At 43.4% G+C, this 115,343-nt stretch carries 105 protein-coding genes, 1 other RNA gene and 6 pseudogenes (1 of these 112 running past the window's edge); 45 read left to right on the top strand and 67 right to left on the bottom strand.

Annotated features, from left to right (window positions below):
• Positions 1 to 498, bottom strand: the start of a protein-coding gene (glpQ, locus tag BM135_RS04895) for a glycerophosphodiester phosphodiesterase (RefSeq protein WP_092518406.1). Its footprint begins 588 nt before the window's first position; the window shows 498 of its 1,086 coding nt (coding positions 1-498); it begins with the start codon at positions 496 to 498; its stop codon lies beyond the left edge, outside the window.
• Positions 499 to 1,124: 626 nt separating this feature from the next.
• Positions 1,125 to 2,477, bottom strand: a complete 1,353-nt coding sequence (gene glpT, locus BM135_RS04890) for a glycerol-3-phosphate transporter (protein WP_092518405.1) — start codon at positions 2,475 to 2,477, stop codon at positions 1,125 to 1,127.
• 928 nt (positions 2,478 to 3,405) lie between these two features.
• Between glpT and BM135_RS04885 the strand changes: the two genes are divergently transcribed.
• From BM135_RS04885 to BM135_RS04875, 4 genes are all read left to right on the top strand, one after another.
• Positions 3,406 to 6,573: a thioester reductase domain-containing protein gene (locus tag BM135_RS04885; RefSeq protein WP_092518443.1), complete on the top strand. Its 3,168-nt coding sequence runs from the start codon at positions 3,406 to 3,408 to the stop codon at positions 6,571 to 6,573.
• Entirely contained in the window at positions 6,561 to 6,743 is a 183-nt protein-coding gene (locus BM135_RS04880; RefSeq protein WP_092518404.1) for an MbtH family NRPS accessory protein, read from the top strand. The genes BM135_RS04885 and BM135_RS04880 overlap by 13 nt, the downstream gene beginning before the upstream one ends.
• A 123-nt stretch (positions 6,744 to 6,866) precedes the next feature.
• A complete protein-coding gene (locus BM135_RS16880) occupies positions 6,867 to 7,013 on the top strand; it encodes a hypothetical protein (RefSeq protein WP_175485955.1) in 147 nt (48 codons plus the stop codon).
• Between the two features lie 121 nt (positions 7,014 to 7,134).
• Positions 7,135 to 8,229 (top strand): Fic family protein, encoded by a 1,095-nt coding sequence (locus BM135_RS04875; RefSeq protein ID WP_092518403.1) that lies wholly within the window; start codon positions 7,135 to 7,137, stop codon positions 8,227 to 8,229.
• A gap of 149 nt (positions 8,230 to 8,378) precedes the next feature.
• Here BM135_RS04875 and BM135_RS04870 read toward each other — a convergent pair whose 3' ends face one another.
• Both BM135_RS04870 and BM135_RS04865 read right to left on the bottom strand, forming a co-directional pair.
• Entirely contained in the window at positions 8,379 to 9,479 is a 1,101-nt protein-coding gene (locus BM135_RS04870; protein ID WP_092518402.1) for a glycerol dehydrogenase, read from the bottom strand.
• A 207-nt stretch (positions 9,480 to 9,686) separates the two neighbouring features.
• Positions 9,687 to 10,352 carry a 7-cyano-7-deazaguanine/7-aminomethyl-7-deazaguanine transporter gene (locus tag BM135_RS04865; protein WP_092518401.1) on the bottom strand — a complete coding sequence of 222 codons (666 nt, stop codon included), beginning with the start codon at positions 10,350 to 10,352 and terminating at the stop codon, positions 9,687 to 9,689.
• 169 nt (positions 10,353 to 10,521) lie between these two features.
• Between BM135_RS04865 and tusA the strand changes: the two genes are divergently transcribed.
• Positions 10,522 to 10,773, top strand: a complete 252-nt coding sequence (gene tusA, locus BM135_RS04860; RefSeq protein ID WP_092518441.1) for a sulfurtransferase TusA — start codon at positions 10,522 to 10,524, stop codon at positions 10,771 to 10,773.
• 177 nt (positions 10,774 to 10,950) lie between these two features.
• Here the strand turns inward: tusA and BM135_RS04855 are convergent, their stop codons facing one another.
• The 3 genes from BM135_RS04855 to rsmD all read right to left on the bottom strand — a co-directional run bounded on the left by BM135_RS04855 (position 10,951) and on the right by rsmD (position 14,643).
• A complete protein-coding gene (locus BM135_RS04855) occupies positions 10,951 to 13,281 on the bottom strand; it encodes a zinc/cadmium/mercury/lead-transporting ATPase (RefSeq protein WP_092518400.1) in 2,331 nt (776 codons plus the stop codon).
• Positions 13,282 to 13,728: 447 nt separating this feature from the next.
• Positions 13,729 to 14,010: a DUF1145 family protein gene (locus BM135_RS04850; protein ID WP_092518399.1), complete on the bottom strand. Its 282-nt coding sequence runs from the start codon at positions 14,008 to 14,010 to the stop codon at positions 13,729 to 13,731.
• 42 nt (positions 14,011 to 14,052) lie between these two features.
• Complete coding sequence (gene rsmD / locus BM135_RS04845; RefSeq protein ID WP_092518398.1) at positions 14,053 to 14,643, bottom strand: 16S rRNA (guanine(966)-N(2))-methyltransferase; 591 nt, start codon at positions 14,641 to 14,643, stop codon at positions 14,053 to 14,055.
• 310 nt (positions 14,644 to 14,953) lie between these two features.
• Between rsmD and ftsY the strand changes: the two genes are divergently transcribed.
• From ftsY to BM135_RS17290, 7 genes and pseudogenes are all read left to right on the top strand, one after another.
• Positions 14,954 to 16,141 carry a signal recognition particle-docking protein FtsY gene (gene ftsY, locus BM135_RS04840; RefSeq protein WP_092518397.1) on the top strand — a complete coding sequence of 396 codons (1,188 nt, stop codon included), beginning with the start codon at positions 14,954 to 14,956 and terminating at the stop codon, positions 16,139 to 16,141.
• A gap of 6 nt (positions 16,142 to 16,147) precedes the next feature.
• Positions 16,148 to 16,828 carry a cell division ATP-binding protein FtsE gene (gene ftsE, locus BM135_RS04835; RefSeq protein WP_092518396.1) on the top strand — a complete coding sequence of 227 codons (681 nt, stop codon included), beginning with the start codon at positions 16,148 to 16,150 and terminating at the stop codon, positions 16,826 to 16,828.
• Positions 16,821 to 17,801, top strand: coding sequence for a permease-like cell division protein FtsX (gene ftsX, locus BM135_RS04830; protein WP_092518395.1), 981 nt, complete (start codon positions 16,821 to 16,823; stop codon positions 17,799 to 17,801). The genes ftsE and ftsX overlap by 8 nt, the downstream gene beginning before the upstream one ends.
• A 212-nt stretch (positions 17,802 to 18,013) precedes the next feature.
• Positions 18,014 to 18,871 carry an RNA polymerase sigma factor RpoH gene (gene rpoH / locus BM135_RS04825; RefSeq protein WP_092518394.1) on the top strand — a complete coding sequence of 286 codons (858 nt, stop codon included), beginning with the start codon at positions 18,014 to 18,016 and terminating at the stop codon, positions 18,869 to 18,871.
• 306 nt (positions 18,872 to 19,177) lie between these two features.
• The gene (gene cml / locus BM135_RS04820; RefSeq protein WP_092518387.1) at positions 19,178 to 20,386 is read left to right on the top strand and encodes a CmlA/FloR family chloramphenicol efflux MFS transporter; all 1,209 of its coding nucleotides are present in this window, start codon (positions 19,178 to 19,180) and stop codon (positions 20,384 to 20,386) included.
• Between the two features lie 35 nt (positions 20,387 to 20,421).
• Positions 20,422 to 21,555 (top strand): glycerate kinase, encoded by a 1,134-nt coding sequence (locus BM135_RS04815; RefSeq protein ID WP_092518385.1) that lies wholly within the window; start codon positions 20,422 to 20,424, stop codon positions 21,553 to 21,555.
• Positions 21,556 to 21,591: 36 nt separating this feature from the next.
• Positions 21,592 to 21,746: pseudogene (locus BM135_RS17290) on the top strand (branched-chain amino acid ABC transporter ATP-binding protein); the annotation flags it as partial.
• A gap of 210 nt (positions 21,747 to 21,956) precedes the next feature.
• On the opposite strand, the gene BM135_RS04805 reads toward BM135_RS17290, so the two are convergent.
• From BM135_RS04805 to acuI, 21 genes and pseudogenes are all read right to left on the bottom strand, one after another.
• Complete coding sequence (locus BM135_RS04805) at positions 21,957 to 22,259, bottom strand: helix-turn-helix domain-containing protein (RefSeq protein WP_092518383.1); 303 nt, start codon at positions 22,257 to 22,259, stop codon at positions 21,957 to 21,959.
• A gap of 66 nt (positions 22,260 to 22,325) precedes the next feature.
• Positions 22,326 to 22,619, bottom strand: a complete 294-nt coding sequence (locus BM135_RS04800) for a hypothetical protein (protein WP_092518381.1) — start codon at positions 22,617 to 22,619, stop codon at positions 22,326 to 22,328.
• Between the two features lie 1,238 nt (positions 22,620 to 23,857).
• Positions 23,858 to 24,115 (bottom strand): annotated as a pseudogene (locus BM135_RS16875) (transposase); the annotation flags it as partial.
• A gap of 49 nt (positions 24,116 to 24,164) precedes the next feature.
• Positions 24,165 to 24,470 (bottom strand): annotated as a pseudogene (locus BM135_RS04790) (IS982 family transposase); the annotation flags it as partial.
• Between the two features lie 132 nt (positions 24,471 to 24,602).
• Complete coding sequence (locus tag BM135_RS04785; RefSeq protein ID WP_092518377.1) at positions 24,603 to 27,722, bottom strand: type I restriction endonuclease subunit R; 3,120 nt, start codon at positions 27,720 to 27,722, stop codon at positions 24,603 to 24,605.
• A 129-nt stretch (positions 27,723 to 27,851) separates the two neighbouring features.
• On the bottom strand, positions 27,852 to 29,012 hold the full coding sequence (locus BM135_RS04780) for a restriction endonuclease subunit S (protein WP_092518375.1): 1,161 nt from the start codon (positions 29,010 to 29,012) through the stop codon (positions 27,852 to 27,854).
• The gene (locus tag BM135_RS04775; protein ID WP_092518374.1) at positions 29,005 to 31,602 is read right to left on the bottom strand and encodes a type I restriction-modification system subunit M; all 2,598 of its coding nucleotides are present in this window, start codon (positions 31,600 to 31,602) and stop codon (positions 29,005 to 29,007) included. Before BM135_RS04775 ends, BM135_RS04780 begins: the two co-directional genes overlap by 8 nt.
• Positions 31,603 to 31,610: 8 nt before the next feature.
• Positions 31,611 to 31,964, bottom strand: coding sequence for a nucleotidyl transferase AbiEii/AbiGii toxin family protein (locus BM135_RS17175; protein WP_217644286.1), 354 nt, complete (start codon positions 31,962 to 31,964; stop codon positions 31,611 to 31,613).
• Positions 31,958 to 32,455 (bottom strand): nucleotidyl transferase AbiEii/AbiGii toxin family protein, encoded by a 498-nt coding sequence (locus BM135_RS17170; protein WP_217644285.1) that lies wholly within the window; start codon positions 32,453 to 32,455, stop codon positions 31,958 to 31,960. The genes BM135_RS17175 and BM135_RS17170 overlap by 7 nt, the downstream gene beginning before the upstream one ends.
• 89 nt (positions 32,456 to 32,544) lie before the next feature.
• Entirely contained in the window at positions 32,545 to 32,949 is a 405-nt protein-coding gene (locus BM135_RS04765) for a DUF6088 family protein (protein ID WP_092518373.1), read from the bottom strand.
• Positions 32,950 to 33,256: 307 nt separating this feature from the next.
• Positions 33,257 to 33,949: pseudogene (locus BM135_RS04760) on the bottom strand (IS1 family transposase); the annotation flags it as partial.
• A gap of 142 nt (positions 33,950 to 34,091) precedes the next feature.
• Positions 34,092 to 34,388: a DNA-binding transcriptional regulator Fis gene (gene fis / locus BM135_RS04755; RefSeq protein ID WP_010847912.1), complete on the bottom strand. Its 297-nt coding sequence runs from the start codon at positions 34,386 to 34,388 to the stop codon at positions 34,092 to 34,094.
• Positions 34,389 to 34,408: 20 nt separating this feature from the next.
• On the bottom strand, positions 34,409 to 35,380 hold the full coding sequence (gene dusB, locus BM135_RS04750) for a tRNA dihydrouridine synthase DusB (RefSeq protein WP_092518371.1): 972 nt from the start codon (positions 35,378 to 35,380) through the stop codon (positions 34,409 to 34,411).
• A 284-nt stretch (positions 35,381 to 35,664) separates the two neighbouring features.
• Positions 35,665 to 36,546 carry a 50S ribosomal protein L11 methyltransferase gene (prmA, locus tag BM135_RS04745; protein WP_092518370.1) on the bottom strand — a complete coding sequence of 294 codons (882 nt, stop codon included), beginning with the start codon at positions 36,544 to 36,546 and terminating at the stop codon, positions 35,665 to 35,667.
• A gap of 32 nt (positions 36,547 to 36,578) precedes the next feature.
• Positions 36,579 to 38,024, bottom strand: coding sequence for a sodium/pantothenate symporter (gene panF / locus BM135_RS04740; RefSeq protein ID WP_092518369.1), 1,446 nt, complete (start codon positions 38,022 to 38,024; stop codon positions 36,579 to 36,581).
• Positions 38,014 to 38,256, bottom strand: coding sequence for a YhdT family protein (locus BM135_RS04735; RefSeq protein WP_092518358.1), 243 nt, complete (start codon positions 38,254 to 38,256; stop codon positions 38,014 to 38,016). The genes panF and BM135_RS04735 overlap by 11 nt, the downstream gene beginning before the upstream one ends.
• Before the next feature lie 125 nt (positions 38,257 to 38,381).
• Positions 38,382 to 38,784, bottom strand: a pseudogene (locus BM135_RS04730) (IS1 family transposase); the annotation flags it as partial.
• A gap of 131 nt (positions 38,785 to 38,915) precedes the next feature.
• Positions 38,916 to 40,265 carry an acetyl-CoA carboxylase biotin carboxylase subunit gene (gene accC / locus BM135_RS04725; RefSeq protein ID WP_092518354.1) on the bottom strand — a complete coding sequence of 450 codons (1,350 nt, stop codon included), beginning with the start codon at positions 40,263 to 40,265 and terminating at the stop codon, positions 38,916 to 38,918.
• Between the two features lie 12 nt (positions 40,266 to 40,277).
• Positions 40,278 to 40,733, bottom strand: a complete 456-nt coding sequence (gene accB / locus BM135_RS04720) for an acetyl-CoA carboxylase biotin carboxyl carrier protein (protein WP_092518352.1) — start codon at positions 40,731 to 40,733, stop codon at positions 40,278 to 40,280.
• Positions 40,734 to 40,761: 28 nt separating this feature from the next.
• On the bottom strand, positions 40,762 to 41,214 hold the full coding sequence (aroQ, locus tag BM135_RS04715) for a type II 3-dehydroquinate dehydratase (RefSeq protein WP_092518350.1): 453 nt from the start codon (positions 41,212 to 41,214) through the stop codon (positions 40,762 to 40,764).
• A gap of 155 nt (positions 41,215 to 41,369) precedes the next feature.
• On the bottom strand, positions 41,370 to 42,344 hold the full coding sequence (gene acuI, locus BM135_RS04710) for an acrylyl-CoA reductase (NADPH) (RefSeq protein ID WP_092518439.1): 975 nt from the start codon (positions 42,342 to 42,344) through the stop codon (positions 41,370 to 41,372).
• Between the two features lie 897 nt (positions 42,345 to 43,241).
• On the opposite strand from acuI, the gene mreB reads away from it, so the two are divergent.
• The 10 genes and pseudogenes from mreB to BM135_RS17895 form a co-directional block, all read left to right on the top strand.
• Positions 43,242 to 44,285, top strand: a complete 1,044-nt coding sequence (gene mreB / locus BM135_RS04705) for a rod shape-determining protein MreB (RefSeq protein WP_086113213.1) — start codon at positions 43,242 to 43,244, stop codon at positions 44,283 to 44,285.
• A gap of 107 nt (positions 44,286 to 44,392) precedes the next feature.
• A complete protein-coding gene (mreC, locus tag BM135_RS04700) occupies positions 44,393 to 45,457 on the top strand; it encodes a rod shape-determining protein MreC (RefSeq protein ID WP_092518437.1) in 1,065 nt (354 codons plus the stop codon).
• Positions 45,457 to 45,963: a rod shape-determining protein MreD gene (gene mreD, locus BM135_RS04695; protein WP_092518348.1), complete on the top strand. Its 507-nt coding sequence runs from the start codon at positions 45,457 to 45,459 to the stop codon at positions 45,961 to 45,963. Before mreC ends, mreD begins: the two co-directional genes overlap by 1 nt.
• Before the next feature lie 198 nt (positions 45,964 to 46,161).
• Positions 46,162 to 46,749, top strand: coding sequence for a Maf family protein (locus BM135_RS04690; RefSeq protein ID WP_092518338.1), 588 nt, complete (start codon positions 46,162 to 46,164; stop codon positions 46,747 to 46,749).
• Complete coding sequence (gene rng, locus BM135_RS04685; protein ID WP_092518337.1) at positions 46,746 to 48,215, top strand: ribonuclease G; 1,470 nt, start codon at positions 46,746 to 46,748, stop codon at positions 48,213 to 48,215. Before BM135_RS04690 ends, rng begins: the two co-directional genes overlap by 4 nt.
• A gap of 163 nt (positions 48,216 to 48,378) precedes the next feature.
• Positions 48,379 to 52,206, top strand: coding sequence for an AsmA2 domain-containing protein YhdP (gene yhdP / locus BM135_RS04680; RefSeq protein ID WP_092518336.1), 3,828 nt, complete (start codon positions 48,379 to 48,381; stop codon positions 52,204 to 52,206).
• Entirely contained in the window at positions 52,203 to 53,063 is an 861-nt protein-coding gene (gene nit1, locus BM135_RS04675; RefSeq protein WP_092518335.1) for a deaminated glutathione amidase, read from the top strand. Before yhdP ends, nit1 begins: the two co-directional genes overlap by 4 nt.
• A gap of 5 nt (positions 53,064 to 53,068) precedes the next feature.
• Positions 53,069 to 54,514, top strand: a complete 1,446-nt coding sequence (gene tldD, locus BM135_RS04670; RefSeq protein ID WP_092518334.1) for a metalloprotease TldD — start codon at positions 53,069 to 53,071, stop codon at positions 54,512 to 54,514.
• Between the two features lie 46 nt (positions 54,515 to 54,560).
• Positions 54,561 to 54,947, top strand: a complete 387-nt coding sequence (locus BM135_RS04665; protein WP_092518333.1) for a hypothetical protein — start codon at positions 54,561 to 54,563, stop codon at positions 54,945 to 54,947.
• A 2-nt stretch (positions 54,948 to 54,949) separates the two neighbouring features.
• Positions 54,950 to 55,141: pseudogene (locus BM135_RS17895) on the top strand (ribonuclease domain-containing protein); the annotation flags it as partial.
• Positions 55,142 to 55,620: 479 nt separating this feature from the next.
• On the opposite strand, the gene yjgA reads toward BM135_RS17895, so the two are convergent.
• On the bottom strand, positions 55,621 to 56,157 hold the full coding sequence (yjgA, locus tag BM135_RS04655) for a ribosome biogenesis factor YjgA (protein WP_092518329.1): 537 nt from the start codon (positions 56,155 to 56,157) through the stop codon (positions 55,621 to 55,623).
• Between the two features lie 199 nt (positions 56,158 to 56,356).
• Here yjgA and pmbA point away from each other — a divergent pair, with 199 nt between their 5' ends.
• The gene (gene pmbA / locus BM135_RS04650) at positions 56,357 to 57,700 is read left to right on the top strand and encodes a metalloprotease PmbA (RefSeq protein WP_092518327.1); all 1,344 of its coding nucleotides are present in this window, start codon (positions 56,357 to 56,359) and stop codon (positions 57,698 to 57,700) included.
• Between the two features lie 49 nt (positions 57,701 to 57,749).
• On the opposite strand, the gene rnk is transcribed toward pmbA, so the two are convergent.
• Together rnk and alr are read right to left on the bottom strand one after the other, a co-directional pair.
• Positions 57,750 to 58,160, bottom strand: a complete 411-nt coding sequence (rnk, locus tag BM135_RS04645; RefSeq protein ID WP_092518317.1) for a nucleoside diphosphate kinase regulator — start codon at positions 58,158 to 58,160, stop codon at positions 57,750 to 57,752.
• Between the two features lie 204 nt (positions 58,161 to 58,364).
• Entirely contained in the window at positions 58,365 to 59,597 is a 1,233-nt protein-coding gene (gene alr / locus BM135_RS04640) for an alanine racemase (protein WP_092518315.1), read from the bottom strand.
• A gap of 252 nt (positions 59,598 to 59,849) precedes the next feature.
• On the opposite strand from alr, the gene BM135_RS04635 reads away from it, so the two are divergent.
• Positions 59,850 to 60,544, top strand: a protein-coding gene (locus BM135_RS04635; protein WP_092518313.1) for an IS1 family transposase whose coding sequence is annotated in 2 segments (ribosomal slippage) — positions 59,850 to 60,096 and positions 60,096 to 60,544 — 696 coding nt in all. Because the reading frame shifts where the segments join, the coding sequence is not laid out codon by codon here.
• A 62-nt stretch (positions 60,545 to 60,606) separates the two neighbouring features.
• Here BM135_RS04635 and npr read toward each other — a convergent pair.
• The 11 genes from npr to BM135_RS04580 all read right to left on the bottom strand — a co-directional run bounded on the left by npr (position 60,607) and on the right by BM135_RS04580 (position 68,852).
• A complete protein-coding gene (gene npr / locus BM135_RS04630; protein WP_092518311.1) occupies positions 60,607 to 60,879 on the bottom strand; it encodes a PTS phosphocarrier protein NPr in 273 nt (90 codons plus the stop codon).
• Positions 60,880 to 60,952: 73 nt separating this feature from the next.
• Positions 60,953 to 61,804, bottom strand: coding sequence for an RNase adapter RapZ (gene rapZ, locus BM135_RS04625; protein ID WP_092518309.1), 852 nt, complete (start codon positions 61,802 to 61,804; stop codon positions 60,953 to 60,955).
• 39 nt (positions 61,805 to 61,843) lie between these two features.
• Entirely contained in the window at positions 61,844 to 62,311 is a 468-nt protein-coding gene (gene ptsN / locus BM135_RS04620; RefSeq protein ID WP_092518307.1) for a PTS IIA-like nitrogen regulatory protein PtsN, read from the bottom strand.
• Between the two features lie 202 nt (positions 62,312 to 62,513).
• Positions 62,514 to 62,804: a ribosome hibernation promoting factor gene (gene hpf / locus BM135_RS04615; RefSeq protein ID WP_092518435.1), complete on the bottom strand. Its 291-nt coding sequence runs from the start codon at positions 62,802 to 62,804 to the stop codon at positions 62,514 to 62,516.
• 38 nt (positions 62,805 to 62,842) lie between these two features.
• Positions 62,843 to 64,282: an RNA polymerase factor sigma-54 gene (gene rpoN / locus BM135_RS04610; RefSeq protein WP_092518305.1), complete on the bottom strand. Its 1,440-nt coding sequence runs from the start codon at positions 64,280 to 64,282 to the stop codon at positions 62,843 to 62,845.
• Between the two features lie 69 nt (positions 64,283 to 64,351).
• The gene (gene lptB, locus BM135_RS04605; protein WP_092518303.1) at positions 64,352 to 65,077 is read right to left on the bottom strand and encodes an LPS export ABC transporter ATP-binding protein; all 726 of its coding nucleotides are present in this window, start codon (positions 65,075 to 65,077) and stop codon (positions 64,352 to 64,354) included.
• 34 nt (positions 65,078 to 65,111) lie between these two features.
• The gene (lptA, locus tag BM135_RS04600; protein WP_092518301.1) at positions 65,112 to 65,660 is read right to left on the bottom strand and encodes a lipopolysaccharide ABC transporter substrate-binding protein LptA; all 549 of its coding nucleotides are present in this window, start codon (positions 65,658 to 65,660) and stop codon (positions 65,112 to 65,114) included.
• Positions 65,641 to 66,234: an LPS export ABC transporter periplasmic protein LptC gene (gene lptC / locus BM135_RS04595; RefSeq protein ID WP_092518299.1), complete on the bottom strand. Its 594-nt coding sequence runs from the start codon at positions 66,232 to 66,234 to the stop codon at positions 65,641 to 65,643. Before lptC ends, lptA begins: the two co-directional genes overlap by 20 nt.
• An 18-nt stretch (positions 66,235 to 66,252) precedes the next feature.
• The gene (gene kdsC, locus BM135_RS04590) at positions 66,253 to 66,816 is read right to left on the bottom strand and encodes a 3-deoxy-manno-octulosonate-8-phosphatase KdsC (RefSeq protein WP_092518296.1); all 564 of its coding nucleotides are present in this window, start codon (positions 66,814 to 66,816) and stop codon (positions 66,253 to 66,255) included.
• A 53-nt stretch (positions 66,817 to 66,869) separates the two neighbouring features.
• Positions 66,870 to 67,838, bottom strand: a complete 969-nt coding sequence (gene kdsD / locus BM135_RS04585; protein ID WP_092518294.1) for an arabinose-5-phosphate isomerase KdsD — start codon at positions 67,836 to 67,838, stop codon at positions 66,870 to 66,872.
• Positions 67,839 to 67,874: 36 nt separating this feature from the next.
• On the bottom strand, positions 67,875 to 68,852 hold the full coding sequence (locus tag BM135_RS04580; RefSeq protein ID WP_092518292.1) for a calcium/sodium antiporter: 978 nt from the start codon (positions 68,850 to 68,852) through the stop codon (positions 67,875 to 67,877).
• Positions 68,853 to 69,083: 231 nt separating this feature from the next.
• Between BM135_RS04580 and mlaF the strand changes: the two genes are divergently transcribed.
• The 7 genes from mlaF (at position 69,084) to murA (ending at position 73,883) form a co-directional block, all read left to right on the top strand.
• Positions 69,084 to 69,887 (top strand): phospholipid ABC transporter ATP-binding protein MlaF, encoded by an 804-nt coding sequence (gene mlaF / locus BM135_RS04575; RefSeq protein ID WP_092518290.1) that lies wholly within the window; start codon positions 69,084 to 69,086, stop codon positions 69,885 to 69,887.
• A gap of 4 nt (positions 69,888 to 69,891) precedes the next feature.
• The gene (gene mlaE / locus BM135_RS04570) at positions 69,892 to 70,680 is read left to right on the top strand and encodes a lipid asymmetry maintenance ABC transporter permease subunit MlaE (RefSeq protein WP_422646124.1); all 789 of its coding nucleotides are present in this window, start codon (positions 69,892 to 69,894) and stop codon (positions 70,678 to 70,680) included.
• A gap of 4 nt (positions 70,681 to 70,684) precedes the next feature.
• A complete protein-coding gene (gene mlaD, locus BM135_RS04565; RefSeq protein ID WP_092518288.1) occupies positions 70,685 to 71,194 on the top strand; it encodes an outer membrane lipid asymmetry maintenance protein MlaD in 510 nt (169 codons plus the stop codon).
• A 32-nt stretch (positions 71,195 to 71,226) separates the two neighbouring features.
• Positions 71,227 to 71,856 carry a phospholipid-binding protein MlaC gene (gene mlaC, locus BM135_RS04560; protein ID WP_092518286.1) on the top strand — a complete coding sequence of 210 codons (630 nt, stop codon included), beginning with the start codon at positions 71,227 to 71,229 and terminating at the stop codon, positions 71,854 to 71,856.
• Positions 71,857 to 71,899: 43 nt separating this feature from the next.
• Complete coding sequence (mlaB, locus tag BM135_RS04555) at positions 71,900 to 72,226, top strand: lipid asymmetry maintenance protein MlaB (RefSeq protein ID WP_422646123.1); 327 nt, start codon at positions 71,900 to 71,902, stop codon at positions 72,224 to 72,226.
• 82 nt (positions 72,227 to 72,308) lie between these two features.
• Positions 72,309 to 72,563 (top strand): BolA family iron metabolism protein IbaG, encoded by a 255-nt coding sequence (gene ibaG, locus BM135_RS04550; RefSeq protein ID WP_092518284.1) that lies wholly within the window; start codon positions 72,309 to 72,311, stop codon positions 72,561 to 72,563.
• 57 nt (positions 72,564 to 72,620) lie between these two features.
• Entirely contained in the window at positions 72,621 to 73,883 is a 1,263-nt protein-coding gene (gene murA, locus BM135_RS04545) for a UDP-N-acetylglucosamine 1-carboxyvinyltransferase (protein WP_092518282.1), read from the top strand.
• Positions 73,884 to 73,992: 109 nt separating this feature from the next.
• Here the strand turns inward: murA and degS are convergent, their stop codons facing one another.
• The 3 genes from degS to zapG all read right to left on the bottom strand — a co-directional run bounded on the left by degS (position 73,993) and on the right by zapG (position 77,318).
• Positions 73,993 to 75,054: an outer membrane-stress sensor serine endopeptidase DegS gene (gene degS, locus BM135_RS04540; RefSeq protein ID WP_092518268.1), complete on the bottom strand. Its 1,062-nt coding sequence runs from the start codon at positions 75,052 to 75,054 to the stop codon at positions 73,993 to 73,995.
• A 176-nt stretch (positions 75,055 to 75,230) separates the two neighbouring features.
• Positions 75,231 to 76,613: a Do family serine endopeptidase gene (locus BM135_RS04535; protein WP_092518266.1), complete on the bottom strand. Its 1,383-nt coding sequence runs from the start codon at positions 76,611 to 76,613 to the stop codon at positions 75,231 to 75,233.
• 303 nt (positions 76,614 to 76,916) lie between these two features.
• Entirely contained in the window at positions 76,917 to 77,318 is a 402-nt protein-coding gene (zapG, locus tag BM135_RS04530; protein ID WP_092518264.1) for a Z-ring associated protein ZapG, read from the bottom strand.
• Between the two features lie 509 nt (positions 77,319 to 77,827).
• Between zapG and zapE the strand changes: the two genes are divergently transcribed.
• From zapE to sspB, 5 genes are all read left to right on the top strand, one after another.
• Complete coding sequence (zapE, locus tag BM135_RS04525) at positions 77,828 to 78,955, top strand: cell division protein ZapE (RefSeq protein WP_092518262.1); 1,128 nt, start codon at positions 77,828 to 77,830, stop codon at positions 78,953 to 78,955.
• A 267-nt stretch (positions 78,956 to 79,222) separates the two neighbouring features.
• On the top strand, positions 79,223 to 79,651 hold the full coding sequence (rplM, locus tag BM135_RS04520; RefSeq protein ID WP_092518260.1) for a 50S ribosomal protein L13: 429 nt from the start codon (positions 79,223 to 79,225) through the stop codon (positions 79,649 to 79,651).
• A 15-nt stretch (positions 79,652 to 79,666) separates the two neighbouring features.
• Positions 79,667 to 80,059, top strand: a complete 393-nt coding sequence (rpsI, locus tag BM135_RS04515) for a 30S ribosomal protein S9 (RefSeq protein ID WP_092518258.1) — start codon at positions 79,667 to 79,669, stop codon at positions 80,057 to 80,059.
• A gap of 432 nt (positions 80,060 to 80,491) precedes the next feature.
• Complete coding sequence (gene sspA / locus BM135_RS04510; protein ID WP_092518256.1) at positions 80,492 to 81,142, top strand: stringent starvation protein SspA; 651 nt, start codon at positions 80,492 to 80,494, stop codon at positions 81,140 to 81,142.
• Positions 81,143 to 81,145: 3 nt separating this feature from the next.
• On the top strand, positions 81,146 to 81,643 hold the full coding sequence (gene sspB, locus BM135_RS04505) for a ClpXP protease specificity-enhancing factor (RefSeq protein WP_092518247.1): 498 nt from the start codon (positions 81,146 to 81,148) through the stop codon (positions 81,641 to 81,643).
• Positions 81,644 to 81,762: 119 nt separating this feature from the next.
• On the opposite strand, the gene BM135_RS04500 is transcribed toward sspB, so the two are convergent.
• The 3 genes from BM135_RS04500 to gltB all read right to left on the bottom strand — a co-directional run bounded on the left by BM135_RS04500 (position 81,763) and on the right by gltB (position 88,477).
• Positions 81,763 to 82,182, bottom strand: a complete 420-nt coding sequence (locus BM135_RS04500; RefSeq protein WP_245737294.1) for a hypothetical protein — start codon at positions 82,180 to 82,182, stop codon at positions 81,763 to 81,765.
• A 408-nt stretch (positions 82,183 to 82,590) separates the two neighbouring features.
• Positions 82,591 to 84,009, bottom strand: a complete 1,419-nt coding sequence (locus tag BM135_RS04495; RefSeq protein WP_092518235.1) for a glutamate synthase small subunit — start codon at positions 84,007 to 84,009, stop codon at positions 82,591 to 82,593.
• Positions 84,010 to 84,019: 10 nt separating this feature from the next.
• On the bottom strand, positions 84,020 to 88,477 hold the full coding sequence (gene gltB / locus BM135_RS04490; protein WP_092518234.1) for a glutamate synthase large subunit: 4,458 nt from the start codon (positions 88,475 to 88,477) through the stop codon (positions 84,020 to 84,022).
• Positions 88,478 to 89,157: 680 nt separating this feature from the next.
• Between gltB and arcB the strand changes: the two genes are divergently transcribed.
• The 3 genes from arcB (at position 89,158) to mtgA (ending at position 93,108) form a co-directional block, all read left to right on the top strand.
• The gene (arcB, locus tag BM135_RS04485) at positions 89,158 to 91,497 is read left to right on the top strand and encodes an aerobic respiration two-component sensor histidine kinase ArcB (protein WP_092518233.1); all 2,340 of its coding nucleotides are present in this window, start codon (positions 89,158 to 89,160) and stop codon (positions 91,495 to 91,497) included.
• A 236-nt stretch (positions 91,498 to 91,733) separates the two neighbouring features.
• Positions 91,734 to 92,387 (top strand): isoprenoid biosynthesis glyoxalase ElbB, encoded by a 654-nt coding sequence (elbB, locus tag BM135_RS04480; RefSeq protein WP_092518232.1) that lies wholly within the window; start codon positions 91,734 to 91,736, stop codon positions 92,385 to 92,387.
• A gap of 4 nt (positions 92,388 to 92,391) precedes the next feature.
• Positions 92,392 to 93,108, top strand: coding sequence for a monofunctional biosynthetic peptidoglycan transglycosylase (gene mtgA / locus BM135_RS04475; RefSeq protein WP_092518231.1), 717 nt, complete (start codon positions 92,392 to 92,394; stop codon positions 93,106 to 93,108).
• Positions 93,109 to 93,175: 67 nt separating this feature from the next.
• On the opposite strand, the gene dolP is transcribed toward mtgA, so the two are convergent.
• The 4 genes from dolP to BM135_RS04455 all read right to left on the bottom strand — a co-directional run bounded on the left by dolP (position 93,176) and on the right by BM135_RS04455 (position 96,857).
• On the bottom strand, positions 93,176 to 93,751 hold the full coding sequence (gene dolP, locus BM135_RS04470) for a division/outer membrane stress-associated lipid-binding lipoprotein (protein WP_092518230.1): 576 nt from the start codon (positions 93,749 to 93,751) through the stop codon (positions 93,176 to 93,178).
• A 12-nt stretch (positions 93,752 to 93,763) separates the two neighbouring features.
• A complete protein-coding gene (gene diaA / locus BM135_RS04465) occupies positions 93,764 to 94,354 on the bottom strand; it encodes a DnaA initiator-associating protein DiaA (RefSeq protein WP_092518229.1) in 591 nt (196 codons plus the stop codon).
• 55 nt (positions 94,355 to 94,409) lie between these two features.
• Positions 94,410 to 94,793 (bottom strand): YraN family protein, encoded by a 384-nt coding sequence (locus BM135_RS04460; protein WP_092518228.1) that lies wholly within the window; start codon positions 94,791 to 94,793, stop codon positions 94,410 to 94,412.
• A 159-nt stretch (positions 94,794 to 94,952) separates the two neighbouring features.
• Positions 94,953 to 96,857, bottom strand: a complete 1,905-nt coding sequence (locus BM135_RS04455) for a penicillin-binding protein activator (protein ID WP_092518227.1) — start codon at positions 96,855 to 96,857, stop codon at positions 94,953 to 94,955.
• A 63-nt stretch (positions 96,858 to 96,920) separates the two neighbouring features.
• On the opposite strand from BM135_RS04455, the gene rsmI reads away from it, so the two are divergent.
• Positions 96,921 to 97,811: a 16S rRNA (cytidine(1402)-2'-O)-methyltransferase gene (gene rsmI, locus BM135_RS04450; protein WP_092518225.1), complete on the top strand. Its 891-nt coding sequence runs from the start codon at positions 96,921 to 96,923 to the stop codon at positions 97,809 to 97,811.
• Positions 97,812 to 97,854: 43 nt separating this feature from the next.
• An RNA gene (gene rnpB / locus BM135_RS04445) (RNase P RNA component class A) lies at positions 97,855 to 98,235 on the top strand.
• 100 nt (positions 98,236 to 98,335) lie between these two features.
• Here rnpB and BM135_RS04440 read toward each other — a convergent pair.
• Positions 98,336 to 99,055, bottom strand: coding sequence for a pirin family protein (locus tag BM135_RS04440; protein ID WP_092518223.1), 720 nt, complete (start codon positions 99,053 to 99,055; stop codon positions 98,336 to 98,338).
• Between the two features lie 114 nt (positions 99,056 to 99,169).
• On the opposite strand from BM135_RS04440, the gene BM135_RS04435 reads away from it, so the two are divergent.
• A complete protein-coding gene (locus BM135_RS04435) occupies positions 99,170 to 100,066 on the top strand; it encodes a LysR family transcriptional regulator (RefSeq protein ID WP_092518221.1) in 897 nt (298 codons plus the stop codon).
• Positions 100,067 to 100,131: 65 nt separating this feature from the next.
• Here the strand turns inward: BM135_RS04435 and BM135_RS04430 are convergent, their stop codons facing one another.
• From BM135_RS04430 to BM135_RS04410, 5 genes are all read right to left on the bottom strand, one after another.
• A complete protein-coding gene (locus BM135_RS04430; RefSeq protein WP_092518219.1) occupies positions 100,132 to 100,527 on the bottom strand; it encodes a DoxX family protein in 396 nt (131 codons plus the stop codon).
• Between the two features lie 231 nt (positions 100,528 to 100,758).
• Positions 100,759 to 101,049 carry a YqjK-like family protein gene (locus BM135_RS04425; protein WP_092518217.1) on the bottom strand — a complete coding sequence of 97 codons (291 nt, stop codon included), beginning with the start codon at positions 101,047 to 101,049 and terminating at the stop codon, positions 100,759 to 100,761.
• Positions 101,042 to 101,443, bottom strand: coding sequence for a phage holin family protein (locus BM135_RS04420; RefSeq protein ID WP_092518215.1), 402 nt, complete (start codon positions 101,441 to 101,443; stop codon positions 101,042 to 101,044). The genes BM135_RS04425 and BM135_RS04420 overlap by 8 nt, the downstream gene beginning before the upstream one ends.
• A 1-nt stretch (position 101,444) precedes the next feature.
• A complete protein-coding gene (locus BM135_RS04415) occupies positions 101,445 to 101,750 on the bottom strand; it encodes an ElaB/YgaM/YqjD family protein (protein WP_092518213.1) in 306 nt (101 codons plus the stop codon).
• Positions 101,751 to 102,029: 279 nt separating this feature from the next.
• Positions 102,030 to 102,698: a DedA family protein gene (locus BM135_RS04410; RefSeq protein ID WP_092518211.1), complete on the bottom strand. Its 669-nt coding sequence runs from the start codon at positions 102,696 to 102,698 to the stop codon at positions 102,030 to 102,032.
• A gap of 680 nt (positions 102,699 to 103,378) precedes the next feature.
• On the opposite strand from BM135_RS04410, the gene sstT reads away from it, so the two are divergent.
• Positions 103,379 to 104,623, top strand: a complete 1,245-nt coding sequence (gene sstT / locus BM135_RS04405) for a serine/threonine transporter SstT (RefSeq protein WP_092518209.1) — start codon at positions 103,379 to 103,381, stop codon at positions 104,621 to 104,623.
• 82 nt (positions 104,624 to 104,705) lie between these two features.
• Here sstT and BM135_RS04400 read toward each other — a convergent pair whose 3' ends face one another.
• Positions 104,706 to 106,727, bottom strand: a complete 2,022-nt coding sequence (locus BM135_RS04400; RefSeq protein WP_092518207.1) for an oxidoreductase — start codon at positions 106,725 to 106,727, stop codon at positions 104,706 to 104,708.
• Positions 106,728 to 107,066: 339 nt separating this feature from the next.
• Between BM135_RS04400 and BM135_RS04395 the strand changes: the two genes are divergently transcribed.
• Entirely contained in the window at positions 107,067 to 107,663 is a 597-nt protein-coding gene (locus BM135_RS04395; protein WP_092518205.1) for a GNAT family N-acetyltransferase, read from the top strand.
• A 32-nt stretch (positions 107,664 to 107,695) separates the two neighbouring features.
• Here BM135_RS04395 and BM135_RS17650 read toward each other — a convergent pair whose 3' ends face one another.
• The 4 genes from BM135_RS17650 to BM135_RS04380 all read right to left on the bottom strand — a co-directional run bounded on the left by BM135_RS17650 (position 107,696) and on the right by BM135_RS04380 (position 110,376).
• A complete protein-coding gene (locus BM135_RS17650; protein ID WP_281244110.1) occupies positions 107,696 to 108,034 on the bottom strand; it encodes a DUF535 family protein in 339 nt (112 codons plus the stop codon).
• Positions 108,035 to 108,077: 43 nt separating this feature from the next.
• Positions 108,078 to 108,482, bottom strand: coding sequence for a DUF535 family protein (locus tag BM135_RS17645; RefSeq protein WP_281244109.1), 405 nt, complete (start codon positions 108,480 to 108,482; stop codon positions 108,078 to 108,080).
• Between the two features lie 262 nt (positions 108,483 to 108,744).
• Complete coding sequence (locus BM135_RS04385) at positions 108,745 to 109,179, bottom strand: acetyltransferase (protein WP_092518203.1); 435 nt, start codon at positions 109,177 to 109,179, stop codon at positions 108,745 to 108,747.
• Positions 109,180 to 110,376: an MFS transporter gene (locus BM135_RS04380; protein WP_092518201.1), complete on the bottom strand. Its 1,197-nt coding sequence runs from the start codon at positions 110,374 to 110,376 to the stop codon at positions 109,180 to 109,182.
• Between the two features lie 393 nt (positions 110,377 to 110,769).
• Between BM135_RS04380 and BM135_RS04375 the strand changes: the two genes are divergently transcribed.
• Positions 110,770 to 111,039 (top strand): Ogr/Delta-like zinc finger protein, encoded by a 270-nt coding sequence (locus tag BM135_RS04375; RefSeq protein ID WP_092518199.1) that lies wholly within the window; start codon positions 110,770 to 110,772, stop codon positions 111,037 to 111,039.
• Positions 111,040 to 111,514: 475 nt separating this feature from the next.
• Here BM135_RS04375 and BM135_RS04370 read toward each other — a convergent pair whose 3' ends face one another.
• The 4 genes from BM135_RS04370 to BM135_RS04355 are packed head-to-tail and all read right to left on the bottom strand — an operon-like array spanning position 111,515 to position 115,171.
• A complete protein-coding gene (locus BM135_RS04370; RefSeq protein WP_092518428.1) occupies positions 111,515 to 112,744 on the bottom strand; it encodes a beta-ketoacyl-ACP synthase in 1,230 nt (409 codons plus the stop codon).
• Positions 112,745 to 112,782: 38 nt separating this feature from the next.
• Positions 112,783 to 113,514 carry a 3-ketoacyl-ACP reductase FabG2 gene (locus BM135_RS04365; protein WP_092518197.1) on the bottom strand — a complete coding sequence of 244 codons (732 nt, stop codon included), beginning with the start codon at positions 113,512 to 113,514 and terminating at the stop codon, positions 112,783 to 112,785.
• Positions 113,511 to 113,990 (bottom strand): hotdog family protein, encoded by a 480-nt coding sequence (locus tag BM135_RS04360; RefSeq protein WP_092518195.1) that lies wholly within the window; start codon positions 113,988 to 113,990, stop codon positions 113,511 to 113,513. The genes BM135_RS04365 and BM135_RS04360 overlap by 4 nt, the downstream gene beginning before the upstream one ends.
• Entirely contained in the window at positions 113,990 to 115,171 is a 1,182-nt protein-coding gene (locus tag BM135_RS04355) for a beta-ketoacyl-[acyl-carrier-protein] synthase family protein (RefSeq protein WP_092518193.1), read from the bottom strand. The genes BM135_RS04360 and BM135_RS04355 overlap by 1 nt, the downstream gene beginning before the upstream one ends.
• Positions 115,172 to 115,343 lie beyond the last annotated feature (172 nt).

Raw genomic sequence — 115,343 nt, 5'->3', positions numbered from 1 at the left:
GCCAATGTCTTTGCCTGTGGACTTATTCAGACCTTGAATAAATTCAAGTTCTTCCTGAAAGGTATGAATGTGGAAATCTGATTTCCCCATCGGGAAACGACCAGGATAGCTTTGGGCTTTTTTGCCATTCTTGATATCAAAACCTTCAGTAAATTTCAGTGAATTAATTTCTGGCAGAGTAAAATCGATGGCATAGTAGCGGCCATCAGCACGGGCGCGATTGGGAAAACGTTCTGCAACATCGGTTACGCGATCAAGATAATGATCGTGTAATACAATGAGCTGGTCATCTTTAGTCATTACCAGATCTTGCTCAAGATAATCAGCACCTTGTGCATAGGCCATTGCTTTGGCGGGCAATGTATGTTCAGGCAAGTAACCGCTGGCACCACGATGGGCGATGACTATTTTATCAGTTTTATCAGCAGCATACGCAATGCCTGACATTGATGATGCTAACAGAATGCCTGCCATGATTGCTTTGATGGGGGTCTGCATTGGGATTCTCCATATATTCTAATAAAAATCTTAAATAAGAAATTATACTGCTGATCGTTTCACTGATTTTTTATCATCAGCCAGAAGAATAGGGTGATTATTCAGATTGCTTTTTATATAAAATAATAGCGTAATACAATCCTGAATATTGGTTTTACCAGAAGTATGTCACAGTTTTATGACATAAAATTTTTTCTTTAGATTCTATTTATGATTAGCCTTATTCTATCTGTTATTAAATGAACAAAATTATAAGATAGAATCGATTTTTTTATATTTAAATAATAGTCAAATAGTCACTATAAATCATATAAATGGACACTAATAAAGTAAGAGATACTTATCATTAATTAATGTAGGAGACAATGTGAATCCTTTACGAATACTTCATTTGAACACTCTGAAAATACTATTTTTTTGGAAGAAGAACATCTTTTTTAGGGGGAGGCTAAGTATTTTCTTCCTTAAGAAAATATATGTAATGTGAAAGAAAATAACGTATTTATCAATGTATAAGATACTTAACTACTTTGGTTCCAAATATTCAGTATTTCTAATGAAATCGCAGTACAATAAAATTGTACTGCGATTGATATAGTTATTAATTAGTGTCTTTATTAATTATATCACTGACCCTGACGGGAAATTTCCTGCTTGTGTTTATTTTCACTTAACATGACAAACAAAAGTAGGATAACAGAGAGGGTGCTACCGCCGATCATAACCATAAAGCCGCCATCCCAACCAAAGAAGTCAACGGTGTAACCGACGATGATACTGGCTGCAACCGAGCCACCCAGATAGCCGAACAAACCGGTAAAGCCTGCTGCTGTCCCTGCTGCTTTTTTCGGTGCCAGTTCCAGCGCATGCAGGCCGATCAGCATAACTGGGCCGTAAATCAGGAAGCCGATAACCAGCATACAGAACATATCAATATTCGGGTTACCCGCAGGGTTCATCCAGAACACGATAGTTGCGATAGTGACGAGTATCATGAAGAATACGCCAGTTGCACCACGGTTACCTTTGAATACTTTGTCAGACATCCAGCCACACAATAACGTACCTGGAATACCCGCATACTCATACAGGAAATAAGCCCAAGAGGATTTATCCATGGCAAAGTGTTTCACTTCCTTCAAGTAAGTTGGTGACCAGTCAAGAATACCGTAGCGCAGCAAGTATACGAATACGTTGGCAATTGCGATCATCCACAGCAATTTGTTCGGCAAAACGTACTGCATGAAAATTTCTTTTGCTGTCAGTTCCTTTTCATTTTTTTCCGTATAATCAACCGGATAGTCGTTTTTGTATTCTTCGATTGGCGGTAAACCACAGGATTGCGGTGTATCGCGCATTAAGGTGAAAACGATTATTGCCACGAGAATCGCTGCAAATGCTGGCATATAAAACGCAGCTTTCCAGTCATTGAACCAAGCCATACCCAACATGAACAGTAATGGTGGAATGCCTCCACCAACGTTATGAGCACAGTTCCAGACAGAAACAATTCTGCCGCGTTCTTTTTGCGACCACCAGTGAACCATGGTGCGACCGCAAGGAGGCCAACCCATACCTTGGAACCAACCACATAGGAACAGCAAGACAAACATGATGGCAATGCTAGAGGTTGCCCACGGTACAAAGCCCATAAACAACATTACTGCCGCTGCCAGTATCAAGCCCGCAGGCAAGAAAACACGTGGATTCGAGCGGTCGGAAACGGAACCCATGATGAATTTTGAGAATCCGTATGCAATTGAAATACCTGATAACGCGAAGCCAAGATCTCCTTTAGAAAAGCCTTGCTCGATCAAAGACGGTATGGCTAACGCAAAGTTTTTTCTTACCAGATAGTAAGCTGCATACCCAAAGAATATCCCCATAAAAATTTGCCAGCGCAAGCGACGATAGAGTGGATCTATTTCTTGCGCAGGCAACCGAGCCTTATGAGGCGTCGGCTTGAAAATACTTAACATATTTATCTCCACGTGACTTTTGTATGAGCACATTACCACCATTAAACAGTGATGGCGTTAAATGAAATTTAAAGCTATTTATTTTCTTTATCGAAGAGTATATTAGCTAAAGCAACCTTATATAACTGTGAGGTATCGCTAATATAATATAGATATTATTTCGTAAAGTTGGCGATTTTGAGTGATTTAGTACTTTTTAAATATAATTTATTTATAATATCGTGAAGTTTGTCACAATAAATGGCTTTATTTGTTGTTTTTGTACATTTAAAGTTCGTTTATGTTCTCTAGCAAACAAAATCCCATTATTACTAGGGAGCTTTACTGGTGCAGCAACTATTATAAATGTGATCTAATAAAATAGATGGCAGTGTGCTCCTGCCTGTTGTTTTTAACAGATTGTACTATTTATCTGATGGTGTTATTTAAATAATGTTTTTCTTATTAATATGATTTAATTTTTATTTACATGTTTGGCGTTTTTTATAACGCAGTTATAAATAAAATGTTTGAAATTAAAATTCAAAATAATAGATATTACTATAAATGGTTATTCATACTTAGAGCAGCAGTTTTTAAGTAGGTCTGGATGACTATTTATGTTGTAAAATATAATAATATCAATTAGTTGTAGGCATGGTTGCGGATTGTATAGGCGTAATACACTCTGTCTTCCAATTAATGATCAAATGTATATAAGTTGATTGTTTGATTAATAAAATATTACAAATTAATACTAATTAATATATTTATTAAATTCGCAAGAAATTTTTTGCAATTTATTTTTCTATCCCGGTTAATGTCGACGTAAGGTATTTGAAAATACTGAATGTAGGCAGCAACTGGAAGATAACGACTACCTGCATCAATGCCTCCATTCATCACTAAAACTGATGGAATCAATGAGGCTCAGAATGAGAACATCATTATGAATACTTACACACATAAGGCAATATTACACACAGCATTTACTACTGGGCAAAAAAAATCTCCTGCTGTTGAAATAGAATTTACTAGTAATATCAGTCAGATGACAGCAGATCTAAAACCGTGGTTTAAAAATGTTCCTTCTCGGTTAGCTGAGTTGGCCAAAATTATACCAAATGACATAGCTGTTTCTGATCCATATGAAACGTTGACATTTGGTGAATTGGATCAGCGGATTGAGCGTGCGGCATATGTTTTACGTTACTACGGTGCCAAAATGGGTAGCAATGTTGCCGTTGCGGCCCAACGGGGTATTTCATGGTTTGTAACCATGCAGGCAATTTGGAGAATAGGGGCGGTGTATATTCCCCTGAATACCATGATGCCGGAAAAGCGCCTGAATGATATTCTCGCCAGTCTGCCGGAAAGTATTCTGGTATCTGATGATACTGTGTCGGCGGATCTTAAGGCATCAACATTAATTCCTATGGATGCTATCTTAAATAAGGGTATTCCAGCCAAAGCAGCAGAGAATAGTGATATCCCTGTGTTGGGTGATCACCCTGCTTATGTGATGTTCACTTCCGGTTCTACAGGATTGCCAAAAGCTGTACAAGTACAGCATGACAATCTGGCCGCTTGTCTATGCGGATTTGGCAAACTGTTGTCAATCAGTCAGCGTGACCATATGTTGGCGTTGACGACGTTCTCTTTTGATATCTCCGTCTTGGAACTACTGCTGACCGTAGTTCATGGTGGCAGTATCTACATCACTTCAATTGATACTCAACGTGATGCAATGGCGTTGTCTGAAATACTGTCGAGCTCACAATTCACTTTCGCCCAGGCAACACCTGTGACGTGGTCAATGGCCCTGAATGCCGGCTGGAAGCCTCGCCCAGAAATGGCCATGCTTTGTGGAGGGGAAGCGTTGTCACAAGATCTGGCAGATCAACTGACTGCTACCGAAGGCACACTATGGAACCTCTACGGCCCAACGGAAACAACCATCTGGTCAACCGCGTTCTGCATGAAAAAAGGTGATAAAGTTCAATTGGGTGGCCCTATTCCGGGCACCAGTATCACGATTGTGGATAAACACCTGCGACCTGTTCCCAAAGGGACTGTGGGAGAAATTCTCATCGGTGGATTGGGTGTGACCGCAGGCTATCGCAATAACCCGACTGAAACGGCTAAAAGATATGTCCCCGATATGGCACAAGAAGGTGAAAGGGCTTATTTAACGGGAGATATGGCACGTATGCTTGAAGATGGCTCCTTCATTTATATGGGGAGACAAGACGATCAGGTAAAAGTGCGAGGATATCGAATCGAGTTAGGTGAGATAGAAATTGCATTGAGAAAACAAAATGGTGTACAGGATGCGATTATCCGAGTCTCTGGCAGCGGTGATTTTGCCAAGATCCAAGCGTTTGTACTGTTCAACCCTAATCTGGTTGTATCAGGGGATTGGGTGCGCGAGACTCAGGTTTCTCTCAGGGAAGTACTGCATGAAGCCTGGATACCGACCGAATATTTCCGCATCCCTTATATTCCGCTGACAAGCAGTGGCAAAAGAGATAAAAAGCGGTTGGAGGAAGTCGCGGAACGATTAAATGCCAGCCATGACACGGTACAGCCACGAACTGAAAATGAAAAACGCGTTTATGATATTTGGAGTCGCTTACTGGCGACGGATGTATTTGGTATCAATGATGATTTCTTCCAAATCGGGGGGCACTCTATCCTTGTCGCCCGCATGGTAGAGCACATTGAAAAAGCGTTTTCAATGAGGATTCCGATTTCCGGTATCTATGTTGAGCCGACCGTTGCCAGAATAGCATCCATTTTGGATGAAATGATGGTTGCACGTCAGGCAAATCCCGCTCAGCTCGTGGGAACATACCATAGCGAAGCGTTAATTCGTCAGCATGCGGAGACGCTCAGGAATGACGTTTACCTAAAAGAGGGAGTTCGTCCTGATGGATTGGCTCATGCCAATTGGTATCAGCCAGAAAAAGTATTGCTGACAGGCGCGACCGGATATCTTGGGCTGCATTTGCTGGAGCAATTGCTGAAACAAACCTCGGCCAGAGTCATTTGTTTGTGCCGTGCATCTGATGCAGAACATGCTCGTGAAAGAATCAAGGCTGGATTCAAAAATTACCATATCGATGTAGGTAACAAGCTTGATCGTGTAGATTTTATTATCGGTGATTTGGGACAGCCGCGTTTTGGCTTATTGCCTGAATCATGGACACAATTGGCAGAAGAGGTTGATGTTATTTACCACAATGGAGCACTGGTTAATTTCATCTATCCTTATAGTGCCTTGAAAAGCATCAACGTTGATGGTACTCGAACCGCGCTGGATCTGGCCTGTACTACACGCTTGAAACATTTTCACTATGTTTCTTCTGTAAACGCACTGTTTGCTACAGAATCACCTCGTCCTTATATGGAAGATGATCGTGCCATGAGTGAGTCGGTTCGTGATCCTTCCGGTTATTCGGGAAGTAAATGGGTATCTGAAGGGATAATCAATATTGCCCGTCAAAGAGGTGTTCCTGTCAGTATTTATCGGCCAGGACTAATTCTCGGACATACCCGTACAGGGGCTGCACAGGGGAATGATTATCTGATTGCATCCTTGAAAGGTTATTTGGCAATGGGATTCTATCCCGACCATGCTCTGTTGCTTGATATCGTGCCGGTTGATTATGTGGCGGCTTCACTGGTGCACATCTCCAAGCAGTCGGAATCCAATGGGAAATTCTTTAACTTGTTTAATCCAGAGCAGGTATCTATCCGGCAATTTTTCGACTGGGTGCAAGATTTTGGTTATATCCTCAATTCTGTGCCATTTGATGAGGGTAAAGATAAGATCCTTGCGCTAGATGATACTCACCCATTGTATCCCTTAATCCCACTGATCAGAGATATGACAGAAAGGCCTTATCGTGCGTTAGATCCGGCCTATATTGATGAAATTCATCCTGAACTGGAGCTGAAGAATACGCTGGCAGGGTTAGCGGGAAGTGATATCCGTTGCCCAACAATTACCGCGGAGTATGTTCATCAGGTATTGCGTTACCTGATTGGTATTGGGTTCCTGCCTGCTGTTCTTTCAGAAAGTTTCAAAAAGGAGACTGTAGCATGGAACGGTTAACCGGAAATGATGCCATGAATTGGATGGTTGTCATTAATGATAAAAAGCAGTATTCAGTCTGGCCTGTTGAGTATGAGATCCCGATGGGATGGATGGCAATCTGCAAGACAGGAACAAAAGAAGAATGCTTGAGCCATATCGCTAAAATTTGGCCGGAGCCAACAAAATAGATATCGCTGGTCGACATAGTTAAGCGAATACAATTAACAGAATACAGTTAATCGAATTATGGGCATCTCCTTACGGGACATGCCCATTTTTTATTTGTATCTGTCGTCAATGCAGTAACTAGCTTGAAACCAATGCGTCATCTGCTGGATAAGACGTTGAAAATTGATCATCGGCGTGAATTGCCAAAATATTCCTTTGGGACATTTCGTGGTAGCGACTTTCTCCAATTGCACCTTTACCTTGCGCGGGCGCTGGATTCAGCAGGATAATTTCAGCCAGTGAGTCAATTAGGTATGCTATTCGCCTCATTTTGTGAGGCGAATAGAGTTGTTATTTGCCTCACAAAATGAGTAGAATAGTTCGACTATAGGCGTCATAAGGTGAAATTCAATGTGGATATGGGAACAAGAAAATTGGCCTAATTTCCAATGGAATGAGCATGCACTGAAACCTCTATTACGGGAAATTCATTTTAATCAAGGGTTGTTATTAGGAAAATCTGACATTGAAAGTACAGAGCAAGCAACGTTGGACAATCTTCTTGCTAATATTCTCTATTCCTGTGAAATAGAAGGTGAAAAGTTAAATGCATTATCAGTACGCTCTTCATTGGCAAATCGATTAGGGATCAGTGAAGTTAAACCCTATCCAACTAGTGAACAGTCCGATGGTATGGCAGAAGTCGCCTTAGATGTAGTCGAAAGATATAACGAACCGCTGACGCTGAAACGTATCTTGAAATGGCACGAATTGATGTTTCCCGCAGGTTATACTTTGTTTAATCCTATCAAGGCTGGTCAGCTGCGTCATGGAGGAATAGAGGTCGTTTCCGGTAGAATAGATAATCCTATTGTTCATTTTGAAGCTCCACCTGCCGAAAAATTGCAGGAAGAAATGACAAAATTTCTTGTTTGGTTCAATCAATCCCGTCATGAATTCAATCTTGATCCAATCTTGCGTGCAGCTATCGTACACTTATGGTTTGTTACATTGCATCCCATGGAAGATGGTAATGGACGTATTACTCGATTCCTGACTGATTTAGTATTGGCACAAGGAGAAAGCCGTTCTATTCGGTTTTATGCTATGTCAGTGAGTATTTGTGAACGTCGTAAGCAATATTACGAAATACTGGAGCAAACTCAGCGCAGTGGCTTAGATATCACCAATTGGATGGTATGGTTTCTACAAACACTTAATAGCACGCTTATTGATAAATTGCAGCAAATTGAGAGTACAGTGAAGAAGACCCGATTTTGGCGCCGTGTCGATCAAAGCCAATTGAGTCAGGAGCAAATAAAAGTATTGAATAGAATGTTGGATGGTGATTTTCAGCAAGGTATCAATAGTAGTCAATATCAGAAAATTGCTAAAGTTAGTCGTGCAACTGCGACCCGACATTTAAAACATCTAATAGAACTCAGTTGCTTGGAAAAAACTGAAGCTGGTGGTCGCAGTACACGTTACATTATTCATCATATTTGAGTCTATTATTAAAAAAATAGCGGCAGTATAAAAATAAAAAAGTGGAAGATAAATTGAGAGAAATCTTTAGGGCGGGAATTTCCCGCCCTGCAACCGCTGAACCATTTTCACAATCATTTATTTTCACAATTACTTATTTTCGCAATCACTTAATACAGCCAATCTTTTCCCATCCGGTCTGCGGCCAGTATTGCGGCGTAAACCTGCTCTGGTGTCACAGCAAATGGCATATTGTGAATGGTTTCACCTTCGGCACAGCTTGCGATGGCGACTTGCATGATTTTCTGATTCAGTTTTTCATTATCACGTAGGCCCAATTGCTCCAGCGTGACTGGCAGACCTACTTGTACACAGAAATCGAGTACCGTTTCCAACTCCTCACTTGTGCTATTTTCCAATATCAATTGTGTCAGAGTACCAAACGCGACTTTTTCGCCGTGATAGAGATGATGGCATTCTTCCAGCACGGTGAAGCCATTGTGGATGGCGTGAGCCGCTGCCAGACCTGCACTTTCAAAACCAATACCGCTGAGATAGGTATTTGCCTCAACAATATTTTCAACCGCTGGTGTACTGACGCCTGCTTCGACCGCCACTTTTGCTTTGTAACCTTCCGCCAGTAACGTGTCATAACACAGTTTTGCCAACGCCAGACCTGTGGTGGAGGTTGCCCCGCCAGCCATGGTCGGCTTGTGGGCAGCGCTGTTGGCTCGCGCTTCAAAGTAGGTAGCGAGTGCGTCTCCCATGCCTGCGACAAGTAGACGAACCGGTGCCTTGGCGACGATATTGGTATCCATCAGCACGATATTGGGATTTTGTGGATATACCAGATAGCTGTCGAATTCACCGAGTTCAGTGTAGAGAACAGAAAGGGCACTGGTCGGTGCATCTGTTGAAGCAAGAGTAGGAGAAATAATCACAGGTATTTTGGATTCGTATGCAACAGCTTTGGCAGTATCAAGCGTTTTTCCTCCCCCGATCCCGATGACAGCCTGACATTGATGTTTCAACAGAATGGCAGACAAGCGATGGATTTCATTGCGGCTGCACTCACCATTGAAAAGCTCGAAATGGCTGGTGACTTCGTGTTCTTCTAGGCTTTTGCTGACGGTATCCCCAATAAGATTCATGACGAAATTATCAGCAATCACGAAGACGTGGTCAGCAAGCATTTTGGTGTATTGACCAATGTGAGATAACGCACCTGGCCCTTGGATATATTTGGATGGAGACTGGATCACTTTCAGCATAAGAAATATTCCTTCTTCACTGGAAATTAGGCATGGAGTGTCACAATACTGGCATGGAGCAGGCTACGAACAGTTTCATACCAAAGTCTGTCTTTACCTGCCCATCAACACTATACGGCAAAATATATAGATAAGTTATGGGTAAAAGCAGGAAATGGATGATTTGCGAGGAAAATGGAAGACTCCCCCGATTAGGGAGAGTCATCATCAGGCTTTGGCTGGGGTTTTATCTGCCGTTTGGGTGAAAAAAAATTTCAGAATTAAATTCAACAGAATGCCATAAACAGGTAGGAAGAAAAGCATGCAGATAAACAACTTGAAAGCATAATCCACCAAAGCAATTTCTACCCAATGGGTTGCCATGAATACATCAGTGCTGCGGTAAAATGCAATAAAGAAAAAGGCCAGTGTATCGAGCATATTACCGAAAAACATGGCAGCAGCCGGAGCTATCCACCAGCGACTTTTCTGGCGCAGGCGGTTGAAGACACCAATATCCAATATCTGGCCGAGTATATAAGCCATAAAGCTGGCTGTCGCAATGCGGGCGACAAACAAATTAAAGGTTCCCAATGTTTCAAATCCCTGCCATGTTCCCTGGAAAAATAGAGCGGAGATCAGATAAGAGATCAGCAATGCCGGTAGCATGACGGAAATAATTATCCGGCGTGCCAGAGGTGCTCCATAAATACGCACAGTCAGGTCAGTCGCTAAAAAGATAAAGGGAAATGTAAATGCTCCCCAAGTGGTATGAAAACCAAAAATGGAGATGGGTAATTGCACCAGATAGTTACTGGAAGTAATGATCAAAATGTGGAAAAGCGAAAGCCAGATCAATGCCGTGGCTCGCTGTTGCGCGGTCAGTCGGAACATATTGTACCTTTTTGGTGGATGGGGTGAGGGAACCCAAAAAATCAATGCACCTGAAGATCAGGTGGCCGGGATCATACGCGGGTTGTGCAATAAAAGTAAAGTACGGCAGTTGATGATATTTTGTAATATAATCCATTGCCATAGATTGTTTGAACTTACAGAGATTGTTATGTCCGATGTTTTCGCCAGCCCTGACAAAACTCTTGATACGTTGGGATTACGTTGCCCGGAACCAGTAATGATGGTGCGCAAGACAGTCCGCCATATGGTTGCTGGTCAGACGTTGTTGATCATTGCGGATGATCCGGCAACAACCCGTGATATTCCGGGATTTTGTCGTTTTATGGATCATGCATTGATCGCTCAGGAGACAGAGCAAACTCCTTATCGGTATCTGCTCAGAAAAAAGGAGCTATGCTAGGCTTATTGGTAGATGCCTTATTTCTTTTTTCCTTAATAGCAATTTTGTGTCGTTATCATTTTGAAAAGGTGCATGCTAATGCTCTGCACCTTTTCTTGCAGCTTGTTAATTTCCTTTGTTATTTTTCCATTTGCCTGTCCGTGGCGATGTAGATTGAAACGCCATTTATTATTTCTGTTATTGTTTCTGTGATTTGACTCGCAACAGCCGAATCGCGTTCGCGGTTACTAACGCAGTGGCTCCTGAATCAGCCAGAACCGCCATCCATAGCCCCGTGATACCCAATAAACTCGTGATAAGAAATACTGCCTTTAAGCCCAATGCAATAGTGATATTTTGACGGATGTTATAATGAGTTGTTCGAGACAGAGCGATAATTTCAGGTAAACCAGTCAGTCGGTTATGTGTTAGGGCTGCATCTGCCGTTTCCAATGCAACATCGGTGCCGCTGCCCATGGCAACCCCGATGCTGGCGGCTTTCATGGCTGGAGCATCGTTGATGCCATCACCGACCATCATGGTGCAGTGTTTTTTATTCAATTCAGTGACGGCTTTCACTTTATCTTCAGGTAACAATCCGGCGCGATAATCAATGCCTAGCTGACCAGCAATGGCTGCTGCGGCTCGGGGATTGTCACCAGTCAGCATCACTGCTTCGATGCCTTGTTTTTTCAAGAGACGGATAGCGTCTATGGCATCCTGACGCAAGGTATCTTGCATCGCTATTAATCCCACAAATTGCTTATCCCGAGTGACAGCAACCGCTGTTTTTCCACCATTTTCCAGCTCAGTGACTCTCTTTTTCCATTGTTCGGACAAGGTATTTTCCGGCAATCTTCCAGGGGCTGCGACGAGAATTTTCTGTCCTGACAATTGCCCTTCAACGCCGATCCCAGCCAGTGCTTTGCGATGCTCAGCTTCAACAACTGTCACGCCTCTGTTTTCTGCCGCATTCAGGATAGCTTTTGCTAATGGGTGATGGGAGCCACTTTCTACAGCACCTGCCAGTGCCAGTAAGGTTTCTGCACTGATATTTTCTGCGGGTTCAATTTCAGTAACCTGTGGTTTTCCTTCTGTCAGTGTACCGGTTTTATCCAGAGCAATTGTGTTCACGGCACCAAGCTGCTCCAATGCCGCTCCACCTTTGATAAGAGAACCACGACGTGTTGCTGCGGCCAGTGCGGAAGTAATTGCGGCAGGTGTCGAGATGACCAGCGCACACGGACAGCCAATTAAAAGCAGAGTCAGGCCACGGTAGATCCAAGTTTCCCATGAGCCAGCAAAGAACAGTGGCGGGATCAAGACTACCAGCGCTGAGAACAAGATAATCAACGGAGTATAGACGCGACTGAATCGGTCGATAAAACGCTCAATTGGTGCACGACGTTCCTCAGCTTCTTCAATCAATTGGAGGATGCGGTCAATAGCGTTGTGTCCGGGTTCAGAACTTACTTTCATCTGCACAGCACGATCGACAGAAAGACAGCCAGCGGCGACTTTTTCTCCCTGCTGCCGCTCAATCGGAATAGACTCACCGGTCAGGGCACTTTCATCGAAACTGGCAAATGGGCTAAGCAGTTCAGCATCGGTAGGCAAACGGGCACCCGGAGCTATTTCAATGATATCGCCCGGGCGCAAATCAGCCGCTGATATAGTTTTCTTTTTTCCATCCTTAATCAATAAGGCTTGATCAGGAACCAATGCCATCAAGGCACTAACGCCACGGCGGGCGCGTCCGGCGGCGTAGGATTCCAGTATTTCCCCTAATTTGAATAGAAGAATAACCATCGCGGCTTCTGCGGTGGCATCAATAAACAAGGCGCCAATAGCAGCAACACTCATCAAAGTTTCAATAGCGAAGGGAGTGCCAGAACGAATCAGTTTGATAGCTTTAGTCGCGACCGGATATAACCCGATTAGCGTAGTAATGATGAATGCGATCTGCCCTGCGGGAACATTGACCTTTGTTATTCCCCAACTGACAAACATCAAAGCAGTCAGAATAAGAATTGGGGAGAATGTTTTCCAGTGATTGACCGCCGGAGGCAGTTTAGATGCTGAATCCGTCTCCTTGATTTCAAAGCCAGCCTGTTTTACTGCTTGCTCGACGGAGGCGCGAATATCAATATCAGCGTCAACCACCAGTTTCTCTGTTGTAAACAGGACCTTGACTTGCTTAGCTTCTGGCAGTTTTTTCACAGCATTTTCGATCTTTCCTGCACAGCTTGGGCAATCCATGCCTTGGATGATCCAATTAAAACGCTGTCTTGCGGTTAATTCGGGGGGAGCGTTATCCTGTACAGTATGTGCATGATTGTGTGAGCAATGTGCGCTGCTATGTTCATGAGAGCGATGCGGATGGTTGTGATTGTGATCATGACATTGATGTGAATGCTCACTTACATTATTGATGTGATCCTGATGTTCTTCCTTTTGGGAAGATAAAGAGCTTTGGGAAGATGAAAAACTGTGCTGTGATTGCTTATGTTTTTGGGAAGTGGATAACATAGGCACCTCTTAGATAGAGTTAATGCAAATTAGTTGAGATTAACTCTACACTCTGGAGTTCACTCCAGAGTCAAATCAAATAAGAGAAATTATTTTGATGATTTGTGCTATTTAAGGTGGTTTCTCATCATTAACTTCCTTTCTCTTTATGTGATCTGCTCTTTAAGCCTTTGCCCGATAAAAGTAGGCAATCACAGGAACAGTGAACGAATAATTAAAAAATGTCCGAGAAAACTACAGGCAAGGCCAGCAATGATGGAGTAACCTGAAATGGGATTGGTACGGAAAGTATCTTGATTTATCGATATTAATTCTTATTAACGAATAAATAACGTTTTATTATCAAAAATAAAGAACGTCAATGAGTAATTAGCATAATTACTCATTGACGATATTTGGTTTGTCTCCAATAGGAAGAAAACAGAATGGAACATTTGGTGCGGGAAGTTACTTTTTCTCCCCTTCTTTCTCTTTTTGTTGTTTTTTCTGCCAAGCCAACAGCTCAAAAACGCCGAAAAAGAAGATCTTGGCTTGGAGAAAAGCAGACAGTTTTTGATCTTTAGGCTGGGAGTTTTTCAGCAGAAGCAATTGAAAAGCATGCATGATTAACGTAAAGACCATTGCAATATCCATAAAATATTTCAATGGATTAGGGAATGGATGAAGCAAATTGAAGATCATGATACCCCAAACTAAGAGCATAATTACTCTTCCTAATTGAATAAACATCATTAACTCCGAAATTATGTTTAAACTGTTCAGACACCATATTTACTGATGGCGAATATATAATCGGTAAGCAACTTGTCCAGCAATTTTTTCCCGATGCAGTTTCCAGTTTGGAGGAACTTCTGTTGCCGCAGATTCTGCTTCTGCTTCAACATAAATCCAGCTTTCTTCTGCTAGCCAGCCATTGGTTTCCAATAAATTGATTGTTTCAGCCAGCATTCCTTTACGGAATGGAGGATCGAGGAAGACCACATTATACGGTGTCTCTGTGCCGTTAAGGGATTCGTTGAGGTATTGTAGTGCACTACCTTGTACCACATCGGCATTTTCAGCTTTCAGTGAGGCTAGGTTAACCGATAGTTGTTTCGCCACATTGCGATCATATTCAATTAAGGTTGCGTGACTTGCATAACGTGACAAAGCCTCAAATCCAAGAGCGCCGCTGCCGGAAAAACAATCCAGGCAACGAGCATCTTGAATTATTGGCATCAGCCAGTTAAACAGAGTCTCGCGGACGCGATCTGTTGTTGGGCGCAGGCCGTCACTATCAGGAACCGGCAATTTTCTTCCACGCCATTTTCCGCCAATAATACGAATTTGCCCCAAAGACGTGCGTTGTGGTTTTTTGGTCATAATTTACATAACTTAAGCATTTGTCATCCGATGCTATTAAATAATATCTGGCAGAGACAAAAAGTGAGTGAAAATGAAGAAATCCATTGATTAATTTACCATGAAATCCGCTATAGATATGTGTTGTGGTGTGGTGAAAATGTTAGACTGGATTTTATCACCGTTAGAACCTGTCCCAGTAGATAAAACAGCACATATCTAATAGATTTCTGGTTGTCATGAAGCCAACAGCGCCGTGGCTTAAAAGATAAAAGTATCATGGGATAGGCTGTTATAACGCCATAATTAACCGCGAGGAGTGTAGTGGCTGATGGCAAAAGAGAAAAAAAAAGGTTTCTTCTCTTGGTTCGGACTTGGTCGTCAAGATAAGAAGCAGCAAGAGGAACAAGCTGAACAAGAAAGAATAGCTGCGGAAGAAGTAGCCCGTCGCGCAGCCGAAGAAGCTGAGCGGCAGCGTCTGGCTGAAGAAGCAGCCCGTCGCGCAGCCGAAGAAGCTGAGCAGCAGCGTTTGGCGGAAGAAGCAGCCCGTCAGGCAGAAGAACAAACTGCATTACCGAAGGAACAAGAACGGCCGACCAAAGAAGGTTTTTTTGCTCGTCTGAAACGTAGCTTAGTTAAAACCCGTCAAAATCTTGGCTCCGGTTTCTTAGGTCTATTCCGTGGTAAGAAAATTGATGATGATCTATTTGAAGAGCTGGAAGAGCAGTTACTGATTGCGGATGTGGGTGTCGAAACTACCCGTAAGATCATTACTAACCTGACAGCCCACGCCAGCCGTAAGGAGCTGAAAGATGCGGAAGCGCTTTATTCTAAATTGAAAGAAGAGATGTCAGACATTTTGGCGAAAGTTGATAAGCCACTGGAAATTGAAGGCAAATCACCTTATGTCATTTTGATGGTGGGCGTGAACGGTGTTGGCAAAACGACCACTATTGGTAAATTGGCGCGCCAATATCAGTCTCAGGGCAAATCAGTCATGCTGGCGGCCGGGGATACCTTCCGTGCGGCAGCAGTAGAGCAATTACAGGTTTGGGGCGAGCGCAACAAAATTCCTGTGGTTGCTCAACATACGGGTGCAGACCCAGCCTCAGTGATTTTTGATGCCATTCAGTCAGCCAAGGCCAAAGGTGTTGATATCCTGATTGCGGATACCGCAGGGCGCTTGCAGAACAAATCCCATCTGATGGAAGAATTGAAAAAAATCGTTCGAGTGATGAAAAAACTGGACGAAGAAGCACCTCATGAAATTATGCTGACTCTGGATGCAAGTACAGGTCAGAATGCAGTAAGTCAGGCTAAACTATTCCATGAAGCGGTGGGATTGACGGGTATTTCACTGACAAAACTGGATGGTACTGCGAAAGGGGGAGTTATCTTCGCTATTGCCGATCAATTTGAGATCCCAATCCGCTACATTGGCGTGGGTGAAGGAATTGAAGATCTCCGTCCATTTAAGGCAGACGATTTTATTGAGGCTCTTTTTGCCCGAGAGGATTAACTATTAATGATTCGCTTTGAACAGGTCAGTAAAGCCTACCTTGGGGGTCGGCAGGCGCTACAAGGGGTGGATTTTCATCTACTTCCAGGAGAAATGGTATTTTTAACCGGTCATTCAGGAGCCGGTAAAAGTACACTTTTGAAACTTATCTGTGGTATCGAACGCCCTAGTGCAGGCCATATTTGGTTTTCTGGTCATGACATCAGTCGGTTAAAATCTCGGGAAATCCCTTTTCTGCGTCGTCAGATTGGCATGATTTTTCAGGATCATCACCTGCTTTTGGATCGCACGGTATACGAAAACGTTGCTATGCCACTGATTATCTCTGGTGCAAGCACTGAAGACATTCGGCGACGAGTATCTGCGGCGTTGGATAAGGTCGGCTTACTGGACAAAGCGAAAAATTTCCCCATTCAGCTTTCTGGAGGAGAACAACAGCGTGTTGGGATCGCCCGCGCAGTGGTGAACAAGCCAACCGTACTGTTGGCGGATGAACCGACGGGAAATTTGGATGGGGAATTATCAGAGGGAATCATGCGTCTGTTTGAAGAATTTAACCGAGTTGGTGTGACGGTTCTGACGGCTACTCATGATATCGCTCTTATTGAACGAAGAAATATTGAGCGAAGAAATTATCGTACCTTGATCCTGAATCAGGGACGCATGCAAGGAGGACAGCATGGCTAAGCATGTCCGTCATTCAGCGAAAAAAACACAGTCTCAGACACCCAAGTCCAAATCGTTGAAAGGAGGGTGGCGTGTACAGTGGCGTTATGCATGGAAAAGCACTCTGTCTGATATGTTTGGTCAACCTTTGGCAACATTGCTGACCATTATGGTGATAGCCATTTCCCTGACCTTGCCGAGTGTGTTTTATATTGTTTGGAAAAACGTCAACCAAGCAGTGATACAGTGGTATCCCGTTCCACAACTCACAGTCTATTTGGATAAGTCACTGAATGACAATAGCGCCAAACAGGTGATTGAGCAGTTGAAAGGCATGGATGGCGTGAAATCAGTGAATTATCTTTCCCGCGAAGAAGCCATAGACGAATTCCGTGCATGGTCGGGGTTTGCCAGTGCACTGGAGCTACTGGAGGAAAATCCTCTTCCGGCGGTCGCCATCGTTTCTCCCAAATTGAATTTCCAAAGTACTCAGACACTAACGACATTACGAGATCAGGTTGCGCAGATTAAAGGTATTGAAGAAGTCAGGATGGATGATAGCTGGTTTTCCCGCTTGACTGCCTTGACTGCCCTTGTTGGCAGAATTGCTGCTGTGATAAGTATTTTGATGGTGGTTGCATTGCTCTTGGTCATTGGTAACAGTGTCCGGCTGAGTATCTTTAGTCGACGTGAGACGATTAACGTCATGAAACTGATTGGAGCAACAGATGGTTTTATTCTGCGCCCTTTCCTTAATGGCGGAGCCTTATTGGGGATTTTGGGGGCAATATTCTCGCTGATCCTTTCCTCTCTGTTGGTGTGGAAACTTTCCGATGTGGTTACGGAAGTTGCGAGTGTCTTTGGAACAAGCTTTAAGTTGTATAGTTTGGGGTGGGATGAAACATTCTTATTAGTGCTTATTTCGGGTATGATTGGTTGGATTGCTGCATGGTTTGCGACAATTCAGCATTTGCGTCGCTTTAGGCTGGAATAAAGGTGTTTGCAGCGTCTGATAGTGAACTTTTAGGCTTAATCGTTGCCTAACTCACAGTTATGACTTTGTGCTAATATTCACACAATTGAGACGATTTGAATATGATCTCTACGGTGGTAAAATAGACATATCTTTGGCTTGAATAAATCTCACTGGTTAATTCAGACAAATTTGAAAGCCATCAATTTGGATCTAATTTTGAGAGAATTTGAATGACAAAAGAAATGCAAACTTTGGCGTTAGTTCCACAAGGTAGTTTGGAAGGATATATCCGTGCCTCCAATGCTTATCCTATGCTTTCCGCAGAGGAAGAAAGGGAACTGGCAGAAAGGCTGCATTACCAGGGAGATCTGGATGCAGCGAAAAAGCTGATTCTTTCTCACCTGCGCTTCGTTGTTCATGTTGCCCGCAGTTATGCCGGTTATGGTCTGCCGCAAGCGGATTTAATTCAGGAAGGCAATATTGGCCTGATGAAAGCGGTTCGTCGATTTAATCCAGAGGTGGGCGTGCGTCTGGTTTCTTTTGCGGTTCATTGGATTAAGGCAGAAATCCATGAATATGTATTGCGTAATTGGCGTATTGTGAAAGTTGCAACAACAAAAGCTCAGCGCAAGCTGTTCTTTAACTTGCGCAAGGCTAAACAACGTCTGGGATGGTTCAATCAGGATGAAGTTGATCTGGTTGCCAAAGAATTAGGTGTGACCAGCAAAGATGTCCGGGAGATGGAATCTCGCATGTCAGCGCAGGATATGGCATTCGATATGTCCTCTAATGATGACAATCATGATAGTCATCCTGTGGCTCCGGTGCTGTATTTGCAAGACAAAGCTTCTGATTTTGCCGATGGCATTGAAGAAGATAATTGGGAAAGCCACGCTGCGGATAAACTTTCTGTGGCGATGGAAGGACTGGATGAACGTAGCCAAGACATCATTCGTTCCCGTTGGTTGGATGATGACAACAAAACCACTTTGCAAGAATTGGCAGATAAATATGGTGTATCTGCCGAGCGTGTTCGACAGCTAGAAAAAAATGCAATGAAGAAGTTGCGACTGGCTATTGAGACGTAAACGCTTAGACTTATTAATGGCATGTCAATTTAGTTGCACGCTATTTAGTTACATATAATTAGTTGAGTAAAACTTGCTAGATTAAAAAGCGATAATTTTTTTATCGCTTTTTTTTAGGTTCTTCGCACCATAGTGTGAAGGCTGTTACGATATGGATTCATTCATGAGAGAACTCACATATGAGTACCACCGAGAAAGCAATTAAATAAGCCGTAGCAACCATAGTTTTTCGGTTGTTGCGGCGTTCTCAGAAACCACATAGCTTATGAGATCGCCGCCAAATCCTTAACTTGAGGAGATGGGTTCGTGCACTCAAAAGATTTTTCCTGGCGATATTCTCTTACCGCCACAATATTACTGTTATCACCTTTTGATTTACTGGCATCACTGGGCATGGATATGTATCTACCCGTAGTGCCTTTTATAGCCGATGTACTTGGTGCAGGAGCCGGGATGATCCAGCTAACGTTGACGGCATACCTAGTTCTGTTAGGAGCCGGTCAGCTTCTATTCGGTCCACTGTCAGATCAGTTTGGTCGTCGCCCTGTTTTACTTAGTGGTGGGATTGCTTACATTGTGGCTTCATTCGGCCTTACTGTAGCTTCATCGCCAGAAGTTTTTCTGAGTTTTCGGGTTATTCAAGCCTGCGGTGCTTCAGCATGCCGCGTAACCACTTTCGCGACTATACGCGATATCTATTCGGGTCGTAAGGAAAGCAACATCATCTATGGCTTACTTAGCTCTATGCTTGCTATGGTTCCAGCAGTAGGCCCACTGCTAGGGGTGTTGGTTGATACTTGGTTGGGGTGGCGAGCAATCTTTGGTTTACTAGGGATCGCAATGACAGTAGCTGTTATTGCAGCCTGGCAACTTTGGCCAGAGACCCGACGGCAAAGAACGGCAGACTTTCAGTGGTCGCAGCTACTTTTTCCTGTAAGACGCCTGAATTTCTGGCTATATACGCTCTGCTACAGCGCAGGAATGGGTAGTTTCTTCGTCTTTTTTTCGACAGCTCCTTGGCTAATGATGGGACGACAAGGGTTATCACAGCTTAACTTCAGCTTGCTATTTGCAACAGTGGCCATCGCAATGATAGTTGCTTCGCGAATCATGGGAGGTCTGATTACCCGGTGGGGAAGCCTGAACATGTTACGGGCGGGAATGTGCTGCCTGATCGCAGGAGCACTGTTGCTGGCTATTGGAGAGACACTCATGCCTAAGTCAGTATTTGGCTTCATCGCCCCAATGTGGCTTATCGGTGTTGGTATCGCTACTGCGGTTTCTGTGGCACCTAATGGTGCGCTTCGAGGTTTCGATCATATAGCAGGGACTGCTACAGCAGTCTACTTCTGCTTGGGAGGGCTATTGTTAAGGAGCGTCGGAACACTCGCTATTACACTTTTATCCAGCACAACTTCCTGGCCGATTATCGCTTATTGCTTAATTCTGGCAACAGTAGTGCTTTGTCTGTCCTGCTTTAATCCCAACAGACTTCATATTAGCAGTGAGCAGTGAAGAGCATGATGTCCTTTTGTCATGAGGAATTGATTATGAAAATTGTGATTGCCCCTGATTCATTTAAGGAAAGCCTGAGTGCCTTACAAGTGGCACAGGCGATAGAGCGGGGTTTTAAGGAAGTTTATCCACAAGCAGACTATATCAAGTTGCCTATGGCAGATGGTGGTGAAGGGACAGTCGAATCACTGGTCGCCGCCACAGGAGGAAAACGTATCGTATGTACTGTTACCGATCCTTTGGGACAGCCTGTTGAGGCATTTTTTGGCTTGCTTGGAGATGGAAAAACCGCAGTAATTGAAATGGCAGCGGCCTCTGGGTTGCATTTGGTGCCGATAGAACAGCGTAACCCTCTGGTAACAACGAGTTATGGGACGGGAGAATTGATTCTGGCTGCATTGGAACACGGTGCGAGCAACCTGATCTTAGGCATTGGAGGCAGTGCAACCAACGATGGTGGCGCAGGTATGATGCAGGCACTGGGGGCGAATTTATCGGATGGTGGCGGTCGTATTCTGCCATTTGGTGGTGCAGCATTAACTCGGCTGGAAAGCATCGACTTAACGAATCTGGACTCACGTCTCAGGAAAATTGAACTCACCGTAGCTTGTGATGTGAATAACTCATTATGTGGTGAACAGGGTGCATCAGCGGTGTTTGGCCCACAAAAAGGAGCGACACCGGAGATGGTTAAATCGCTGGATTCTGCATTGCATCACTATGGAATGAAAATAGAATCCCTAACGGGGAAAAGTGTGATTGATGCTGCTGGTGCAGGCGCGGCGGGAGGAATGGGCGTTTCCTTATTGGGATGCTTGGGAGCGAGATTGCAGTCAGGCGTTGAGATTGTTATCGATACCTTGAAGCTAGAAGAAGCCATTCAGGGCGCGGATCTGGTCATTACGGGAGAAGGCCGCATAGATAGCCAGACCATATACGGTAAAACTCCCATTGGTGTTGCTCGTGTTGCGAAAAAATTTGGTATTCCCACCATTGCGTTAGTTGGGGGAATGAGCCGGGACTATTACATTGTGCATCAACATGGGTTGGATGCAGTTTTTTCCATCATACCGGAGGCTTGCTCCCTGTCAGATGCCCTTGCCAATGGCGCTGATAACTTGCAGGTAACAGCACGTAATATTGCAGCGGTTTGGGATATTGCTCGTTGAATACTATGCTATTTTTGAAATCTTTTGATTTTTCAGTCTATTTTCCCAGTTGAACAAAATGCGAATCAGGTGCTGAAACTAGCTGATCGTAGTTATGTACTCGAAAATGGCCATATTGCTTTGGATGATAGAGACAGGCAAGGCAATTGCTAGCCAATGAAGCGGCCAGAAATGCCTATTTGGGAGAATAGTAGCAGAAGCAAGCTGGTTGAAACGATTGGAAAACTACTCGGCGGAAGAGTTGATGACCATTAAGCGATTTATTGTCAATATCGTTGATATGATGGGACACACCCGATAATGCACAGCTTTACAGTGATATTTGACAAGAGTCAGAAGCCTGGATTGGATAATTGAAATCAGTGACACAATAGGCTTCTGACGAATTTATCTTGTCCCATTTAACAACCATTTTTCCCTATAGTTGTTTCAGCAATGGGAGTAAATTGATCCGTAAGTTTATTAACAGTGCTGTCCTCTTTTTTGCCTTCTATACAATCTTGGAAAAACCAAGCAATCGGAGTATCTAATATTCTAACAATAACAACAAGATGGGTTATATTGATTCGGTTTGTTCCCCTTTCATAACGTGAAAGTTGCTGTTGACTGATGCCAATCTGCTTCGCTAATGCTGTCGCAGTGATACCCTGTTCTTTTCTCTTGATTTGAATGCGTTGTCCGACTAATAGATTTGCATCTTCCATATCTTATCCTTTTTTAATTAGTAAGTTATGGCGTCACCAAGGAGACTTGCTGGAGCTTGAAATTAGTTAGATTTTCGCTCCGCCAGTTGCTCGTAAAATAGAGCCTGCCTTGAAGGATTTATTACCGTTCACGGTATGCCTATTGTTACTACCTGACTCGCCGTTTTGTTTTCTGATATGCGTCTTTTTTTGTAATAACATGCTTTTTTTGTTAACGTTTTGTAAAAAACAATCCCGCATCGAAGCAAGGAATGTTCTTCCATGATATGAATTACATTTTTCTGTCTTGTCGCTACCTCTACACATTTTTCCGACTGTGTTGCCGATGCAGCTTGAACAGAATTCTTGTTCTTCTTGCATGAGAGATAACTATTCTCCTAGTTTTTGCCTCATAGGGTTTTGTGTGATTTTATATAAATTATTTTGTTGATTTATAATGATTTTCAATCAACTTAATAAGATAAATACGCAAAAAATAATAAATAGTTATCTAGTATCATATTAATTGACATATTCTATTCTTATTGGTGATTTTTTTAGATTATAAACTGGACAAAATATACCAAACTGTCCACATAATCCTACATAATATAACCTAAGTCAAATTTCATTACATAATGAAAACCATTTCATTTAAGTAATTATAATATATGAATTTTTTTTGTTATTCTCATATTTTATTGCGTTACAGTAGTATTAATGATGAAAAAATATCACTTGATAGCATCCAAGTATCCTAAGATTAATCAGAATTAATACCCAAATATAATACATATCCAAAACTTAATTCTATTTAATAATTATCATATAGATTATAAATCCAAATTAGACAGTTTGGTATAAAATGTTTTGTTTTTTAATCAAATTTTATTGATTTGGATTATATAAAGACATCTAAACATTTTAATTGATAATTGTGGTTTATTTACTAAGTTTCCATTAAAAATATTACTTATTATTAGCTTTTCTACTAAATAGACTTTTAATTTATCCAAAATTAGAGTTCATTCGTACTTTCAAGATTATTTAAAATAAAGGATATATCTCGTTTGATAAAGGGATTTTTTTCATATTTTTTCAATAAAAACAATAATATTTGTTCTTTTCGGTTCGGCTTAAGTACTTTTTGCAAAAAGATATATTTTTTATTTTGCGATTTATCTATGAATAATCATCGAATTGAGGGAGTTTTTTGCTGTATAAGCCGATAATGAGATGATTTATCTCTGAGAGATTTCAAATCGCAAAGTACAAAGTACATAAATGTATTTTTGCAGTACGTTATTTGATTTGTCCTTTTTGTGGATGCAAAACGAGGTCTGATTAGGCTAAAAATTTTAATAAATTAATATTGGGAGACGATAGTGCAACCATAACTGACTCCCAAAGCCAATTCCCTTACTGGAGCTCCATCCAACTTCCAATCTTCGAATGAAACGTCAATCGCGCCACTTGAATAGATGCTATAGCCTATGGAGTCGAACTGCGGGGATATCGTCCTTGTTTCCTTTCTCAAAAACTTCGATAGCTATACCAAACCCGTTATGTGGATGATAGTTCCGGTATTAAGATGGTTACTAGCGGAGATGAAGTTTCCATTAATCTGAAACATAATCAACCTTATCCGTCAGAATACGCCAGGTAATTCGGGTCAGCTTGTTAGCTAAAGCAACCACCGCTTTCATGGCGCCACATCGGGTAATCAACGCTCTTAGCCACTCGCCTAAAGGGTCATCCCGTTTTTGTACGCCCTGCATCATCGCGCGGGCACCATGAATAATTAACGTTCGGAGATGACGGTTGCCATGTTTGCTCAGAGAAGAAAGATGGCTTTTCCCGCCCGAACTGTGTTGCTTTCAAATGGGTGGAATCAATAAAAGCAATCCCCGTGGGTTTTCCTTTTCATTGAGTCAGATAACTGCATAGTGGTACCAAAACGGAGGGCGCGACACTAACGAAACAGGTATGACTGAGCAAGGAGGGAAAATCATGGTGGTGATATACCCAGAGACACTCCAAATAGAAGGCTTTAAAGTTACGGTAATGTGACATGTGAAAAAGGATCAAAATGGTCATAATTTCACTGGGATACATGTGACCTTGTCGGCGACGCAGACGGTATCCGTTATCGAGACAAAATTGCTCCCACTTCGGGATAAAAAAACGGCAAAAATCGTCGACATCACAGAAAATTTCAACTAACTTGTCCATGGCCTGTTCCTCCCCGAAGCTGTTTCGGCGTGTACCAAAACATAGCTCCTGGAACAGGCTTCACGTCAATTTCTTATCCAGAATTCAGGTTAATTATGCAAAATACATTTAACTCTATCGAATGTAGCGTATCTAATCTGTGGCACCCTGCAAAATAAACTCCCGCAGTAGCTTGTTCAGTTCAATATTGATTTTAGGTGGCGTTAGCTTTGTGCCTAATTTATCTTCTAGATAGGCCTTAGCTTTGGCTTTATCCACTGTTGCCTTAAGTGCATCAAAACGACCATAATCGTTTAAGTTAGCGGCGGTGAGGTTTCCTTTCGTCAGTGTTTTAAGCTGCTTACCATCGAGTCCCAAAGCGTCGATCATTTCCTGCAAGGTTTTATCTTCTTCCTCTGCTTGAGCACGGGTAATGTAATCCTGTAAGGATTTGCCTGCTTCGATGATTAAATTACCTGCCCGTATATCAATCAGTAGCTTGTTTGCCTGTTTTTGTTCCGCTTGGCTTAAGGTAGCAAAGGATTTATGCAGTTCATCAAGCGTTTGCTGCATCTCCTCTGGCGTGACATTCGGTTGATCGCATTGCTTAAGAAATTTGGTGAACTGAGCGTTCATATAGTTATGATCAATTCGCCCTGTGTTTTGCTTGGTTAAATAGCCCAAAATGGCATAAGGCACAGCAGGCACATCGCCACCATTACCCGAAGAGGATGACAACTCTTTATAACGTTGTAACATCGCTTGATACTGATTCTCATCAAAATCAATATCCACGGTATTACCCGTTTCTTCAAATGAATAGCTGTTTTCTTGCCAATTAAATCCTTGAACTTTCACCGCCTCCAAGATTTTGCTGAATTCATTAAACAGACTGGCAAATTTAGCACGAGTCTCTTCATCTTTTGGTAACTGACTAAAATCGCTGATCTTCGCGTTTTTGAAAATGATTTCTATCTCGGCAAATTTTTCATTGAGAGAATGCAAATTATCTTCCAATTTCTCCACAAATACACCATAAGGACGATCTCCAGAATAGAGCTTGAGCGCTTTATTGATGTTGAGTTCCATTGTGTGCGGTTTGCGATAATAACGAATGTTGCCAAAAGGTTTATCAATACCAAACAATCGGTTAGTGCGAGAAAACGCTTGAATGATATTTGCGTACTCAAGTTCTTTATCCAAATACAGGGTATTCACCCATTTGGAGTCATAACCGGTGAGCATCTGATCAACAACAATCAGTAAATGTAATTGCTGATCCGGTTGTTGTTCGACATATTGATAAGGTTTTTTGTGCGCAAGACGTGCCGCAATATCCTTTTTAAATTGCGCATGAGTGGGCAAGGTATAGGTTGTATTGTAGGTTTTGTTATAGTCTTCAATAATCTCAATTAACCCAGCCTCTTTAGTCACGGCGTTACCTTTGTTATCAAGATTAGGATCAAACAATGCTGTTATCTTCAGTTGAGGAGCTTGCTGTTTGAATAATCGATAATACTGTAAGGCATCAGGAATACTGTGTGTGGCAAAAATGCCATGAAACTGATTATTACGGCTAAAACGTACCCAGTTAGCCAGAATATCATTAATGACTTGCTGTTTATGCTCTATACGATCATATTGCGTTGTAGGCAGTAATTCTTCAATGCCTCGCACTTTTTTACCATTGATTTCTTGGGTCGCCATTGGCACTCGAGCACTGTCCATGTACTTTTCATAAATTTTAGTTTTTGCAGGATCGGCAAACACTTCAGCAACACTCGTTGCTTTGGCTTTTTCAAGCGCAACCGCCTCGCGTAAGTCATCATCACGATACGTCATCACTTTGCAAGGGTCGAACCCCAGCACGTTACCATCTCGAATACCATCCGCAATGCTATAACGATGTAACTCATCACCAAAAATCGTACTGGTTGTGCTGTCCTTCTTCTGGTTTTCTTCCTGTATTGGCGTTCCCGTAAAGCCAAAGAACACCGCATTAGGGAAAGTGGCTTTGATGATAGAAAGCATATCGCCAAAGGTTGAACGATGAGCTTCGTCGACAATGAATACAATGCGCTTTTGATTAATACAGTCGATATCCGCAGTTTTTAATTGTCCTTCATCGTGGATGTTGCTCATCTTTTGAATTGAAGTCACAATCAAGCCATCGCTTGGCTTTATGCTTTTCAGTTTGGCGATCAGAATATGGGTATTTTCTGTTCCTTGCACATCATCACTGGCATCGGCAAAGCTGCGGTATTCTTCTAAGGATTGTGTTCCTAACTCGATGCGGTCCATCAAAAACACCACTTTATCGGCATCGCCAGAGTTAGCAATCAGTTGCGCAGACTTAAAGCTGGTCATGGTTTTACCCGAGCCAGTGGTATGCCAAATGTAGCCACCTTTATTTTTAATAGACCAGTCCAAGCTGGCGACTTTACTTGAAATAGCATTAGCAGCGTAATACTGATAGCTGCGCATCACTTTAAGAATGCCATCGGCATTGTCGGCAACGGTATAAAAACCAATTAACTGGTGAGCCATTGGGATGGATAGCAACCCCTCGATCACTTTCTGCCAGTTGTTGATGGGTTCATTAGAAAAATCGGCCCACTGGAAGTAGTAATCATGATTAAAGATCCCGTCCTTTCCAGGGTTAGCAAAATACAAGGTGTTATCTGGATTCATTGCAACAAACACCTGCACTAACGCCATGATGCTGCCGCTAAAATGCCCTTCATGGGTGTATTTTTCTATCTGGTTACACGCCTCAATCACTGGGACGGCTGAACGTTTGAGTTCAAGGTGGATAACGGGCATGCCATTGATCAGCAACAAAAGATCACCGCGCCTGTCGTGCTGGACGGCACTTTTACGCTCAAATCGAGGTTGCTGAACAATTTGATACCGGCTTTTCCCCGCGGCTATTTCTTGGCGGTCGTAAATATTGAGACTGATCTCTTTGCCATAGTGCAGAGTGTCTGCGGCATTGTCACGTTTAATAGAGACCGTTTTACCGTTAATAAAACCGTTTAGCTTGAGTGGTGTTTTAAGCGCAATGATTTGCTCTATAATTTGCTGCATCTCACTCTGGCTGAGTGGCACATTGTTTAGGCGATCAATGCTGTTGTTATTTTGATATAGAATATCCGCCCAATTTTGCAGTAAATCGGCTTTTGTAAGGTTAGTTAAGACCTTATCTTCCCAGCCTTTCTTACACAGCTCGGTGACAACATCTTGTTCAAATTGGGCTTCACTGGTGTAGGTCACAGCTTATCCTTAGCGTACAGTTTTAAACACGGTCACCTCGCGCTTACTAGAGGTAACAAAAAAATTGACATCAGAGTGCGCCCCTAAACTAACGTGGTGAGCGCATCCTATTGGGTATTGATTTAGTGCTTAAACAAACATTTTTTCTAAGCACGCTTGCTTAATATTTTTCAGCTTATTAATGTGTTGCTGCTGGAGAGCAATTAAGCGATCGAGGTTATAGAAGTAATTACCGATTTTAGTTTGTTCATTTTGATCTATTGGAAATTCAAATTCCATCGCTTTAAAAGCACCTGTTGTAATCTGGTTAATTGTTGCTCCCAAATTTTTCTCGACAGCTTTTTGAAAAAGCGGTGTATCAAGCAATGCATTAATAAATTTAGACTGATTGGTTCGTATCCCAGTCATAAAAGCACCAATAACTGTATTAGGCATCGACGTTAATACGGCTGCATGCTTACCAATTAATGTCCTAGAGCCATTTCGAACAACAACGATAATATCTCCAGCTTCAACATTTATTGAATTAACTACATTGTGATGAACAAAGACATTATCATTAAAAGTTAATTGCCCATTCTGAATATTTGAAGACCGTAAAACTAATGTTCCGTTACTTTTTACTATACTTTTAGGTGAGTAAGTCAGCCCTGAATAAAAATCGACAACTCTATCAAATTGTTTTGTTTCCCAATCCCCACTAAACCCAGCAAAACGCATCTCTGGCACTTTTGCTCCTGCTTTTGGGAACATCTTACTCAGCATTGCCTTTTTTAATTGCTGCAACTTGGTGTGTTTGTATTGATAGAGTTTTAGTTGCTGATCGATGTTTTGAAAATAGTCTCCGATTTTAGTTTGTTCTCTTAATGAACAGGAAATGACAGGAATACCATTAATTGCAACTTTTGATAAACTAGGTACGCCAGTTGACTCATCTTTATCTTTCCAATTCACTTTCTGAAAAAGACTATATGTAAATTGTAAATCATTGTTTAGTTTAGGAACTGCGTAGAACAATGTGTCGACGGTCCAAAATGGCGCTCTAAGAACGAATGGGCGATCAATTGTCCCTTTTCTACCAATACCTATAGCATCTTCATTATAAGACAGAGCCTTATCAACGCTAAGCATATACCCGCCTGTACCATATACTGGGATGCTACCTTGGTTTAAGTGCTTATAATCACGACCACTTCGGACATCAACAACATCAGCAAGACTAGTGGACTTCCAATCACCGTCACAACCAGAAAAACGCAGCGCAGGTTGCAACGTTTTTTCATTACTCATTGGCGCCACCTTGCAACTTTTCACCAGAAAGGAACTGTTGCAGCTCTTTTAAGCCCTGCATATCAAATTCATTGCCTTGCAGTTCGCCCATCATTGCCGCCAAGCTTCGCTCCACTTGTTGCGTTTCTTGAGCAATATCGGCATACGTTTGTGCATACTTTTCTGCCAAAGTTTCCAGCTTACTGGTCAGTTGTTGCAAGACTTGATTTGGCAGTTTATCTAGGGAATTAACAATTGGTTTTACCCATTTAAGCAGCAATAGATGATCAATCTCATCTTGGGTTAAGTTTTCGATTTTTTTACGTGTTGCTTCTAGCAAAGTTTCATTGGCGGCTTTGAGGTTTACTTTCAGTGACTTATCTTCTGTTTGTAATTTGTCTACGGCAAGTAACTTGCTTTCAAAGCTGTTATCATCAAATGTTTCGCCTTTCTTTTTGTCGGCTTTGATTTGTTTCACTTCTTTGTTCAACGCTGCGGTAACAAATGCAGTTTTGTCGTCATTAACACATTCCGCTTCTTTATCGTCTTCGCTAAGCGAATCGAAGATCTCTTGAACCTCGGATTCGATGCTTTGCAAACGCTCTGCCATTACTTGGATTTTTGCTAGGTTTTTTGCAAAGTAGGTTTTTTCAACCAACGCAAAGGGGAAGATGCGACCAAACCAACCGTCTTGAACCTGAACGTCTTTGCCTTTTTGCTTTTTGGTCACCATATTCGGTTCAACTACTTTACAGGTATCCATACCTTCGGTTTGGATCATTTCCAAATCCGCACTGAGTTGCTGCCATTGATCATCAAGCAATTGGTAAGCATCGTATTTATCAATCAGTGCGATCCCTTCTAAACGGCGGAAAATCTCTTCACTGATGATATCTTGTTGGCGCGAAGGTTTGACTTTTAACAACTCTTTAATCAAGCTTTGTGTCAAGTAAGTTTCGAAATTTCCAAAGACGTCTTGATAAATTGCCATAAATTGCTGCACATCACAGCTTGCTTCAATCGCTGCTTTCACATCAGCAACTTTTAATGCTGAGTAATTACTGGATGTTAGTTTAAACAGGCTTGCCTTGAGGTTAGGCATAGCTTGCCAATAGTGTTTTAGCGCATCCAGTTCGTTATTAGGAATACCACCAAACATAGAGGCGTAAATATCCCAACTTTCCGCTGCATCTGAAGAATCCACATAACGCGGAATATTGAGGTTATAACCATTATCGCGAATGGTGTCACGGCTAACTAAGGCGGCAAATTTTTCCTGTGGTTTACGAGTGACCACGGCATCCACAATACGTTTCATGTCACAAGCGCGGAGTTTGTTGTTCTTACCTTCTTTCACGTACCCTTTTGAGGCGTCGATGATCAATACATCGTCATTGTTACGTGTTTGCTTAAGCACCAAAATAATGGTTGGAATGCCCGTACCGAAGAAGATATTTGCTGGTAAGCCGATAATGGCATCAATATGATTCTTTTCAATGAGGTTCTCACGGATCTTTCCTTCACCACCACCACCACGGAATAATACCCCGTGTGGTAAAACGATGGTCATAATGCCATCGGGTTTCAAGTGGTACAGATCGTGTAGCAAGAATGCATAATCTGCCTTCGTTTTTGGCGCTAAACCAAAAGGCGAATAGCGAGGGTCTTTGTCTTTAAACTCTGGATCCCACTTTTGTGAATAAGGAGGGTTAGAGACAACCGCATCCACACGCATCGGTTCATGGGTTTTATCTTCATTCAAAGGCCAATCATCTTCGAGTGTATCGGCGTTACGGGTGATGATGTTATTTGGCAAAATACCACGCATAAACAAGTTCATACGAGTTAAGTTGTAGGTGTTTTGCTTGAGCTCTTGCGCGTAATAACGAATGTTATTTTCACCATCAAGACGTTTTTCTACCGATTGACCGATGTTGATCAACAGAGAGCCGGAACCACTGGTTGGATCGTAAATTTTGATATGTCTATGGTCTTTTAGGTGTTCAGCCATGATTTCTGACATCAATACCGAGACTTCATGGGGAGTGTAGAATTCTCCAGCTTTTTTCCCCGCATTCGCAGCAAACGAACTGATTAAGTATTCGTAGATAAAACCAAGCACATCATAGTCATGCTTGCTTTTCATCGGAATATCATCAATCAGGTGAATCAGATTCATCGCCGCTTTGGTTTGTGCTGCTGCGCTTTCACCCAACTTGCTTAGTCCTGTTTCCAGGGTAGTAAAAATACCGTCAAACAAGTCTTTATGAGCTGGATTAATCAAGCGGCTGAACGCCGATAACGCATCACGCACATAAGCAATGTCGAAATCTTTACCATCACTGATCCAAGTTGAGAACAGGTTGTCATAAGCGATGAAGTAACCTAATTCGTCTTGAATGTATTTGAGGGTGTCGGTATCGCTCTCATTCAATTCTTTGATCGATTGCTCATCAAATTCGTTTTGGATTAAGAACTGAATTTGCTTATCAGACAAAAACTTATAAAAAATGAAGCCTAAGATATAATCTTTGTAGTCGTTTGCTTCGATTTTAGAACGCATTTGGTTAGCCGATTCCCAAATCTTGGCGGCCAGTTGTTGTTTATTCATGTTCTACTCTAATTACTATTCATCAATGACTGAGCAATGCGCTTAAATGAGGCAAAGCAGGTATCGAAATCGAGTGTTTCTGTATTAAACACCATTGGGGTGATAAAGTCTGTAAACATATTATAAAACATATAGTTAGACTCTAACTCTTGCAAGCCCGGTTGTAATTCTTGAACAGGGTTAGCAACAAACTCCGCATGCTGATTACCAAATCGCTTAACGTCTTCTTGTAACACGGTTTGTAAAAGGGGCATAAGAGTTTCAAAATCAAGTTTCTGGTCTGCGTCAATACAATGTACATCGTAGATATGGCGTATCAACGTAGCATCATCTTTGCGTTCAGAATTTCGTTTAACTAGCATGGTACTGCGCAGTATTCAACCAACGTGGATTGGGCGGAGATACAAGCAAATTCGTTGACTTCTTGAAGTTGATGATACAACTCTGCAACCAGTGATTGAATGCTACGCTGTTCTACTTGAAGCAGAGGTATGGTCTCCATCAGCTCCAGTTTTATGATTGGGCGCAAGCAAGGAACTTGGCTAAATTGCTGTGGGTATTTCAGTTCATATTCGACGCAGCGGTATTCATCACGGGCCTTTTTTTCTTTAATAGAAAAATGGCTTGATTGGTGAGTTAGAGATTCTGCGATTTGTTGCACCAGAGCTTTACGTGTCGCCTTGCGCTTGTCACGACCGAATGAGTTAAATGCATCCGTTGGAATGAGTTTGATGTCGACATCTTCCGACATCCTGAGGATTTTTACATTGGATTTAGCCAGTGCCGTCCCGCCAGAAAAGACCATTTGATGCGTATCAAAAGTAAGCTTTGCTAACTCAGCAAGTAAAGCCACTACCCAGTAATCTTTTTCAATAATGGCTGGGTTTCCGAGCTTTAAGGCATCGGAAACCTCTAAGAATTGATCTTTTAATTTTTTCATTTTTAACTTGGTGAGTTAAGTACGCGATTACCAACAACCAGCTTGCGATTAAACTGTTTAGGATTCCACGAATACTGCACAGATGAAGGGATTTGCGTGCTATTACTGGAAAGACTTTGCAACGATAGACTATCTACTTCGAAGTCTACGCCTTTCATCTTAAGAGTTTCACGTAAAATCGCATCGGTGCCACCAGGATTCGTTGGCATTAGGCGACCTGTGAGGCTGTTCTTACGTGCTTTAGTATACAGGCCATATCCGATTTTCATCAGTTCACCTTGCTTGATCAATTGATTAAGCGCACGGCCGATCTGGTCATAACTGGCAATGTCTTCAAAATCTTTGCGTTCAAAGACGTAACGTCTCGAACGTTTCAACTTTTGATTGATTCGATCTGCTGCTGTCATAGGACCTCCTTCTTTATGTATAGGAAGTATACACTAGAGGAAATAAAACTGGAAAAAATACGACATTACCTAAAAAATAAATACGGCATTGAAACTAAAAAAATATTTTTAATGGATTGATTTATAGTAATTATTGTAAATTTCCATGAATATCAGTCCAAACTATCAAGCATAATGACCTTGTTTATAAATCAATGTTTTTGGATGGTTTCAGATCATCTTCAATTTCAACACCCAAATACCGAATTGTGTTATCGAGTTTGACATGCCCGAGTAAGGGTCATGAACCCAATGGTTAGATCGTTTAGAGAAAGTAGTATTCACGTTCAATGAATGTTCCTATTACTTATCGTGCATCACTTCGGATTTAGAATAGCCTATCGTTTTTCGATTTAACCTTTTTATACGGATACGAAGAGTCAGGTTGGTCCTTTCGATACGTTGGGTCAAGGCCTTTCCTGTGAGATGTTTTTCCTCAGGAAGGCAATCATAAACGGCATAATTATCCGTACAGTAGAACTGGATATCGAAAGGAGACAGAAGAGCCCACAATTTTTTCAGCGTTTTCCTGCTGCGATCACCAAATACATGTGCCACAATCCGCTTCATCGATGGCTCCCAAGCATACCAGAGCCAGCGTTGGTTTTTCTTGTTACCGACAAATGACCATTGCTCGTCTAGTTCACAGATAATCTGGATATCACTTCCTGCCAGAGGCAGTGTGGTTACCTGTCTGGGGGGAGGTTTTTAGTGTGCGAATGACCGTGTTAATGCCGACCTTCAGGACGCGAGCGGTATCCCTAACACCGACGTTATTCATCGCCATATCAATAATCTGCTTTTTCATGCCAGGATTACAGGCTTGATAGGTATAGGTTAGTTGAAAAGTTTTACGGCAGGCGTAACAGTGATAGCGGGGATGTCCAGTGCGCCCTTTTCCATGTCCTTTCACCCCTTCTGTTTTGTGACAGTAACGACAAACCACATCAACTTTAGCCATCTCTCACCCATAATAAAAAGTGGGGACTTTATCACAACATCTAATCATTGGGAACATGACCTTCGGTGGGGTATTCATAACAAAAAAAGCACTCCCTCAAAAAGAGAAAGTGCTTTTATATCAACATGATCTAAGACTAGGATCAGTTCATGCCGTATTTTTTCAGTTTCTTACGCAGAGTACCACGGTTGATTCCCATCATCAGTGCTGCGCGGGTCTGGTTACCACGGGTATATTGCATCACCATGTCCAACAGTGGCTGTTCTACTTCAGCCAGTACCAGCTCATACAGGTCATTAACGTCTTGACCGTTCAGTTGAGCAAAATAGTTCTTCAGTGCTTGTTTAACCGAATCACGCAGAGGTTTTTGAGTTACCTGATCTTGTGAATTTACAGTAGCAACGGTTAGTACATCAGAATTTACGCGTTGTTCGAACATAGTTCTGTCAGCTCTTTTCTTTAATTTACGCAAAAATTTTCGAAGTATGCCTCCAACGCCTCCAGCTGTTTGCTGGCATCCTCAATGGCGTTGAATGTGCGCCGAAACTGGTCATCAGGGGCATGTTCCTTGAGATACCAAGATACATGCTTGCGTGCAATACGAACTCCTTTGCCTTGACCGTAAAAGTCATGCAGCTCTCGTATATGCTCGCTCATTAAGTGCTGCACGTCGCCAAGAGGCATCGGTGGCAGCAACTCTCCTGTTTCCAGATAATGCTGGATTTCCCGAAAGATCCAGGGTCTTCCCTGAGCAGCGCGCCCTATCATCAAGGCATCAGCCCCGGTGTATTCAAGCACTGCTCTGGCTTTTAGCGGGTCAGTAATGTCGCCATTGGCAATAATTGGAATGGCAACAGTCTGCTTAACTGTCCGAATATTGTCGTACTCGGCCTCACCATTAAACAGGCAGGTTCGTGTCCTACCATGTATCGTAAGAGCCTGAATACCACAATGCTCGGCCAATTGGGCAATTTTTACACAGTTACGTTCTTCCGGTGACCACCCTGTCCGGATCTTCAAAGTGACAGGCACATCAACCGCATTGACTACCGCAGAAAGGATTTTTTCAACCAATTCCGGATAACGCAGTAATGCAGAGCCAGCCAGCTTACGATTCACCTTTTTAGCTGGGCACCCCATATTGATATCGATGATCTGAGCACCATTAGCGACGTTAATTTTCGCTGCTGCTGCCATCTCATCGGGATCACTACCGGCAATTTGTACAGAACGCACTCCGGGTTCGTCGCTATGAACCATACGCAGCCGGGATTTATCCGTCTTCCAAACCTGAGGATTGGAAGAAAGCATTTCTGAGACTGTCATTCCTGCACCCATCTGGTAGCAAAGAGATCGAAACGGGCGATCTGTGATGCCTGCCATAGGGGCTGCAATAAGACAGTTTTTCAACTGGTATTGTCCGATACGCATAGACGAAGAAAGAGTGGTCAACTGTGACTAAGGGCGCGTATATTACGCATTTTTCACAAGATATGAAAGGCCAAACTTTGAGCGAATCGATATTTATAATGGATTTTTTCCAGTTGATTTTTTTAAATTAGGTTAATTATCGTTAAATAACAATTGGTTGCGTGTTATTGATGAAATTTATTATTACCTATATTTCTAATAACAAAGAGAGCGGATTATCACCAATTGACCTCCTCGGAAATCATTTTAGTGGATAATCTCGCTTTTCAATAGGCATTAAGTGATTATTTTTTAATCCCTGTGATGCGACACCATTCTTCTTGTTCCGCCATAGGATCGATAATAAATTCATTGTAATAGGCTTGAGCAACTCCTTCAGCCTGACTTGCCAGAACACCGGATAAGCCTAATAATCCACCAGATTTAGGCAGTGAGCCGATGATAGGTGCTAGTTCACGTAGTGGGCCAGCCAAGATATTGGCAATCACGATATCGCACTCAAGGTCTTTAGGTTGATCTTTAGACAGGTAGAGGGTTAACTGGTCAGATACACCATTGCGTTCGGCGTTATCTCGGCTGGCTTGAATCGCTTGTGGATCAATATCAATGCCAATAGCGTGTTTCGCTCCCAATTTCAGGGCTGTGATAGCTAATATGCCTGAGCCGCAACCGAAGTCGATCACAGTTTTACCCGTAATATCAAGACCATCAAGCCATTGTAGACAAAGGGACGTCGTTGGGTGAGTTCCGGTACCGAAGGCCAGACCTGGATCAAGCATAACATTAACGGCCTCTGGTTCTGGCACTTCGCGCCAGCTAGGACAAATCCACAGACGTTTGCCAAAGCGCATTGGATGGAAGTTGTCCATCCATTCACGCTCCCAATCTTTATCTTCCAGTTGCTCAATTTTGTGGATGAAACCTGTGCCTAACTGTGGAATCTGTTCCAGTTGGCTGACAACCGCTTTCATATCCATTTCAGCGTCGTACAGGCCGATCACATCGGTATCGCCCCATAATCGGGTTTCTCCCGGCAGAGGCTCAAAAATAGGGGTATCGTGGCTATCCTGAAAGGTTACCGATACTGCGCCACTTTCCATAAGCTCATCGCCCAAAGCTTCAGCTTGTTGTCCCGTGGTGTTTAATCTTAATTGTATCCAAGGCATAAAAAATTCTCTTTCTGTGAATCACGCTGTAATTATTGAGGAGCAGCGGTTTGTTGTGTGTGTTTATTACCCACCATTTTCCCTATCCAAAATGCCAGTAAACTCAACAATAGAGACGGCACGATGGGATGGAAATCAAGAAGCTGGATATTGAAAGTTGCCAGCAAAGAGTAACTTACAGCACCTGTCAGCATTGAGCTGATCGCTCCGTAGGCATTGGCCCTTTCCCAGTATAACCCCAGAACCAGCGGCCAGAGGAAAACGGCTTGAAGTCCACCAAATGCCAATAGATTCAGCCAGATAATCATCTCAGGTGGACGCCATGCAGCCAGCAGCAATAGTGCGCCTAAAAACAGGGTGGAATAGCTGGAAATGCGCGATAGCTTTTTCTCATGCTTAATCTGTTGTGGGAACAAATTTAGGTAGAGATCTTTGACGATAGTGGCCGAAGATTGCAGCAGTTGGGCATTAATGGTGGACATAATCGCTGCCATTGGCGCAGCCAGAAAAATTCCGGCGGCAATAGGAGGCAGTACGGTGATCATCAAGGTTGGGATTACTTGATCGGGAATGGTCAGATCAGGAATTATGGCCCGGCCAAGAGCGCCGGCAAGGTGCATACCGAACATCAGGATTGCCATTACGATCGTACCAAGAATAATACCGCGATGAACTGCCTTGCTGTCTTTATAAGAAATGCAGCGCACAGCGGTGTGTGGCAGCCCAACGACACCAAAGCAGACCAGTACCCAGAAAGAAGCCATAAATGGCCCTGTGAGAATATTATCGGCACCGTGAGGTGAAACCAGATTCGGGTCAATAGTGCACAGTGTTGTAACTGCTGCTGATAACCCGCCGGCTTTGTAGATAATACCAGCCAGCAATAATACTGTTCCCAGTAGCATTACCAGCCCTTGCAAGGCATCATTGAGGACACTGGCTCTGAATCCGCCAAATGCGGTGTAAAGGGCGATAGAGACGCCAAAAATCAGCAATCCGGTATCGTAAGGGATACCTGCTGCTGTCTCCAACAAACGCGCCCCACCAATGAATTGTACGGTCATTGCACCGACAAAGGCGACCAACAGGCTTATACTGGCAAACCAGACTAAAAAGCGGCTCTGATAGCGAGCATAAAGCATATCATTGAGTGTGACCGCGTTGTAGCGGCGGGCAAGGATAGCAAACTTTTTACCCAGTACGCTAAGGGAAAGCCATATCGCGGGAAGTTGGATCAATGATAACAACACCCAACCGATACCGTATTTATAAGCTGCGCCAGGGCCACCAATAAATGAACTGGCACTGATATAGGTTGCTGTAATAGTCATTGCCAGTACAAAACCACCCATTGAGCGGTTACCGAGAAAATATTCATTCAAGAATTCGCCTGTTTGCCGACGGCGATAGGCATAGATTGACAGCAGAAAAACCAATGCCAGATATCCCACGAGAGGCAGAATCACTTCACTTTGCATCATTATCCTCCAGCGGAATATCCTTGAATATAAACTTCACCATCAACCAACAGAGGATGATAAATAAGGCAGGTAGCAGCAGGCAAGCCAGTTCAAACCAGCGCGGTAATCCAGTTAAGCCGTTGGCATCACTGGGTAAATAGGCACACAGCAGCCAACCAATAAGATAAGCCAACGTCAGGAATACTGCCCAGCGTGCTTCTTTGTGGGATTGAACAAATCGTCCGTCCATCCGTTCTCCAGGTAACTTACATGAAACAATTATGAGGGGAATTGTACGGTAATGTGCTGATTTATTCAGGGGAAAAATGTGCCGTAGAAATCAGAATAAGGTCATGACTCCAAAGCGTTATAATGATGTTTTTCAGGCTCAACTTTTCTGGTGTAACTTCCCCAGCCATCGGTTGTTATGAAACGAAAGACTATTGCGCGTCCAATTCACAGATGAATGTGACATCTTCGTAAACAACCTGTCTCGTTATTATTTGTTTTGGCGAGAGTTTTTTAAAGTGCGTATTACCGTATTTATACCAATACCTAAAACACGGCCGGTGTCTCTTACACCAGAGCCATTCATTGCCATATCAATGATTTTCTCTTTTGTGTCAGGTTTATGACCATTGTAACGATAGTTAAGTTGAAAGGTTTTCTGGCAATCTTTGCAATAATAGCGAGGAAAGCCAGCTTTACCTGTCCCGTGTTTACGTACAGGTTCGGTTTGACCGCAATATCGGCAAACAACTTCTATCGTCACAGTCATATGATGGCTCCACTAAAAACACAAGAATATCAAATTAACGCTTTGGAGTCATGACTAAAAAAATCCCATCTTTTTAAGATGGGATTTTATTCACTCAAACCAGCAAACTCTGAGCAAGAGCCAAATAAACCTTACTTCTCCTGCAAGCCCAGTTTCTTCTCCAGATAGTGGATATTGGTTCCACCTTTCTGGAAGTTCTCGTCATTCATAATTGCCAGTTGCAGATCGATGTTGGTCTTGATGCCATCAATGATCAATTCGGCCAGCGCATTCTTCATGCGTACAATTGCCACTTCACGGGTTTCGCCGTAAGTGATCAGTTTACCAATCATGGAATCATAGTAAGGTGGCACGGTATATCCCGCATAGATATGGGATTCCCAGCGTACACCAAACCCACCCGGTGAGTGAAAATGAGTGATCTTGCCCGGACTTGGCAGGAAGGTCTTCGGATCTTCCGCATTGATACGGCATTCGATCGCATGACCTTTGATTTCGATATCTTCCTGTTTGATAGACAACGGCATACCCGCTGCAATTCGCAGCTGCTCTTTGATCAGGTCAACGCCGGTGATCATTTCTGTCACTGGATGCTCAACCTGAATACGGGTATTCATCTCGATAAAGTAGAATTCACCGTTTTCGTACAGGAATTCAAACGTACCCGCCCCGCGATAGCCGATTTCGATACAGGCAGTGGAACAACGTTCACCGATGCTGCGGCGCAGTTCTGGTGAAATGCCCGGTGCTGGTGCTTCTTCCACCACTTTCTGGTGACGGCGCTGCATGGAACAGTCGCGTTCAGCCAGATAGAGTGCGTTGCCCTGACCATCAGCCAGAACCTGAATTTCAACATGACGTGGATTTTCAAGGAATTTTTCCATGTACACCATGTCGTTGTTGAAGGCTGCTTTGGCTTCTGCGCGGGTCATGGCGATGGATTGTTCCAGATCTTTATCGCTGCGTACAACGCGCATACCACGACCACCACCGCCGCCTGATGCCTTGATAATCACCGGATAGCCGATGCGGTTTGCAACCGTTCTGTTTTTCTCTGCGTCGTCATCTAATGGGCCATCAGAGCCGGGAACACAAGGTACGCCCGCTTTTTTCATCGCGCTGATAGCGGAAACTTTATCCCCCATCAAACGGATGGTGTCCGCTTTCGGGCCAATGAAAATAAAGCCGGAACGCTCGACCTGCTCAGCAAAGTCAGCGTTTTCAGACAAAAATCCATAACCCGGATGGATCGCCTGTGCACAGGTGATTTCGGCCGCAGAGATAATGGCTGGAATATTCAGGTAGCTTTTTGCTGAGGCCGCAGGGCCGATGCAGATGGTTTCATCCGCCAGCAGGACGTGCTTCAGATCACGGTCTGCCGCAGAGTGCACAGCAACCGTTTTGATCCCAAGCTCCTTACAGGCTCTCAGGATACGCAGTGCAATTTCACCGCGGTTAGCAATGACAATTTTTTCAAGCATGGGGACGCCTCGTTATTCGATGACGACCAGTGGCTCGTCGAATTCAACAGGTTGACCATCCTGAACCAGAATTGCTTTCACTACGCCAGTTTTGTCAGCTTCGATCTGGTTCATCATTTTCATGGCTTCAACGATGCACAGAGTTTCGCCCTGATTTACATGCTGGCCGACTTCGATGAAAGGTTTCGCATCTGGGCTTGGTGAGCGGTAGAACGTACCAACCATTGGGGAGCAAACGGTATGACCGCTGATTTCCGCTGGTTTGTCAGCGGCAGCAGGTGCAGCTGACTGCTGTACAAATGCAGGTTGCTGAGCAGGTGCAGAAATATATTGCTGGGTTACAGGCATTGCCGGAGCTACTGTAGTGCGGCTGATGCGTACTGATTCTTCGCCTTCAGAAATTTCCAGTTCAGAAATGCCAGATTCTTCAACCAGCTCGATCAGTTTTTTAATCTTACGAATATCCATGAGTGTGGTTCCGTACTTTTTAGTCTATTTAGTTGGATGTTGACAAGCGGTTGACCGCTGCCTGTAATGCGAAGCTATAACCATCCGCCCCCAATCCGCAGATGACGCCTACTGCAATATCGGAAAGATATGAGTGATGACGGAATGGCTCGCGGGCATGCACGTTGGAAAGGTGAATCTCAATGAATGGGATATCTACCGCCAGAAGTGCATCGCGCAATGCCACGCTGGTATGCGTGTATGCCGCAGGGTTAATCAAAATAAAATCCGTATTACCCCGCGCTGAATGAATTCTCTCAATCAGTTCAAATTCTGCGTTGGATTGCAGATGGGATAACTCAGTTCCCGATTGGTGAGCTTCTTGTGACAGTTTGTTAACGATGTCATTAAGCGTTAACTTGCCGTAGGTCTCTGGCTCTCGAGTTCCCAACAGGTTAAGGTTGGGGCCATTCAAGAGTAAAATGCGAAACTTGTCTGCCATTGTGCGGGTATCTCCGGCAATCTGTCAACAATCGATCAAGATAACTCGATGTCAACGGTTTGTCATCTCTTTCTGATAGCTAGAATTGTAAATTTGATGATAAAGCCCGACATTATAAACATATCGTGGCATTTAGCAGCTAAATACTGGTCTTATCAGCGTATCTTAACGATTGTTCTGCCAGTAATTCGATTGTTTATCAATTTATTGGCATGTTCGATCACTTGCTCTAATGTAATTTCATTGGCTGCTTGCTGATAAAAGGAATCTGGCAGCAACTTTTGCAACCGCTGCCAAATGGCAGGACGTTTAGAGGCCGGAACAGTCACAGATTCCACTCCCTGTAAGCGAATATTACGCAGGATAAACGGCATCACGCTTGTGGGCAGTTGGATGTCACCCGCCATACCACAGGCGGCTACTGTACCGTTGTAACTCACTTGTGCCAGCAAGGTCGCCAATATTGTGCCGCCAACTGTATCTACAACACCAGCCCAACGTTGTTTTTCCAACGGACGTGATGGTTGGTTAAAGTTACTGGCGGGTAAAACCTCTTTTGCACCCAGTGAAAGCAGATAATCTCGGCTGTCGGATTTGCTGCTAATCGCAGTGACGGAATAGCCCAGTTGTGACAGCAAGGTTATTGCTGTACTACCAACACCACCACTGGCACCTGTTACAGCAATTTTTCCACTTTCAGGTGTCACGCCTCCTTGTTCTAATGCCATGACACATAACATGGCAGTAAAACCAGCCGTACCGATGACCATTGCTTGCCGGGGACTTAATTCGTACGGCAATGGTGTCAACCATTCACCAGATACTCTTGCTTGTTCTGCCAGCCCACCCCAGTGAGTTTCCCCCACGCCCCAGCCGGTCAGCAAAACATGTTGTCCTATGTGAAAGCGGGGATCTTCGGAATGATGGACAACACCAGAAAAATCGATTCCCGGCACCATCGGAAATTGGCGGATAATCTTCCCCTTGCCAGTAATGGCAAGGGCATCTTTGTAATTGAGTGTTGACCAATGGATATCAACGCCCACATTACCTGATGGTAATTGAGTTGCATCAATATCTTGAATCGATGCTGATAGTGTTTCGTGTTGTTCCAGCAATAAAGCTTTCATGATCATTCTCTCTTGATTGGGTATATCTGGCACCATTACCTGTTTCATGTCACTGTAATTTGGTCTATTACCGCGAAAGGTATTACCACAATGACGAGTGTTACCACAATGACGAATATGACCACAATATAGATAAAATCTGATGTACTGAAACGGGCAAGCAACAATATTGTGATAGAGGACAATATTGTGATAGAGAGCGGGAAAACTGTGGTTACTTATTTTGCAGGATGGCATTGTAAAAAGATAATAATATATAGAATAACGATATGGAGATTGATTTTGTTAATAGGCTCAGAATAATCCTTATTTTTGTTGATAGCCTTTAAAGCTGGCAATATTTTTTCAAAAATTCGCCCTAATCTCACCAAATTCATCTATTGCTTTTATAATTAATAAATTATTCCACTTTGGAACCTTCCTTTTTAGTTATTACTTTTTAGAACGTATTCGCAGATATTGCATAACTATAAAAATTGCGGATGTCTTGAGGTTGTCGGCATAGTGTCATTTGCCATCGGGTTCATGGGAGAAGAAAGTTTTTGAGAAAATGTGAATATTAGTCGAACTTGCTGAAATGGCGATAAGGCAATATAGGATCTTGAAAAGCGGGATAGCCGTATCTCAATATGCACTATAATGTTGGTTTTTTGATGTATTAGGTGTTTTTTGAGGTGCTGCGATGAGGTTATTGGTGAAATTAGCCCATTTTTATGCAGTTTTTTTCTGCTCCGTTAGAGAAAAGTAACGTAGAATATCGTGTTTCTAATGTGAATAACGTAGCCACTTTTATTGAAGTAGTAAAAGTAGTTAATTATGCGCCTTGTCGCTGCTTCATGTGGTTGGTAGAGTAGACGGACAATCTCCGTCCCCAGCTTGCAGGATTATCCTTTCGTTATGTTAAAGAAATTTCGTGGCATGTTTTCCAATGATTTGTCCATTGATTTGGGTACAGCCAATACCCTTATTTATGTCAAAGGTCAAGGAATAGTATTGGATCAGCCTTCTGTCGTTGCTATCCGCCAAGACAGGGCTGGTTCACCAAAAAGCGTTGCAGCAGTAGGGCTGGAAGCAAAACAAATGCTGGGACGTACTCCGGGTAATATCGCAGCTATCCGCCCTATGAAGGATGGGGTCATTGCTGATTTTTATGTTACTGAAAAGATGCTGCAACATTTTATCAAGCAGGTTCACAACAACAGTTTCATGCGTCCAAGTCCGCGCGTGTTGGTCTGTGTTCCTGTTGGTGCGACTCAGGTTGAGCGTCGTGCCATCCGTGAATCTGCCCAAAGCGCAGGAGCCCGGGAAGTGTTTTTGATTGAAGAGCCAATGGCGGCTGCGATCGGTGCTGGTTTACCTGTTTCCGAAGCTACTGGCTCAATGGTAGTAGATATTGGTGGGGGAACTACTGAAGTTGCCGTTATCTCCCTCAATGGTGTTGTTTATTCTTCTTCTGTACGTATTGGTGGTGACCGTTTTGATGAAGCCGTCATCAATTATGTTCGTCGCAATTATGGCTCCCTGATCGGGGAAGCAACGGCAGAGCGCATCAAGCATGAAATTGGTTCTGCCTATCCAACGGATGAAGTGCGTGAAATTGAAGTGCGTGGCCGTAATCTTGCGGAAGGTGTTCCTCGCAGTTTTACTCTGAATTCCAATGAAATTCTTGAAGCTCTGCAAGAACCATTAACAGGTATTGTGAGTGCTGTCATGGTTGCTCTGGAGCAGTGCCCACCAGAATTGGCCTCTGATATTTCTGAACGAGGTATGGTGCTGACTGGCGGCGGTGCATTGTTGCGTAATCTTGATCGTTTGCTGATGGAAGAAACTGGCATTCCTGTCATTGTTGCTGAAGATCCATTGACTTGTGTAGCCCGTGGTGGTGGCAAAGCGCTAGAAATGATCGACATGCATGGTGGCGATCTGTTTAGCGAAGATTGAAAGTAACTCTGCGAGCTGGGAGGTGGACATGTTTTATTGGAGCCTCCTTGCTGATTGTTCAGGGTATTATCATTAATGAGACAACACAGCTCGACAATACGCCATTTATGAAGCCAATTTTCAGCAGGGGACCTTCTCTGCAACTACGACTCTTTTTTGCTATCGTTATTGCCATTATTTTGATTGTGGTAGACAGTCGCCTTGGTGTTTTTAATAAAGTCCGTAGCTATATGGATACAGCTGTGAGTCCTTTTTATTTTCTTGCCAGCGGACCACGCCAGTTGCTGGACAGCTTGTCAGAATCTCTGTCTAAGCGCAGTGAACTTGAGCTGGACAATAAAGACCTGCGTAATAAATTATTTATACAAGACAGTAAATTGTTGCTGTTGGGGCAACTGCAACAAGAAAACTTCCGTTTACGTGAATTACTGGCTTCACCTCTGCTTCATAAGGAACACATGATGGTGTCGCAGGTAATTTCGGGGAGTATGGATCCTTATCGTGCCCAAATTGTCCTTGATAAAGGGGCTAAAGATGGTGTGTATGAAGGGCAGCCTGTTATCAGTGATCGGGGTGTGGTGGGGCAAGTCACTGCCGTGAACCAGTTGAGCAGCCGGATATTGTTGATTTGTGATCCATCGCATGCACTTCCTGTACAGGTGTTACGTAATGATGTTCGTGTTATCGCTGGTGGTACAGGGTGTACGGACGATCTCCTGCTAGAGCCTTTACCAAGTGATATTGACATTCGTGTTGGTGATGTACTTGTGACATCGGGGCTGGGAGGGCGCTTTCCGGAAGGTTATCCTGTAGCTGTAGTTTCTTCTGTCACAATTGATAATCAGCGAGCCCACGCGGTGGTTCGTGCCCGTCCATCCGCTGAATTGCGGCGTTTGCGCTATTTATTGTTATTGTGGGGCGTTGATAACAACCCATCTAAACCATTGCCACCTGAAAAAGTATCTGAAGCCGCCAATGAACGTTTGATTCCGCTGTTACCGAAGGTATCGCCAAATCCATCAAATGAGACTCAGCAGTTACTGGCAACAAAATCTGATGAAGCAAAAGACGATAGTCAGGCGCAAACCAGTCATGCACAAATATCGTCTACAACAAAATCAGTAGCGAAACCAATACATAAACCGTCATCATCAGCTACAGGAAATCGTTAATGAGTCAATATCATAGCCGGGGAGGCTGGGTCATTTGGTTATCTTTCCTGATTGCAATGGTGCTACAGATTATGCCGTGGCCGGAGCAGTTTTTTATGTTTCGGCCTACCTTATTGCTGTTGTGCTTAGTTTATTGGTTGCTTGCACTTCCTCATCGCGTCAGCGTGGGGACTGGTTTTGTATTGGGAATTATTACTGACTTGTTGCACGGCAGTATTTTGGGAGCAAATGCTCTGGCATTCAGCATTATCAGTTTTTTGGTGGCTTTCAAGTTTCAGCTTATCCGCAATATGGAGCTTTGGCAGCAAGCTCTGGTTGTGGCCGGGCTTTCAACCTTGATGAACCTTTGTGTTTTTCTGGCTCATGTCTCGTTTCCAAAGAGTGTCCTTTATCCAGAAATTGTCTTTCACCCGGAAGTATTCTGGAATGGATTGGTCAATGGTATTCTCTGGCCTTGGCTATTCTTATTAATGCGGAAAATCCGTCGCCAATTTTCAGTTCGTTAAAGACAGATTGTTGTATTTAATGAATCCAAATTACCAGAACCTATAATTACCAGAACCTATAATTATCAGAACTTATATCTGATAGATTTCGAGTTACAGCGCAATTAATAAATGGCTAATAAAAAGCAGTAACTTGAAAGGTGAAGGTACATAATAAATAAAAAAGCTGATGGGATAGATTCCTAAGGATAATTCACGATGAAAACCATTTACTTAGCTTCTGGCTCACCAAGACGGCGTGAGTTGGTAGGATTATTGGATTTTAACTTTGAAATCCTGGCACCTCAGGTCGAAGAAAAATGGCGTGAAGGGGAGTCTCCACAGCAATATGTTACTCGATTGGCCAGAGAGAAATCACAGGCTGGTGTAGCAATTGCACCACATGATTACCCCGTTCTGGGGGCTGATACCATTGTTGTATTGAATAACCGTATTCTGGAAAAGCCGCAAAATCAACAACATGCTGCGGAAATACTCAGTGCTTTGTCAGGCCAGTGTCACCAAGTGATAACGGCTGTTGCTTTATCGAACAATCAACATACCTTTAGTGAGATAGTCATTACAGATGTGATATTCCGCCAGTTATCCCAACAGGAAATACAGGAATATATTGCAACTGGAGAACCAATGGATAAAGCCGGTGCTTATGGCATTCAAGGTAAAGGCGGTTGCTTTGTCAGAAAAATTAATGGCAGTTACCATGCTGTTGTCGGCTTGCCACTGGTGGAAACGTATGAATTAATCACACGATTTTTAGCGTTAGCTGATGGGAAGGACTATTCATGACAGCAGAGTTATTAGTCAATGTAACACCATCCGAAACGCGGGTTGCTTATATTGACGGCGGTATCTTACAAGAAATTCATATTGAGCGGGAAGCCAGAAGAGGCATTGTCGGGAACATTTATAAAGGGCGCGTGAGCCGGGTTCTGCCCGGAATGCAGGCGGCTTTTGTGGATATTGGGCTGGAGAAAGCCGCTTTTTTGCACGCTTCGGATATTATGCCTCATACTGAATGTATTGCAGGTGAAGAACGGAAGAATTTCCATGTCAGGGACATTGCCGAATTAGTCCATCAGGGACAGGATTTAATTGTTCAGGTAGTGAAAGATCCCCTGGGGACAAAAGGTGCCCGCTTAACGACGGATATCACCTTACCTTCACGTTATTTGGTGTTTATGCCGGGAGCATCGCATGTTGGTGTTTCACAGCGTATAGAGAGTGAAGAGGAACGTGAGCGCCTGAAAAGCATCGTCATGGATTATTGTGATGAACATGGGGGTTTTATTATTCGCACTGCCGCTGAAGGTGTGGGAACAGAAGAAATTGCACAAGATGCAGCATTTTTGAAGCGTTTGTGGAGTAAAGTGATTGAACGTAAGAAACGCAATATCACCAAAAATAAGGTATATGGTGAATTGGCATTAGCTCAGCGTGTTTTACGTGATTTTGTTGGTGCTGCCCTTGATCGTATTCGAGTCGATTCCCGCCAAACATTTGCCCAATTACAGGAATTTATTGATGAATATATTCCTGAGATGAACGCCAAACTGGAACATTATCAGGGCAATCAGCCGATATTCGATCTGTATGGCGTGGAAAATGAAATTCAGCGCTCGCTGGAACGTAAAGTGGAATTAAAGTCAGGTGGCTATCTGATAATTGATCAGACGGAAGCCATGACGACAATTGATATTAATACCGGTGCTTTTGTAGGACATCGCAATTTGGATGAAACTATCTTTAATACCAATATTGAAGCAACACAGGCAATCGCCAGACAATTAAGGCTCCGTAATTTAGGCGGTATCATTATTATTGATTTTATTGACATGAGTAATGAAGAACACCGATGCCGTGTATTGACTTCCTTGGAACAGGCATTAAGTAGAGATAGGGTGAAAACAAGCATCAATGGTTTTTCACAATTAGGTTTGGTTGAAATGACGCGCAAGCGTACACGAGAAAGCATTGAACATATCTTGTGTGATAATTGTCCAACTTGTCAGGGGCGTGGCACGGTAAAATCCGTCGAAACCGTGTGTTATGAAATCCTGCGCGAAATTGTACGAGTCAATCGAGCAATCAATGCTGATCGTTTTCTGGTTTATGCCTCTCCTGCCGTCAGTGAAGCCTTGAAAGGGGATGAGTCCCACGCATTGGCTGAGGTGGAAATTTTTGTGGGCAAGCAGGTCAAAGTGCAGACAGAACAGCTTTACAGTCAGGAGAAATTTGACGTTATTATGATGTAAGACAATTTGTTTATCAGATCAATTTATAAGGTCAGTTTTTATAAGATCAGTTTTTATAAAGTCTAACGTGTAAAGGCTGGCTTGTAAGATCTGGTTTTTGTCAGGTCTAGTTTATAGAAGACTGGTTTGTAGAGAAATAGCGCTGACAACCAAGGAGAAATGCGTGAGGCGACTGCCGGGGATATTATTAGCGACAGCCGCAATAGTCATTATCATTGTGGCTTTGCTTGTCAGCGGGTTGCGTTTCTTCCTGCCACATATCAATGAATATCGTCAGCAATTAGTAGAAAAAATTGCTGACGTGACGAACGTTCCTGTCAATATTGGTTATATCAAAGGTCGTTGGGAACCCTTCGGCCCTAGTCTGGAAATCCGTGATATCAGTGCAAAAGCAGAAAATGTCAATATTCATGCCAAAAAAGTCATACTTTCTTTGGATGTCTGGCGTTCACTTTTACAACGGCGCTGGTATTTTCGTGATCTGTCTTTTTACCAGCTTCAGGTTAATTACGATAAGACGCTGTTTGGACAAGGTGGTGAAAATAGGCTTTCTAAGTCAGATAGACTATCTCCCTTGTTTCTTGAGCAATTCAATCATTTTGACCTGTATGACAGTCGCTTAACCTTTTTAGCGCCATCTGGTGAAAAAGTTGAGCTGCTATTGCCGCAACTGACATGGCTGAATAAAGATAACCGTCATCGGGCACAGGGCAGCGTAAACCTTTCTTCGATTAATGGGCAAGAAGGTGTTGTTCAGGTGAAGTTTGACCTGAAAGATATCAAAGGGATTTTGGATAGTGGCACTGTTTATTTGCAGGCCGATGAAATCGATATGCGGATGTGGTTAAGTCGTTGGTTAAGGGATAGCACAGGATTAGATAATGCCCATTTTAGTTTAGCCAGTTGGATTACTTTGAAGGACGGGCGAATTGATAGTGGACGTTTGCAGCTCAGGAAGGGTGGGGCAAACTGGCACGTCGGAAATGAAAATCATCAGATTGCAGTTAATGATTTCCTCTTGCAAATGCGCCGTCAGAGTGAAGGATGGTTGTTTGATATTCCAAATCTGGCAAGCCTGAAAACTAATGAGCAGCAATGGCCAGAGGGAAAAATTTCGACGCTGTATGTTAAGCAGGCATACAAATATCAGGGTAAAGATCACTGGCGTATTCGTGCTGAAAATATCCAGCTTGAATACTTGAATGGAATATTGCCGATACTCTCCTTTGTGACACCGGATACCGTCAAGGATTGGCAACATCGTCAGCCGACAGGGATGATTGACAATTTTGCCCTCGATATCACGCCAGAGCTTCCTGATGATATGGGAATCCGCATGAAATGGCGGGATATAAGCTGGTTACGCTGGAAAGAACTGCCTGCAATCAACCATTTCAGTGGTATGTTGGATGGTAATAAACAGTGGGGAAATCTCAATTTTGCATTGAAAAACAGCATAATTGATTATGGCTCTATGTTTCAGGCTCCACTTGATATTACCAGCAGTGAAGGTCAGATCTTCTGGAGAAATAATCAAAATGGTATGGAGGTATGGAGCCGAGGGCTGGATTTGCAGGCAAAATCGCTGTGGCTCAATGGAAATTTTCATTATCTGGAACCACACAATAAACAGCCTGTTTTGGCAATGTTAGCAGGGATTAGAGCGAATGACATTGGTGAAGCATGGCGCTATTTTCCCAAGCCACTGATGGGGGAATCTCTGACAAACTATTTGACCTCCTCCTTGATTAAGGGAAAGGTCGATAATGCCACTTTGGTTTTTCGTGGTGATCCTCATGATTTCCCATTTAAACAGAACAATGGCCAATTTCAGGTATTTGTCCCCCTGCGTCATGCGACCTTTCAATACCAACCCGATTGGCCGGCTCTGTTTGATTTGAATATCGATCTGAATTTCCAGAATAACGGCTTGTGGATGCAGGCACAGAAAGCGAGCTTGGGAAAAGTCGAAGCCACTCAAGTTTCGGCAGTCATTCCAGACTATGGCAAACATAAGCTGTTTATTGATGTGGAATTATCTGGAAATGGAAAGAATATCCATGATTATTTCAACCAAAGCCCGATGGCGGACTCGATTGGCGCTGCGCTGGAGAGTTTACAGCTTGATGGCAGGGTGGATGGAAATCTCCATCTGGACATTCCTTTGGATCATGGCGAAGTTGCTGCAAGTGGAGAAGTGGTGCTGAAAGATGCGGATCTGTTCATCAAGCCATTGGATAGTAAGGTGGAGCATCTCAATGGAAAATTTCGCTTTGACAATGGCAATTTGAAAAGTGAGGCATTATCGGCTGACTGGCTGGGAAATCCCTTGTCTCTGAGATTTGCTACCCAAGATTTGCCAAAGCATTATCAGGTTAATGTGAAATTGGATTCACGCTGGGAGGCGAAGACATTAACGCAGCTTCCTGCGGAAATTCGGAACAAGCTATCCGGAACTCTGAATTGGCAGGGGGATGTGAATATTACGATACCTTCTGGTGATCCACCTGCAAAGAATGAAAAGAATGATGTGAAATATCGTGTCGCAGTTAATGCAGATTTGTCACATTTGAACAGTAAATTACCAGCCTTGGATACTCAGTCCCTGAGAGAATGGAATAAGCTCAATGTCCATGCTGAAGGCAATATGAACCAGCTTCAGATAAAAGGATTAATCGGCAAACGATATGCGTTTAATACTCAGTGGATGTTGGAAAAAACTCACACCAGATTGCAGCGAGGAATTTTTCATACAGATGGTAATGGGATACCTGAGTTGCCGAAAAAATCGTTATTGGCATTAAACTTGCCTGTAGTAGACGGCGACAAATTATTGGCGTTGCTTGGAGTTGTGCGTTGGAATTCATCGAAAGATAATGGTTTGTTGTGGCCAAGCATATTTGAAATTTCATTGCCTTCACTGGATCTGGTTGGACAGCGTTGGAATCAATTGACACTCAATGTTGTTCAACAAAACGGTGGAATGAAAGTAAGCGCACAGGGGTTGGAGATTGATGGCAATCTTCTTATTCAAAAGAATAAACCGATGCAGGCATCAATCAATTATATTTATTACGATCCCCTGTTTGCGGCAGATTCGTCGATTGATGGCAAAAGTTTAACGTCAGGCAAGGCATCTGTTCCTCATTATTCTTTGGGGAGTTGGCCGGCACTGGATGTCAAATGCGCAGAATGCTGGGTTGCTGGACTAAAACTCGGCAAAGTATCTGGATCGATCATACCTGAAGATAATTCTCTGGTTTTGATCAATGGGCAAATGGAGAACAGCGCTGTAAACCTGACGTTATCGGGTCGTTGGTATGAAAGCAATATCGGAAACCATAGCTATATCAAAGGGAACTTATCGGGAAATAAATTCGATGATATGGCAGCTTATCTGGGGTTTATCGTTCCGATTGTTGATGCACCTTTCGAATTTGATTTTGATTTGAAGTGGCAAGATGTGCCGTGGCAGCCAGATCTCAAGACATTGAATGGGAAGCTGACCGGAAAAATAGAGAAAGGTGCTATCGCTAAATTAGGTGGCGGCAGAGCCGGGCAATTATTAAGGCTTATCAGTTTTGATGCGTTGTTGCGTAAATTACAATTGGATTTCAGTGACACATTCAGCAATGATTTCAACTTTGATTCCATTAGTGGTGATGCAACCATAAAAAATGGTGTTATGTATACCGATAACTTTCTCATTGATGGGTTGGCTGCGGATATCAATGCTACAGGGCGGACAGATTTAATCCATCGCCGGATCAATATGGAACTGGTGATTACGCCAGAAATTTCGACAACAGTAGGCGTCGCGACGGCGTTTGCGGTCAACCCTGTTGCTGGTGCGGCAGTTTTTGCCGCGACAAAAGCACTGAGGCCTCTATGGAGTAAGATATCGGTAATTCGCTATCGGTTAACCGGCAGCCTAGAACAGCCTAAAATTGATGAAGTTTTACGTCATCTTAAGGAGGATAAAGGGTCATGAGAAACGTCAATGTTGCACTTTTGCAATTATGCAGTGGTACAAATGTTAAACATAATTTAGCGCAAATTGAACAACAAATTAAGCAATTACCAGAAACAGTAAAACTGGTTCTGACGCCAGAAAATGCTCTGTTGTTCGCTGATGCTGATACTTATCGTGAATATGCAGAAATACAGGGAAGTGGGCCATTGCAACAGGCAGTGAGCGAAATGGCACAACGTTACGGTGTTTGGCTGCTGATTGGCTCTATGCCGATGGTCAGTCGGGAAGATCCTACTCGTATCACAAGTAGTAGCCTGTTGTTTGATGATCAAGGTGAAATTAGAGCACGTTACGACAAGATTCACATGTTTGATGTCAATATCAACGATGAACACGGTGCCTATAATGAATCCACTATTTACCAGCGTGGAGAATATATTACCGTTGTTGATACGCCCGTTGGTCGTTTGGGTATGACTATCTGTTATGATCTGCGTTTCCCTGGCCTTTTTCAGGCATTGCGTGAACAGGGGGCAGAACTTATTTCCGTTCCTGCGGCTTTCACCCGCCTGACGGGTAAAGCGCATTGGGAGCCTCTGTTGAAAGCCCGTGCCATTGAAAATCAGTGTATTATTTTGGCACCTGCACAGGTTGGTGTACACGGTACGCGCAGAACATGGGGGCACACTATGGCGGTGAATGGCTGGGGAGAGATCATTAAGAAAAACCCTCTGACAGTCAGCGCATTACAGCTTAATATCCGCTGGGATAGTTTGACTCACATGCGTGAGCAGATCAAAGTGGTGAAACACAATCGCTTCCGTCCACAACTAACTTCTTTGATAAAAAAGAATACAAATCAAGATAAAGAGTAACCAATATGAGTTTACCTTATGTCAGTGAATATTTACTGACGGCTAATAATTTGAATCATCAAGACTTATTTTCTGTTCTGGGGCAATTGTCGGAACGCCGTCTGGACTATGCCGATCTCTATTTCCAATCCAGTTATCATGAAACATGGGTATTGGAAGACAGCATCATCAAAGATGGCTCTTATAACATTGATCAAGGTGTGGGCGTTCGTGCGATCAGTGGAGAGAAAACGGGTTTTGCTTACGCAGATCAAATCACATTAAATGCGTTACAGCAAAGTGCCCAGGCTGCGCGCAGCATCGTACGAGAAGCTGGTAATGGCATTTCGCATACATTAGGTGCAGTGACACATAAGGCACTTTATCCAGCAATTAATCCTTTGCAGAGCATGAGCCGGGAAGAAAAAATTGCTTTGTTGCATCGAGTTGATCAAATAGCACGAGCGGAAGATCCCAGAGTTCAGGAAGTAAACGCCAGCTTAACAGGTGTTTATGAGCAGGTGCTGGTGGCCGCAACAGATGGTACATTGGCAGCAGATATCCGCCCATTGGTGCGTCTTTCTGTAAGTGTATTAGTGGAAGAGGATGGTAAGCGTGAGCGCGGTGCCAGTGGCGGTGGTGCTCGTTATGGTTATGAATACTTCCTGCGCACTGAAGATGGCCAAATTTTGGCAGAGCAGTTTGCTCGTGAAGCGGTTCGCATGGCACTGATCAACTTGTCAGCTGTTGCTGCACCTGCTGGCGCAATGCCAGTCGTCTTGGGGGCTGGGTGGCCGGGCGTTCTGCTGCATGAAGCGGTAGGGCACGGTCTGGAAGGAGACTTCAACCGTCGTGGTACTTCTGTTTTCTCTGGCCAGATTGGGCAAAAAGTGGCTTCAGAGTTATGTACTGTGGTTGATGATGGCACGATTGAAGGGCGCCGTGGTTCACTGGCTATTGATGATGAAGGTGTTCCGGGGCAATACAATGTGCTGATTGAAAATGGCATTTTGAAAGGTTACATGCAGGATAAACTCAATGCCCGCTTGATGGGTGTGGCTCCGACGGGTAACGGCCGCCGTGAATCTTACGCACATTTGCCAATGCCCCGTATGACTAATACATACATGCTGAAAGGAAACTTCACACCGGATGAAATAATCGCTAGTGTTGATAGTGGCCTATATGCACCAAATTTTGGTGGTGGGCAGGTAGATATCACATCCGGTAAATTTGTTTTTTCAACAAGTGAGGCCTATTTAATTGAAAACGGTAAAATTACCAAACCAGTAAAAGGTGCGACTTTAATTGGTTCTGGTATTGAAGCTATGCAGCAAATTTCGATGATAGGAAATGATCTGGCTCTCGACAAAGGTGTAGGTGTCTGTGGTAAAGAGGGACAAAGTGTACCAGTTGGGGTTGGGCAACCAACCTTGAAGTTAGACAACCTGACCGTAGGTGGGACAGCTTGATGATTAATTAAACTCAATAGATATAATCATATAGTTTGAGGTCATCATGAAAAAAGGCACATCAGTTTCTGTAGTATCAATTTTGGTTGTATTATTGGTTTTGGCCATAGTGTATTTCGCCTTTCGCAAAGGAGGATTTGCTCCTAGTATCGTAAGCACAGGTAACGTAAGTACATTGAATACAGCTAGCAAAGGTACAGGTGGCACAGGTACTACGAAGCAAGACACTGTTTCTTCAGATAAGCCTTTACAAGGCACAGTTTCTTTAGCTAAGCCTTCAGATCAAGCTTCCAAACGAATTGAGTCTCTGACGGAACACGCTTCTGTTGCGTTCTACATCCATAAACATCACAAACTGCCGCCCTATTACATTCTGAAAAAAAAGCTCGCCACCTTGGTTGGGAGCCCAATAAAAGAAATTTATGTGACGTAGCGCCGGGCAAGGCAATTGGCGGTGATCAGTACGTCAACAGTGATAATAAATTGCCGCAAAAGCCTGGTCGTATATGGTTTGAAGCAGATGTGGATTATCGGTGTGGTCAAAGAGGCAAAGCCAGATTGGTCTATTCTAATGATGGCCTTGTTTATCTAACGGTCAATGACTACAAAAGTTTTACCAAAATCTAAAAGCTTACATTTAATGTACTCGATTGAATTTTTCTTTATGTTGAGACTCCCCGTTTTTTAACGGGGAGTCTCTTTGGATAATTAAAATTTATTTGGTATAGCGGGATTTTCTATTTATTAACTACATGACTTTCATCACCAGAAAAATATTTCTCAATATTTTCAAATGCATTTTCGAAATAAAATATCATAACAACTTTTAGTAACTGTTCTGATATAAGGCCTGAATTTGTTTTGTAACATATTGATAATCATCAGGAATAACAATTAACAGCATTTGAGATATCCTTTAGATAAATTCTTCGTAATGTAGGGAAACAGGATGGAGATAATCAAAGAAAATAAGGTTATCTTATATTTCATTACCGGGCTGTAACATTTGATTCAAAATGTTAATTGAGGCTGGTTAATATAATGAAAAAGAAGGGATAGAAAGACATTACCGCCAATTCTTAATATGAAATGGCGGTAAGGGAATACTAAGCTGATTCCGATAGTTCTTTCAAATATTGAAAAATCTGACGGTAGGATTTAGGTGGCTTGTTAGCTGCCTTCTCTTTTTTAGCATTACGAACTAGTGAACGAAGTTGCTGGCGATCAGTATGTGGATACAGAGCTACGACTTCTTCAAAGGCATCATCGCTTTCAACCAGTTTGTCACGCAGTTCTTCCAGTTTATGTAAAATAACGGTTTGCTGGTTGTGACGGTTTTTCAGTTTATCCAATGCAGTGGTGATTGGTTCAGGATCGCGGGCACGCAATAATTTACCAATTAACTGCAATTGACGGCGACGTCCTTCACGTCTGATTTTCTGTGCCAGCTCAATGGCGGCCAGCAGATCTTCATCCAGAGGAATTCGCTCCAGTTGGTTTTTACTGAGTTCAACCAGCTCAGCCCCCAACTTTTTCAGTATTTCAGCATCCCGCTTAATTTCACTTTTACTGACCCAAATTATCTCTTCTTCTTCCTCTTCAGCAGGATAATTGTCGAGCCAATCTTCAGGCTGCTTTGCCATAATCGTTTTCCTTCTAAAAAGGCCGGATAAGGTGCGTTTTGGAGCATGACCTATCGTCCGGTGGGTGTTAACATCCTAATATTGTGTATTGTAACTGGGAAAATTGCCTGATTACCACCTCGGCATTCGTGTCATGAACCGAAAGTAGGCATTTTTTCTGACTAATTCTCTTTTTAATTCATTGGATTACGGTTAATTAATGATAGTCACTAATCAACAAATCGTAGAACAGCGTAAAACGTTGGAAGATGCGGTTGCCCATGCTCTGGAATTAGCGAAAGCAGGTTGTGATGCTGCGGAAGTTGCGGTTAATAAAACCACGGGAATTAGCGTCAGCACCCGTTTCAGTGAAGTCGAAAATGTTGAGTTTAACAGCGATGGCGCATTGGGGATCACGGTTTATCACCAGCAGCGCAAAGGGAGTGCTTCTTCTACGGATCTCAGCCCTGAAGCGATTGCTCGTACTGTGCAGGCCGCTATTGATATTGCTCGTTATACTTCTCCTGATCCTTATGCAGGCCCGGCGGATAAAGAGTTATTGGCATTTGAAGCACCTGATCTGGATCTTTTCCATCCTGCTGATCTGGATGCAGATAAAGCCATTGCTTTGGCTGCCCGTGCTGAACAAGCGTCATTGCAGGCAGATGAACGTATTACCAATACTGAAGGCGGAAGTTTTAACAGCCATTATGGTATTCGGGTATTTGGTAATAGTCATGGTATGCTGCAAAGTTACAGCTCAAGCCGTCATTCTATGTCAAGCTGTGTGATTGCCGAGCAAGATGGCACTATGGAACGCGATTATGCCTATACCGTGGGTCGCCATTTTGACGAGTTGCAATCACCTGAATGGGTTGGACAAGAGTGTGCTCGCCGTACGCTTTCCCGTCTGGGAGCGCGTAAGCTATCAACGATGAAAGCGCCTGTTATCTTTTCTGCGGAAGTGGCTACTGGGTTGTTCGGGCATTTGGTTGGCGCGATCAGTGGTAGCAGCATTTATCGTAAATCTTCTTTTTTGTTGGATAGTCTGGGCAAACAGATCTTACCTTCATGGCTGACGATTGAAGAGCATCCTCATTTACTGTGTGGATTGGCTTCAACGCCATTTGATAGTGAAGGTGTACGCACAATACCACGTGATATTGTTAAAGATGGTATTTTGCAGACTTGGCTGCTGACTTCCTATTCTGCCCGTAAGTTGGGAATGATAAACACAGGCCATGCCGGTGGAATTCATAATTGGCACATTGCAGGTCAAGGTCTGGATTTTGCTGGTTTGTTGCGTGAGATGGGAACTGGCCTGATCGTCACTGAGTTGATGGGACAGGGCGTTAGCGCTGTTACTGGTGATTATTCTCGTGGTGCATCCGGTTTTTGGGTCGAGAATGGCGAGATCCAATATCCGGTCAGTGAGATCACCATTGCAGGCAATTTGAAAGATATGTGGGCAAATATGGTGACAATTGGTAATGATATCGAAACACGCAGCAATATTCAGTGTGGTTCGGTGTTACTGCCGGAAATGAGTATCGCCGGTCAATAGGGATACTCAATCAACAGCAGCCAGTTCGGTTAACTGAGCTGGCTGGAAATCAGCGGTGATATTCACCAGCGGCTTCTGGTTGGTAAAGTATTTCCAATACTTTTATGCGTGTTTTTTCACCGTTTGGCAATTCCCATGTTATTTCATCATCTACCCGCAGACCCAGAAGAGCTGCACCCAAAGGAGCCATGACTGACAGATGTTTGGTGCTGTCTTGCAGGGCAGCAGGATAGACTAGTGTACGAATACGTTCTTCATTGCTACTCAGATCAATAAAACGAATTTCACTGTTCATTGTGACAACATCGGCAGGAATATCTACCGGAGCCACTATTTCAGCTCTATCCAACTCCTTGTTCAAAGCATCCGCAATACTGGTATTCGCAAATGCAGGTTGTTCTAACAGAGAGTCTAAACGCTCAGCATCCAGTTCATTAATAATGATTTTAGGTTTTTTCATACCACACTCCAAATTAGGCTCAATACAAAATAACACCCCGCATCGCAAGAAGGGGGTGTTATTTTCAAAGTGATTAAAATGATATTAGGCTGTTCTGCCGTGAAAATAAAGAGATCATGATCACGAACTGTTTTGTGTTGTTAATGAAATAAGGTTCATCAACACAGGTTAGAAGAAATAACCAGATATCATTGGGGCTGCTGATTAGAGTCCTGTAACAGCAATTTTAGGGTTGGTTTCTCCCCAAATGGAAGATAATTCAACAACGTGCATATCGCTCCATTTCTGGACATCAGACTGAGTAATTTCGTCGTTGCCTTGTTTACCGAAGATCACCACTTCGTCGCCAGCCTTCACGTCAGGCAGGTCAGTAACATCTACCATAGTAGTATTCATGGAAATGCTGCCCACAATTGGCGCACGGTGACCGTTGATCAAAACATAGGCTTTGTTTGACATTCTGGAGGTTAAACCATCAGAGAAACCAACTGGCAGGTTAGCGAGTTTGGAATCACGTTTCAGGATGTAAGTGTTGTCATAGCTGATACCATTACCTTTAGGATATGGTTTAACGGAAGCAACACGGGTTTTTACTTCAATCAGTGGCTTGAATTCTGGATGGCTGTTGGGTAGAACGCCATACAGGGCGCTACCCACGCGTGCCATGTCGAATTGTGCTTCTGGGATGCTCATTGATGCAAAAGAGCTTGATGCGTGCAGAGTGATTTCATCTCTTTCCAGGTTGGCAGTTTTGATCAACCAAGAAGTTTGTTCTTTGAAGTTTTTAATACTGTCACGAATTGTATTCAAATCGGTGAATGCATGGTGGCTCATCATGCCGACCAGTTTCAGGTTCGGTAATTGAATGATTTTCAGAGCTTCTTGTTTGCCTTGCTCTGTTTTCATTTCCAATCCATTGCGGCTCATGAGGCCTGTGTTCAGCATCAGATGGACGCTAATTTTTTTACCGTGTTTTTTGGCCAAGGCATCAATGGCCTTAGCGTGATTCAGATCACCTATCATCTCTTCCATGTCATAGCTCAGTGTGCTTTCGATTTCGCTCACATCGGCTGCGCGGACACGCATCAGTTGCCCTTTAAAACCGCTTTCACGTACGATGCGAGCTTCTTCATTACTGGTGATACCTACACAAGACACGCCAGTTTTAATGATAGATGGCATCAGTAGGTTGATACCATGACCATAAGCATCACCTTTCAGAATCGCACACATTTTGGTGTCTTTATTCAGTTTTTTTTGCAGTGTGTGGATATTATTTTCGAAAGTCGTGGTATTGACTTCAACCCAAGCATTATTGGTTGCTGCAACACTTTCTGCGTGAGTGTTATCTAAAGAGAGTTCAGGTGCTGCTTGAGCTGCTCCTTGGAATAGAGTCAGGCCAAGAACGACAGCGAGTGCGGTCTTATTAAAATTCATGAAGTAGGTCTCCAGTTTCGGATCTGTTTATATAATAATCAGTGTATAAATACCTCTTGATGATAAATATTTTTTAAATAATTTCATATGGTTAAATGTTATTGGGGTAATTTTAATTGTAATGGGGAGACTATTTGTAAATAGACATTATTATAAACTTAATTTATTGGTTAAGGTGTTAATATGCTCTTTTGGTCACGTATTCAACCTGTTGATGGTTGTGTATAATCGTCATTTTTTCGGAGAAACCACATGGCGACTGTTGAAGTAAAATGTCGATTTTGTCAGCAAACTGAATTCGTCAAAAAGTATGGCAAAGGTGAGGCAGGGCACCAACGCTACCGCTGTTTTTCCTGCAAGCGAACCTTCCAATTGGATTATGCCTATCGCGCGTGCCAAGCGGGTATAAAAGAACAAATTGTTGATCTTGCCATGAATAATGCGGGTATCCGTGATACGGCCCGTGCATTACATATCAGTATCAATGCTGTTGTCCGTGTTTTAAAAAACTTAAACCACGATGTGTAACGACACTCCCACTGGATAATGTCAACGTTCAGCTCATTTGTGAAGTTGATGAAGTATGGTCATTTATCGGGAATAAAAAATGCCAACGTTGGTTATGGTCTGCTTGGGAACCTCGTCTAAAGCGTATCATTGCCCATACGTTTGGAGCGAGAAGTAAAAAAACACTCAAGAAACTCCTCAAAAAACTGGCTTCGTTCAATGTTGTTTTCTGGTGTACCGATAATTTCAAGGCTTACAATCTATTACCAAAAAGCCAGCATCTTGTCGGAAAAACCTTCACTCAACGTATTGAGCGGGAGAATTTGACATTGCGAAACCGACTTAAGCGACTCAATCGTAAGACGTTGGGTTATTCAAAGTCACTGGAAATGCATGATAAAGTCATCGGTACTTTTATTGAACGTGAATACTATGTTTAGTGAATACTATGTTTAACATAAATCAACGGATTGAATACGTGACCGATAAAAAAGAAAAGATTTTATTCTTCGTTAAAGCCGGAATTGAACAAATTAACAATAGCTACCAATGCTTGCTGTTCATCTGGCCCACTGACTTCAACATCAATATGGCTGCCTTGTTCTGAGTCCAGCATCAGCATGGCAATAACGCTGTGGGCTTCTGCTTGGATATTATTTCTGTTGCGCAGAATGACCTGCGATTGAAACTGTAGTACAAGGTCATGCAGTTTCATCGCAGGTCGGGCATGCATTCCAAGCCGATTTTTAATTTCAAGCTGTTGTTTGATTGTCATGCTTCGCTTTACCGGTTGCTATTGTCGATTGCTATGAATTATACGATTTATAATTGTATTATTTATAACTGTGTTATTTACGTTTTTCCAGTGTGCGATGACGTGACTGCACGTTTTTGCCACGAGAACGAAAATAATCTGCCAACTGTTCTGCAACATAGACTGAACGGTGTTTGCCGCCTGTGCAACCAATGGCGACGGTCAGGTAGCTACGATTATTGGTTTCCAGCATGGGTAGCCAAAGTTCAAGATAGCTACGAGTCTGGTAAATGAAGTTATGAACTTCTGTATGACGATCTAAAAATGCTGCTACGGGACGATCCAAGCCTGTCATTGGGCGTAGTTTCGGATCCCAGTGAGGATTTGGCAGGAAACGCACGTCGAAAACATAATCTGCGTCAATTGGGATGCCATGTTTGAAGCCAAAGGATTCAAACACCATAGTTAATTCCCGTTCACGTTTGCCCAGTAAACGCGTCCTGAGCATTTCTGCCAGCTCATGAACGGACATTTCAGATGTGTCGATGATCAGATCAGCGCGTGAACGCAGTGGTTCAAGTAGATCGCTTTCTTGATCAATTGCACTTTCCAGTGACAGATTTTTGCTGGAAAGTGGATGCAAACGGCGAGTGTCACTGTAGCGACGGATAAGGGTATTGCGATCTGCATCAAGAAACAGTAGTTGCGGTGAAAAATTGTCAGGTAATTGCGTCAGCGCTTCTTCAAAAATTTCTGGCGACTCTGGCATATTCCTGACATCAATGCTGACCGCAGCTGAAATATCACGTTCAGCCAGTGTTGTTGCCAGCTCTGGCAACAACACAACCGGTAGGTTATCTACGCAATAGAAGCCCATATCTTCCAGTGCACGCAGAGCGACGGATTTCCCTGAACCTGAACGACCACTGACTATCATTAGCACCATGGGGTGACTCTCCTAAATGTTTACAATTGTAATCGCTAATTATTCAGTAATGATTTTATATAATTCTTCATCACTCAGCGCTGAACGCAGGCGGCGGCAAAGATTTTTATCTGCAAAGCGTTTTGCAATCAATGATAGTGTGTGTAAATGGGTCTGGCACTGATCTGAGGGCACCAATAAAGCGAACAGTAAGTCAACAGGTTGATTATCGATGGCATCAAAGCTAATGGGTTGCTCCAGACGCAAAAATACCCCAACAGCACCATTCGAACTCTCTTTATCCAATTTACCGTGAGGAATCGCAATTCCGTTACCAATCCCTGTTGTGCCTACTTTTTCTCGGGAAAGAATAGCCTCAAATACGGTGTTTTCGGATACTCTAAGCTGTTTTGATGCTAGTTCGCTGATAATCTCTAAGGCGCGCTTTTTACTCGAGCAGGGTACGTTGTTGCGTGTACATGGGGGTAAAAGCACTGATCTTAGTGGTAAATCTGTTTCGTTGTTCATTTTTTTATTCACTTAGGGCCTTATGATACCAGATGACTGATTAGCCATCTGGTATTGATGCACTGCACTAGAACCAGACTATAGCGCGTTCTATATAGTATATAGATCGAAAGATCGAACTATGGCGCGATAGAAGGTGTAATTAATAATGTAATAAATAGAACAGTGATGATCTTATGATAGCCCCGTTGTCTGAAAGCTATTAATAATGTTGTCTCAATTTACTTTTGTGTTTGGTCAATTGACGCGCCAGCTTATCTACCAGTACATCAATTGCTGCATACATGTCTTCATGCTCTGCGGTTGCATGCAACTCACCTCCATTAACATGTACCGTAGCTTCGGCGATTCTTTCCACCTTTTCCACCCGGAGTATGACCTGGATGAGGTTAATTTTATCGAAATATTGATTCAATTTACCGCATTTGCTGTTCACAATGTTGCGAAGGGCATCTGTGATTTCAATATTGTGACCTGTAACATTGAGTTGCATGGTTTTGAGTTGCATAGTGTTTTCCTTCTCTGTGTTGTTCAAACCAATTTTTTACGTTGGTTTGAAGGCGGGATGGATAACGACTCTCTATATTTAGCAACAGTCCGACGAGCTACTTGAATACCTTGTTCAGCGAGTATGCTAGCCAATTTACTGTCGCTAAGTGGCTTGGCCGGGTTTTCTGCCGCGACCAGTTTTTTCACCAGAGCACGTATCGCGGTAGAAGAGGCTTCACCTCCACTATCAGTATTAACGTGGCTGGAGAAAAAATATTTAAGTTCAAAGATCCCTCGTGGACTATACAGGTACTTCTGTGTTGTCACACGAGAAATGGTGGACTCATGCATGTCAACTTGGTAAGCGATATCAGCTAGTACCAGTGGCTTCATATGTTCATCACCATATTCAAAAAAACTTTGCTGTCGTTCAACAATACAGCTGGCGACTTTCAATAATGTTTCATTACGGCTTTCGAGGCTTTTGATCAGCCACTTAGCCTCTTGCAAGTTATTGCGTATGAACAGGCTGTCACTTTCATTATTGGCCCGTTGCCCCAGTGCTGCATAATGTTGGTTGATTCGCAGACGGGGAATGCTATCGGTATTTAACCTGACTTGCCAGCTTTCATTTTCTTTCTGCACCAATACATCTGGAATAACATATTCTGATTCACCAGCATTGACTACCAAGCCCGGTTTTGGCTCCAGTGATTGAATGATATCAATTGCTCCTTTCAGGGCACTCTCTTTTAATTTGCTCTGACGTAATAAATTACGAAAGTCCCGATTTCCCAGTAGTTCAAGGTACTTGCTGACAATAAGTCTGGTTTCATTCAGATGAGGTGTCTCTGACGGCAGCATTGAAAGCTGGATAAGCAAGCATTCGCGTAAGTCACGGGCGGCAACCCCAATCGGTTCAAAGTGCTGTATGCGCTTAAGGACGATTTCGACTTCTTCCAAAGTCAGTTCATCATCACCAATACTGGCAAGGATATCTTCAATGGAAATGGTCAGGTATCCAGTGTCATCAATTGCATCAATGATTGAAGTGGCGATGGCAGCGTCCGTTTCAGTAAATGGCGTCAATTTTGCCTGCCACATGAGATAATCTTGCAGTGTTTGGGTGGTTTCCCCCTGATATACAGGGAAGTCATCAGCGCTATAATCACTGCTGGTTCCTGAAGGCGTGCCAGCAGTGTAAATTTCATCCCAACTGGCATCCAGTGGCAACTCTTCAGGCATATTCTTCTGTTCAAGTGCTTCGCGGGTATCCATGACATCAGTTTCCGCATCAGAAGGTGGCTGATTTTCCACTTCCTGATGTGGGTCATTCTGTTCAAGCAGAGGGTTGTTTTCCAAAGCTTGCTGAATCTCCTGCTGAAGCTCAAGCGTAGATAGTTGCAACAAACGGATGGCTTGCTGGAGTTGCGGCGTCATCGTCAATTGCTGACTGAGCCTGAGTTGCAAACTTTGCTTCATAGCGTTACCACTTTCTCCTTAATCTAGCCTGAATGGTTCCTTGAATCGCACCTGACAGAAGGATGAAAGCTAAAGGCGGAAGCCTTCACCCAGATAGACGCGTTTGACCTGCTCGTTATTCAGGATGTCATTCGGGGCTCCGTGGGCAATCAAGTGGCCTTGACTGACGATATAAGCACGTTCGCAGACATCCAGTGTTTCACGGACATTGTGGTCAGTAATCAGGACACCTAATCCGTAATCCCGCAGGTGCTGAATGATCTTTTTAATATCCAGTACGGAAATTGGATCAACACCAGCAAAAGGTTCATCTAACAGGATGAATTTAGGATTGGCAGCCAGTGCACGGGCAATTTCCACACGACGGCGTTCACCACCGGAAAGTGATTGCCCAAGACTGTCACGCAGGTGGGAGATGTGAAATTCTTCCAGCAACTCTTCTGCTCGTTCTTTTCTCTGTTCTTGAGTCAGATCTTTACGGATCTCCAGTACAGCCATCAAATTGTCGAGTACACTCAAACGACGGAAGATAGACGCTTCCTGAGGCAAGTAACCTATCCCGCGGCGTGCTCGTTCATGCAGGGGCAGCAGACTGATATCTTCTTCATCAATGGTGATAGAGCCGGCATCACGTGGGACAATGCCGACAACCATGTAGAACGTGGTCGTTTTACCTGCACCATTGGGGCCAAGTAAGCCAACAATTTCCCCTGACTTCACGTTCAGGCTGACATTCTCAACGACCTTACGGCCTTTATATGCTTTCGCCAGATTTTCTGCGTTTAATATTGCCATATTAGTATTGCCACAATTGTATTGTCATCAGTCGTTATTTACCCTTTTTATGCGTATCAGCGCCGTGGGCACTGGGGGTTTTTTCCTGTAGTTGGGCAGGTAACAGGACGGTGGTAACGTGTTTACCTTTATCACTAAAGGCTTCCATCTGTTGTGTTGGGACCAGATAAGTGATTTTATCGCCTTTGATATTGCTGTCTAGCTGTTCAAGGTAGGCGTTACCTGTCAGGGTGAACAGCTCTTTATCCATCTCATAGCGCATCTTTGATGCATGACCTTTAAGAGGTTTGCCATCATCCTGCATTTGGTAAAAAGTGGCAGGATTACCGTAAGCTTCAACGACTGTTTTGTTAGCATCACCTTCCGGGCGGGTAACAACGACTTTATCTGCATGAATATCGATTGTGCCTTGTTTTACGATAACACTATCCGTAAATGTGGCAATGTTTCCCGTTAAATCCAGAGACTGTCTTGCTGAGTCGATGGTAATGGGTTTTTTTGTATCATCTTTCAAGGCCAGTGCGGGCAGGCTGACTGCAAACAATGTACTGGCAATAACGGTATTACGGATTAGGTTGTTCATGTGGAATCTCATATCGAGTGGACACTTTTTCAATCAGTTCAGCAGTTTTGTTTCGCAGATTGCCACGCATTTTCATGCCAACAGATTTTAAACCGACGCCAATGATAGTAGCTTGGTCATCGGATACGACATCTTGTGTTGTGAGATTGACAGTCGCGTTATCTGTTGTGATCCGCTGCAATTGTGATGCATCGGTCAGGCTATCCACTTGGACATCCCCATACAGATAGAGCATGTTATCTTTGGTCAGTTTGGCCTTATTAGCGCGTACTGCCCATGTGGCTATCAGGGTTCCGGGGGAGCCATTCGGGTCAAATGTTGTCAATACGGGGTTGGTAAACCAAGTCAGTTTCGTTTCCGTATAGTTTTTAACATCGTCAGCGACCAGTTTGTAAGCCAGCTTACCTGTCGGATCATAGACAAAAGTGACCGCTTCCTTTGTTTGATAAGTGGGATAACCATCATCTACGATCGGTGATGAGGCATCATCATTGACATTCGATAAATTCCAGCCAATCAGCGCAAGCGCGATCAGTGCCAATATTGCGATTAGCCAGGATTGAATTTTACTCATTCTTTTTTCAGTTTTAATTTATATGGATAACCCTTTGGCATCTTCTAGCTTATTCTGAGCGAAGAGCACCAAATCACAAAGTTCCCTGACTGCACCACGACCGCCGGCAATCTGAGTTACATAATCTGCTTTCGGCAACAGTAATGGATGGGCATCTGCAACTGCAACAGATAATCCAACTTGTGCCATGACAGGCCAGTCAATAAGGTCATCACCAATATAGGCGACTTGCTCTGACCGTAATGCTAGTTTATCCAACAGTTCTTTATACGCCAAAACCTTATCGTTTTGGCCTTGGTAAAGATGTGTAATACCCAGTGTATCTGCACGATTTTTCAGCAATTTTGCTTTGCGGCCAGTAATGATGGCAACTTCAATACCAGAAGTGATTAAACAACGGATGCCATAACCATCACGAACGTTAAAGGCTTTCAGTTCTTCGCCTTCATTGCCCATGTAGATAAGCCCATCAGACATTACACCATCAACATCACAAATCAGAAGACGAATTTGACGGGCTTTTTCAATAATTACTTTGTTTACTGGGCCATAACAGGTATCCAGGTACTCTTTTTGACTCATTAAGAAATTCTCTTGAGATTGATATCATGCTTATGTATATCAGTTTACTTACTTTATACGACTCCAGCCTGCAAAAGATCGTGCATGTGTAGTACGCCAAGTAATTTGTTACCTTCTGTAACCAATAGTGAGGTGATGTGGCGTGATTGCATTAGGTTTAAGGCATCAACCGCCAGTGCGTTCGGTTTGATGTGGATGCCACCCGTAGTCATGACATCGGAGATTTTTGCATTATTTAAATCAATGCCCATATCGAAAACACGGCGCAAATCACCATCAGTAAAAATACCGCAGATTTGCATGTCATCATCACAGATAACTGTCATACCCAATTTTTTGCGGGTGATTTCCACCAAAGCCTCACGCAGCGTTGCTGTACGGGAAACATGAGGAATATCATCACCTGTGGCCATTAGATCGTTGGTCAGCAGCAGAAGTTTACGCCCGAGTGCACCGCCGGGATGAGAGAGGGCGAAGTCTTCGGCAGTAAAGCCGCGGGCTTGCAAAAGCGCAAGGGCCAATGCATCGCCCATGACGAGTGTTGCGGTGGTGCTGGTGGTGGGAGCCAACCCCAATGGACAGGCTTCTTGTGGCGTTTTAATGCACAAGTGGATGTCGGAGGCTTTGCCCATGCTGCTGTCGTGATTGTTTGTCATACAGATGAGCGAGACTTTTTGTCGCTTGAGAACAGGGATTAATGCCAGAATCTCATTTGATTCACCCGAATTGGAAATAGCCAGAACGATGTCTTTTGATGTTACCATGCCGAGATCGCCATGGCTGGCCTCTCCAGGATGAACAAAGAAAGAAGGCGTACCGGTACTGGCAAATGTTGCAGCGATTTTTCGCCCAATATGACCGGATTTACCCATCCCCATCACAATAACTTTCCCTTCACAGTCAAACATTAATTCACAAGCTTGGCTGAAATCGTCATTAATATATTGCTCTAGGCTAGCCAGCCCTTCGAGTTCAATATGTAATACTTGCTTACCTGCTTGCTGAAAATCGATCTTAGGCATGTTTTACTTCCCACTCTTTTCCCATTCAATCGGTAATTACTCAGTACCGTGATAATTAGAAACAAAAAGTACGATAAAATAAGCGATAAAACAGCCCAATAACAAGATGCCATTCAATCGGTTTAATTTATGCTTTCTTCCCAGACAAAATACGGTGAATAGTATACTGGCTGCTATCATGACCCAAAAATCCCGATAAAATGCTTCATCTGCAATGGTGCTGGGGGAAAGTATGGCGGGGACGCCCAGAACAAGTGTCACATTGAAGACGTTCGAGCCAATCATATTGCCTACTGCCATGTCATTTTCGCCTTTTATGGCCGCAGTAATGGTGGTAGCAAGTTCAGGCAGGCTGGTTCCCACAGCAAGAATTGTCAGGCCAATAACCAGTTCACTGACACCATAAATACGAGCAATAGCGGTTGCATTATCAATGACCATGCGGGTGGAAATGGGAAGAATAATTAAACCCAAGACAACCCAAAGAAGCGCAATGCCTTTGTTGCCTTCAACAGGTAATTCTGAATTCCGTTCTTGGGTATAGCTATCAATACCATTATGTTGAGATAAAGCGGTCTTTTTTATCATCAGTGAGATAAATAAGACGGCTGAAAGCACTAAAAGAATACCATCCAGACGGCTCAGGTATCCATTCGACAGCTGATACCCTGCAAATGCGGTGATTGCCAGCATCAGGGGAACTTCTTGCCGCAGAATTTCTGATTTTACCCTGATTGGCCTAATGATAGCTGCCGCTCCTGCAATTAACAGCAAGTTGGTAATATTGGAACCAATTGCATTGCCCACAGCCATATTCGGCAATCCGTCTAAACTTGCTGTGACTGACACCATCAGCTCTGGCAATGAGGTTCCGACTCCCATAATGACCAAGCCGACAATAAAAGGGGGAATCTTCATGGCACGGGCAAAAACGGCCGCACCATAAACTAATCTATCCGAACTATATACCAGTAAAATCAACCCAGTAATGAGCAGTACAATAGTCAGAAACATAGAGTGTTCCTTAAATAAGATTTATTCCGAGCATAATGCTAATGATGGTTGATTTTTAAACATGGAACGTTTATTCAGCTAGACTTATACATTCTGACGATCAAGCGATAAAAAGTAAAATTTGTCACAACTTTGCTAACGCAAATTAGGCAATTTTTTGTAGTATGCATTATTACTGATTTAAATACAGTAAATGAAGACAGTTCTATTAACGGTTAGGGGCTACCAATAATGAGTCAACAAACAGCAAATCTTATTGAGATCTGCGGTATGCATTTCACCCGGGGACAACGCCTGATTTTTGCTGATATTAATCTGACCGTTCCGAAAGGAAAAATTACCGCCATTATGGGGCCTTCTGGTATAGGAAAAACCACATTACTGCGTCTGATTGGAGGGCAAATTCGCCCTGAATGCGGTGAGATCTGGTTTGATGGTGATAATATTCCAGCATTGTCCCGTCCACGCCTTTATGCTGCCCGCAAGAAAATGAGCATGTTATTTCAGTCAGGTGCTTTATTCACTGATCTGAATGTTTTTGACAATGTGGCTTTTCCCCTGCGTGAGCATACCCAACTGCCTGAAGAATTGATTCACACAACTGTGATGATGAAGCTGGAGGCGGTAGGATTGCGTGGTGCTGCGCATTTAATGCCATCGGAACTCTCTGGGGGCATGGCAAGGCGAGCAGCATTAGCAAGGGCAATTGCACTCGATCCTGACTTAATCATGTTTGATGAACCTTTTGTCGGTCAAGATCCCATCACGATGGGCGTTTTGGTGAAGCTGATCGATGAGCTTAACCATGCGCTTGGTGTTACGTGTGTTGTCGTTTCCCATGATGTACCTGAAGTACTGAGCATTGCCGATTATGCTTATATTGTGGCTGAACAGAAAGTGATCGCAGAAGGTACTCCAGATCAATTGAGAATGAATCAGGATCAACGGGTACGGCAGTTTCTTGATGGTATTGCTGACGGGCCTGTACCTTTCCGTTTCCCTGCCGGGGATTACAAAACTGAGTTATTAGGATAATGGAATGTTGATATTAACACGGGTATTGGCGGCAATAGGCCGACGTACGATTGAGATTACTGCTTCATTCGGCCGTGCGGGTTTTATGTTGTTTAGAGCAATCATTGGTAAGCCAGAGCCTGCCAAGCAATGGGCACTATTGCGTCAGCAACTTTACAGCGTGGGTGTTCAATCACTTCTGATTATTGTGGTTTCAGGATTGTTTATTGGCATGGTTTTGGCCTTGCAGGGTTATTTGGTTTTGAGCACATTTAGTGCGGAAGGCAGCCTCGGCATGATGGTAGCGTTATCACTGCTGCGTGAACTGGGGCCTGTGGTGACAGCACTATTGTTTGCGGGGCGAGCGGGTTCAGCTTTGACCGCAGAAATTGGTTTGATGAAAGCCACGGAACAAATTTCCAGTCTGGAAATGATGGCTGTTGACCCACTGCGCCGAGTTATTGCCCCGCGTTTTTGGGCTGGGTTTATTAGCATGCCTTTGCTTTCCTTAATCTTTGTTGCTGTAGGGATTTTGGGAGGAGCAATGGTCGGTGTCGATTGGAAAGGCATTGATGGCGGCTTTTTCTGGTCGTCCATGCAATCTGTGGTGGAATGGCAAAAAGATTTGCTCAACTGTTTTCTCAAGAGTGTCGCTTTTGCAATTACGGTAACGTGGATTGCACTGTTCAATGGTTATGACGCTATCCCAACATCGGAAGGGATCAGCAGGGCGACGACACGCACGGTAGTACATGCGTCGTTGGCGGTATTGGGTTTGGATTTTGTGCTGACAGCACTGATGTTTGGGAACTAAGTCGATGCAAAGCAAGAGAAATGAAATTTGGATTGGGGCTTTTATCTTGATTGCGTTGGCTGCAATCATTTTTTTATGTCTGAAAGTTGCAGATATCCGGGCTTTCGGTAGCCAGCCAACTTATCGTGTATATGCTGCTTTTGGTAATATCGGTGGCTTGAAAGTCCGTTCACCGGTGAAAGTTGGCGGAGTTGTGATTGGTCGAGTGCAGAGAATCTGGCTGGATCATAAAACCTACACGCCGCAAGTTGAATTGGATATTTTCATGCAATATGACAATATTCCAAATACCAGTTCGCTTTCTATCCGAACCTCAGGGCTGTTGGGGGAGCAATATATTGCCCTCAATATCGGGTTTGATGACCCTGATTTAGATACTTCCATGCTGAAAGATGGAGATCGTATTGAGGATACTAAGCCTGCGATGGTACTTGAAGATTTGATTGGTCAGTTCTTGTATAAGAGTAGCGGAAATCAGGAAAAATCCTCTTCGGTACCGGCACAAGCACACTAACCAGCAATCCACTGCTTAGGAGAAATGCACTTATGTTTAAGCGATTACTTATGGTTGCGTTGTTGGTGGTTGCACCATTGGCCAGCGCTGCAGATCAAACCAATCCCTACTTATTGATGAAGGATGCCGCTGAAAAAACGTTTACCCGTTTGAAGAAAGAACAACCTCAGATTCAGGCAAATCCAGAAGTCTTGCGCCAAATAGTGCATCAGGAGTTGATGCCTTATGTGCAGGTCAAATATGCAGGAGCATTGGTTTTGGGGCCTTACTACAAACAAGCGACACCTGAGCAGCGTGATGCTTATTTCAAGGCGTTTGAATCCTATCTGGAGCAGGCATATGGTCAGGCTTTGGCTATGTATCACGGACAAAATTACCAAATTGCACCAGAACAGCCATTGGGTGATAAATCCATAGTGGCAATTCGTGTCACGATTATTGATCCTAATGGGCAACCACCAGTTCGCTTAGATTTTCAATGGCGTAAAAATAGTAAAACAGGTAATTGGCAGGCTTACGACATGATTGCGGAAGGCGTGAGCATGATCACGACCAAGCAGAATGAATGGGTGGATATCCTGCGTCAGAAAGGAATAAATGGTCTGACTGAACAATTGACCATCAGCGCGAAAGCCCCGATCACTTTAGAAAAGAAAAAGTGATATGGAAAAAGCACTTTTGATAGCGGCATGATGAGTAAAGAACATGATGAGTAAAGAAAAAGTCAATCAGGAAACTATTGATTGGGAAAAGAGAGGCAATACATTGTTTCTGAAAGGCACATTGGATCGTGATAGTTTGCTTCCTCTTTGGCAACAAAAAGATCGTATTCTGGAGGGAATTGACAATATTGATGTTTCCTCGCTTAATCATGTGGACTCTACGGGGTTGGCTCTGTTTGTCCGATTAAAGGGGGAATATCAACAACGTGACAGGATACTGACATTTTCAGGCGTCAGTGAACGTTTAAATACGTTGATAACGTTGTATGGCCTGCAAACTCTTCTTGGCGATAATCAGCTGAAAGTGTAATTCCTTTTTTTTGATAATCAGCGCCCTTGTAAGCCATAAACTTACAGGGGCGTTATTTTCTAACAACGAATGTGAGCAATTTATGGATACTAATGAAATTAAAAAAGTATTGATGGAAAACCTGGCACTTGATGAAGTTATCGTTAGCGGTGATGGCAGCCATTTTCAGGTTATTGTTGTTGGTGCACTTTTTGATGGTCTGAGCCGGGTTAAACAACAGCAGACTGTTTACGCTCCTCTAATGGAATACATTGCTGATAACCGTATTCATGCGTTGTCAATTAAAGCCTATACTCCTACGCAGTGGCAGCGAGACCGCAAGCTTCAGGGATTTTGAGGCTGTTTGCCTCGCCGTGAACAGCACACTTTGAATTAAACAAGAGAATTATGACAGATGGATAAATTTTGTGTGAAAGGGCCTACCTGCCTATCGGGAGAGGTTATTATTTCCGGGGCAAAAAATGCCGCATTACCAATTATGTTCGCAGCGCTATTGGCAGAAGAGCCAGTTGAACTACAGAATGTTCCTGAATTGAAAGACATTGATACCACTATCAAACTGCTCAATCGTTTGGGAACTAAAGTAGAACGTAATGGTTCTGTTTTTATTGATGCCAGCGGGGTCAACGAATATTGTGCCCCTTATGAGCTGGTCAAGACAATGCGAGCTTCCATCTGGGCATTGGGGCCATTGGTGGCGCGTTTCGGTCAGGGGCAAGTTTCTTTACCGGGTGGTTGTGCTATTGGGGCTCGTCCTGTTGATCTTCATATTATTGGATTGGAACAGCTTGGTGCGAAAATCGTACTGGATGAAGGTTATGTCAAAGCCACTGTGGATGGTCGCTTGAAAGGTGCCAGCATTGTTATGGATAAAGTCAGCGTTGGGGCAACGGTGACTATCATGACTGCAGCTACATTGGCAGAAGGCACAACCATTATTGAAAACGCCGCGTGTGAGCCTGAAATTGAAGATACAGCTAATTTCCTCAATATGCTGGGAGCAAAAATCAGCGGAGCGGGCACCAATCGCATTGTGATTGAAGGGGTCGAGCGTTTGGGGGGCGGTGTTCATCGAGTTCTGCCTGATCGTATCGAAACGGGCACTTTCTTGGTCGCTGCTGCAATTTCTCGTGGTAAGGTGATTTGTCGTCACGCGCAACCAGATACCTTGGATATTGTTTTAGCCAAACTGCGTGAGGCAGGGGCAGACATCAAAGTGGGTGAAGACTGGATTAGCCTTGATATGCATGGTCAGCGGCCGAAGTCAGTGACATTCCGTACTGCACCACATCCGGGTTTCCCGACTGATATGCAGGCGCAATTCAGCTTATTGAACATGGTTGCAGATGGTGTAGGCATGATCACCGAAACCATTTTTGAAAATCGCTTCATGCATATCCCTGAATTGATTCGCATGGGTGCATGGGCTGAAATTGAGAGTAATACAGTACTGTGTCATGGCGTTGAAAAATTGTCTGGTGCTCAGGTAATGGCGACTGATTTGCGGGCTTCTGCCAGTTTAGTATTGGCTGGCTGCATTGCCGAAGGAACGACAATCGTAGAGCGTATTTATCATATTGACCGTGGTTACGAGCACATTGAAGATAAGCTGCGTGGTCTTGGAGCAAATATTGAACGTATTAAGGCTTCTGATTAAACGGAATTAATATTTCTCCTCGCCCAACGTGTGTTAGTAGTCTTGTGTGGGCGAGGAGTGAATAAGGTCAGACAATTGGAGTTTTTTTCATCGATCTGCCGTGTCCGTTTTAGTAATCATCAAACTCATCGATTGTGACGTTAAATGTGAGGGAAGTGCCATCGCGCAATACAGTGACAGGCACAACGCTACCTGGGGCTATTTCTGCGACTTGATCCATCATTTCGGCTGGTGAAATTGCAGGCTGGTGGTTAACTCTGGTAATGATATCTCCCACTCTAATACCCGCTTTTTCAGCAGGGCTGTTTGATTTGATCTGGAAAACACGTACCCCTTTGATTTGATTTATGTTATTTCCTGATGAGCGGATGTTGAGTAACTCTTGCGAGGTGATACCTATATATCCTCTGATGACGCGTCCATCACGGATCAATTTATGCATGATTGTTGTAGCTAGCTTTGTTGGAATGGCAAATCCCAATCCTTCCGGTGTGATGCCAAATTCTGACTTATCGAACGTCAACGTATTGATGCCAACTAATTCTCCTTGAGTATTGACCAAAGCACCACCAGAGTTGCCTTTATTAATTGATGCGTCTGTTTGCAGGAAATTCTGGCGACGTGTTTGACTAAGACTTACACGCCCAGTTGCGCTGATAATGCCTTGTGTAATAGTTTGTCCCAGATTGTACGGATTGCCGATGGCTAACACGATATCTCCCACATGAGGGACTCGTTCAGGGTTAATTGGGATCACGGGAAGGTTTTTGGCTTTGATTTTTAAGACTGCCAGATCCGTTGGGCTATCTGAACCAACTAGCAGTGCTTCATAAAAGCTTCCATCTTGTAATGCGATAATGATGGGACCTGCTTTATTGATGACATGTCTATTAGTGAGAATATAGCCCTGTTCACTCATAATGACACCAGAACCCAAGGGGTGAATTTCCCGGCTTTCATGGGAAAAACTTCCCATATTACTGCTGTAAATATTAACTACAGCAGGGGCAGCCCGGCGCACTGCTTTGCTGAAACTTGATATTCTATCGCTGCTGTTGCCGCCGCTCAGGAGATTTTTTAAGCCACTGGGGCGCAGAGATGGTATAGCGACCAGCAAAATAGCTGCAATCAATAAGCCTATGAGTATAGAGCGCAATAACTTGATCAGCATGGCATTATTCAGTAATAAATGATTGAAAGAAGGATAGCATAGAAGTGAACAGACACAGCATCATACTGTGCCTGTCATGGATATTATACTTTTTGTTACCTTGCAAGTTGCTGCTTTGTTGGCTGTGTCGCAACTTGAAATCTATTGGGTAGGTTGTGTTCTTTAGACTCAATAGGTTAATTACGCAGTAACAGATAAATATTATCGTCACCACGTAAAACGTTCAAGGCGATAACGGAAGGCTTCTCTTCAGTGATCTTACGTAATTCACTGATATTCCGCACACGCACATTGTTGGCACCAACAATTAAGTCATTCTTCTGTAAACCAAACATTGCCGCAGGCGAGTTCGGGGTAATTGAATCCACTTTGATGCCTTGAGTATTTTTTATGGTGCCATTGCTCAGGGACGCTCCTTGCAGGGCGATACTCAGTTTTTCCGCTTTGGTTGACTTGCCATCACTGTTATCAAGTGCTACGGTTACTTCAAGTGGCTTCCCTTTACGCAGCAGGCCAATTCTGATTTCTTTGCCTACAGCGGTTGTACCAATCTTCGCTCGCAATTCAGCAAAGCTATTAATTTTTTTGCCATCAAAGGAAACCAGCACATCTCCTGGTTTAATACCTGCTTTCGCGGCGGCCGATTTAGGAATCACTTCACTGACAAATGCTCCTTGCTGTGCTTCAACTTTGAGTGCTTGGGCAATGTCGGATGTCATCTCAGTTCCTTTGATACCGAGTATGCCGCGTTTGACTTCTCCATGTTCAATAAGCTGCGTTGCAAGGGTCTTGGCCATATTGCCGGGGATGGCAAAACCAATACCGACATTACCGCCACCGGGGGCGATAATAGCGGTGTTAATGCCGATCAACTCCCCTTTCAGATTAATCAATGCGCCACCGGAGTTACCACGGTTAATGGAGGCATCGGTCTGGATAAAGTTTTCTAAACCTTCCAAATTCAAGCCGCTGCGACCCAGAGCGGAAATGATGCCAGATGTAACTGTTTGCCCCAATCCAAATGGGTTACCGATTGCGACAGCGTAATCTCCAACGTGCAGTTTGTCGGAATCAGCGAATTTAATGGCGGTCAGGTTTTTGGCGTTTTGCAATTGTAAAAGTGCAATGTCAGTTTGTGGATCACGCCCAATGAGTTTTGCTGAATATTCACGACCATCATTTAATTGAACACGTATTTTATTTGCATTATCAATAACATGATTATTGGTCAACATATAGCCTTTATTGGCATCAATAATAACGCCTGAGCCTAGCCCCTTGAATGGGCGGCTTCTTTGTTCTTGCGGGGGAAAAGCTGGCCCGAAGAAGAACTGGAAATCGTCGGGTAATTGAAGCCGTTGGTTTTGTTGTACTTCTGTACCTGAGGTATGAACCGTGACAACAGAAGGAAGCACTTTTTCCAGCATGGGGGAGAGACTGGGTAATTCTTGAGAGGCCATTGCAGCAGGTAAGGCTGCATTACTTACCACTGGAATTGAAGCTAAAGACAGTCCAATACTAATAGCGAGTGCGCTGAGCAATGTATTTTTTCTTTTCATGAATACGTTCTCTTAATACCTAAGCTAGAAAATTAAATTTTACTTAAGATACCTATCCTGTCCGGGTATGTAGCTGCCTCAGAAATTACGCGTATTTGGATAGGCTCTAAGCCTAATTGTTTCAATGCTGTTATGACTACCAACTATTCATCAAAGTTCACTAATAAAGTAGTTTAAATAAACTTCTTTACAGGTATTTACGTGAATTAGAAATAAAAAAACAAAATTTTTGCTGCTGGATTCTGGATGAAGAATCACAACAGAAAACCGTGGCATTCATCGTTGCCACGGCAAGGTTCATTATTATTTCTTATCTTGGATTGGGCGGAATAGACCAGAGGCACCCTCAGAATAATCCCGTGGAGGCATGTTAGCAGTCGCTTTATTTGTCTCAGCTTCGGATTCGCTCAGACAGTAATTGAAAGGATTATCTTGTACTGGCATGTTGGGCATCAAGTCATTGGAACTTTTAGCCATGTGCTGATACAACTGACGATAATCGCGCGCCATATTATCAAGTAATTCAGCACTGCGGGCGAAATGGCTGACCAGCTCTTTACGGTACTCTTCCAATTCAGTCCGATTTTTCTCTAATTCAGCTTGTAGCGCATTTTGTTGGCGTAGCTTGGAGCTGCCAAAGCGGACAGCCAGCGCGCCGATGATAAAACCAATGATTAATCCGATCAGTGCATATTCCCAGGTCATGGCAACTCCTTTAGTAACATCATTGTTCTGCAATGTTTTACAATCAATATTGTTCGCAATCTATTAGAGCTTTATCCCATTAGGCAGTTCTATTTGCAAGGATATACGCTTACTGGGATAGGCTCTTGGTATCTTGACTATCACTATAACCGTTAATTTAGTCAGAGTGGAATATTGATTATCATTTAATTAATTTATCTATTGCCTAATATATTAATTTTATACGGATTTACCAAAGTATGTAGTCAAAAATTCGTAGCCAAAAGCATCTATACCCAATGGATTTCAAGATGTATCGCGGCTGCAAGGGAACGAATCCCCGGGAGCATAGATAACTATGCGACCGGGGTGAGTGAGCGCAGCCAACAAAGAGGCAACTTGAAAGACGAAGGGCATATACTCAATAGATTTCGAGTTGCTGTGCGACGGTAAGCGCTGCGAGCGTAGCCAACAGAGCTGTAACATACGATACGCACTGAGAATAAAAAATTTTAAGGATTGTCACTTTCATGTCACCGATTACACCTTCATTTCTCTATCAAGCAGCGCTGTCTGATGGTCAGTATCAACCTGACGAAGTACAACGCAATACTGTTGAACGTCTCGATATCATATATCGTGACCTCATCAATGTCCGATCTTGTCATACTCCTCAACCCAATGGGTTGAAAGGCATATTGGGTAAGTTGTTTGGTCGGCAATCCCCTGAGCAGTATCGTCCTGTTCAGGGACTCTATATGTGGGGAGGGGTAGGACGTGGAAAAACGTGGTTGATGGATATGTTTTTCCAGAGCTTGCCTACTGAGCGGAAACTGCGTCTCCATTTTCACCGTTTTATGCTGCGGGTACATGAAGAATTAACAGTTTTACAAGGAAATGAAAACCCTTTGGAGGTAGTCGCTGATGGTTTCAAGGAACAGACGGATATACTCTGTTTTGATGAGTTTTTTGTGTCTGACATTACGGATGCCATGATCCTCGGTACATTGCTGGAGGCTCTGTTTGCACGGGGCATTGCCTTGGTGGCAACATCCAACATTCCACCTGATGAACTATATCGAAATGGATTGCAGCGTGCGCGGTTCCTGCCTGCCATTGAGCAGATTAAAAAATATTGTGATGTCATGAATGTTGATGCAGGTATCGATTATCGTTTACGGACACTTACACAGGCTCACCTTTATTTGACACCATTAACGGAACAGAATCGGCAGGAGATGCGTCATATGTTCCAGCGTTTGGCTGGGCGAGCAGGAGAGCCGAATCCTGTATTGGAGATCAATCATCGCAACATGCCTGCAATCAGTAGTGTTGATGGAGTATTGGCCATCCATTTCAAAACATTGTGCGAAGATCCCCGCAGCCAGTTGGATTACATTGCTTTGTCGAAGCTCTATCATTCTGTTTTGTTGCATGATATGCCAATCATGACGGCATCGGATGAAAGTGCGGCACGGCGTTTCATTGCATTAGTGGATGAATTCTATGAGCGTCAGGTAAAACTCATCATCAATGCTGATGCGCCGATGGAACAGATTTATCAAGGTGAGTTGCTGACGTTTGAATATCGACGTTGCCTGTCTCGATTGCAGGAAATGCAGAGTGAGGAATACCTGAAACTTCCGCATTTGCTCTGATTTATTTCCCCCTGCGGATGCTAATGCATGAAAGTAATATCAACCAATAGGATAATTATTGAATTTGGGGTCGATTTTTTATGATGAGTTCTCTATAATCTTGCGACCCCACGTTACAGCAGGTTTTTTTTCCCAAAAAACTTGCATTAGTGCCGGCATAGGCTATTCGAAGGGGTAGGTTTGCTGGACATGAGTCGTGTGAACCTCCAAAAAGTTTCTGAACATCGAGTGTTCACCAACATGTAACTTATAATTGGGTAAGCTTTAATGAAAACTTTTACAGCTAAACCAGAAACCGTAAAACGCGACTGGTATGTTGTTGACGCAGACGGCAAAACTTTGGGCCGTCTTGCAACTGAAATAGCTCGTCGCCTGCGCGGCAAGCACAAAGCGGAATACACTCCGCACGTTGATACTGGTGACTACATCATTATTGTTAACGCAGAAAAAGTTGCTGTAACTGGCAACAAACGTGCTGACAAAATTTATTATCACCACACTGGCCACATCGGTGGTATCAAGCAAGCGACCTTTGAAGAGATGATTGCCCGCCGTCCTGAGCGTGTCATTGAAATCGCGGTTAAAGGCATGCTGCCAAAAGGGCCACTGGGTCGTGCAATGTACCGTAAACTGAAAGTTTACGCGGGCAACGAGCACAACCACGCGGCACAGCAACCACAAGTTCTGGACATTTAATCGGGATTATAGGCAATGGCTGAAAATCAATACTACGGCACTGGTCGCCGCAAAAGCTCCTCCGCTCGTGTCTTCATTAAGCCAGGTAGCGGTAACATCGTAATCAACCAACGCAGCCTTGAAGTTTACTTCGGTCGCGAAACTGCGCGCATGGTTGTTCGTCAACCACTCGAGCTGGTTGATATGCTGAGCAAACTGGATCTGTACATCACTGTTAAAGGTGGTGGTACTTCTGGTCAGGCAGGCGCCATCCGTCACGGTATCACTCGTGCACTGATGGCTTATGACGAGACTCTGCGCTCTGAACTTCGCAAAGCTGGTTTTGTTACTCGCGATGCTCGTGAAGTTGAACGTAAAAAAGTGGGTCTGCGCAAAGCACGTCGCCGTCCACAGTTCTCCAAACGTTAATTTATTGCCACAGTTGTGGCAATGGGTTAAAGTTAAAAAACCCACCATTTTTATGGTGGGTTTTTTTATTCCTGTAGATTTTTTTATTCCTTAATAACTCTCTATTTTTTGCAAATAAAGAGTGTTTTTTTAGTGATAAATACCTGAATTCCAATATTTCATCATTAATTCTCAATGTACTTCCCCACAAAATGCGCAAAATCTGATAGAGTAGTAATAATTTTTTGCCTTATCCATGAATTTGCCCGATTTGGCAGAGGTTAAATATCTTTCTAAGAAATTTCTCGTTACAGCCAGTAAAGCAGTTACTAGAAAAGTGAAGGGAATAGCCTCGGATAATAAGTGCGAAACAGGATGAGAATATGAGCGAGAATAGCCGCTGTTTATTGAAGAGCTGTTCGTTCCTTTTTTTAGATAAACTTGGAGGTTTTCATGGCTGTCGCTGCCAACAAACGTTCGGTAATGACTCTGTTTTCCGGCCCGACCGACATTTTTAGCCATCAAGTGCGAATTGTACTGGCGGAAAAGGGGGTCACCGTAGATATTGTACATGTTGATCCCCTTGAAGAAGATAATTTGCCTCAGGAGTTGATTGATTTTAGTCCTTATAAATCTGTTCCAACTCTCATTGATCGTGATCTGACTTTGTATGATTCTCGCGCCATTATGGAATATCTGGATGAGCGTTTCCCACATCCACCACTCATGCCTGTGTATCCGGTTTTACGTGGCACGTGCCGCATGGCGATGTATAGAATTGAAAAAGATTGGTATTCCCTGATGTACAAAATTCAGGAAGGAAATGCTCAGGAAGCTAATGCTGCACGTAAACAGCTTGCTGAGAAATTACTGAGTAAAGATAGTATATCTCTTTTCAGTCCTTTCTTCGCACATGAAGAGTTCAGTTTGGTGGATTGCTACTTGGCTCCGCTGCTGTGGCGTTTGCCTGCTTTAGGTGTTGAGTTGTCAGGTCCGGGTACAAAAGAGCTTCAAATCTACATGCAGCGTGTGTTTGAGCGTGATGCATTCTTGGCTTCACTGACAGAAGCCGAACGTGAAATGCGTTTACAATCACGGAGTTAATTTATGGAGATGACTCAAATGTCTCCACGCCGCCCCTATTTATTGAGGGCACATTATGAGTGGCTATTGGATAATGACATGACCCCGCATATTGTTGTGGATGTTAACGTTTATGGCGTTAGCGTCCCGATGGAATATGTGCAAAATGGGCAAATTATTTTGAATATCTCACCGAGAGCGGTTGGCAATTTAGAATTGACTAACGATGAAGTGAGGTTCAATGCCCGTTTTGGTGGCATTGCTCGTCAAGTTAATGTTCCGATGGCAGCTGTTATTGCGGTTTATGCCCGTGAAAATGGTGCGGGAATGATGTTTGAGCCAGAACTTGCCTATGATGAGGATACTGGATCAGAAGAAACAGATGCACCAATAGCAGATAATTTGGTGCTTATCCACGATAGCAGACATGGTAGCAAAACTTCTCACGATGATAATTCGCCAGATGACGAACCGCCACCTCAACCGCCAAAGGGTCGTCCAACTTTGCGCGTTGTAAAATAATTGCTTAAAGCTCATATCTTATAGATTTTAAGTTGCAGTCAGCAAGGCTGTAACTTGAAAGATGAAGAGACTTATTAGAAATGCAAATAGAGGAGACATTGATCTCCTTTATTTTTAGTTTACAAATAAGTGTTACGAGCTTTTTCAAATTCCCACATACAGATTTCGATATTATCCCGATTTTTCCCAGTATTAGATTTTTTTGCTGCGTTTAAGCTGTTCATCATTTTTTTGGAAAAAATTTTCTTTTTATCCAGTCCATTGAATGTTTGAGGAATAGTGCAGATATCAGTAAGTGAAAACGCATGGTGTGCTTTTGCCAGTGCTAATACCTCTACAGGATTTTCAGTCAAAGCAACCGATAAAGAGTTAGTAATTTGCTGGGGAAATTTGGAATGGGCATTAGGGATGAGCTTAAAGGCAATTTGCAGCCATTGTGTATCACCGGTTGAAATACTATGGAGAATGTTATCCTGTTCGTATTTTTCATTTATCTCTGCCACAACAGAATTTACTCCTCTTTCTTGTAATTGTTGCATAATTTCGGCAGGAGTAGAGACTTTCGCAATTGATGGCAAGCTTATCAAGGATATGCAAGAGAAGAAGAGTATCTGTGTGAGTAATCGCATGTATTTATTCCTATTATTATCGTTTTAGTGATCTTTTATTTCACATCTATTTAACCAGTTACTTTGAGCAACTTTCTTTCCGAAAAAAATAAGCCTTATTGCTGTATTACGGTATTGCACTATTGTTGTATTGTTATAATGAGTAGGAGATTAAATCGGTATATTTGGCTTTAGAGTATAAGAATAGTCGCATAAATCTAAAAAATACAATTAGTGTGGTAGTAAAAGAAAATAAAAAAAACGACGGGATTTTTATGCTTTTGAGATCTTCTCCGATTAAGGGATCGGAGAAGTCATTAGAAGAAAAAGAATGGGATATTACACTTCAAGATAATCGAGAATGCCGAAAGCAGCTTTTCGACCTTCATCAATGGCCGTTACTACCAAATCAGAGCCGCGCACGGCATCTCCACCTGCAAATATTTTAGGATTACTGGTTTGGAAAGGCAGATTACTGGACTCAGGGGCTACAATGCGGCCTTTTTGATCGAGGTTGACTTGATGTTCATCTAGCCAGCTCATGGTATGGGGTTTGAAGCCAAACGCCATGAGCACGGCATCAGCTTCTATCAAGAATTCTGAACCTTGAATAACCTCAGCCTGACGACGGCCTTTTTCATCTATGGTACCCAGTTGTGTTTTCACAACTTTAACACCACAAATATGCCCTGCGTTGTTAATCCCAATGCTTATTGGTTGAAGGTTAAAGAGAAACTCTACACCTTCTTCTTTAGCATTTTTTACTTCACGACGGGAGCCAGGCATATTTTCTTCATCCCGCCGATAGGCACAGATAACACTGCTTACACCTTGGCGAATCGAAGTACGGACACAGTCCATTGCAGTATCACCACCGCCCAGAACCAGAACACGTTTACCCTTCATATCAACATAAGGCTGTTCAGGGAGAGAAGGGTAGCCCATCAACTGACGGGTATTGGCTATTAAAAAAGGCAAAGCGTCATATACCCCGTCAGCGCTTTCGTTCACCAATCCGCCACGGATGGATTGATATGTTCCAACTCCAAGAAATACAGCATCAAATTCTGTAGTGAGTTCAGCCAGCGTGATGTCTTGGCCTATCTCTGTGTTCAGACAGAATTCAATACCCATCCCGGAGAACATTTCACGGCGGCGAATCATCACCTCTTTTTCTAGTTTAAAAGCGGGAATACCGAACGTGAGCAAGCCACCAATTTCAGGATGGCGATCATAAACCACCACTTGTACACCGTTGCGGATCAGGACATCTGCACAAGCCAATCCCGCTGGGCCGGCTCCAATCACGGCTACGCGTTTGCCTGTCGGGATGACATGCGACATGTCCGGTTTCCAGCCCATCGCGATGGCTGTGTCATTAATGTAACGTTCAATATTACCGATGGTGACAGCACCGAAGTCATCATTCAGTGTACAAGCGCCTTCACACAGGCGATCTTGCGGACAAACCCGCCCACAGACTTCTGGTAAGCTGTTGGTCTGGTGAGATAATTCTGCTGCTTCAATAATGCGCCCTTCATTGACGAGTTTCAGCCAATTCGGAATATAGTTGTGTACGGGGCACTTCCATTCGCAGTATGGATTACCGCAGGAGAGGCAGCGATCTGCTTGTGCCTGTGCCTGAATTTCAGAAAAGGGTTCATAAATCTCAACAAACTCTATTTTTCTGATTTTCAATGATTTTTTCGGTGGATCGACACGCTGCAAGTCGATAAATTGATAAACATTCTGGCTCATAATTGACTCCTTACTGTGCCTGAACCCGCAATTCGGCAGCAGAACGACTGCGGTGCCCCAACAACGCACTGATATCACTGGATTTAGGCTTAACCAAAGCAAATCTATTGACCCATTGAGACCAATTTTCCAATAGGCTTTCGCCGTGTTGAGAGTTTGTCAGACGAACATGTTCGGTGATTAATCCCCGCAGGTGCTCTTTGTGAATAGCCAAACTATCCATTGAGAGAACTTCCACCAGCTCTGGATTGACGCGTTTACGGAAGTCATCAAATTCATCAAGTACGTAAGCGAATCCCCCTGTCATGCCCGCCCCAAAATTGACACCAGTGCTGCCCAGAACACAGACGATCCCACCAGTCATATATTCACAGCCATTGTCGCCGATCCCCTCAATAACGGTGATGGCACCTGAATTACGTACCGCGAAGCGTTCACCGGCATGTCCGGCAGCAAAGAGTTTCCCGCCTGTTGCACCATACAGGCAGGTATTACCGATGATAGTGGCTTCGTTACTTTTAAATGCGGAACCAATAGGAGGAAGGATGGTAATGCAGCCACCTGCCATACCCTTACCGACATAATCATTGGCATCGCCGATTAAAGTCAGCTCAACACCACCTGCATTCCACACTCCAAAACTTTGTCCGGCTGTTCCACTGAAATGTAATTTGATCGGATCGGCCGCCCGTCCCTGATCGCCATACCGGGCTGCAATTTCACCGGAGAGAGAGGCGCCAACAGAACGATCTGTATTTTGGATATCAAAATAGAATGTCTTGCTTTGTGAATTTTCCACATAAGGCATCGCTTGAGCGATGATCGATTTATTCAGCGTCCCCTGATCAAAAGGAGAATTATCTTCTGTGCAATGCAGCGCTTTGCCAACGTGAGGTTCTGCCGTTTCCAGCAATGGTTCAAGATTGAGTTTGCTCTGCTTAGCCGAAATTCCCTCAAGTATTTCCAACAAGTCTGTTCGACCAATCAAATCCGTAAGCTGTTTTACACCTAATTGTGCCATCAGTTCTCGTGTTTCCTGCGCAATAAAGCGGAAATAATTCATGACTCTTTCTGGCAGGCCGTGATAATGAGATTGACGCAGTTTTTCATCCTGCGTAGCGACGCCGGTAGCGCAGTTATTTAAGTGACAGATCCGCAAATACTTACAGCCGAGGGCAACCATTGGGCCAGTTCCGAAACCGAAACTTTCTGCACCTAAAATAGCCGCCTTGATGATATCCATACCCGTTTTCAATCCCCCATCAACCTGAAGGCGGATTTTATGGCGCAGCCCATTGGCAACCAATGCTTGTTGGGTTTCCACCAGCCCCAATTCCCATGGGCAACCTGCATATTTGACAGAAGAAAGCGGACTTGCACCAGTTCCACCATCATAACCAGCAATAGTTATCAGGTCGGCATAAGCTTTGGCGACACCTGTGGCAATGGTTCCTACACCGGGTTCTGAAACCAGTTTTACGGAGATTAGCGCTTTCGGATTCACCTGCTTAAGATCGAAAATCAATTGGGCCAGATCTTCGATTGAATAAATATCGTGATGTGGTGGTGGTGAAATTAAGGTCACTCCGGGGACGGAATAGCGTAATTTGGCGATATAAGGCGTGACTTTATCTCCCGGCAATTGGCCTCCTTCCCCTGGTTTTGCACCTTGGGCGACTTTTATCTGGATTACATCAGCACTGGCCAAGTACGCTGGCGTAACTCCAAATCTGCCAGAGGCGACTTGCTTGATGCGGGAAACTTTGTTGGTACGATAGCGCGCAGGATCTTCCCCACCTTCTCCGGAGTTGGAAAAACCACCTAGCGCATTCATCGCTTCTGCCAGCGCTTCGTGGGCCTCAGGGCTGAGAGCACCAATTGACATGGCTGCGGTATCAAAACGTTTGAACAATGCTACTGCGGGTTCAACATCCTCAATGTTAACGGGCTCATCTTTGGGAGAAATGGCAAGCAGATCCCGCAATGTTGTTATGGGACGTCCATTAACTAATTCAGAATATTTCAGGTAATCGCTGTAGTTGCCACTGTGGACTGCTGCCTGCAATGTGCTGACAACATCGGGGTTATAAGTGTGATATTCCCCATTATGGACATATTTCAGCAGCCCCCCTTGATCGATGGCGTGACGATGTAACCATGCCCGTTTGGAAAGATTACGCAGATCTTGTTCAAAATCACTGAAATCTGCGCCTTCAATACGACTGACGACACCATTGAAGCAGACATCTGTTACATCAGAGTGCAGACCAACGGCTTCGAACAATTTCGAGCAGCGGTAAGAGGAAATGGTGGAGATACCCATTTTAGATATAATTTTATACAGCCCTTTATTAATGCCATTGCGATAATTAAGCATAACGCGGGCGTATGGCGTATTAATTGTGCCGTTATCCACCATTTTTCCCAGTGACTCATAGGCCAGATAAGGATAAACCGCGGTAGCACCAAAACCGATCAATACCGCAAAATGATGTGGATCACGCGCACCGGCGGTTTCTACGATCAAATTGGTATCGCAGCGCAGGTTTTTCTCAACCAAACAGTGCTGAATTGCACCGACTGCCATTGGCGCAGGAATTGGCACTCTTTCAGGTGAAATATTGCGATCGGATAGTACCAGCATTACTGCACCATTACGGGCGAGTTCTTCTGCTCTTTCACATAAAGTTGAAATCGCGCTCTTCAGCGTGATCTCCTGTGGATTGAAGGTCAAATCCAGCGTATCAGAGCGATAATAGGATTCCTGATGGGTCGTCAGTTGCACAAAATCAGAGTAAAGCAGAACCGGAGATTCAAAGCACAGTCGATGAGCTTGTCCCTCCGCTTCGCAAAAGACATTCATTTCTCGTCCAATGCGGGTAGCCAGAGACATAACATGAGCTTCACGCAATGGATCAATAGGAGGATTGGTAACTTGAGCGAATTGCTGACGAAAATAATCATAAATAATACGCGGACGGCTGGAAAGTACGGCAAACGGCGTATCATCTCCCATTGAACCTGTCGCTTCTTGAGCATTTTCACCGAGGGTACGGATAATCTGATCCAATTCCTCATAACTGTAGGCAAACTGTTTGTGGTAAGTTGCCAACAAGCGATCATCCAAATCTCTCTGCCCGATTTGCTCTTCCGGCAACGCTTCGAATGGAGTCAGCCGTTTGACGTTTTTCTCCAGCCACTCTTTATAAGGGTGACGGCTTTTCAAATCATTATCAGTTTCAGCAGAGTGGAGAATGCGGCCCTCATAGGTATCAATGACCATTAATTCACCAGGCCCAACACGACCTTTTTCGACGACTTCATCTGGTTGGTAATCCCAAATACCGACTTCAGAAGCACAAGTAATCAGCTTATCTTTGGTAATCACATAGCGGGCAGGGCGTAAGCCGTTGCGATCCAGATTACAGGCTGCATAACGCCCGTCGGAAATAACGATGCCAGCTGGTCCATCCCAAGGTTCCATGTGCATAGAATTGAAATCGAAGAACGCTCGCAGGTCGTCATCCATATCAGGGTTATTCTGCCATGCTGGTGGAACGAGCAAGCGCATTGCGCGTATTAAATCCATGCCGCCATTGAGAAACAGTTCCAGCATGTTGTCCAGTGAACTGGAATCAGAACCGGTTTCATTAACAAAAGGCGCGGCAGTATGTAAATCGGGGATAAGTGGTGTATGGAACTTATAGGCCCGGGCTTTAGCCCATTCGCGGTTTCCGGTAATGGTGTTGATTTCCCCGTTGTGAGCCAGATAGCGAAATGGTTGTGCCAATGGCCAGCGAGGAACTGTATTAGTTGAAAAGCGCTGGTGGAATAAACAGATGGAAGACTCCATGCGCAAGTCAGCCAAATCAGGGTAGAAGCGCGGTAAATCCGCAGCCATGCAAAGTCCTTTATAAATCGTGACCAGATTAGATAGGCTGCAAATATAAAAGTCGTTGTCGGTAATGCGTTTCTCTATGCGGCGGCGGGAAACGAACAGTCGGCGTTCCAAATCTTGCGCACGCCATCCGGCTGGCGCATTGATGAAAACTTGCTCAATACGGGGGAGGCTTGATAGGGCAATATCACCTAAAATATCGCGATTAATAGGAACTTCCCGCCAACCCACAATGGATAGGGTTTCGTGTTGTAATTCCTGCTCAATAATATCACGACATGATTGGGCTATTTTTGCATCCTGACTCAGGAACAGCATGCCGACAGCATAGTTTTTAGCGAGCCGCCATGATTGCTCACTGGCGATCATTTGAAAGAAACGGTCTGGTTTTTGCATTAATAAACCACAGCCGTCACCCGTTTTTCCATCCGCCAGAATCGCGCCCCTGTGTTGCATACGAGCCAATGCATGTATGGCTGTACGCACCACTTTGTGACTCGGCTCTCCTTCAATATGTGCGATTAATCCAAAACCACAGTTATCTTTTTCCTGCAATTTATTATACAACATTGTAAAACTCCCCAAGTTCTGTCCGACTTTTTTTGTCTGACTCTCACATCACTCGCGAGATGGCATAAATATATTTATTTCTATAGGCGTCTAATTCGCGCCCTCAGTTAAACGCCACTTGTTTTATTGATATCCACAAGCGGTAAATCAAAATGATGTCATGTTCTCTATCACTGCATAAATATGAGTTGGGTGATTATCCAACAGGTGATTTTCAGTGAATTCCCAACTTAACGATAAAAATAGAGTAGGTCAAATAGTGTTAAATTGCGCTTTTTGTAGAAATTTTTTATTTATTACGTTGATTTTAATGAATAAATATTGAGTTTTTATATTTTGTGACCAAGATCATTCCCTTATATGATGTGATTTATATCACTAAAATTACCACATTATCTATTTTAGATATGCTTTAAAATGCATAATATTTAAAATTTTATTCTAATAATTTATTTTAAATTAGATTTATTGTATGTATTTTTCTCTTTTCAAGATAATATTATTGATTATTTTTTAATCATAAAAAATATAATTGAAATCTAGTGCATAGTTATTCTGTTTTTTTGGATATTTTATTCTTTATGGGGTTTAAGGATGATATCACTCAACGAAGTTGGGGCTTTTTTGCGTTATGATTCAATCTGGTGACTTTATCGGGAATAATTTTACTGGGAGCGGTTATGAAGCTGATTCGAGGGCTTGCCCAATATTATGTAGATTTGATGATGAAGCTGGGGCTGGTGCGTTTTTCTATGTTGCTTGCATCGGCTTTGGTTATTCTTGCTATAACGATGCAGATGGCAGTCACAGCAGTACTGACTGGGAAAGTGGAGAGTATTGATTTAATTCGCTCCATTTTTTTTGGTTTGTTGATCACTCCTTGGGCAGTTTATTTCCTCTCCATCGTAGTTGAACAACTTGAGGAATCCCGCCAGCGTTTATCTGGTTTGGTCGAAAAACTTGAAGAAATGCGTCAGCGCGATGCGACATTAAATCTGCAGCTCAAAGAAAATATTGCCCAATTGAATCAAGAGATCGGCGATAGGGAAAAGGCGGAAAAAACGCATTTGGTTTTGTTGGATAAACTTAAACTGGAAATGGAGTACCGAGAAAAAACCCAGATTGAACTTGAACAGCAATCAATACTATTGCGTTCATTTCTGGATGCCTCCCCGGATTTAGTTTATTACCGTAATGAAGAGAATGAATTTTCTGGCTGTAATAGGGCGATGGAATTGCTGACTGGCAAAAGCGAAAAAAATCTCATAGGTCTGACGCCGACGGATGTTTATGATAAAGAAATTGCCAGCAAGGTGATGGAAACTGATGAAAAAGTATTTCGCCACAATGTCTCCCTGACTTATGAACAATGGTTAGTTTATCCCGACGGGCGCAAGGCCTGTTTTGAGCTAAGGAAAGTCCCTTTTTATGATCGTGTTGGCAAGCGACATGGGTTAATGGGATTTGGGCGCGATATAACGGAGCGTAAGCGCTATCAGGACGCATTGGAGAATGCCAGTAGGGATAAAACGACTTTTATCTCTACGATTAGCCATGAGCTTCGTACTCCTTTAAATGGCATTATAGGTTTGAGCCGAATCTTGATGGATACCGACTTAACACCAGAGCAATGCAAATATCTGGAAACAATTCATGTCAGCGCCGTTACTTTGGGAAATATTTTCAATGATATCATAGAATTAGATAAAATTGAGCGTCGCAAGGTTCAGCTTGATAACCAACCAGTTGATTTCACGGGTTTCATGACAGATTTGGAGAATATTTCAGGTTTATTGGCGCAACCGAAAGGAATTAAATTTGTACTGGAACCAGAGCTGCCATTACCAGCAAAAGTGCTGACTGATGGAACCCGCTTGCGACAAATCTTGTGGAACCTGATCAGCAACGCTGTCAAATTTACGCTTCAAGGCGAAATTAGGGTTCGTATCTGGCGTGAAGAAGGAGAGCGCTTATTTTTTGAAGTAACGGACTCCGGTATTGGCATTCCTCCTGATGAGCTGGAAAAAATCTTCGCAATGTATTATCAGGTCAAAGACAGTGCTGGCGGACGCCCTGCGACAGGCACAGGAATTGGCCTTGCGGTTTCGAAGCGCCTTGCTCAAGGAATGGGGGGAGACATTGCTGTGAAAAGCACGTTAGGCAAAGGCTCTTGCTTTACCTTGTCTGTTATTGCTCCAGCCATTGTTGATTATCCAGAAGGGAAGGCTGAACAAGATGCTGTGCCATTGCCAGCACTTAACATCTTGTTGGTGGAAGATATTGAATTGAATGTCATTGTGGCTCGTTCTGTACTGGAGAAACTGGGTAACAGTGTGGATGTTGCCATGAATGGTCATGATGCATTGGCAATGTTTGATCCTGATGAATATGATTTAGTGCTACTGGATATCCAATTGCCGGATATGACCGGACTCGATATCGCCCGTCAATTGCACCAGCGTTACTCCTCTCAATCCTTGCCTCCTTTGATCGCTCTAACGGCTAATGTATTGAAGGATAAAAAAGAATATCTTGATGCAGGCATGGATGATGTGCTCAATAAACCGCTATCCGTCAAGGAATTGACTGCCGTAATAGAAAGATATTGGGGTAAGACATCTGAATCTGAAAGTATCTTACCGGAAGTTGGTATTGTGTATCAGGATGAAGAGCGGCTAGATATAGAGATGCTTAACCAATACATCGAATTGGTTGGACCAAAAATGATTATAGATAATCTGTCTATTTTTGAAACCATGATGCCAAGTTACATTTCTTTGCTGGACTCCAACATGACCGCCAGAGATCAAAAAGGCATCACGGAAGAGGCGCATAAGATTAAGGGAGCGGCTGGTTCAGTAGGGTTACGCCACTTGCAGCAATTGGCTCAGCAGATTCAGTCACCAGATTTACCTGCGTGGTGGGATAATGTTCAGGAGTGGGTGGATGAGTTAAAGTCGGAATGGAAGCAGGATATAGAAATATTAAGAAATTGGTTATCAGGCGCTACAAAAAAATAACCCTAACCGAAGTTGGGGTGCGCTAATACTGCGCCAACACCAGGGAAACTTGTTTACCCGCTTATCTAAGATTTATTTTCGATGCGAGTAATTAAAGAATTCTTCCGCACAGAACACAAGTACCAACATAGCAAAGATAAGATTTTTTGTTACAAGATTCATTAAAATCTGTGATGAAGATTGGTGTTTAACCCTCTAAGGGGTTAAGCATTAATCTACTACAAATGGAGAGAAATATGAAATCTGTTGCCGTTATATTAAGTGGATGCGGAGTGTACGATGGAAGTGAAATTCACGAATCAGTACTGACTATGCTCTCTTTAAGCCGTCTTGGCGCTGAAGTGTCTTTTTTTTCGCCTGATGAAGCACAACATTATGTTATTAATCACCTTAATGGAGAAGAGAAAAAAGAAAGCCGCCATATAATGGAAGAATCCGCCCGCATAACACGTGGAAATATACAGCCTTTATCCAAAGTTAATATTGATGAGTTGGATGCGCTGATTATTCCTGGGGGTTTTGGTGTAGTCAAGAATTTATGTAATTTTGCATCTAAAGGTTCTGATTGCGAAATAAATAAAGAGTTATTAAGTATTGTGCAAAATATACACAAATCAGGTAAGCCGATGGGGTTTATGTGCATTTCTCCTGTTATGGTACCTAAAATATTAGGCAAACCGATAAAATTAACCATTGGAAATGATCCAGAAACAGCGGCTGAAATAGAGAAGATGGGAGGTATACATATTGAGTGCCCCGTTGATGACGTTGTTATTGATTTTGAAAACAAAATTGTGACAACACCCGCTTATATGCTTGCAGAATCCCTGTTTCAGGCAGAAAAAGGAATTGATAAATTAGTTAGAGAAATATTGAGAATGATTGAGTAATCGGATGAAAAATCCTTTTTCAATATTGTGGCGCTGGCTGAAAAAAATTGTCGTATCGATCACAGTTCTATGGTTTGTTGCTGTAATCGCTTTTTCATTTCTGCCGGTGCCGTTTTCTATGGTGATGATAGAGAGACAAATAGGCGCTTTAATGTTAATTAATTTCTCTTATGTTTCTCATTCCTCATGGGTAGATCAGAATCAAATTTCACCTTATATAGCATTAGCCGTCATTGCAGCCGAAGATCAAAAATTTCCAAAACATTGGGGATTTGATTTTGATGCTATCGAAACTGCTATAGCGCATAACAAAAAATATCAAAAGCGAATTCGGGGGGCATCGACAATTTCTCAGCAAACAACCAAAAATTTATTTTTATGGGAAGGTCGGAGTTGGGTCAGAAAGGGATTGGAAACGGGCATGACGGCGGTACTGGAATTGCTATGGTCAAAGAAACGTATTTTGACGGTCTATCTTAATATAGCCGAATTTGGCAATGGTATTTTTGGTGTTGAAGAAGCGGCTCAGCGTTACTTCGGCAAACCTGCCAGTCGATTGACAGTTTCTGAGTCTGCATTGCTCGCTGCTGTTCTACCAAACCCCCATCGCTATAAGGTGAATGCTCCCTCCAAATATGTATTGCAGCGCCAACAATGGATTTTGCGGCAAATGCAGTTAATGGGGGGAGAGAATTACTTAAAGCAAAATGAATTGAGATAGGAAAAAGCGGCACCAATTTGTGCCGCTTTGATGGTTGTTTTCTGAGCTATCGCTTTGGCTGAGGTTTTCAGTTGAGGTAAGTAAATGCTGTTGTCACACGTCTTACGCCACTGGTTTCGCTGGCGATTTTCGCAGCGTCACTTCCTTCTTGTCGGGTGACGATGCCAAACAAAAAGACTTCACTATCTTCTGTCACCACTTTAATGCTGGATGACCTCACTGAATCGCTGGCTAAAATTTTTGAGCGCACTTTGGTTGTCAACCAGGCATCGGTGGAAACTGTGCCCAATGAAATGGGGTTACCCTGACGGATCTCATTATATACCGTCTTGGTGCCTTCAACTTTCGACGCAATCTGTTTTGCCCGCTCAGCCAGAGCTATATTTGGGCTTTGGCCTGTTAAAAGAACCTTATTTTGATACACAGTGGCTACCACGCGTGCTTGTGCCTTAATTTGTGGATCTTTACTGATGGCCGTGCTGACACGGGCTTCCAGCGTAGTATCGTCAACTTGTTGGCCAATTGTTCGCGGATCTGAACCGGCTTTTGTGGCAAACGCGGCAGAACCTACGACGGCAGCGCCAATACATCCTTGTAATAGCATTACACTGAAACATATTAATAATAGAGAAAATAACCGCATGAGCTGGCTCCTTTATTCATCCTGATGAGGGAATAATGTATTGTCGATCAAGTCGCACAGACAGTTAATTGTCAACATATGGACTTCTTGGATCCTGACGCTATGGTGTGAGGGAATGCGTATTTCAACATCCTGAGGGCCTAGTAAGCCTGCCAATTCACCACCATCGTAGCCTGTCAGCGCGACAATCGTCATATCGCGTGTAACAGCAGCTTCTACCGCTTTGATGATATCCCGACTGTTTCCATGTGTGGAAATAGCAAGCAGAACATCCCCTGTATGTCCCAGTGCTCTGACTTGTTTGGCGTAGATTTCATCAGGCTGTTTACTGTTGGCGATGGCGGTGATTACTACATTATCTGTATTCAGTGACAGTGCAGGTAAACTTGGCCGATCCGTTTCGAAGCGATTAATCATGCTGGCGGCAAAACGCTGTGCGGTTGCGGCAGATCCACCATTACCACAGCAAAGGATTTTATTGCCGTTCAGCAGTGATTGAACCATCATTATTGCGGCGCGTGAGATTGCGTCGGGTAATGCTTCTGCTGCTGCGATCTGAGTTTGAATACTTTCTGTAAAGCAGACTTTAATTCTATCCAGCACGTTATGACCTATGTATTTGGAATATATTTATTTAAAAAGTGAGAAAATTGAGAACCTATTGAAATAAGCTCTCATTCAGGGTGAAGGCATTTTTCAGCCATTCAAATTTTTGTCCTGTTATTGCACAAACATCGAAACGGCATGGTGCAGTTTCCAGACATTCATTTCGTCGGGACAGCCAGACAGCCGCTGTGTGCAAAAGCTTTCTGCGCTTACTTTGGGTAATTGTAGCAATGGCACCACCATATTGTGCATTCTGACGAAAACGGACTTCAACGAATATCCATGTATATTTATCACGCATAATCAGATCGATTTCCCCACCACGAATTTTCACATTCTCAGCAACAAAGACAAGCCCTTGTTTTTGCAAAAACAGTTTAGCTTGCTGTTCATAATGGCGCCCTAGTGCATAGCGATTGTTTGTTGGTTTTTTCATCCTGAAATGACCACGATTCCTTTCATATTTCAAACGGTATCTTTCTCAAACCGTATCTTTTTAAAGCAATAGCTTTTTAAAACAATAGATTTCTAAAACAATAGCTTTGTTACCTGTTTTTTACGCTCCCGACCATTATCCATGATCGGGAGCGTTACTTTACAAAGCATTATTTACGTTATCGGGATTATCCATATTGCCAGTGTTATTGCTGTTTTCTGCGCCATTGATATTTCCGCTATTGGCATTGGGGTTATTGACATTAGTATTATTGACATCGCCAGTGCGATTTTCGAGAACTATACGGCCATTATTGAATTGCATCCATGGTAGTTGACGCAAGATGGTGCAGTTACCCGTCACGGAAAGTTCTCCCGATGCACCATTCAAGCGGAATCCCATCTCTTGCCGCATTTGCGCAAATTGATTAGCCAGTGACCATGCATCGATTCCCATTGCATAGATGCGCATCAGAGAATAATCATTGGCGAATTTTTTGGCAGCTTGTTGCATTAATGGCACATTTGCACCTGTCAGCAATGGAATATCACTAAATTGCATACCATCCATCTCTAGACGGAAATCCGGGCCTGAGCCTGATGTATTGCTGCGTGAGCTGGCATAGAGAGTCGGCTTTTTACGGGAACTGATTGCCATATCGATCATTGGCTTGATGGTGGTCAGTTCATTCGCTGTCGCGACAATGTAAACAGCATCCACAGGGGTAGTTTCTGAGCTTGTGGGGATAACTGGTGTACCAGATAAGCGAATGCCAATTCCACGATTCATGGACTGCCTCATTTCGCTCGGTGTTCCAAAAGCTTGTTGCAATACCGCTTGACCACCCAATTTTTGCCACTCTTCCGCAAAGGCTTTTACAACTCGAGTACCCAACTCAGTACGAGGTATCAACACCAGAGGACTGCGCTTTTGTTGTTGCCAAATATGCATTGCGGCATTCTTCGCTTCATCTTCAGGAGAGAGCGAGAAATAACAGATACTTGACTGTGTTTGTGGTACATCAAGTTCATTGAGTGCCAGAATATTCAATGGAGTCTCAATCTGAGCCAATTGCTCTACATTAATTTTCAGCAATGGCCCAACGACCAGAGTCACACCATCTTGTTCAGCCTGTGCCAGCAGGGCAGTGAGTGGCTGGCTGTTAGTGTCATAGATTTTTACAGTTTGATTATTGATAGGAGCATCATTAATCGTAGAAGCCACTGTTGGTACCGAATCCGCAGTTGATACGATATCTGTGACCGCATCCATTTCAGATATGGGTTCAATCGCAGCAACGCCACTATTTTCTGAATTTGCAACGCTGGCATTTTCAGGATCGGCTGATTCAGCATTAGGTGGCGTGGTGTTGATTTCCCCATTTGAATCAACGGTATTTGTTGGCAATTCTGGTTTTAGCAATGCAGGTTTTGATAAAGATAACTTTGGCAATCCTTTTTGTGCATCAAGGAAACCTTGGCGAATAGCTTCACCAAACACTTTTGTCGGACCGCTCAAAGGCAGAAATAATCCAATTGTGGCATGGCTGGTTTTGGCCTCTTGCAGAATTTGTTGCAGGGGCGAGGGTAAACTACGTGCAGCAGGGTTGTTTGAATAACGGATTTGCCAATCGTGGACAGCTGAACGCAGTTTCTCCAGATCCTGTTTATTAATCTGATAGGTATTGAGTAAATCAAGCCAACCTTGCAATGTATATTCATTGGCATTAATCACCAATTCACTCATTTGCTGGGGTGAAAGATGCGTCAGTAATTGCCATGTCTCATCAAGATTTTTCTGGCGGGTGGTATCATCTGTTGCTTGGTTTTTTGTTAAATAGGACTCCAACGCGATGTAAGCACGGATAACATCCAGCGATGGTTGATTGTGTGCTGCATCAATAATGGCTTGATAGCGGTTAATCTCTGCGCTGATACTGTCCTGAGGCTCAGAAGTTGGTTGCCCTTGCTGTGCGGGCATGGTACACCCTGCAATAATCATAGTCGACAGCAGCGCTGTATAGACTAAACCAGTTTTAAAACGCACAAAAATTGAGGGAAGCATACTGTATCCAGTGATGTTTTTTTCAAAGATGCTCAATTTTAAATCGGTCATTCGGATGAAACAATGAATCAAACCAATCGAGCAGTGGTTACGACATCCACGCTATATGTTGTACCAACCCCTATTGGAAATCTGGGGGATATTACTCAGCGTGCTCTTGAAGTTCTTAAACATGTCGATCTGATTGCAGCCGAAGATACGCGACACACTGGCTTGTTGCTTCAACATTTTGCCATTAATGCGCGCATGTTCGCACTTCATGATCATAATGAACAGCAAAAAGCAGATCAAATACTTACGAAGCTTGAACAAGGAGCGAGCATCGCACTGGTATCTGATGCCGGTACACCTTTGATCAATGATCCGGGCTATCACCTTGTTCGTCGCTGCCGTGAAGCGGGCATCAAGGTAGTGCCACTTCCTGGTCCTTGTGCGGCAATTACAGCACTGTCTGCTGCTGGTTTACCTTCAGATCGCTTTTGTTATGAAGGTTTCTTACCCGCCAAAAGTAAGGGGCGCCAAGATACCTTGCGCGAGTTAGCACAAGAGCCGCGAACGCTGATTTTCTACGAATCGACACATCGTTTGTTGGACAGTTTAGAAGATATTGTGAAAGTGTGGGGGGCGGATCGTTATGTTGTGCTGGCACGAGAATTAACCAAAGCGTGGGAATCTATTCAAGGAATGCCTGCTGGTGAACTTCTGGCATGGGTCAGGGAAGATGAAACCCGTCGTCGGGGAGAAATGGTTCTGATTGTGGAAGGGTATCGTAAACCTGCGGACGATAGCTTGCCGCCGGAAGCTTTGCGGACGCTGGCGTTGCTGCAAAAAGAACTTCCATTGAAAAAGGCAGCGGCATTGGCGGCAGAAATCCATGGTGTGAAGAAAAATGCCTTGTATCGTTATTCGCTCGATCAAAATGCTGCACAGGATCAAATTGAAGAAGACGCGTGAAAACTCCTATACATTGAATAGCAAACCTCTTATAATCCGCGCCGGAGTTGACCAGACAGTCGCTGCTTTACCGCTCTCCCTTGGGAGAAGTAAAGGGGAGGAAAGTCCGGGCTCCATAGGGCAGGGTGCCAGATAACGTCTGGGAGGTGAAAGCCTACGACCAGTGCAACAGAGAGCAAACCGCCGATGGCTCATTTTTGCAAGAAAATGAGATCAGGTAAGGGTGAAAGGGTGCGGTAAGAGCGCACCGCGCGACTGGTAACAGTTCGTGGCACGGTAAACTCCACCCGGAGCAAGACCAAATAGAGGTTCAGATGGTACGGCCCGTATCGAACCCGGGTAGGTTGCTTGAGCCAGTGCGCAAGTGCTGGCCTAGATGAATGGCTGTCCAAGACAGAACCCGGCTTATCGGTCAACTTCACAAATTTAGCCCTATAGAGCGAAAGCTTTATAGGGCTTGTTTCATTTATGGGTAAACTGGATAAATTGACTCAATATGGAATGGGTATCAGGAACAAAAGGAATTAGTCATCCAAATCAATAAGTAGGCCTCGAAATGGAGTATCCGCCTGTAATATCACCTCCTGCTCTTCTTGAATGAATACACCATCCCCGCATTTAAGCATCACATCTCTGCTTTTGTTATCGTTGATTCTTACGTTACCGCGAATTATTGCGTTACCACTGATGGATTGCAGGTAAGCATGTTTGCCTCGCAAAGTCAGAACCTGGTTGTTATGGGGCTTAAGCACGAGATAGCTTATCCTGACTTGTTGGCGCAGACGCATGCTATTGTTTTCTGACGTAGGAGAGGCCAGCAATGTGAGTGGCTTGTTTGTCAGCACCTTACGCTGTAATGGTTGTGCTTCTTGCTGAGGACAGGCATTGAGCCAGAGTTGCAGCCGTGTCAGTAGTATTTTGTCACTGGTATTGTGCTCACTGTAACTAATACCCTGACGGGCAGAAAATAGCAGGCAATCCCCCTGACGTGCATGGAAGTTGTTACCTTCACTGTCTCGATATTGAACTTCCCCTTGCAGGATAATATTCAGAATATCAACATGAGGGTAAGCTTTCGGTTGGAATTCAGCTTTTGGCGCCAAGACTTCCTGATTAAGAACACGCAGTGCCCGGTAGTTCAAAAATTTTGGGTCAAAATAGTGACCAAATGAAAAAGTATAGCGAGCCTGTAACCAACCATAATCAGCTTTTCCGCATTGATTTGCTGTTCTCGTTATCATCATGACTGTAATCTCTTCAACTAATAGATCTATTATTCTCGATCTTAATTATCTGGACGTTGAAATGTTAGCCAGTTAATCTGGTGTCTATATTCAAAATTCCTGATTGAGAAAAATATGAGCAAAGAACGTGCGCTTACCTTGGAATCCCTGCGGGTAATGGATGCGATAGATCGGCGAGGAAGTTTCGCTGCGGCAGCGGATGAGTTGGGCCGAGTTCCTTCCGCATTGAGTTACACCATGCAGAAATTGGAAGAAGAGCTGGATGTTGTGCTGTTTGATCGTTCTGGTCATCGCACGAAATTTACCAATGTTGGCCGGATGCTGTTGGAACGAGGGCGGTTATTGCTTGAGGCGGCAGATAAATTGACAGCAGATGCCGAAGCGCTTGCCCATGGTTGGGAAACACACCTGACTATTGTGTGTGAAGCCCTGTTCCCAATCACATCACTTTTCCCTATCGTGGATAAACTGGCTACTAAATCGAATACGCAACTTTCGTTAACGACGGAAGTACTGGCAGGTGCTTGGGAGCGATTGGAAACCGGGCATGCTGATATTGTGATTGCTCCTGACCTTCATTTTAGGGCTTCGGCGGAAGTGAATTCACGGACACTTTATTCTATTAACAACGTCTATGTTGCCAGTGTGGATCATCCTATTCATCATGAACCCGAACCACTGTCTGATACTACGCGAGTAAAGTATCGTGGAATAGCAGTAGCTGATACGGCAAGGGAGCGCCCTGTATTGACGGTTAAGTTATTGGATAAACAACCTCGCTTGACAGTGAGTACACTGGAAGATAAACGCCGGGCGCTTTTGGCAGGGTTGGGCGTGGCTACTATGCCATATCCTATGGTGGAACAAGATATTGCTGAAGGCCGTTTGTGTGTTGTTGGTTCGGAGTACAGTCATGAAACCAACATTATCATGGCTTGGCGGCGCGATAGTATGGGAGAAGCTAAGTCCTGGTGCTTACGTGAAATCCCCAAATTGTTTGCGAAGAAATAGCGTGCATGAAAGCCCCTTGCTGTGTAATCGCAGCAAGGGGCTTTCAGCTTCTAGCAGTTTTTCTTCTACCAGTTTTTCTTCAATGCATGATCAATACTGAATTTTCCTGGGCCCATCATAGCCAGCAGCAGGTAACCTGCGCCAATGGAGAAATTTTTCAGGAACATAGTCAGGTTCATGTCATTTGAAAAATCATTGTGGAACAGAATAGCTGTCAGAATACAGAAAATAAATGTAAACACAGCCGTGGTACGGGTTAACAGGCCGAACATCACAGCAATTCCGCCACCAAGTTCAAGTAAGATAGTCAGTGGCAGTAAAATTCCCGGAACCTTCATGGCTTCCATAAACTCCTGCGTTCCTGCGTAGGCATCACCTAATTTTCCATATCCTGCGATAATGAAAAGAACGGATATTAAAATACGGGCAATTAATAGGCTACTATCTTCAAATTTTTTCATGAACGTCTCCAAAAATACCGCAGGTAGCGATAAATAAGCTGTCTATTTTGATTTTTTGTCCAATAAATGAACTAAATGGCACAATTTGTTAATCATTGGCTGATGGGCGGTATTCTAAATAGAGGTGTTATTTGTTGATAGTAAAGAATGTTAACAATTTCATGCAGTTTTTTTGAAGAAATTAGTCAGAGTACAAAAGGGAATTTGAATAAGAAACAGAATTATGGCTACTTACTTGTATAGTGTATTTCGCATGGCTTTCATGAACCCAAAGATGCTGACCATGCGGAGTGACCAGCGATAAAATTTCTTGGGATGGCGCAGACCATAAATCAGGGCAACACCAGAGGCAATGGCGAGATAAGGCTTGAAAGCAGTCAAAGTTTGCCAACCTTTATCATAAGCTTGCGTGGCTTCAAGCCAGTTCCGGCTATAGATAGAGAGTAACTGTCGTTGTTGCTGGATCTCTGTTAATAGCTGCTGCTTTCGCAACTTTTGCTGATGATGCCCCGATTTATTCATGATGATCACCCTCCAGCATTTTGCGGTCAACATTCAACTGCTCTCTGGTTGCGTTAAGAAAGGTCAGTTTTCGGGCTTTTTTTATCGTCCACATTGCACTAAATACGGCGAGGAGCAGTAGTGTTCCGGCAGTGATGACCATTGCCGTTATTCGGTAGGCTGGATCGATGACCCAGAATATCAGCACCAGTAGGCATATCAGGCCAAAGCCCGCGAACAATAAGGTAAACCCTATCAGAAGAAGCAGATGTATCAGCGTTGCTGCTCCCTCCTCTAGCTCAACAGCAATAAGTTGGATACGGGTTTCAACCATATGAACAACAATTGCTACTACTCGTCGTACAGTATCAAATAGCCCTTTTCCAGGGCCTTTAGAGTGAGGGGATTGAGTCATTTCAGCGCCTTGAAAGCAGAACACCCAATACAACGCCAACTGCTGCACCGATACCGACACCTGTCCAAGGATTGTCACGGACATAATTATCTGCACGGCCGGCAATTTCTTTCGTTTGATCGACTAGTTTATCGTTAGCATTATTGAGGGCATTACGTGCATCTTTCAGCATTTTTTCTGCTTTACTGCGTAATTTTTCCAGTTCAGCCTTCGATTTCTCACCAGAGTCATTAAGAACTTCTTCCAGAGTATCCGCGAGGGATTGTAACTCAGTGCGTAAATCTTCAGAGCTTCTTTTCTGTGGCATGACTTATCTCCTGAAATATACGATGGATGAATCTCTACCATAGACGCTTTTATAAGGAGTTTAAAGCATGAATAGATGAAAAATTGTCATAATATGCTGCGAATTAATCTAAAAAATTGTTTGAAATGGATGAGCAGAGCGCTTAATGGATAAGTGAAATGGGGCTGGAAGAGTAATGCCCTGTGATATGTTTTTGGTAATATCACAGGGAAAAAGTGGATTGTTATAAAGCCAATTGTTTAAAGTAGATTGTTTAAAAGATTACTTTACAGCCGATTGTTATAGGGAAGAGTTATTAGCGCGTTTTTTACGCCAAACGACGACCAGGCTGCCAATTAAGCCGATGAGCAGCAAGCACAATGGTAACAGAACCAAAAAATTCATCAGATATTCTTCGTACTGGCGGAACAGAGGGCTTTTACCAAGAGCATAACCCAGTGTTGTTAGAATAATCACCCACAGGAACCCGCTAAGCCAATTGAAGATTTGGAAACGTCCATTTTTTAGCCCGGCAAGACCTGCCAGCGTTGGCAGCAATGTTCTGACAAAAGCAATGAAACGGCCTATCAGCAAGGCAGATAAGCCATGACGATGGAATAGGTTATGAGCACGTTGATGGTAATGTGCGGGAAGGTGTGACAGCCAGCTCTGAACTAATTTTGAATTGCCAAGCCATCTTCCCTGAAGATATCCAACCCAGCAGCCAAGGCTTGCTCCGGCGGTAAGAATAATTAAAGTTTCAGAAAAGCTCATGGCTTCTTTTGCAATCAAGACACCAACTAATATCAATAGGCTATCACCGGGTAAAAATGCGGCAGGTAATATTCCATTTTCCAGAAATAGGATAGTAAATAGCAGTATGTAGATCGCCCATGCTAGTGATGGATTAGCTAGTGTTTCGTAATCTTGGTGCCAAAGTGCATAAATAAGGTCTGTTACAATTTCCATCAAATGTTCCTAAAACGCGGGTTAAGGATTGCATCTTACTTTTATGGTGCATTTATGGTGAATTTCTGTTGGTGCTTTGAAATACAAAGCATTAAATTCCGTTGTCATAAAATGCTCTCGAAATCCCTTCAAGGTGGCATAAAGATTGACAGGGACACTTTAACAAAATCAGCAGTAGCGAGACAGAAAATTTTGTTGAGCAATTGAACATTACCTCAATGTAAAAGTAATTCATTCGGATATATCAATTAATTAATCATTTGATGAATTTTACAAAAATAGCATTAATGGGCAATTTATCACGTGGATGGGTTAAATTTATATATTTTGTCAGTTAATTCCACACTGACTCATTGGTTGATTTGTCGAAAAGTAATGTCTCCGTGCTATTCGTATTAGATAAATAATCTGCGCTTATTGCTGAAAGTAATTTTTTGGTAATTAATTGAATTAATAGATTAATTTGTTGTTTTTTATTGTCACGCTTATTACATCATGAATGTATTGCGATGAGAAAATTGCAGTTTCGATCACACTAATGTAAATGAATTGTTATCAATTGTTGTGTAGTCTGTATATTGCAATGAATTATGCTTTGTCGTTCTCTTAATTTCCTGTACTGGAAAAGCAAACACAAAAACATCAGGCTCAGCGAGCTAAAAATATCAAGTGGACAGACTATGGAAAAACAACAAAAAGGCTTTGTGCGGTACATTACACAAGGAAGCCTAGTCAAACAAATTCTGATCGGATTAATACTGGGGGCTTTGCTGGCATGGTTAGCGCCTTCTGCGGCTGAATCGGTTGAACTGCTTGGAACACTCTTTGTCGGCGCATTAAAAGCGGTGGCTCCTGTTTTGGTGTGGATATTGGTCATGTCTTCGATTGCAAACCACAAGATAGGCCAGAAAAGCAATATTCGCCCGATAATATTTCTGTACATTATAGGAACATTCCTTGCAGCAGTAGTGGCCGTAATTGGCAGTATGTTGTTCCCCTCAATGTTGGCGTTGGTGACGAATAATGTTCAAGTATCACCACCGGAAAATATTGTAGAGGTACTGAAAGGGGTATTGATCAATATTGTCGCCAATCCGATTGATGCGATATTAAAAGGGAATTACATTGGAATTTTGGCGTGGGCAATTGGTTTGGGTATTGCCTTGCGTCATGCTAAAGAATCAACAAAGACACTGCTCCAAGATTTATCAGAATCAGTGACACAAGTTGTACGTGTTGTTATCCGTCTGGCCCCTATTGGCATTTTCGGGTTGGTTTCTTCAACGATTGCGACAACCGGTTTTACAGCTTTGCTCGACTATGTTCATTTGTTAGCCGTCCTGATTGGCTGTATGATTATCGTTGCTCTGATCGTCAATCCACTGATTGTTTACTGGAAAATCCGTCGTAATCCTTATCCGTTGGTTTTTGAATGCTTGCGCGAAAGTGGCGTAACGGCGTTCTTTACCCGCAGCTCTGCCGCCAATATTCCCGTGAATATGTCAATGTGCCGCCGCATGAATCTGGATGAGGATACCTATTCTGTTTCCATTCCGTTGGGCGCAACTATCAATATGGCTGGTGCAGCAGTAACCATTACTGTGTTGACATTGGCGGCAGTGAATACGCTGGGCATAGCTGTGGATATTCCTACCGCGATATTGCTTAGCGTGGTTTCTGCCATCGCTGCGTGTGGAGCGTCTGGAGTTGCAGGTGGTTCATTATTGTTGATCCCACTGGCATGTAGCATGTTTGGAATTTCCAATGAAATAGCCATGCAAGTTGTAGCAGTAGGAATGATCATTGGTGTATTGCAGGATTCTGTTGAAACTGCTTTGAATTCTTCCACTGATGTATTGTTTACCGCTGCGGCTTGTCAGGCAGAAGATGCCCGCATAGCTACTGATCGATTAGCTCAGCGTTAATCATTTGCTGGCATTAAGACGGTGATAATTGCTCAACGAATTATCACCGTTTTTCTTTGGATTTTTATCCGGATCTGGCTTGTTACACTTTCAACGCCAGTCTGGCTCCCTGATCGATAGCCCTGCGGGCATCCAATTCAGCTGCGACATCTGCACCACCAATCACATGCACATTTTTCCCCATTGCCTGCAACGGCTGGTAGAGTTCTTTCATCGGTTCCTGGCCTGCACAGATAATTACGTTATCTACTTCAAGGCATTGTTGCTCATCATGACGACGGATATGTAGCCCTTGATCATCAATTTTCAGATATTGAACGCTGTTGAGCATCATTACGCCCCGCATAGACAGGCTGGCTTTATGTATCCAGCCAGTGGTTTTCCCCAAACCATCACCGACTTTGGAATCCTTGCGTTGCAGCAGATAAATTCTGCGTGGAGAGGGTTCTGCTTGTGCTCCATCCGGCCGTAACCCGCCCCGATATGTAATCGTCTGGTCAATTCCCCACTCATGGTTAAACGCATGACTGCTCAGGCTGGTGCTTTGTCCACTTTGGCTCAAATATTCAGCGGTATCAAAGCCAATACCTCCCGCACCGATAATGGCGACGCGTTTTCCGACTTGCCGCTTGTGTTTCAATACATCAAGGTAAGTCAGTACCTTTTTATGATCAATGCCGTCAATATTTGGGGTACGTGGTGTTATCCCTGTCGCGATAACAACTTCATCAAATGATGAAAGCTGGTCGGCAGTTGCAGTATGTTTGAGGCGTAATTCGACACCATTCAATGCTAATTGGCGTTCAAAATAGCGTAAAGTTTCATGGAATTCCTCTTTGCCGGGAATTTGTTTAGCAATATTAAATTGCCCGCCAATTTGATTTTCCCGTTCAAACAGCGTGACATGGTGTCCTCGGCTGGCGGCTGTGACGGCAAAGGATAGTCCCGCAGGCCCTGCGCCGATGACAGCAATGGTTTTGGGGGCTTGGGCGGGGGCAGTAATGAATTCGGTTTCGTGGCAGGCACGTGGGTTGACCAGACAAGACGTCAACTTGCCGACAAAAACTCTGTCCAGACAGGCCTGGTTGCAGCCTATGCAGGTATTGATTTCGTCAGCGCGGTTCTGTTCAGCTTTCAACACAAATTCGGCATCAGCAAGGAAAGGACGCGCCATGGAAACCATATCGGCGCAGCCTTCACTGAGAATTTGTTCGGCCACTTGGGGATCATTGATGCGGTTGGTTGTAATTAAAGGGATGCTGACTTTCCCCATTAATTTCTGAGTGACCCAGCTGAACCCTGCTCTGGGCACCATAGTTGCAATCGTTGGGATGCGGGCTTCATGCCAGCCGATGCCGGTGTTGATGATGGAGGCTCCTGCTTTTTCAATCTCCAGCGCCAGTTGTTCGATCTCTTGCCAATTAGAACCATCTTCCACTAAATCCAGCATGGAAAGACGGTAGATGATGATAAAACGCTCTCCTGTGATGGCACGGACGGCTTTGACAATTTCTATAGCAAAACGCATGCGGTTTTCTAAGGTTCCACCCCACTCATCCTGCCGATGATTAGTGCGTGTGACCAGAAACTGATTGATCAGATAACCTTCTGAGCCCATGATTTCCACACCATCATAGCCTGCTTGTTGTGCAAGCTGGGCGCAGCGGGCAAAATCTTTGATTGTCTGCTGGATGTCCTCCTCAGACATTTCTTGAGGTATAAAGGGATTAATAGGAGCTTGAATAGCTGAGGGCGCGACAGAGTTTTTCTGATAGCTGTAACGTCCGGCATGCAGGATTTGCAAAGCAATCTTTCCCTCAGCCTGATGTACAGCATCTGTAATAAGCTTGTGGTGGGGTAGGGAATCTTCACTATTCAAGACACTTGCCCCTGCGGCGACAGCGCCTTGTTGGTTTGGTGCGATACCGCCAGTCACAATCAATGCGACGCCACCCGCCGCTCGTTCTGCATAAAATTGAGCTAAACGTTGGGCTCCGTCGGGATGTTCTTCAAGCCCCGTATGCATTGAACCCATCAATACACGATTTTTTAGTGTGGTAAAGCCCAAATCCAGTGGTGCAAGCAGGTGAGAGTAGTTGCTCATTGCATTCTCCATCAAATATTTGGTAGCTCAAGAAATATTATTTTTCTCTGTATGGAGCTATATAGCCAAGTGGTCGGATGAGATGATGTTTAAATTTAGACAGTTCCAGCATTATTGGAATCACTTTGTTAACTGATTGTGATAAATATCATGAAATAGAGCATCAATGGCACCTTAATGAAAATCTGTTAAGAATAGAAATGCTTCTTATTTATGATTATTGTATGCTTTTAGCCGTGCATGTTGTAAATGTTCTATTGCATAATGATTTAAATAAATAATTCAGCATTAAATGTTTCAATAAAAGGTATGACAGAAATAAATATTGGTAAAATAAGTATGAGAAAAATAACAGATTGGGTTACGTTGACAGGAAAAAGTGTAACTTTAGTACCTTTTTCGCATGATAGACATGATGAATTTGTTAGCGCTATTGAGGAGGGGCAGTTACATAAACTGTGGTATACCAGTGTGCCTGATCCTGCAAATGTCCATGAGGAAGTTGAGCGCCGTTTAGACCTGCATGCTAATGGCAGCATGTTGCCTTTTACTGTCATTGATAATGCAACAGGTGTAGCCGTTGGCATGACCGGATATATTAATATTGCTGAGAGTATTCCCAGATTGGAAATAGGTGCTACATGGTATGCATGTTCTGTCCAACGCACTGCTATCAATACGGAAGCAAAGTTTTTATTGTTGCAGTATGCATTTGAGGAACTGGAATGTGTTGCAGTGGAATTTCGTACCCATTTTTTAAATCATCGGAGTCGTAAGGCGATTGCACGGTTGGGGGCAAAACTGGATGGTATTTTGCGTCAACACTTGCGAGCCAAAGACGGTTCGTTACGAGACACTTGCGTTTATAGCATTCTTCTCAATGAATGGCCCGCCATTAAAACCCATCTTACATGGTTAATGACGAAGCCACGTTGAGTTCCCAATTGGTATTCCTTTCTGACAGGAAATCAGACTGTTGTAAGGGATTCCCAGAAGGAATTATAATCCGCCACCATTTGCTTCTTCTTTTTATGCCAATAACGGATACTACGGTAGATATGGGTCTTGTTACTGACTGCCAATATTTGTTCACAATTAACATGTTCGGCAAAACGATAAATAGCCTCAATTAACAAGCGTTTGGGAAATAGCCCATAACACTCTTTAGTTGCGTGGCGGATAATCTCCAGAGAATTATCCCCTTTAGCCGGGCCTTGCAATACACCAATAAATAGCGTTTGTTTGCCATCAATTGTCAATAAAGTAAACGCACATTTAGCCAGAATGATATTTTCTTCGGTAGTCATATATAAAGAAAGTTCACCTTCTTTATTCAGATTATCCAGTGAATCAATATATCAAAAATGTTTCATTTTTACCTTGAATGGTTGCCAGTAAATAAGCATGAATATCAAAAATTCTGCTAATTATGGCAGGTTCTAACTGGCTGAATAATAGATGATAGTGTTCATTCAGAGCATTCACAATTTGTTTGTGCTTAAAATTAATGCTTAAATATGGGCGGTGTAATTTACAATGCAAACTGGGCTGCTTTTTCAAAATATCCAAATAACGAGGTGTTCTGGCAAGGCCATTCAATAGTTTCAATGTGGAAACCGGTGTCAGGATACTGCGCAGTGCAAATTTAGTGCGGTTGCTGGAAGAATGCCAATGTTCTCCAGGAGTAACACGTTTTCCAATAAGATCAGTAAACAGCTTCATCCCTGAAGCTGTAGGTTGTTGTAGATAATTCATTAATGCTTAAACTCAATAGAAATAAAAATACTGGTAAAAACGCCATTATATCATTTAACTATTAAGTTCCACTTAGTCGTTTACAAAATATTCCATTAATTTAAATTTATTTTTTTGTATTAAAAAATCTTATTTTGTTGTCATTTTGGCAGAATCGTTTTGTTATTCATTCCCTGAAAAACCGCAAAATGTTAAAAGTCATTCTGAGGCTTTCAACGATGCTTGAGGCGTTACAGGAGTAGGAGATATTGGTCAATGAATCTCAGGTCAGCTTCATATGTAATAAAGGAAACGGATTCCCTTGTCCATCAAGCTCTGAGCGAGAAAAAACCTGAAATCCCATATGTTGGTAGAAGCCTACGCCTTGTGCATTTTGTTCATTTACATCCAATTCGTTGATCTGTAATTCGTGAATAGCAAATTCCAGTAACATCTTGCCGATTCCGGTGCCTCGTGCTTGTGGTACAATAAACAACATTTCTACTCGATGTTGATCGGTACTGATAAATCCCACGATATTATCTTGTCCCTCTACAGCCTTATAAACAGTAAGATTGGGCAGATAATCGTTAAGGATCTGCGGGCGTAAAACTTCAATCATGGCTTTGGGCAAGAAATCATGAGTTGCAAGTACCGAGGCTTCCCAAATTTGGATCAGTGTCGAAAAATCAGTTTTGGTGGCTTGTTGTATCTGCATTTAATACCCCCCTATTTTTCTATCGTTTTCAATTTCAGATTGGACATTTTTACGGCTTAGGCTTGCCAGCAGCATGTAAATTGCAGTAACCAATAAGACAATGAAAAAGAAACTCATCAGCCCATTGTGCTGAACTTGAAAGTAGTGCTGTAGCATAAAATGCCCTGCTCCCAGTGGCCCAATAGAGGAGCCAATACTATAACTTAATAACATGACCTGACTAGCCGCTACAATATAGGACGAATCCAGCTTGTCACAAGCAAGAGTAATCGCAATGGGATACAGCGCAAAAGACGACATACCTAAAAGTGCCAGTGCCACTATCATTACAATATAATGATCAAAGAGATACATTATTCCTACGGCGAATACACCCAGTAATGACACTATTGTCAATAGAAAAGTTTTGCTCATGATGACGGACAGCTTACTGATAATAGACTGTATGACCATTCCGCCCAGAATAATGGATGCCATCAATACACCGACTTGATCGGCGTTGAAATCACTTTGGCTTAGTGATAAAGGCATCAAACCATAGATAGTACCCATAACAATGCCAGATGTTATGCAGCCAACGATCGCTGGCTTACTGAATTTGGTGATTTTTCTCAGCGATATACTTTGGTGATGGAGCGCGGGTGGTTGTCCGTGCCGCACGAATAATGGAGGCAAAATAGCGACAAACAGCAGCACCGAAACCACCATAAAGGGGATCATCCCCTGAGTGCCGATAGACCCAATCAATAACTGCCCTAAAGTTGTTCCACCGTAAAGGGAAGTCATATAGAAGCTCAGGCGTTTGGCGCGTTCTTTAGGGCTATCACCAATTAACAACCAAGATTCGACCACGACAAAAACACCGGCCACGGCCACGCCGGCAATACACCGAACAACTAACCAGATTTCTTTATTTGGAAAAAAAGGTAATACAATTACTGTCGCTGATAAGAGCGACAAAAAAACAATAAATGAAAGGCGGTGACCTATCTTGGCAATAACAGGTTCAATCATCATTGAGCCTATTAATAGACCGATGTAATAAGCACTGGCTAACCAACTGGCATAAATTGTATCAATGCTGAAACTTGCCATCGACAGAGGAATTAAGCTCATTAGGTAACCAGAAGCAATTGCAAAAACAGTCAAGCCGGCGACAGGTACAAATGCACTGTCATTCTTGCGCAGCAGTTTCACTACTGTCGTCTCCACATAAAAAATCAACCAGAAATGCGCTGCTTCTCATCAAGATTTTGCCGAATGGCCGCCACGATATATGCCAAGGATTGGAATATATCTTGGTGATTTAAGCAGTAGGTAATTTACTCAATAGCCTTGAGTGGTGCGGACTATAGTCCTTTATCATAAAGAGATACAACGAGAAAAACTGATACTCATGAATGAAAAGATTTATGGAAAAAAGCATATAACGAAACGATTCCCATTAGAATCTTTGTGTGGTTGGAGTAGAAAGAAGCCTGGTGTATCAGTGACATTACATTCCATATTAAGAAAGATTACGTGAATTCAGGGGTAAAATACGCAAAAAGTCAAAATTGTCAAAATATAAATCTATTGGGAATGAGTAGGATGCGCGTATTAAAAATTTTTTGCCCTGAATGTGGCGTTAAAGCGGTCATTAGTAAAACCAATCGGAAGCACCATGAAATTGCCGATCTTTACTGTGCGTGCGCTGATATTGAATGTGGTTACCGATTTGTCATGAATTTGACTTTTTCACACACATTAAGCCCCAGTGCCAAAACTGGCGATAAATTGCTGCGGACTATGGTGAATAACCTCAATCCGCAACAACGTCAGGAGGTATTGGCCTTATTGAAAGCTGATTCTGTTGCTTAATGAAGCTACTTTCGAACTTTTCATTATTCATAGGATTTATTTGTAGAATTAATGTTTATTTTTTATTGAAAAAGTTAAGATTGGTATTATACTTTTAGAATGAAATAGGTCTATATCATTCATCTTAAATTCTATCGGATATAAGCTATCGCTTTTGGTAGCTTATTTAGAATAAGCCATAATGAGAAAAATTTCTTTATTAATAATATCACGCAATAAAAATTAAAAGTATTTATTACCATCTAGAATAAATATGCATAATTATTTTCTGGTAATAGATAATTAGAAATAATGTTTAAGTATTAAATTAATCTTTCTCGTTTTATAAAACCGGGAGGATGTTATGAATGATATCTCAAATGATGAATCAAAACATTCTTGATAGTAATGACGCCAGGCCACCATATGATGACCTGTGTTTAATAATAAAGCGCTGGTTTTAACCCTGCGCTTTGTCTATGGCCTTAATCCCCAATTAAGCCCAACGTCGGATCACAATCGAGGTATTGATGCCACCAAAGGCAAAGTTATTGCTTTGAATAAACTCGGTCTGGATTTTACGAGGTTGGTGCATAATGTAATCCAACTCCCCACAAGCGGGATCGACCTCTTGCAGATTAATGGTTGGGGCAAACCAGCCTGCATTCATCATTTCCAGACTTAACCATGCTTCAAGTGCACCACAAGCCCCCAATGTATGGCCGAAATAGCTTTTCAGTGAAGATATAGGCGTTTGGTTGCCGAAAATATTGGCTGTAGCTTGACTCTCTGCTACATCTCCACGATCGGTTGCAGTACCGTGAGCACTGAGATAACCGATATCGGCTGGCTGTAAACCCGCTGATTTCAGCGCCATTTCAATGCAGATCTGCATCGTTTCGGATTTTGGCTGAGTGATATGGGAAGCATCACAGTTAGTAGCAAACCCGATGATTTCACCATAAATCTTGGCACCACGTGCTTTGGCGTGTTCCAATTCTTCAAGGATCAATGTACCCGCACCTTCACCAATGACCAGCCCATCACGGTTAACATCAAATGGAGAAGGCGTGGTTTTCGGTGCTTCATTTCTCTGGCTGGTGGCGAATAACGTATCAAATACCGCCGCTTCGGATGGACACAACTCTTCGGCTCCACCTGCAACCATCACGGTTTGATAGCCGTGGCGGATAGCTTCCCACGCGTATCCAATTGCCTGACTGCCAGATGTACAGGCACTTGAGGTTGGAATAACTCTGCCACGCAGACCAAAGAACAAGCCGGTGTTGACGGCGGCGGTATGGGGCATCATTTGTACATAAGTTGTGCCAGTGATGTTATTGGTATGCTTTTCAGTCAGCATGGTGGCAAATTCACTGACTGGCTTGGTACTGCCCGTAGAGGAACCATAGGCAATGCCAGTTTCTCCATTGGTCAGTATCGGATCGCCAAGTAAACCCGCCATCTCTAAGGCTAGCTCTGTGGCGCGCGTTGACATCAGAGAAACACGCCCCATTGAGCGAATGCGTTTGCGGGTGTAGTGTTCGGGTAAAATAAAATCTGTAACGGGTGCCCCAAGGTGGGTATTGAGTCCGTCATATTCTGCCCATGCCGGCATCTGTTCGACCGTATTGATGCCCGCTTTCAACCCAGCGGAAACAGATTGCCAATCGTGTCCCAGTGCAGTAATGCCACCCATTCCTGTGATAACTACCCTACGAGGCATGTCTTTATGGAATTCCTTCTGGAATATCGCATTATGGCTCATAGCATTCCCCCGTTGATTGAAATAACCTGACGGGTTACATATCCCGCAATATCAGACATCAGATAGCTGGCAAGCCCCGCCACTTCATCCACTTGCCCCATCCGTTTCATGGGGATCATATTCATGGCTTCTTTCAGAGCCGCTTCTTCCATTTGGATCATGTCTGTGCCAATCAATCCGGGAGCAATGCAGTTTACGGTGATTTTTCTTTTCGCCAATTCGATTGCCAGTGCTTTTGTTGCTCCGATAATGCCCGCTTTAGCCGCGCTGTAATTGACTTGTCCGCGGTTGCCCATCAAACCGGACACGGATGATAATGTGATAATACGTCCTCCATGACGTAAGCCGATCATCGGCATGACGCAAGGGTGGATAACATTATAGAAGCCATCCAAATTGGTATGAATAACACTGTCCCAGTCATTGCCTTGCAAAGCCGGGAAAGCACCATCTTTGGCGATCCCGGCATTGCAGACGATACCATAGTAAGCACCGTGAGCTTCGATATCTTTTTCCAGTATTTCACGACAGATAATTCGATCCGAAACATCAAAATTCAGTATACGGCCACTGCCTCCGTTCGCCTGAATTTGTTCCAGTGTCTCTTCCGCACCTTTAGCATCGCGGTGATAATGCACGATGACCGTAAAACCATCTGCCGCCAGCCGACAGGCAATAGCTCGGCCTATCCCTTTGCTGGCTCCGGTCACTAGAACTGAACGCATTATGCTACTCCATCCTGTTTATTTATTAGTTGTGTGAGTTCTGTTGTGTTAGGTTGGTAGATGTTCAGGCGGCCTGTTACCAGTACAGTGCCATTACAACTGATTTCACCTTCAAAACTGCCAAATTTTTCATCTTGCAGTAATAAATTCATCTGAATATCCAGCACGCTGCCTTGGGTGAAAGCGGGTACTTGACACCGTACTGCACGTCCGCCCAATAACATGCCCAATGAGGAATCTTCTTCTTCTCTTTTCTTGCGATGCCAGCCAGACCAGACACCAATAGTTTGAGCCATGATTTCAATGGCAAACCAACCCGGCAGATGGCCTTTTTCATTGAGAAAAGGGGATAGAACGCCATCTTGGCTGACTGTGACCTGACAATGCACATGATCGCTGGATACGTTGATCATTTTTTCTAATAACACCATTGGGGCTTCATGTGGGAGATAACGATCTACTGGCAAATAGTCAGACATTATGCAACTCCCAATATCAGGCTGGTATTGTTGCCACCAAAGGCAAAAGAATTTGACATGACAATCGGTTTTTCCAGTGGTTGCGATTGGGTTAGCAAGCCGCAATCAGACAGTGAGGGATCTATGTTTGAGCGTGAAAAATCTTGTGCTGGCAGCGGCAGATTACGCGTCAGCAATAGCCAACAAATTCCGGCTTCACAAGCACCAGCGGCTCCCAGAGTATGACCGGTTAAATACTTGGTTGAACTGCATGGAGTGTTCTCACCAAAAATCTGGTTGATGACAATAGATTCCATCTGGTCATTTAATTTTGTGCCTGTTCCATGCAGGTTGATATAACCGATTTCTGCTGGAGAGAGTTTTGCATTTCCTAATGCCATATTGATAGCTTCAATGGCTCCTTTCCCTTCAGGATGCGGGGCAGACATATGCCATGCGTCACTCGATTCCCCTACGCCAAGTAATGCTATTGGTTGAGATGCACTCGGCTGAGGTTCCCGTGTTAGCAGCAGCAATGTTGATGCTTCTCCGATAGTAATGCCTTGGCGATTTTCACCAAATGGTTCACACAAGGTGGGGGAAAGAGATTCCAGGCTATTAAATCCATTGATTGGCATGCGGCTCAGTGTGTCCGCACCACCAACAATCGCCACATCTACCATATCCATTTCAATCAGACGTTGACCGGTGATAATCGCCCGTGAACTGGATGAACAGGCTGTCGATATGGTAAATACAGGTCCATCAATACTAAGATAATTGGCAAGGAAGCGGGAAGGATCACCCAGTTCCTGTTGGTAATAATGGTAATCCTGATTAGGTTGCTGATGGATCGTGCGGCTGACATGTTGATCACCCTCTTCAAGGCCAGATGTGCTGGTTCCCATGATCACAGCGATGCGTTCCCGACCATAACGGGTGATAGCATCGTCCACTTGTGGTTTTATTTGCATCAAGGCAGCCAGTAACAAACGATTATTACGGCTGTTGTGTTTAAACAGAGAGGCAGGAATAGCGGGCAGTTCACCGTCAACACCTCCCAGACAGCAGGCTTTTTCGGGTTGTAGCCAGCCAGAGCGCTCAGACATGCCGGGTGCCTGACCGAGCACGAGATTCTGCGCAATCTCATCCACGTTATTGCCCAAGGCATTGAGCATACCCACGGCAGAAATATAAATCATGCTTTACTCTTCCAGATGCTGAATGGCGATGTCATAACCGAAAATGAATTGCTGGACGTGAATCGGGCGTCGTTTGCTAGGGCAAACGGGTCTAAATTGAACAGTTAGTTCAGTGATGTGCCTTCAGTACATAAAGGTAGGAACATTGATGATCGTTTGTGATTTACAATCC

It is taken from the genome of Xenorhabdus japonica, from assembly GCF_900115195.1.
GTDB classification, from domain to species: domain Bacteria; phylum Pseudomonadota; class Gammaproteobacteria; order Enterobacterales; family Enterobacteriaceae; genus Xenorhabdus; species Xenorhabdus japonica.
This window is presented reverse-complemented; position numbering and strand designations above follow the sequence as displayed.

Bases quoted from the DNA above. Each gene is read 5' to 3' on its own strand.
- rsmI (WP_092518225.1), top strand. From the start codon at position 96,921: ATGAATCAAACCAATCGAGCAGTGGTTACGACATCCACGCTATATGTT.
- npr (WP_092518311.1), bottom strand. From the start codon at position 60,879: ATGACAATCAAACAACAGCTTGAAATTAAAAATCGGCTTGGAATGCAT.
- kdsD (WP_092518294.1), bottom strand. From the start codon at position 67,838: ATGCCTAAGATCGATTTTCAGCAAGCAGGTAAGCAAGTATTACATATT.
- pmbA (WP_092518327.1), top strand. From the start codon at position 56,357: ATGATAGTCACTAATCAACAAATCGTAGAACAGCGTAAAACGTTGGAA.
- BM135_RS04815 (WP_092518385.1), top strand. From the start codon at position 20,422: ATGAAAATTGTGATTGCCCCTGATTCATTTAAGGAAAGCCTGAGTGCC.
- BM135_RS04395 (WP_092518205.1), top strand. From the start codon at position 107,067: ATGAGAAAAATAACAGATTGGGTTACGTTGACAGGAAAAAGTGTAACT.
- ibaG (WP_092518284.1), top strand. From the start codon at position 72,309: ATGGATACTAATGAAATTAAAAAAGTATTGATGGAAAACCTGGCACTT.
- BM135_RS04850 (WP_092518399.1), bottom strand. From the start codon at position 14,010: ATGTTTATTCAATTAGGAAGAGTAATTATGCTCTTAGTTTGGGGTATC.
- accC (WP_092518354.1), bottom strand. From the start codon at position 40,265: ATGCTTGAAAAAATTGTCATTGCTAACCGCGGTGAAATTGCACTGCGT.
- BM135_RS04425 (WP_092518217.1), bottom strand. From the start codon at position 101,049: ATGAATAAATCGGGGCATCATCAGCAAAAGTTGCGAAAGCAGCAGCTA.
- BM135_RS04775 (WP_092518374.1), bottom strand. From the start codon at position 31,602: ATGAATAAACAACAACTGGCCGCCAAGATTTGGGAATCGGCTAACCAA.
- lptC (WP_092518299.1), bottom strand. From the start codon at position 66,234: ATGAGTAAAATTCAATCCTGGCTAATCGCAATATTGGCACTGATCGCG.
- tldD (WP_092518334.1), top strand. From the start codon at position 53,069: ATGAGTTTACCTTATGTCAGTGAATATTTACTGACGGCTAATAATTTG.
- accB (WP_092518352.1), bottom strand. From the start codon at position 40,733: ATGGATATTCGTAAGATTAAAAAACTGATCGAGCTGGTTGAAGAATCT.
- rplM (WP_092518260.1), top strand. From the start codon at position 79,223: ATGAAAACTTTTACAGCTAAACCAGAAACCGTAAAACGCGACTGGTAT.
- rnk (WP_092518317.1), bottom strand. From the start codon at position 58,160: ATGAAAAAACCTAAAATCATTATTAATGAACTGGATGCTGAGCGTTTA.
- BM135_RS04875 (WP_092518403.1), top strand. From the start codon at position 7,135: ATGTGGATATGGGAACAAGAAAATTGGCCTAATTTCCAATGGAATGAG.
- BM135_RS04735 (WP_092518358.1), bottom strand. From the start codon at position 38,256: ATGGACGGACGATTTGTTCAATCCCACAAAGAAGCACGCTGGGCAGTA.
- mlaB (WP_422646123.1), top strand. From the start codon at position 71,900: ATGATGAGTAAAGAAAAAGTCAATCAGGAAACTATTGATTGGGAAAAG.
- BM135_RS04495 (WP_092518235.1), bottom strand. From the start codon at position 84,009: ATGAGCCAGAATGTTTATCAATTTATCGACTTGCAGCGTGTCGATCCA.
- panF (WP_092518369.1), bottom strand. From the start codon at position 38,024: ATGCAAAGTGAAGTGATTCTGCCTCTCGTGGGATATCTGGCATTGGTT.
- BM135_RS04460 (WP_092518228.1), bottom strand. From the start codon at position 94,793: ATGAAAAAACCAACAAACAATCGCTATGCACTAGGGCGCCATTATGAA.
- rpoH (WP_092518394.1), top strand. From the start codon at position 18,014: ATGACAAAAGAAATGCAAACTTTGGCGTTAGTTCCACAAGGTAGTTTG.
- BM135_RS04865 (WP_092518401.1), bottom strand. From the start codon at position 10,352: ATGTTCCGACTGACCGCGCAACAGCGAGCCACGGCATTGATCTGGCTT.
- BM135_RS04415 (WP_092518213.1), bottom strand. From the start codon at position 101,750: ATGCCACAGAAAAGAAGCTCTGAAGATTTACGCACTGAGTTACAATCC.
- yjgA (WP_092518329.1), bottom strand. From the start codon at position 56,157: ATGGCAAAGCAGCCTGAAGATTGGCTCGACAATTATCCTGCTGAAGAG.
- BM135_RS17645 (WP_281244109.1), bottom strand. From the start codon at position 108,482: ATGAATTATCTACAACAACCTACAGCTTCAGGGATGAAGCTGTTTACT.
- elbB (WP_092518232.1), top strand. From the start codon at position 91,734: ATGAAATCTGTTGCCGTTATATTAAGTGGATGCGGAGTGTACGATGGA.
- BM135_RS04455 (WP_092518227.1), bottom strand. From the start codon at position 96,857: ATGCTTCCCTCAATTTTTGTGCGTTTTAAAACTGGTTTAGTCTATACA.
- BM135_RS04430 (WP_092518219.1), bottom strand. From the start codon at position 100,527: ATGAAAAAATTTGAAGATAGTAGCCTATTAATTGCCCGTATTTTAATA.
- BM135_RS04370 (WP_092518428.1), bottom strand. From the start codon at position 112,744: ATGCCTCGTAGGGTAGTTATCACAGGAATGGGTGGCATTACTGCACTG.
- BM135_RS04360 (WP_092518195.1), bottom strand. From the start codon at position 113,990: ATGTCTGACTATTTGCCAGTAGATCGTTATCTCCCACATGAAGCCCCA.
- zapE (WP_092518262.1), top strand. From the start codon at position 77,828: ATGTCACCGATTACACCTTCATTTCTCTATCAAGCAGCGCTGTCTGAT.
- sstT (WP_092518209.1), top strand. From the start codon at position 103,379: ATGGAAAAACAACAAAAAGGCTTTGTGCGGTACATTACACAAGGAAGC.
- BM135_RS04580 (WP_092518292.1), bottom strand. From the start codon at position 68,852: ATGTTTCTGACTATTGTACTGCTCATTACTGGGTTGATTTTACTGGTA.
- murA (WP_092518282.1), top strand. From the start codon at position 72,621: ATGGATAAATTTTGTGTGAAAGGGCCTACCTGCCTATCGGGAGAGGTT.
- BM135_RS17175 (WP_217644286.1), bottom strand. From the start codon at position 31,964: ATGCTAGTTAAACGAAATTCTGAACGCAAAGATGATGCTACGTTGATA.
- BM135_RS04535 (WP_092518266.1), bottom strand. From the start codon at position 76,613: ATGAAAAGAAAAAATACATTGCTCAGCGCACTCGCTATTAGTATTGGA.
- BM135_RS04855 (WP_092518400.1), bottom strand. From the start codon at position 13,281: ATGTTATCCACTTCCCAAAAACATAAGCAATCACAGCACAGTTTTTCA.
- mreC (WP_092518437.1), top strand. From the start codon at position 44,393: ATGAAGCCAATTTTCAGCAGGGGACCTTCTCTGCAACTACGACTCTTT.
- BM135_RS04805 (WP_092518383.1), bottom strand. From the start codon at position 22,259: ATGGAAGATGCAAATCTATTAGTCGGACAACGCATTCAAATCAAGAGA.
- BM135_RS04435 (WP_092518221.1), top strand. From the start codon at position 99,170: ATGAGCAAAGAACGTGCGCTTACCTTGGAATCCCTGCGGGTAATGGAT.
- fis (WP_010847912.1), bottom strand. From the start codon at position 34,388: ATGTTCGAACAACGCGTAAATTCTGATGTACTAACCGTTGCTACTGTA.
- BM135_RS04440 (WP_092518223.1), bottom strand. From the start codon at position 99,055: ATGATGATAACGAGAACAGCAAATCAATGCGGAAAAGCTGATTATGGT.
- sspA (WP_092518256.1), top strand. From the start codon at position 80,492: ATGGCTGTCGCTGCCAACAAACGTTCGGTAATGACTCTGTTTTCCGGC.
- rpoN (WP_092518305.1), bottom strand. From the start codon at position 64,282: ATGAAGCAAAGTTTGCAACTCAGGCTCAGTCAGCAATTGACGATGACG.
- BM135_RS04355 (WP_092518193.1), bottom strand. From the start codon at position 115,171: ATGATTTATATTTCTGCCGTGGGTATGCTCAATGCCTTGGGCAATAAC.
- mlaD (WP_092518288.1), top strand. From the start codon at position 70,685: ATGCAAAGCAAGAGAAATGAAATTTGGATTGGGGCTTTTATCTTGATT.
- ftsE (WP_092518396.1), top strand. From the start codon at position 16,148: ATGATTCGCTTTGAACAGGTCAGTAAAGCCTACCTTGGGGGTCGGCAG.
- acuI (WP_092518439.1), bottom strand. From the start codon at position 42,344: ATGAAAGCTTTATTGCTGGAACAACACGAAACACTATCAGCATCGATT.
- ftsX (WP_092518395.1), top strand. From the start codon at position 16,821: ATGGCTAAGCATGTCCGTCATTCAGCGAAAAAAACACAGTCTCAGACA.
- BM135_RS04780 (WP_092518375.1), bottom strand. From the start codon at position 29,012: ATGAGTAATGAAAAAACGTTGCAACCTGCGCTGCGTTTTTCTGGTTGT.
- prmA (WP_092518370.1), bottom strand. From the start codon at position 36,546: ATGCCTTGGATACAATTAAGATTAAACACCACGGGACAACAAGCTGAA.
- alr (WP_092518315.1), bottom strand. From the start codon at position 59,597: ATGAATTTTAATAAGACCGCACTCGCTGTCGTTCTTGGCCTGACTCTA.
- BM135_RS04385 (WP_092518203.1), bottom strand. From the start codon at position 109,179: ATGCAGATACAACAAGCCACCAAAACTGATTTTTCGACACTGATCCAA.
- ptsN (WP_092518307.1), bottom strand. From the start codon at position 62,311: ATGAACAACGAAACAGATTTACCACTAAGATCAGTGCTTTTACCCCCA.
- mreD (WP_092518348.1), top strand. From the start codon at position 45,457: ATGAGTCAATATCATAGCCGGGGAGGCTGGGTCATTTGGTTATCTTTC.
- BM135_RS04665 (WP_092518333.1), top strand. From the start codon at position 54,561: ATGAAAAAAGGCACATCAGTTTCTGTAGTATCAATTTTGGTTGTATTA.
- ftsY (WP_092518397.1), top strand. From the start codon at position 14,954: ATGGCAAAAGAGAAAAAAAAAGGTTTCTTCTCTTGGTTCGGACTTGGT.
- hpf (WP_092518435.1), bottom strand. From the start codon at position 62,804: ATGCAACTCAATGTTACAGGTCACAATATTGAAATCACAGATGCCCTT.
- BM135_RS04410 (WP_092518211.1), bottom strand. From the start codon at position 102,698: ATGGAAATTGTAACAGACCTTATTTATGCACTTTGGCACCAAGATTAC.
- rng (WP_092518337.1), top strand. From the start codon at position 46,746: ATGACAGCAGAGTTATTAGTCAATGTAACACCATCCGAAACGCGGGTT.
- gltB (WP_092518234.1), bottom strand. From the start codon at position 88,477: ATGTTGTATAATAAATTGCAGGAAAAAGATAACTGTGGTTTTGGATTA.
- nit1 (WP_092518335.1), top strand. From the start codon at position 52,203: ATGAGAAACGTCAATGTTGCACTTTTGCAATTATGCAGTGGTACAAAT.
- BM135_RS04420 (WP_092518215.1), bottom strand. From the start codon at position 101,443: ATGACTCAATCCCCTCACTCTAAAGGCCCTGGAAAAGGGCTATTTGAT.
- aroQ (WP_092518350.1), bottom strand. From the start codon at position 41,214: ATGGCAGACAAGTTTCGCATTTTACTCTTGAATGGCCCCAACCTTAAC.
- zapG (WP_092518264.1), bottom strand. From the start codon at position 77,318: ATGACCTGGGAATATGCACTGATCGGATTAATCATTGGTTTTATCATC.
- BM135_RS17650 (WP_281244110.1), bottom strand. From the start codon at position 108,034: ATGACTACCGAAGAAAATATCATTCTGGCTAAATGTGCGTTTACTTTA.
- rapZ (WP_092518309.1), bottom strand. From the start codon at position 61,804: ATGGTGCTAATGATAGTCAGTGGTCGTTCAGGTTCAGGGAAATCCGTC.
- BM135_RS04885 (WP_092518443.1), top strand. From the start codon at position 3,406: ATGAATACTTACACACATAAGGCAATATTACACACAGCATTTACTACT.
- lptB (WP_092518303.1), bottom strand. From the start codon at position 65,077: ATGGCAATATTAAACGCAGAAAATCTGGCGAAAGCATATAAAGGCCGT.
- arcB (WP_092518233.1), top strand. From the start codon at position 89,158: ATGAAGCTGATTCGAGGGCTTGCCCAATATTATGTAGATTTGATGATG.
- lptA (WP_092518301.1), bottom strand. From the start codon at position 65,660: ATGAACAACCTAATCCGTAATACCGTTATTGCCAGTACATTGTTTGCA.
- BM135_RS04500 (WP_245737294.1), bottom strand. From the start codon at position 82,182: ATGCAACAATTACAAGAAAGAGGAGTAAATTCTGTTGTGGCAGAGATA.
- BM135_RS04870 (WP_092518402.1), bottom strand. From the start codon at position 9,479: ATGCTGAAAGTGATCCAGTCTCCATCCAAATATATCCAAGGGCCAGGT.
- degS (WP_092518268.1), bottom strand. From the start codon at position 75,054: ATGCTGATCAAGTTATTGCGCTCTATACTCATAGGCTTATTGATTGCA.
- BM135_RS04880 (WP_092518404.1), top strand. From the start codon at position 6,561: ATGGAACGGTTAACCGGAAATGATGCCATGAATTGGATGGTTGTCATT.
- rsmD (WP_092518398.1), bottom strand. From the start codon at position 14,643: ATGACCAAAAAACCACAACGCACGTCTTTGGGGCAAATTCGTATTATT.
- BM135_RS04765 (WP_092518373.1), bottom strand. From the start codon at position 32,949: ATGACAGCAGCAGATCGAATCAATCAAAAGTTGAAACGTTCGAGACGT.
- dusB (WP_092518371.1), bottom strand. From the start codon at position 35,380: ATGCGTATCGGACAATACCAGTTGAAAAACTGTCTTATTGCAGCCCCT.
- tusA (WP_092518441.1), top strand. From the start codon at position 10,522: ATGTCCGATGTTTTCGCCAGCCCTGACAAAACTCTTGATACGTTGGGA.
- mlaC (WP_092518286.1), top strand. From the start codon at position 71,227: ATGTTTAAGCGATTACTTATGGTTGCGTTGTTGGTGGTTGCACCATTG.
- mlaF (WP_092518290.1), top strand. From the start codon at position 69,084: ATGAGTCAACAAACAGCAAATCTTATTGAGATCTGCGGTATGCATTTC.
- BM135_RS04800 (WP_092518381.1), bottom strand. From the start codon at position 22,619: ATGCAAGAAGAACAAGAATTCTGTTCAAGCTGCATCGGCAACACAGTC.
- sspB (WP_092518247.1), top strand. From the start codon at position 81,146: ATGGAGATGACTCAAATGTCTCCACGCCGCCCCTATTTATTGAGGGCA.
- BM135_RS04400 (WP_092518207.1), bottom strand. From the start codon at position 106,727: ATGAGCAACTACTCTCACCTGCTTGCACCACTGGATTTGGGCTTTACC.
- dolP (WP_092518230.1), bottom strand. From the start codon at position 93,751: ATGCGGTTATTTTCTCTATTATTAATATGTTTCAGTGTAATGCTATTA.
- mlaE (WP_422646124.1), top strand. From the start codon at position 69,892: ATGTTGATATTAACACGGGTATTGGCGGCAATAGGCCGACGTACGATT.
- BM135_RS04375 (WP_092518199.1), top strand. From the start codon at position 110,770: ATGCGCGTATTAAAAATTTTTTGCCCTGAATGTGGCGTTAAAGCGGTC.
- mtgA (WP_092518231.1), top strand. From the start codon at position 92,392: ATGAAAAATCCTTTTTCAATATTGTGGCGCTGGCTGAAAAAAATTGTC.
- glpT (WP_092518405.1), bottom strand. From the start codon at position 2,477: ATGTTAAGTATTTTCAAGCCGACGCCTCATAAGGCTCGGTTGCCTGCG.
- kdsC (WP_092518296.1), bottom strand. From the start codon at position 66,816: ATGAGTCAAAAAGAGTACCTGGATACCTGTTATGGCCCAGTAAACAAA.
- BM135_RS04690 (WP_092518338.1), top strand. From the start codon at position 46,162: ATGAAAACCATTTACTTAGCTTCTGGCTCACCAAGACGGCGTGAGTTG.
- rpsI (WP_092518258.1), top strand. From the start codon at position 79,667: ATGGCTGAAAATCAATACTACGGCACTGGTCGCCGCAAAAGCTCCTCC.
- mreB (WP_086113213.1), top strand. From the start codon at position 43,242: ATGTTAAAGAAATTTCGTGGCATGTTTTCCAATGATTTGTCCATTGAT.